At 61.4% G+C, this 115343-nt stretch carries 71 protein-coding genes and 1 tRNA gene (2 of these 72 running past the window's edge); 40 read left to right on the forward strand and 32 right to left on the reverse strand.

Annotation, left to right across the window (positions count from 1 at the left end):
• Positions 1 to 599, forward strand: partial view of a MacB family efflux pump subunit gene (locus QRN20_RS13495; RefSeq protein ID WP_122418062.1) — the 3' end only. It extends 1369 nt beyond the left edge of the window; 599 of the gene's 1968 nt are visible here — the last part of the coding sequence; its start codon lies beyond the left edge, outside the window; it ends in the stop codon at positions 597 to 599.
• 11 nt (positions 600 to 610) lie between these two features.
• Positions 611 to 1999, forward strand: a complete 1389-nt coding sequence (locus QRN20_RS13500; RefSeq protein WP_122428867.1) for an efflux transporter outer membrane subunit — start codon at positions 611 to 613, stop codon at positions 1997 to 1999.
• Positions 2000 to 2458: 459 nt separating this feature from the next.
• On the opposite strand, the gene pvdP is transcribed toward QRN20_RS13500, so the two are convergent.
• Positions 2459 to 4093 carry a pyoverdine maturation tyrosinase PvdP gene (gene pvdP, locus QRN20_RS13505; protein ID WP_122428868.1) on the reverse strand — a complete coding sequence of 545 codons (1635 nt, stop codon included), beginning with the start codon at positions 4091 to 4093 and terminating at the stop codon, positions 2459 to 2461.
• A 321-nt stretch (positions 4094 to 4414) separates the two neighbouring features.
• Between pvdP and pvdM the strand changes: the two genes are divergently transcribed.
• The 6 genes from pvdM (at position 4415) to QRN20_RS13535 (ending at position 15175) form a co-directional block, all read left to right on the forward strand.
• Positions 4415 to 5758, forward strand: a complete 1344-nt coding sequence (gene pvdM, locus QRN20_RS13510) for a pyoverdine-tailoring dipeptidase-like protein PvdM (protein ID WP_058432633.1) — start codon at positions 4415 to 4417, stop codon at positions 5756 to 5758.
• A complete protein-coding gene (gene pvdN, locus QRN20_RS13515; protein WP_122414158.1) occupies positions 5755 to 7035 on the forward strand; it encodes a pyoverdine-tailoring periplasmic protein PvdN in 1281 nt (426 codons plus the stop codon). The genes pvdM and pvdN overlap by 4 nt, the downstream gene beginning before the upstream one ends.
• Before the next feature lie 57 nt (positions 7036 to 7092).
• Positions 7093 to 7953 carry a dihydropyoverdine dehydrogenase gene (pvdO, locus tag QRN20_RS13520; RefSeq protein WP_122428869.1) on the forward strand — a complete coding sequence of 287 codons (861 nt, stop codon included), beginning with the start codon at positions 7093 to 7095 and terminating at the stop codon, positions 7951 to 7953.
• 63 nt (positions 7954 to 8016) lie between these two features.
• Positions 8017 to 9681 carry a cyclic peptide export ABC transporter gene (locus QRN20_RS13525; protein ID WP_122428870.1) on the forward strand — a complete coding sequence of 555 codons (1665 nt, stop codon included), beginning with the start codon at positions 8017 to 8019 and terminating at the stop codon, positions 9679 to 9681.
• A 305-nt stretch (positions 9682 to 9986) separates the two neighbouring features.
• Positions 9987 to 12233: a TonB-dependent siderophore receptor gene (locus QRN20_RS13530; protein ID WP_088234938.1), complete on the forward strand. Its 2247-nt coding sequence runs from the start codon at positions 9987 to 9989 to the stop codon at positions 12231 to 12233.
• 512 nt (positions 12234 to 12745) lie between these two features.
• Positions 12746 to 15175, forward strand: coding sequence for a TonB-dependent siderophore receptor (locus QRN20_RS13535; protein WP_423242174.1), 2430 nt, complete (start codon positions 12746 to 12748; stop codon positions 15173 to 15175).
• A gap of 399 nt (positions 15176 to 15574) precedes the next feature.
• Here QRN20_RS13535 and QRN20_RS13540 read toward each other — a convergent pair whose 3' ends face one another.
• The 5 genes from QRN20_RS13540 to QRN20_RS13560 all read right to left on the reverse strand — a co-directional run bounded on the left by QRN20_RS13540 (position 15575) and on the right by QRN20_RS13560 (position 43406).
• Positions 15575 to 24202, reverse strand: coding sequence for a non-ribosomal peptide synthetase (locus QRN20_RS13540; protein WP_285360562.1), 8628 nt, complete (start codon positions 24200 to 24202; stop codon positions 15575 to 15577).
• Position 24203: 1 nt separating this feature from the next.
• The gene (locus QRN20_RS13545) at positions 24204 to 30674 is read right to left on the reverse strand and encodes a non-ribosomal peptide synthetase (protein ID WP_285360563.1); all 6471 of its coding nucleotides are present in this window, start codon (positions 30672 to 30674) and stop codon (positions 24204 to 24206) included.
• 240 nt (positions 30675 to 30914) lie between these two features.
• Positions 30915 to 38714 carry a non-ribosomal peptide synthetase gene (locus tag QRN20_RS13550; protein WP_285360564.1) on the reverse strand — a complete coding sequence of 2600 codons (7800 nt, stop codon included), beginning with the start codon at positions 38712 to 38714 and terminating at the stop codon, positions 30915 to 30917.
• Positions 38711 to 42121 carry a non-ribosomal peptide synthetase gene (locus QRN20_RS13555; protein ID WP_122605052.1) on the reverse strand — a complete coding sequence of 1137 codons (3411 nt, stop codon included), beginning with the start codon at positions 42119 to 42121 and terminating at the stop codon, positions 38711 to 38713. The genes QRN20_RS13550 and QRN20_RS13555 overlap by 4 nt, the downstream gene beginning before the upstream one ends.
• 307 nt (positions 42122 to 42428) lie before the next feature.
• Positions 42429 to 43406, reverse strand: a complete 978-nt coding sequence (locus QRN20_RS13560) for a TauD/TfdA family dioxygenase (protein ID WP_029242846.1) — start codon at positions 43404 to 43406, stop codon at positions 42429 to 42431.
• 308 nt (positions 43407 to 43714) lie between these two features.
• On the opposite strand from QRN20_RS13560, the gene QRN20_RS13565 reads away from it, so the two are divergent.
• Genes QRN20_RS13565 through QRN20_RS13600 form a run of 8 tightly spaced genes read left to right on the forward strand, consistent with a single transcriptional unit; the run spans position 43715 to position 49893 of the window.
• Entirely contained in the window at positions 43715 to 44926 is a 1212-nt protein-coding gene (locus QRN20_RS13565) for a PepSY-associated TM helix domain-containing protein (RefSeq protein WP_029242847.1), read from the forward strand.
• Entirely contained in the window at positions 44923 to 45465 is a 543-nt protein-coding gene (locus QRN20_RS13570) for a PA2404 family protein (RefSeq protein WP_057409358.1), read from the forward strand. Before QRN20_RS13565 ends, QRN20_RS13570 begins: the two co-directional genes overlap by 4 nt.
• A complete protein-coding gene (locus tag QRN20_RS13575) occupies positions 45462 to 45800 on the forward strand; it encodes a hypothetical protein (protein ID WP_058431266.1) in 339 nt (112 codons plus the stop codon). Before QRN20_RS13570 ends, QRN20_RS13575 begins: the two co-directional genes overlap by 4 nt.
• Positions 45797 to 46366: a DUF6162 family protein gene (locus tag QRN20_RS13580; protein WP_004888021.1), complete on the forward strand. Its 570-nt coding sequence runs from the start codon at positions 45797 to 45799 to the stop codon at positions 46364 to 46366. The genes QRN20_RS13575 and QRN20_RS13580 overlap by 4 nt, the downstream gene beginning before the upstream one ends.
• 25 nt (positions 46367 to 46391) lie before the next feature.
• Positions 46392 to 47324 carry a metal ABC transporter substrate-binding protein gene (locus QRN20_RS13585; protein WP_032652510.1) on the forward strand — a complete coding sequence of 311 codons (933 nt, stop codon included), beginning with the start codon at positions 46392 to 46394 and terminating at the stop codon, positions 47322 to 47324.
• A complete protein-coding gene (locus QRN20_RS13590) occupies positions 47321 to 48085 on the forward strand; it encodes a metal ABC transporter ATP-binding protein (protein WP_122559564.1) in 765 nt (254 codons plus the stop codon). The genes QRN20_RS13585 and QRN20_RS13590 overlap by 4 nt, the downstream gene beginning before the upstream one ends.
• Entirely contained in the window at positions 48085 to 48984 is a 900-nt protein-coding gene (locus QRN20_RS13595) for a metal ABC transporter permease (protein ID WP_004888015.1), read from the forward strand. Before QRN20_RS13590 ends, QRN20_RS13595 begins: the two co-directional genes overlap by 1 nt.
• On the forward strand, positions 48985 to 49893 hold the full coding sequence (locus tag QRN20_RS13600) for a metal ABC transporter solute-binding protein, Zn/Mn family (protein WP_122605050.1): 909 nt from the start codon (positions 48985 to 48987) through the stop codon (positions 49891 to 49893).
• Between the two features lie 505 nt (positions 49894 to 50398).
• Here QRN20_RS13600 and QRN20_RS13605 read toward each other — a convergent pair.
• The 4 genes from QRN20_RS13605 to QRN20_RS13620 all read right to left on the reverse strand — a co-directional run bounded on the left by QRN20_RS13605 (position 50399) and on the right by QRN20_RS13620 (position 66173).
• Positions 50399 to 50626 (reverse strand): MbtH family protein, encoded by a 228-nt coding sequence (locus QRN20_RS13605; protein ID WP_025995317.1) that lies wholly within the window; start codon positions 50624 to 50626, stop codon positions 50399 to 50401.
• 81 nt (positions 50627 to 50707) lie between these two features.
• Positions 50708 to 52120 (reverse strand): aspartate aminotransferase family protein, encoded by a 1413-nt coding sequence (locus tag QRN20_RS13610; RefSeq protein ID WP_096766759.1) that lies wholly within the window; start codon positions 52118 to 52120, stop codon positions 50708 to 50710.
• Between the two features lie 182 nt (positions 52121 to 52302).
• Positions 52303 to 65322, reverse strand: a complete 13020-nt coding sequence (locus tag QRN20_RS13615) for a non-ribosomal peptide synthetase (RefSeq protein ID WP_285360571.1) — start codon at positions 65320 to 65322, stop codon at positions 52303 to 52305.
• Between the two features lie 92 nt (positions 65323 to 65414).
• Entirely contained in the window at positions 65415 to 66173 is a 759-nt protein-coding gene (locus QRN20_RS13620; protein WP_058431259.1) for a thioesterase II family protein, read from the reverse strand.
• A 323-nt stretch (positions 66174 to 66496) separates the two neighbouring features.
• On the opposite strand from QRN20_RS13620, the gene QRN20_RS13625 reads away from it, so the two are divergent.
• On the forward strand, positions 66497 to 67033 hold the full coding sequence (locus tag QRN20_RS13625; protein WP_004881192.1) for an RNA polymerase factor sigma-70: 537 nt from the start codon (positions 66497 to 66499) through the stop codon (positions 67031 to 67033).
• Positions 67034 to 67102: 69 nt separating this feature from the next.
• Here the strand turns inward: QRN20_RS13625 and QRN20_RS13630 are convergent, their stop codons facing one another.
• A complete protein-coding gene (locus QRN20_RS13630; RefSeq protein ID WP_004881189.1) occupies positions 67103 to 67630 on the reverse strand; it encodes an SgcJ/EcaC family oxidoreductase in 528 nt (175 codons plus the stop codon).
• A 199-nt stretch (positions 67631 to 67829) separates the two neighbouring features.
• Here QRN20_RS13630 and QRN20_RS13635 point away from each other — a divergent pair, with 199 nt between their 5' ends.
• Genes QRN20_RS13635 through QRN20_RS13650 form a run of 4 tightly spaced genes read left to right on the forward strand, consistent with a single transcriptional unit; the run spans position 67830 to position 72464 of the window.
• Complete coding sequence (locus tag QRN20_RS13635) at positions 67830 to 69014, forward strand: sensor histidine kinase (protein WP_285360574.1); 1185 nt, start codon at positions 67830 to 67832, stop codon at positions 69012 to 69014.
• Positions 69011 to 69679 carry a response regulator gene (locus QRN20_RS13640; RefSeq protein ID WP_004881185.1) on the forward strand — a complete coding sequence of 223 codons (669 nt, stop codon included), beginning with the start codon at positions 69011 to 69013 and terminating at the stop codon, positions 69677 to 69679. Before QRN20_RS13635 ends, QRN20_RS13640 begins: the two co-directional genes overlap by 4 nt.
• Complete coding sequence (locus QRN20_RS13645) at positions 69676 to 72003, forward strand: ATP-binding protein (protein ID WP_285360576.1); 2328 nt, start codon at positions 69676 to 69678, stop codon at positions 72001 to 72003. The genes QRN20_RS13640 and QRN20_RS13645 overlap by 4 nt, the downstream gene beginning before the upstream one ends.
• Positions 72000 to 72464 (forward strand): response regulator, encoded by a 465-nt coding sequence (locus QRN20_RS13650; RefSeq protein WP_004881182.1) that lies wholly within the window; start codon positions 72000 to 72002, stop codon positions 72462 to 72464. The genes QRN20_RS13645 and QRN20_RS13650 overlap by 4 nt, the downstream gene beginning before the upstream one ends.
• 8 nt (positions 72465 to 72472) lie before the next feature.
• On the opposite strand, the gene QRN20_RS13655 is transcribed toward QRN20_RS13650, so the two are convergent.
• Both QRN20_RS13655 and dusA read right to left on the reverse strand, forming a co-directional pair.
• Entirely contained in the window at positions 72473 to 72904 is a 432-nt protein-coding gene (locus QRN20_RS13655; RefSeq protein WP_025995310.1) for a universal stress protein, read from the reverse strand.
• Between the two features lie 145 nt (positions 72905 to 73049).
• Positions 73050 to 74060 carry a tRNA dihydrouridine(20/20a) synthase DusA gene (gene dusA, locus QRN20_RS13660; RefSeq protein ID WP_285360579.1) on the reverse strand — a complete coding sequence of 337 codons (1011 nt, stop codon included), beginning with the start codon at positions 74058 to 74060 and terminating at the stop codon, positions 73050 to 73052.
• 105 nt (positions 74061 to 74165) lie between these two features.
• Between dusA and QRN20_RS13665 the strand changes: the two genes are divergently transcribed.
• The gene (locus tag QRN20_RS13665; RefSeq protein ID WP_043306708.1) at positions 74166 to 74351 is read left to right on the forward strand and encodes a hypothetical protein; all 186 of its coding nucleotides are present in this window, start codon (positions 74166 to 74168) and stop codon (positions 74349 to 74351) included.
• Between the two features lie 134 nt (positions 74352 to 74485).
• On the opposite strand, the gene QRN20_RS13670 is transcribed toward QRN20_RS13665, so the two are convergent.
• The 4 genes from QRN20_RS13670 to QRN20_RS13685 all read right to left on the reverse strand — a co-directional run bounded on the left by QRN20_RS13670 (position 74486) and on the right by QRN20_RS13685 (position 76952).
• Positions 74486 to 74767, reverse strand: coding sequence for a type II toxin-antitoxin system RelE/ParE family toxin (locus tag QRN20_RS13670; protein WP_122433869.1), 282 nt, complete (start codon positions 74765 to 74767; stop codon positions 74486 to 74488).
• Positions 74767 to 74961, reverse strand: a complete 195-nt coding sequence (relB, locus tag QRN20_RS13675) for a type II toxin-antitoxin system RelB family antitoxin (RefSeq protein WP_029242986.1) — start codon at positions 74959 to 74961, stop codon at positions 74767 to 74769. Before relB ends, QRN20_RS13670 begins: the two co-directional genes overlap by 1 nt.
• 241 nt (positions 74962 to 75202) lie before the next feature.
• Positions 75203 to 75613, reverse strand: coding sequence for a LexA family protein (locus tag QRN20_RS13680; RefSeq protein WP_025995307.1), 411 nt, complete (start codon positions 75611 to 75613; stop codon positions 75203 to 75205).
• 97 nt (positions 75614 to 75710) lie between these two features.
• Complete coding sequence (locus tag QRN20_RS13685) at positions 75711 to 76952, reverse strand: M20/M25/M40 family metallo-hydrolase (protein ID WP_122500053.1); 1242 nt, start codon at positions 76950 to 76952, stop codon at positions 75711 to 75713.
• 266 nt (positions 76953 to 77218) lie between these two features.
• On the opposite strand from QRN20_RS13685, the gene QRN20_RS13690 reads away from it, so the two are divergent.
• The gene (locus QRN20_RS13690; RefSeq protein ID WP_285360581.1) at positions 77219 to 79390 is read left to right on the forward strand and encodes a TonB-dependent siderophore receptor; all 2172 of its coding nucleotides are present in this window, start codon (positions 77219 to 77221) and stop codon (positions 79388 to 79390) included.
• 74 nt (positions 79391 to 79464) lie between these two features.
• Here QRN20_RS13690 and QRN20_RS13695 read toward each other — a convergent pair whose 3' ends face one another.
• Entirely contained in the window at positions 79465 to 79944 is a 480-nt protein-coding gene (locus QRN20_RS13695) for a P-loop nucleotide/nucleoside kinase family protein (protein ID WP_029242983.1), read from the reverse strand.
• A 246-nt stretch (positions 79945 to 80190) separates the two neighbouring features.
• On the opposite strand from QRN20_RS13695, the gene tal reads away from it, so the two are divergent.
• A complete protein-coding gene (tal, locus tag QRN20_RS13700) occupies positions 80191 to 81126 on the forward strand; it encodes a transaldolase (protein ID WP_029242982.1) in 936 nt (311 codons plus the stop codon).
• A 79-nt stretch (positions 81127 to 81205) separates the two neighbouring features.
• On the opposite strand, the gene rssC is transcribed toward tal, so the two are convergent.
• Together rssC and rssB are read right to left on the reverse strand one after the other, a co-directional pair.
• Positions 81206 to 81691, reverse strand: a complete 486-nt coding sequence (rssC, locus tag QRN20_RS13705) for an anti-sigma factor antagonist RssC (protein ID WP_004881040.1) — start codon at positions 81689 to 81691, stop codon at positions 81206 to 81208.
• A complete protein-coding gene (gene rssB / locus QRN20_RS13710; RefSeq protein ID WP_004881038.1) occupies positions 81691 to 82872 on the reverse strand; it encodes a two-component system response regulator RssB in 1182 nt (393 codons plus the stop codon). The genes rssC and rssB overlap by 1 nt, the downstream gene beginning before the upstream one ends.
• A 266-nt stretch (positions 82873 to 83138) precedes the next feature.
• On the opposite strand from rssB, the gene QRN20_RS13715 reads away from it, so the two are divergent.
• The gene (locus QRN20_RS13715; RefSeq protein WP_004881036.1) at positions 83139 to 83438 is read left to right on the forward strand and encodes a PilZ domain-containing protein; all 300 of its coding nucleotides are present in this window, start codon (positions 83139 to 83141) and stop codon (positions 83436 to 83438) included.
• A gap of 78 nt (positions 83439 to 83516) precedes the next feature.
• On the opposite strand, the gene QRN20_RS13720 is transcribed toward QRN20_RS13715, so the two are convergent.
• Entirely contained in the window at positions 83517 to 84218 is a 702-nt protein-coding gene (locus QRN20_RS13720; RefSeq protein ID WP_004881035.1) for an MlaA family lipoprotein, read from the reverse strand.
• Positions 84219 to 84409: 191 nt separating this feature from the next.
• Between QRN20_RS13720 and pcrP the strand changes: the two genes are divergently transcribed.
• Together pcrP and QRN20_RS13730 are read left to right on the forward strand one after the other, a co-directional pair.
• On the forward strand, positions 84410 to 85021 hold the full coding sequence (gene pcrP / locus QRN20_RS13725; protein ID WP_025995302.1) for an HAD superfamily inactivated hydrolase PcrP: 612 nt from the start codon (positions 84410 to 84412) through the stop codon (positions 85019 to 85021).
• Positions 85022 to 85124: 103 nt separating this feature from the next.
• A complete protein-coding gene (locus QRN20_RS13730; protein WP_285360585.1) occupies positions 85125 to 85391 on the forward strand; it encodes a DUF4404 family protein in 267 nt (88 codons plus the stop codon).
• 138 nt (positions 85392 to 85529) lie between these two features.
• On the opposite strand, the gene queF is transcribed toward QRN20_RS13730, so the two are convergent.
• A complete protein-coding gene (queF, locus tag QRN20_RS13735; RefSeq protein ID WP_058431247.1) occupies positions 85530 to 86360 on the reverse strand; it encodes an NADPH-dependent 7-cyano-7-deazaguanine reductase QueF in 831 nt (276 codons plus the stop codon).
• A 175-nt stretch (positions 86361 to 86535) separates the two neighbouring features.
• Here queF and QRN20_RS13740 point away from each other — a divergent pair, with 175 nt between their 5' ends.
• Entirely contained in the window at positions 86536 to 87216 is a 681-nt protein-coding gene (locus QRN20_RS13740) for a heavy metal response regulator transcription factor (RefSeq protein WP_122407425.1), read from the forward strand.
• A complete protein-coding gene (locus tag QRN20_RS13745; RefSeq protein ID WP_285360586.1) occupies positions 87213 to 88574 on the forward strand; it encodes a heavy metal sensor histidine kinase in 1362 nt (453 codons plus the stop codon). The genes QRN20_RS13740 and QRN20_RS13745 overlap by 4 nt, the downstream gene beginning before the upstream one ends.
• Before the next feature lie 52 nt (positions 88575 to 88626).
• On the opposite strand, the gene QRN20_RS13750 is transcribed toward QRN20_RS13745, so the two are convergent.
• The 3 genes from QRN20_RS13750 to QRN20_RS13760 all read right to left on the reverse strand — a co-directional run bounded on the left by QRN20_RS13750 (position 88627) and on the right by QRN20_RS13760 (position 91875).
• Positions 88627 to 89871 (reverse strand): lipoprotein-releasing ABC transporter permease subunit, encoded by a 1245-nt coding sequence (locus QRN20_RS13750; protein ID WP_088234917.1) that lies wholly within the window; start codon positions 89869 to 89871, stop codon positions 88627 to 88629.
• Positions 89872 to 89933: 62 nt separating this feature from the next.
• The gene (gene lolD / locus QRN20_RS13755) at positions 89934 to 90617 is read right to left on the reverse strand and encodes a lipoprotein-releasing ABC transporter ATP-binding protein LolD (protein WP_173335977.1); all 684 of its coding nucleotides are present in this window, start codon (positions 90615 to 90617) and stop codon (positions 89934 to 89936) included.
• A 7-nt stretch (positions 90618 to 90624) separates the two neighbouring features.
• Entirely contained in the window at positions 90625 to 91875 is a 1251-nt protein-coding gene (locus QRN20_RS13760) for a lipoprotein-releasing ABC transporter permease subunit (RefSeq protein ID WP_122412168.1), read from the reverse strand.
• 102 nt (positions 91876 to 91977) lie between these two features.
• On the opposite strand from QRN20_RS13760, the gene QRN20_RS13765 reads away from it, so the two are divergent.
• The gene (locus QRN20_RS13765) at positions 91978 to 92565 is read left to right on the forward strand and encodes a PilZ domain-containing protein (protein ID WP_004881011.1); all 588 of its coding nucleotides are present in this window, start codon (positions 91978 to 91980) and stop codon (positions 92563 to 92565) included.
• Positions 92566 to 92620: 55 nt separating this feature from the next.
• Positions 92621 to 93343, forward strand: coding sequence for a glycerophosphodiester phosphodiesterase (locus tag QRN20_RS13770; protein ID WP_004881009.1), 723 nt, complete (start codon positions 92621 to 92623; stop codon positions 93341 to 93343).
• A 42-nt stretch (positions 93344 to 93385) separates the two neighbouring features.
• Here QRN20_RS13770 and sthA read toward each other — a convergent pair whose 3' ends face one another.
• Both sthA and QRN20_RS13780 read right to left on the reverse strand, forming a co-directional pair.
• The gene (sthA, locus tag QRN20_RS13775) at positions 93386 to 94780 is read right to left on the reverse strand and encodes a Si-specific NAD(P)(+) transhydrogenase (RefSeq protein ID WP_025995295.1); all 1395 of its coding nucleotides are present in this window, start codon (positions 94778 to 94780) and stop codon (positions 93386 to 93388) included.
• A 135-nt stretch (positions 94781 to 94915) separates the two neighbouring features.
• Positions 94916 to 95902 (reverse strand): FAD:protein FMN transferase, encoded by a 987-nt coding sequence (locus tag QRN20_RS13780; protein ID WP_285360599.1) that lies wholly within the window; start codon positions 95900 to 95902, stop codon positions 94916 to 94918.
• Between the two features lie 514 nt (positions 95903 to 96416).
• Between QRN20_RS13780 and QRN20_RS13785 the strand changes: the two genes are divergently transcribed.
• Positions 96417 to 97709, forward strand: coding sequence for an MFS transporter (locus QRN20_RS13785; RefSeq protein WP_122414857.1), 1293 nt, complete (start codon positions 96417 to 96419; stop codon positions 97707 to 97709).
• Between the two features lie 455 nt (positions 97710 to 98164).
• Here the strand turns inward: QRN20_RS13785 and QRN20_RS13790 are convergent, their stop codons facing one another.
• The 3 genes from QRN20_RS13790 to QRN20_RS13800 form a co-directional block, all read right to left on the reverse strand.
• A complete protein-coding gene (locus QRN20_RS13790; protein WP_285360589.1) occupies positions 98165 to 99325 on the reverse strand; it encodes a sensor histidine kinase in 1161 nt (386 codons plus the stop codon).
• A 129-nt stretch (positions 99326 to 99454) separates the two neighbouring features.
• On the reverse strand, positions 99455 to 100720 hold the full coding sequence (locus QRN20_RS13795) for an MFS transporter (RefSeq protein WP_217663270.1): 1266 nt from the start codon (positions 100718 to 100720) through the stop codon (positions 99455 to 99457).
• Between the two features lie 172 nt (positions 100721 to 100892).
• On the reverse strand, positions 100893 to 102356 hold the full coding sequence (locus tag QRN20_RS13800; protein WP_024687320.1) for a glyceraldehyde-3-phosphate dehydrogenase: 1464 nt from the start codon (positions 102354 to 102356) through the stop codon (positions 100893 to 100895).
• A 189-nt stretch (positions 102357 to 102545) separates the two neighbouring features.
• On the opposite strand from QRN20_RS13800, the gene mfd reads away from it, so the two are divergent.
• The 5 genes from mfd to QRN20_RS13825 all read left to right on the forward strand — a co-directional run bounded on the left by mfd (position 102546) and on the right by QRN20_RS13825 (position 112343).
• Entirely contained in the window at positions 102546 to 105998 is a 3453-nt protein-coding gene (mfd, locus tag QRN20_RS13805; protein ID WP_004880995.1) for a transcription-repair coupling factor, read from the forward strand.
• 11 nt (positions 105999 to 106009) lie between these two features.
• On the forward strand, positions 106010 to 106534 hold the full coding sequence (locus tag QRN20_RS13810; RefSeq protein ID WP_057411090.1) for a CsiV family protein: 525 nt from the start codon (positions 106010 to 106012) through the stop codon (positions 106532 to 106534).
• A gap of 75 nt (positions 106535 to 106609) precedes the next feature.
• On the forward strand, positions 106610 to 109354 hold the full coding sequence (locus tag QRN20_RS13815) for a DEAD/DEAH box helicase (RefSeq protein WP_043306655.1): 2745 nt from the start codon (positions 106610 to 106612) through the stop codon (positions 109352 to 109354).
• 65 nt (positions 109355 to 109419) lie between these two features.
• Positions 109420 to 111615, forward strand: a complete 2196-nt coding sequence (locus QRN20_RS13820; RefSeq protein WP_122412165.1) for a PA5441 family protein — start codon at positions 109420 to 109422, stop codon at positions 111613 to 111615.
• Positions 111615 to 112343 (forward strand): DUF3142 domain-containing protein, encoded by a 729-nt coding sequence (locus tag QRN20_RS13825; RefSeq protein WP_058431239.1) that lies wholly within the window; start codon positions 111615 to 111617, stop codon positions 112341 to 112343. The genes QRN20_RS13820 and QRN20_RS13825 overlap by 1 nt, the downstream gene beginning before the upstream one ends.
• On the opposite strand, the gene QRN20_RS13830 is transcribed toward QRN20_RS13825, so the two are convergent.
• Positions 112334 to 112891 (reverse strand): cysteine hydrolase family protein, encoded by a 558-nt coding sequence (locus tag QRN20_RS13830; RefSeq protein ID WP_029242964.1) that lies wholly within the window; start codon positions 112889 to 112891, stop codon positions 112334 to 112336. The two genes, QRN20_RS13825 and QRN20_RS13830, sit on opposite strands and share 10 nt — an antisense overlap.
• Positions 112892 to 113039: 148 nt before the next feature.
• On the opposite strand from QRN20_RS13830, the gene QRN20_RS13835 reads away from it, so the two are divergent.
• The 3 genes from QRN20_RS13835 (at position 113040) to QRN20_RS13845 (ending at position 115118) form a co-directional block, all read left to right on the forward strand.
• Positions 113040 to 113789 (forward strand): 3-oxoacyl-ACP reductase family protein, encoded by a 750-nt coding sequence (locus QRN20_RS13835; protein WP_029242963.1) that lies wholly within the window; start codon positions 113040 to 113042, stop codon positions 113787 to 113789.
• Between the two features lie 200 nt (positions 113790 to 113989).
• Positions 113990 to 114079: transfer RNA gene (locus QRN20_RS13840), tRNA-Ser, on the forward strand.
• A 304-nt stretch (positions 114080 to 114383) separates the two neighbouring features.
• On the forward strand, positions 114384 to 115118 hold the full coding sequence (locus QRN20_RS13845) for a hypothetical protein (RefSeq protein WP_163003500.1): 735 nt from the start codon (positions 114384 to 114386) through the stop codon (positions 115116 to 115118).
• A gap of 40 nt (positions 115119 to 115158) precedes the next feature.
• Here QRN20_RS13845 and fliB read toward each other — a convergent pair whose 3' ends face one another.
• Positions 115159 to 115343 carry the 3' portion of a flagellin lysine-N-methylase gene (fliB, locus tag QRN20_RS13850; RefSeq protein WP_285360591.1) on the reverse strand. Its footprint extends 982 nt past the window's final position, so the window shows 185 of its 1167 coding nt (coding positions 983-1167); the start codon falls outside the window, past its right edge; it ends in the stop codon at positions 115159 to 115161.

Raw genomic sequence — 115343 nt, forward strand, 5'->3', positions numbered from 1 at the left:
ACAATCGCATCGCGATTCCCTATTCGGCGGCCAGCATTCGCCTGTTCGGCTCGCAGGATCCCGAGTACATCACCATCGCCACCCGCGACGCCGACAACGTCAAACAGGCCGAAGCGGCGATCCGCAATTTGCTGAACCAGTTGCACAACGGCAAGCAGGATTACGAGCTGACCAACAACGCGGCGATGATCCAGGCCGAGGCCCGTACCCAGAACACGCTGTCGTTGATGCTCGGCTCGATTGCGGCGATCTCGCTGCTGGTCGGCGGCATTGGCGTGATGAACATCATGCTGATGACCGTGCGCGAGCGGACCCGGGAAATCGGCATCCGCATGGCCACCGGTGCGCGTCAGAGCGACATTCTCCGTCAGTTTCTTACCGAAGCGGTGATGCTCTCGGTGGTCGGCGGTCTGGCCGGTATCGTCCTCGCGCTGGGCATGGGCACAGTGCTGTTGCTGAGCAACGTGGCCGTGGCCTTTTCCCTGTCGGCCGTGGCCGGGGCCTTTGGCTGTGCGCTGATCACCGGGGTGATCTTCGGCTTCATGCCCGCCCGCAAAGCCGCGCGCCTCGACCCGGTGGCGGCCCTTACCAGTCAATGAAGGGTCAATCCATGAAACCACGCCTCACGCTGTTGACCACGTGCCTGTTGCTGGCCGCCTGCGGCACGTCCGCGCCCGTACCGGACATCGGCGTCCTGCCGCCGCCAACCTGGGCGTTTGCCCAGAGCGCGGCGACTCAGCGCAACGACGCCAGCTGGTGGCAACGCTTCGACAGCCCGGAACTGAATCGCCTGATCGAGCAGGCCAGCCGTGACAGTCATGAAGTCGGCGCGGCCATGGCGCGGGTGCGTCAGGCCCAGGCGACGGCGATCATCGGTGGCGCGCCGTTGTTGCCGGAACTGAGTTATGACCTGCGCGGCGAGCGCAACACATTCATGCGCAGCAGCGACCGTAAGGCCAATCCGTCGGACGACAACAACACCGACATGTTCACCGCCGCCCTGACCGCCAGCTATGAAGTGGACTTCTGGGGCGGCGTGGCGGCCGGTCGCGACAGCGCCGTGCAGCGTTTGCGTGCCAGCCAGTTCGATCAGGCGACCGTGGAGCTGACACTGCTCAGCAATGTAGCCGACCGCTACGCACAAACCCTGTCAGCCCGCGAGCAGGGCCGTATCGCCGCGCTCAACCTGGCCAACGCGCAGGATGTGTTGCGACTGGTGCAGACACGTTACGACTCGGGGTCGGCAACGGCACTGGAACTGGCACAGCAGAAAAATCTGGTCGCCACCCAGCAGCGCGAATTGCCACGGATTCAGCAACTGGCCAACGAGCAGTTGATCACCCTCGCCGCCCTGCTGGGCCAGCCGGTGCAGAACCTCAAACTCGGTGGTCAGGCGTTTGACACCCTGAGCTGGCCAGACATCGGCAGCGGCGTGCCCAGCGATCTTCTCACCCGCCGCCCGGACCTGGCCAAAGCCGAAGCCGAGCTGGCAGCCGCGCACGCCGACGTCACGGTCGCCCGCGCCGCGATGCTGCCCAAGATGACCTTGAGTGCCCGCGTCGGCACCGAATCGGTCCGCGCCGAAGACTGGCTGCGCGCACCGTTCAGCAGCCTGGCGGCAGGTCTGGTCGGGCCGATCTTCAACAATGGCCGCCTCGGAGCCGAGCGCGACCGGACCACGGCGCGGCAGGAAGAACTGCTGGAAACCTATCGCGGCGCGATCATCAACGGCTTCGCCGACGTGGAAAAGGCACTCAACAGCATCGACGGCCTTGATCGACAGCGTGGCTGGCATGAAGAAGAACTGAAACAGGCGCAGACCGCGTTTCGCATCGCCCAGAGTCGTTATCAGGAAGGCGCCGAAGACCTGCTGACCGTGCTGGAAACCCAACGCACCCTGTATCAGGCGCAGGACGTCAGCGTGCAGTTAAGGTTATCGAGAATGCAGGCGAGTATCGCGCTGTACAAAGCGCTGGGCGGTGGCTGGCAGGTGCACTGAGTTGCATGGCGGACGCGGAGCGTCCTGAGAGGCGTTCCCACGCTGGAGCGATGGGAACGATCCGGGGCGAAACACTGATCGTGCCTCACGCCTCACGCTCATCGTAATACACAAGTCCGCCCAACACTGATCGTGCCCATCGCTCCGCGCGGGAGGCGGCTTGCCGGCGATGGCGTCTACTCAGTCGCTGATAGAGCGCGTCAGAAACCGCATCGCCGGCAAGCCGCCTCTTATCAAATAACCTGTAAGCCACTGAAGGAATTGGATTTTGTGGGAGCGGACCGGGCGGCGTTCCGTTTGTCCGCGAATGCTGTAGTTCAGCCGATGAATATTCGTCGGATGTACAGGCCTTTTCGCGGACAAGTCCGCTCCCACCAAGTTTGCTGCGCGACAGCGCTACGTCGAAGACGTGGTGGTGCCTCCCACAGTCCGGTGAGCTGCAAGACTGCGTATATCGATCTAAAACCACTTCTCCGGCAGCAGATTGCGCGCATACCACGGGCGACGCGGTACGCGGCGGATCAGGTCGCCGAGTTTTTCGTCGGCGGCAAAGGTAATGCGCAGCGCGAGCTTCATGACTTCCGGGTCCATCTCCATGGAGGTCCCGGCCTGCAGGCCCGGCGTGGTGCTGCAACCGTGGGTCACCGGCCCCAGCCACGGGTCGCTGACTTCCACCCAGCGACCCGGCGCGAACCAAGGCACGCCGTTGACCTCGAGGCGCTTCACTTCACCCGGATGAAAACGCTCGTGCGCCCGGAACCAGTCATCGATACGGTCGTCGATCCAGCCATGGAACATCCAGAAAACCGGGTTCACGTGGGACGAAAACGGGTCGGCCAGAAAGTCGTTTTCCGGCCCGAACCAGCGCTCGGAAAAGTCATCCGAACGCCTTGCCATCGGTACCGGCTGGCCGTTGGCCGGGTCGCGGGCCACCGAGGCCCAGCGCATGTGCAGCCAGTCATGCAGCTCCAGCTCGACCTGCGAACCGAACTGCCCCAGCGTCAGCTTCGACAGAAAGCGCGGGTCACGGTACTGGGATTCCCAGACCTGAAAATGGGTGTGATAGGTCTCGGGGCTTTTGATGTCGCTGACCAGTTGAGTGTATTCCTCGTCGCCCTGCGCCAGCCAGTTCGGCGGCAGTGAACAGCCGTCGTGATTGTCGAAGTAACGTGCGAAACCCGGCCGGTCGCGCTCAAGTTCTGGCTGCGGCATTGGAAAACGCGGCCACGATGGCAGGTCCTGAATCTGCCGCGCCTGAATCAGCATGTGCCGGTGCATGAAGAAGAAGTCCACGCCCGAGCCGTTCCGGTCCTTGCGCGGTCCGCGAGCATCGCGCTCCTTGTCCCGCGGCCCTGGCTGCCAGCCGATACCGCGCAGGGCTTCCTGCTTGTCGGTGGGCAGTTTGTGCCATTTGTCCCGGGACGCATGCCAGAGCTGGTGGAACAGGCGATGTTCCTTTGAAATCAGCCAGGCGTGAAACTCAGGCGTCAGACTGACCCGCTCCCGCGCTTCCGGGAACAATTGCTTGACCGCGATCACCCGGTTTTCCAGCTCCGGCAAGGCCAGCGGTCGGTCAAGGCGTTCGATACGACCACTCAGCGTGCCGCTGCCCGCATTGCCGAATCCGCCCCATACCTCATCGAGGATCAGGCTGAACTCGTAATCCGGGGTATCGCTGTGCGGGTCGTTGCCTGCGTGACCGTCCATGACCCGCAGATACAATTTGGCGGCGTTGGCCGGCTGCAGGTCGCCGATCACCCGAAAGCGCGGCATCGCCTCGCCACGCAGGTTGTCAGCAGTATCGATGTAACCGCGCATTCCACGACCGCGCGGGGCGATGTCGAGGAACAGCTCCAGGCCTTGCAACGGCGCATCACGCAGCCCTGCATCGCGACCCTCGAAGCGCAACGTCCACACGCCGCGCAGCTTGTTGGCCAAACGCTGGGTGGCGACGTCGGCCGGGCCTGCGGTGGCTTCGCCGGGTGTGATGGGTTCCTCGACGCGCGTGAGTTCCCGATGTGCATACCAGGCAGCCGGTACTGCCGCGCCGGTCAGCGCCAGCCCTGCCATGAACCCTCGTCGAGAAATCGTCATCACCCTACCTGTTACAGCCCCCGAGACACCGGGTATCCAGCTAGAACGTAAAGCCTGAGGATAAATTTACTTCTCAGCTTGCCTGCGCAGGAAGCGCACTGATCGAGCCCGAGCGCTCGGCTCACCGAATCCGCAGGCTGCACCATTTGTGACGCGGAGCGTCACGGGAGGCATGCCCACGCGGAGCATGGGTACGATCGGTTGCGGCCTGACAAGACCACCGCTAAATTTTCCCGCCATCCGCTCGTTCTCCCCAGATAGCAACGGCCCCGATGCCCGCATGCGAGGCAGGCCTGCACCGATCATCTGAACGAGACGGCAATGACAAGACCGCGTTGGAAAAAGGCTCTCTTCATCGGCCTGCCCCTGGCTCTGGCCATCAGTGCAGGCGCGGGTTATCTGGCCTGGAATTACTGGTCGCCAGCGGGTTACCCGGTGAAGGTCATGAAACAGGCCGAAGACCTGCAGGAACGGATCATTTCCTTCGACAGCCACATCACCGTGCCGATGAAGTTCGGCAGCGAGCGCAACGAAGCCGACAAGGATGGCTCAGGCCAGTTCGATCTGGTGAAAACCGCACGCGGGCGGCTGTCCGGCGCCGCACTGACGGTGTTCGGCTGGCCGGAAATCTGGAACGGCCCCAACGCACCGCATCGCCCGACGCCCGGCTTCGTCGATGAGGCGCGTCAGCAACAGGAAGTACGCTACAAGATCATCACCGGCATGGTGCGCGACTTCCCCAATCAGGTCGGCATCGCCTATACCCCGGACGACATGCGCCGCCTGCAGGGCGAAGGCAAGTTTGCGATCTTCATCAGCATGCTCAACGCCTACCCGCTGGGCAACGACCTCGATGCGCTGGACCGCTGGACCGCACGGGGCATGCGCATGTTCGGCTTCAGTTACGTGGGCAACAACAGCTGGGCGGACTCGTCGCGCCCGCTGCCCTTCCTCAACGATACGCCGGATGCACTGGGCGGTCTGTCCGACATCGGCAAACAGGCCGTACAGCGCCTGAACGATCTGGGCGTGATCATTGATGTATCGCAGATGTCGAGCAAGGCGCTGGAACAGATCAGCCAATTGAGCCGCACGCCAATGGTCGCCTCGCACTCGGCACCGCGTGCGCTGGTGGACATCCCGCGCAACCTCAGCGATGAGGAAATGCAGCTGATCAAGCAGAGCGGCGGCGTGGTGCAGGTGGTGGCCTTCCCCGCCTACCTCAAGCCCTTGAGTCAGAAAACCCAGGACAAGCTCAATACGCTGCGCAAGGAATTCGACCTGCCGCCGCTGCCGAATCTGGCCATGGCGCTGATGCCCGGCGACGCGATCATTACGGTCTGGCCGGAACAACGCTTCGGTGCCTACGCGAGCAAGTTGTACGCCATTCTCGAGGAAGAACCCAAGGCCACGGTCAAGGATTTCGTCAACGCCATCGACTACACCGTGCGCAAGATCGGCATCGATCACGTCGGCATCAGTTCCGACTTCAACGACGGCGGCGGCGTGAACGGCTTCAACGATGTCAGCGAGATCCGCAACGTGACCGCCGAGCTGATCGAGCGCGGCTATGCCGAAGCGGACATTGCCAAACTGTGGGGCGGCAACTTCCTGCGCGTCTGGGAACAGGTGCAAGCCTCGGCAAAACCGGTGGCCCAGCCATGACTGATCGCAGAACATTCCTCAAACAGGCCGGGCTGCTGGCCGCCGCCCTTCCGCTCGGCTCGGGCCTGATCGCGCCTGCTGTGGCCGCCACAAAAGAGCCTGTATCAGCAGACAAGTGGATCGGCTTGAAACAGCTGTTCAATCAGGACCCGGACTACATCCACTTCTCCAACTTCCTGGTGACCTCGCACCCGAAGCCGGTGCGGGATGCCATCGAGCAGCACCGCGCCCACATCGACCGCAACCCCGGTCTGGCAATGGACTGGGATCTGCAGGAAACCGAACTGCGTGAACATGACGTTCGGGTCTGGGCGGGCAAGTACCTGAACGCCAAACCCGGCCAGATCGCCCTGACCGGCAGCACCACCGAAGGACTGGCGATCATCTACGGCGGCCTGCATGTGCGCCCGGATCAGGAAATTCTCACCACTGAGCACGAGCACTCCTGCGCACGCAGCATCCTCAATTTCCGCCAGCAGCGCGACGGCACTCAGGTGCGCAGGATCCGGCTGTTCAAGGACCCGGCGCAGGTCTCAGCCGACGAAATCATCGGCTCGATTGCCCGCAGCATTCAGCCCAATACACGTGTACTGGGCATGACCTGGGTGCAATCGGGCAGCGGCGTGAAGCTGCCGCTCGGGGCCATCGGTGAGCTGGTCGAAGAGCACAACCGCAACCGCGACGCCAAGGACCGCATCCTCTATGTGGTCGACGGCGTGCACGGCTTTGGCGTGGAGAATCTGGATTTCCCGGACATGAAGTGCGACTACTTCGTGGCGGGCACCCACAAGTGGATGTTCGGCCCGCGCGGCACCGGGATTGTCTGCGCCCGTTCGGAACAGATGACCGACCTCACGCCGACGATCCCGACCTTTTCCGAAGCGACCAATTTCGCCACCACCATGACGCCGGGCGGCTACCACTCGTTCGAACATCGCTGGGCCTTGAACAAGGCCTTCGAGTTGCACCTGCAACTGGGCAAGGCCGACGTGCAGGCGCGCATCCATCAGCTCAACAGCTACATCAAGGAACGCCTGCAGGCGCAGCGCACTATCGAGCTGGTCACCCCGATGGATCCAGCCCTGTCGGCAGGCTTCAGTTTTTTCAGAATCAAGGATCAGGCCAGCGACGACGTTGCTGCATGGCTGATGAAAAACCGCATGGTGGTCGATGCGGTGAGCCGCGATGTCGGCCCGGTGGTGCGTACCGCGCCGGGCCTGTTGAACAGCGAAGCCGAGGTCGACCGTTTCATGGCGCTGCTCAGCCAGCGTACCTGACGCCTGCATAACTGCTCCGCATCACCTGCTTTCCGTTTTTTGCCATTGAGGCCCGTCATGAAAAAGATGCTGTTCACCCTGTCCCTGAGCTCGCTGCTCGGCCTGTCCTTGAGCGGCACCGCGCAGGCGGCCACACCCGAGGCCGGCAAAGTCTTCAAGGACTGCAAGGATTGCCCCGAGATGGTCGTGCTGCCTGCGGGCACCTTCGCCATGGGCGCGCCGGAAGAGGAACTGGGTCGCCAGCCGGACGAAGGCCCGATGCACGATGTGACCTTTGCAAAGCCCTTCGCCATCAGCCGATTTCAGGTACTGAGCGGCGAATGGGACGCCTACATCAAAAGCTCCGGTTACAAAATGCCGGACGGTGACACCCGTCCAGGACGTGAGTGCAAGGCAGGCAAGCCGCGCTATCCGCTGGGTCCGCGTCAGCCTGCGGTGTGCATGGACTGGAACGAAGCCAAGGCCTACGTCGCCTGGCTGTCGAAGAAGACCGGCAAGTCGTATCGCATGGTCAGCGAATCGGCCCGTGAATACGCCGCTCGTGGCGGCAGCAAGGGTTCGTTCCCGTTCCCGATGGATGAAGGCAAGCCCTACGGCATCGCCAGACACGCCAACACCTACGGCCCGGAAGACGGCTTCAGCTACACCGCTCCGGCGGGCAGCTATAGCCCGAACGACTTCGGCATCTACGACGCCCACGGCAACGTGTACGAGTGGACTGCCGACTGCGAGACCAGCAATTACAACGGCGCACCCACCGACGGCAGCGCCTGGCTGGCGGGCGATTGCACCTGGAAGATGATCCGCGGCAACGACTGGACCGAAGCGCCGATCTTCTCGCGCTCCGGCAACCGCAACAGCCGTCAGCCGGATGTGCGTGGCGACTGGCTGGGCTTCCGGGTCATGCGCGACCTCTGACCGACTCATCGAGCCTGCGGCCTTTGCCAGGGGCCGCAATCACGGACACTTACGAGAACCCTCATGACCCTCAAAACCCAAAGCCTCGCCGGGGAAACCCTGAGGATCCTCAAACCCTTCTGGTGGCTGGTGGCGCTGTCGACGGTGCTGGGGATCGTCAGTGGCCTGAGCGTGACGGCGCTGCTGGCCACGATCAACAACGCGATGAACCTGCCGGGCGGGCCGAACACCCACACCGCGCTGCTGTTCGCCGGGCTGTGCGTGCTGACGCTGGCGTGCTCGACACTGTCCAACCTGTCGACCAACTACGTGGGCCAGCGCGTGGTCGCCAACCTGCGCCGCGAACTGGCGGCCAAGGTGCTGGTGGCGCCTATCGAGCAACTGGAACGCTACCGCTCGCATCGACTGATTCCGGTGTTGCTCAACGACGTCAACACCCTCAGCACCTTTGCCCTGTCGGTGGCGCCGATGGTGATCGCCTTCACCGTGACCCTCGGTTGCCTGACCTATCTGGCGCTGTTGTCCTGGCAGATTCTGGCGCTGACAGTACTGACCGTGGTGCTGGGCACCGGTGCGCAGTTCCTGGCCCACCGATTCGGCATGCGCAGCATTCTGGCAGCACGCAACGGCGAGGACGAACTGCAGAAGCACTATCAGGCGCTGTCGGCGGGTGCCAAGGAGCTGCGCATCCAGCGCAAGCGTCGTCAGCACATGCTCGATGAGAAGATTCAGGGTGCCACCGAGCAGATCTGCCGCTCGAACATCCGTGCGGCGAACATCTTTGTCAGCGCAGAGACCTTCGGCTCGATGCTGTTCTTTGCGGTGATCGGCATGGCCATCGCCTTTCAGGCCCTGTGGCCGACGACCGAGAAGACCGTGCTGGGCGGTTTCGTGCTGGTGATGCTGTACATGAAAGGCCCGCTGGAACGCCTGATCAACTCCCTGCCCGCCATCAGCCGCGCGCAGATCGCCATGCGCCGCATCGCCGAGCTGTCGTGGAAGTTTTCAAGCCCCGAGCCGCACCTGCTGGTCAGTGACCGGCCCAACTCGCTGGCCAGTCTCAAGACGCTGGAACTGCATCAACTGCGTTACGACTACCCACCTGTCGAAGGCAGCGACGCGTTCCACCTCGGCCCGGTCAACCTGAGTATCAAGCAGGGCGATATCGTGTTCATCGTCGGCGAGAACGGCTGCGGCAAGACCACGCTGATCAAGTTGCTGCTGGGCCTGTACACGCCGCAGCAGGGCGAAATCCGCCTCAACGGCCAGACGGTGACGCCGGAAAACCTGGATGATTATCGGCAGCTGTTCACCACCATTTTCGCCGACTACTACCTGTTCGATGAGCCGCTGCAGGGTCAGGCCAGTCTCCTCGAAGACGCGGGCAAGTACCTGGAGCGGCTGGACATCGCCCACAAGGTCAGCATCCGCGACGGCGCATTTACCACCACCGACCTGTCCACCGGCCAGCGCAAGCGTCTGGCGCTGATCAATGCCTGGCTGGACGAGCGTCAGGTGCTGGTCTTCGACGAGTGGGCCGCCGATCAGGACCCGGCCTTCCGGCGTGTGTTCTACACAGAGCTGCTGCCTGAGCTCAAACAACAGGGCAAGACCATCATCGTGATTTCCCACGACGACCGGTATTTTTACATCGCCGACCAACTGGTGCGCATGCAGGCCGGCAAAATCGACGTCGAACAGGTACAGAACGCTTCCGTTTCCGCCTGATTTCAAGCGCTCCCCAAGCCCCGCCCGGCCTGTCCGCGAGCGGGGCTTTTTCGTTCTGCAGGCCACCTGCACATGAGCGTTAATAGCCATCCGCCACCTATTTTTCGCGCAATGTGAAAAATTCATTAAATAACAGTGATTCGCTTTCGTTCTCATTTACAGCAACGGTGCGCATGACTGCTTTCCCGCCCCGATTGCCCATAAAAAAGTTGCTCACGACGGCGCGAATGGCTGGCTGGACCAGACCGCGCAGATCTGATCGACGCTATCTGCCCTCTGCCGATACTCACTAAAAGAGCCACGTCATGCACAACCCGTCACGACTCACCCCGCTCAGCAAAGCCTTGCTGCTCCGCCCGATGTTCACTTCCCGACCATCCATGGCAGCCATGGGTTTCGCGCTTTGCATGCCGCTGGCTGCGCAGGTCCAGGCGGAGGAAGCCACTGCAGAAGGCCCCAGCACCGCAGGCACGGTGACCCTGGCCCCGACTGCCATCGACTCCAAATCGCTGGGCACCACCACCGACGGGACCGGTTCCTACACCACCGGCGCCGTGAGCATTGGCAAGGGCGCGCCGCAGTCATTGCGCGAAACGCCGCAATCGGTCAGCGTCGTAACCCGTCAGGTGATGGACGACAACAACCTGAACAGCCTCAGCGATGTTCTGGAAGACACGCCCGGCATGAGCTTCCAGTACCGCAATTTCGGCGGTCACGTGTACACCTCACGCGGTTTCTCGCTGCTGGCGGAGAGCTTTCTGGTCGATGGCATCGGCGGTCAGGGCTATCAGATCACTGGCTGGATGCAGCCGGATATGGCCATCTACGACCGTGTCGAAGTATTGCGCGGTGCGTCCGGTCTGCTGGTCGGTGCAGGGCAGCCAGGCGGCGCGGTGAACCTGGTGCGCAAGCGCCCGACCGCCGAGAACAAGTTTTCGATCACCACCCGCGCCGGATCCTGGGATCAATACCGGGTCGATCTGGACGGTAGCGGCAAGCTCAACGATTCGGGCACCCTGCGTGGCCGCATGGTCGCCGCCTATGACGACAGCGGCTCGTACCTGGATGGCCGTGACAGCCGCACGCCGCTGCTGTACGGCATCGTCGAAGCCGACGTGACCGACGACACCACGCTGACCATGAGCCTGCGTCGTCAGGAACAGGTCATCAACGGCTATTCCATCTATGGCCTGCCGCGCTACAGCAACGGCCAGTCGCTGGGCCTGTCGCGCTCGACCAACCTGGCGCAGGACTGGAACCGCCTCGAAAGCGACATGACCGAGGTCTTCACCGAAATCGAACACCGCTTCAACGATGACTGGAGAAGCCGGACCTCGTTGACCTACTCCCAGGGTGGGTTTGATCAGGCGATTGCGTATGCACGCGGCGCGGTGAACCCGACCACACTGGCAGGCTCGACCTTCCAGAACACGCTGTTCCGTAAGGACGAAGTCAACAGCACAGGCCTGAACAGCCAGCTGGAGGGCAACTTCAACGCGTTCGGCCTGAACCATCAGTTGACCCTGGGTGCCGACTGGTCCAGGCAGAAATCCAACACCAAACAGGCGCAGGTCAGAACGGCTTCGCCCATCAACATCTTCAACGTCAACCAGAACGCTTTCGCCAAGCCAGTGCGTCCGGCCTGGGGCAACGACATCGACATGACCGAAGAGCGTGCGGGCCTTTACGCCAACGCGCGCATTCACTTGAGCGAACCATTGAGCGTAGTGCTCGGCAGCCGCTTGAGCTGGTATGACTATAAGTACGATGTAAAAACCGGCGCAGCCAACAGCTATGAATCCAAGCAGACGCAGGAATTCACCCCGTTCGCCGGTCTGATCTACGACATCAACGACAATTGGTCGTGGTACGCCAGTTACGCCGATATCTTCACGCCGCAAGCCGATTTCGTCGACGTGGCTGGCTCGCCACTGGATCCGGCCATCGGTTCCAACTACGAGACCGGCTTCAAGGGCGAGTTGTTCGACAAGCGCTTGAACCTGTCGATGGCGCTGTTCTACATCAAGCAGAAGGACGTTGCCGCGGTTGACCTGTCTGCCGACGCCGCTTCCGTGTTCTGCCCGACCAGCTCGGACGGTTCGTGCTATGTGCAGGACGGCATCAAGCGCAGCAAGGGCGTGGAACTCGAAGCCAGCGGCGAAGTGCTGCCGGGCCTGCAGGTGTTCGGCGGTTATACCTACAACATGCTGCGTAACAATGGCGACGCGGAAGTTGCCTACGAAACGCCGAAACACATGCTGCGCCTCAACACCAGCTACAACCTGCCGGGCGCCTGGAATCGTCTGACCCTGGGTGCCGGTGTGTCGGCGGATTCGGGTTACGAAGTGCCTTCCAACGACCAGTTGGGTGTTTCAGGTCGCGCGATCTGGGATGCGCGTGCCTCCTGGAAGCTGGACGAAAACTGGCGTGTTTCGCTCAATGCCGAGAACCTGTTCGACCGCAAGTACTACACCACTGCAGTGGCCACCGACCGTTCCAACGTGTACGGCGAGCCGCGCAGTTACGTCCTGACCTTGCGCGGAGATTTCTGATCCACCGTCAGATTCACGGATAACGGCAACAGCCACAAGGCCAAGGGGAAACCCTTGGCTTTTTGTGCTTTCGCGGTGCCGACATCGAAGGTGTCTGCCCGATGCTGGAAACAGCCTGAAGAACACGGTCTTGTGGGAGGCGTCACCACGTCTTAGACGTAGCGCTGTCGCGCAGCAAACTCAGTGGGAGCGGACTTGTCCGCGAAAGGGCCAGTACATCCGACGAATATTCATCGCCTGAAATACAGTATTCGCGGACAAACGGAACGCCGCCCGGTCCGCTCCCACAAAATCCAGTTTCTTCAGTGGTTTACAGGTTGTTTGATAAGAGGCGGCTTGCCGGCGATGAACGATAACGCGGTCCGCCTGCGACACCGCGCTGGCTGCATCGCCGGCAAGCCGCCTCCCACAGACTGGTAAGTCAAAAACAATGAGCCTGCTGACGAAGACTGACACCCGGCCGACGACAAATACACTATCCTGCACGCGCGTACCAAAAGAGCCCTCCTGCTATGCCACCACCCTTCAGACGCTGCCACTCGGGACGCGTAAAACCCTTCGACAAACGCCCGAAATCCGGGTTGATGTTGAGGGTGCTGGGTCTGGTGTTCTCGCTGTTGCTCCAGGGCCAGGCGATGGCCGAGGAGCTGGACTTCGACATTTCCGCCCAGCCCTTGAGCAGCGCCTTGAAAGAACTGGCGCGCCAGGGCGATCTGCAAGTGCTGTACAACCCGGATGACATACGCGGCAAGACCAGCGGCGTGGTGCGCGGCAAGCTCACGCCCGAGCAGGCGGTCACGGATCTGCTGCGCAAGGCTGGAGTGGCGCATACCTTCGAAGCCAACACCCTGACGCTCAGCCGCACGCCGCTTCTGCCGCCTGTGACGCTCAAACCGGTGGCGATTCAGGCACAGCAGTTTGGCGTCACCACCGAGGGTAGCGGCTCGTACACCACCGCCGCCGTGAGCCTCAACAAGACACCTCAGTCACTGCGTGACACACCGCAATCCGTGACGGTGATGACCCGCCAGTTGATGGACGACAAGAACCTGACCGGGCTTGACGAGGTGATGGCGCAAACGCCGGGCATTACCTTCTCGCAACGCAACTTCGGCTCCCACGTCTACAGCTCGCGCGGCTTCGCCATGGAGGACGAAAGCTACACCATCGATGGTGTTTCCGGGCAGGGCTACAGCGTGACCGGCTGGATGACGCCGGACATGGCCATCTACGATCGTGTCGAAGTATTGCGCGGCGCGGCGGGCCTGCTGATCGGCGCAGGTAATCCGGGCGGAGCGGTCAATCTGGTGCGCAAGCGTCCGACGGCCATTCCTCAGCTCTCGGTGACCACCCGCGCAGGCAGTTGGGACAATTATCGCGTCGATCTGGATGGCAGCAGTCGCCTCAATGACTCGGGCAGTGTGCGCGGTCGCTTCGTGGCTTCATATGAAGACCGGGGCTACTTCATCGATGTGCTGCACAAGACCGCCCCGCTGCTCTACGGCATTCTGGAAAGCGATCTGAACGAGGACACCACGCTGACCCTCGGGATCCGCCGTCAGCGTGCGGACACTGACGGCTTCTCGATATTCGGCCTGCCGCGCTACAGCGACGGCCGGGCGCTCGAGGTGTCACGCTCGACCTCGCTGGCTCAATCCTGGAACCGTCACGAGACGCAGACTGATGAAGTCTTCAGCGAACTGGAACACCGTTTAGACGACGACTGGACGGCGAAGCTGTCGGCCACGCATTCCAACGGTTCGTTCGAACAGCAAGTCGCCTACGCCCAGGGTGCAATCGACCCGCAAACGCAGGCGGGCTCTCGGCTGGTCAAAACCCTGTTCCGTTCGGACGATCTGCAGAGCGATGGCCTGGACACCCATCTGGACGGCCGCTTCGAGGGGTTCGGGCTGACTCATCAGTTGACGCTGGGCGCCAACTGGTCGGAGCAGAAACGCGACTCACGCTACACCACCGTGAATACGGTTCGTGCGGTTGATGTGTTCAACGTCGACCACGACGCAGTCACCGAACCCGCGCGCCCGGCCTGGAGCAGTACCGACTTCAGCGACAAGCGCTACGGCGTCTACAGCAATCTGCGGCTGGCCCTGACCGAATCACTGAGTCTGGTCATGGGCGGCCGTGTGAGCTGGTATGACTATCAGACCCAATCGGCCGGATTGACGACCCGCGCCCGACAGGACAACGAAGTCACGCCCTTTCTCGGTGTGATCTACGACCTGTCCCCGAACTGGTCGTGGTACGCCAGCTACACCGACATCTTCCTGCCGCAGAGTGGCTATCGCACGGCGGGCGGCGCCCTGCTCGATCCGGCCATCGGCGCCAGTCACGAAACCGGGATCAAGGGCGAACTGCTCGACAAACGCCTGAACGTTTCCTTTGCCGTGTTCTACGTGAAACAGAAAGACGTGGCGGTCGAGGACGATACCCATGTCGGCGAGTGCCTGATGAACGACGCTTACGGGACCTGCTACCTGAACGGCGAAGTACGACGCAGCAAGGGTTTCGAGATGGAAGTCAGCGGCGAACTGCTGCCGGGGTTGCAGACGCTGGCGGGATATACCTTCAACCTCACCCGCGGCAGTGACGGGCAGTCCATTTCTGCCGAGACTCCGCGGCACATGGCACGCATCAGCAGCAATTACACCCTGCCCGGAGCGTGGAGGCGGCTGTCCGTTGGCGCTGGCGTTTCAGCCCAGAGCGGCTACCGGGAAACCGAATCGACCCAGGTCATCGAAAATCCCGGTCGGGCGATCTGGGATGCCCGCGTGTCGTGGAAGGTCGACGAGCACTGGTCCATCGCACTGAACGGCAACAACCTGCTCGACCGCAAGTATTACAAGGCTACTGGCGATATCGACCGGGGCAACTATTACGGCGATCCACGCAATTACGTCCTGACCGTGCGCGGGGATTTCTGAAGTTGCGCGTTGCCGACTCACGCTGATCGTTTTCTACCGAATCTCCGAGTCAACAGATCCACTGGGACTCAGAGCGTCCCGGGCTGCATGCCCTCGCGGAGCACTCATCGTCGCTGATCGTTCCTACGCTCTGCGTGGGAATGCCGCTCAGGACGCTCCGCGTCCGCTCTTGAATGTGGCGCAAACGCGTGGCCAAGCTCCAGCGTCATCACGTCATGCGCTCGGCTCACTGAATCCGCAATCTGTGCCATTTGTGACGCGGAGCGTCACGCGATGCATGCCCACGCGGAGCGATGGGCACGATCAGTGTATTGAGGATCAATGATCGTTCCGCACGCTCTGCGTGGGAATGCCGCTCAGGACGCTCCGCGTCCGGGGTGACGTACGATCAGCAACAGATCACATCCTCAACCGCGCCAGCAGCCCATCCAGAAACGCATCGGCAATCACCACGTTGTCGTGACGCTGATCAACCACGCTTGAACTCGCCAGCCCGTTCACTGAGCACTGTTCGAGCAATACCCGCTCAGCCTTGGCGATCTGGTCGGGCTGGCGGCTTTGTCCGGCCCACCAGCAATCGACTTTGACGTTCAACCGTTTCAGGGTGAAGGCTTCGCTCAGGCGGGCGTTGGCGTCGAGCAGGCGGTAGCCGGTTTCGATTTCGTCCTGCACGGCAATGTCCTGGAACACGCTGCGCAGGCTGTCGGCACTCATCCCGGCGTCGTGTGCAACCTGATCGACCACCCGATCAATCACCTCGCTTTCGCTTGAAACCGACTGCCGGGCCGTTTCGATCAACTGGACAATGGCCTCTTCCTGCAAGCCCGGAACAAAGGCCTGAAGGCTCTTGATCAGGCTGCGGTAGTAGTTCTCGTCCTGCTTCTGGCGAGTGACGTCCGGCGCTTCCTCGACCCACTCCATGCCGACGGAAACGGGCAGCTGGGTATCCACCAGCCCCACGAACTCAACGATTTCGCCTGCGCTTTCCAGACAATGCGCGACGTCGATAGCCAGTGCGCCGCCCATCGACCAGCCCAGCAGGCTGTAAGGCCCGACCGGCTGGGTGTTGCGAATCTGCTCGACGTAGTAATCGACCATCTCTGCCCATGACGTATCGAACCAGCCCGGCACCACGTAGGCCTTGTTGACCAGCCCGTACACCACGCGGTGGTCAGTCAGTTTTCCGGCCAGCGGATAATAGGAGTATGTACCGCCGCCGCCCGGCGGCAGGCAGAACACCGGCGTGCGGGTCGAGCCACTGGCGTTCATGGCAATGACTGCCGATTTGACCTTCGCCTCGCCAGCGCGCATGAAATCGGCCAGCTCGCCCAAGGTCTGCATCAGCAGGAAATCATGCAGCTTGATCGACACATCGAAGGTCTCGCGAATCCGCCCGGCCAGTGAAACCGCCAGCAGCGAGTGTCCGCCCAAGGCAAAGAAGTTGTCGTTCAATCCAACCTGTTCAACCTGCAGCACCTGTTCCCAAAGCGCAGCCAGACGCCGTTCGAACTCGCTACGCGGCGCCACGTAACCCTGCGCACGGCCTGCTTCAGGCTTGGGCAGAGCGCGGCGGTCCAGCTTGCCGTTGGCGGTCAGCGGCATGGCGTCGAGCAGCACGAAATGCGCAGGCACCATGTAATCCGGCAGGTTGGCCTTGAGCTGTACTTTCAGCGTTTCACGCAAGGCCTCTGCGTCCTGATCCGCATCGTTCGGCACCAGATAGGCCACCAGTTGCTTGCCGGTCGGTCCGTCGATATCGATCACGCTGGCTTCGCGCACGGCCGAGTGTTCAAGCAGCCGCGCTTCGATTTCACCCAGTTCGATGCGCAACCCGCGAATCTTCACCTGATGGTCGATACGCCCGGCGTATTCGATCACGCCTTCATGGCGATAGCGTGCCAGATCGCCCGTGCGGTAAAGACGACCACCACCCTGTTCGTCGAACGGGTCCGGCACAAAGCGTTCGGCCGTCAGTGCGGCGCGGTTGTGATAACCCCGCGCCAGACCGACGCCACCCAGGTAAAGCTCCGCCGCCACGCCGGGTGCGGCCGGCAGCAGGCCGTCGTCGAGGATATGGGTCTTGAGGTTGTCGATGGGACGACCAATCGGCACGCTCAGCACATCGTCCGGCGAACAGGTCCAGTGGGTGACGTCGATGGCTGCTTCAGTCGGACCATAGAGGTTGTACAGGCCGACTTGTGGCAAGCGTTTGAGCACCTGCCCGGCCAGTTCCGCTGGCAAGGCTTCGCCGCTGCACACCACGCGTTTCAAGCTGCGGCAGCTTTCCACCTGCGGATGAGTGAGAAAGGCCTGAAGCATCGACGGCACGAAGTGCAACGTCGTGACCTGATGCTGCTGAATGGTCTGCACCAGCCGCTCTGGATCACGATGATCACCCGGCAACGCCACGGCCAGACGTGCACCGGTCAGCAGCGGCCAGAAGAATTCCCAGACCGACACGTCGAAGCTGAACGGGGTTTTCTGCAGCACGGTATCGCTCGCATCCAGCGCATAGGCCTTTTGCATCCAGTGCAGGCGATTGACCAACGCACGGTGGCTGTTGCCCGCGCCCTTGGGTTTGCCGGTCGATCCCGAGGTGTAAATCATGTACGCCAGATTGAGCGGATCCGTCAGGTTGACCGGGTTGGCGGTGCTATAACCGTCCAGCCAGTCGCCGTTCTGATCCAGGCACAGACTCTGCACCCCGGCAGGCATCGGCAGACGCGCCAGCAGCGGCGTCTGGGTCAGCAAAAGGCCGATTCCGCTGTCCTGCATCATGTAGGCCAGCCGGTCTTCGGGATAATCCGGGTCCAGCGGCACGTAGGCACCGCCTGCCTTGACGATGGCCAGCAGGCCGATCACCAGTTCCAGGCTGCGCTCGACGCAGATGCCCACTCGCACGTCAGGGCCGACGCCCGATTCACGCAAACGGTGAGCCAGCTGGTTGGCGCGGGCGTTGAGTTGCGTGTAACTCAGTTGCTGCTCGGCAAAGATCAGTGCAGGCGCATCCGGCGTTGCCAGCACCTGAGTCTCGATCAGCGTATGAATGCACTGTTCGCTCGGGAAGTCCGCAGCCGTATCGTTCCAGTCGCGCAATACCTGCCGCTGCGCAGGCTGATCCAGCAGCGCCAGCTCACCAATCGCGGCCTGTGGGTCGCGAATCAGCGCCTGCAACAGGTGCTGGAGATGCGCCGACAATTGCACCACGTCGGCTTCGCTCAGGCTCTGTCGGGCGTAACTGAAGCGCATCGACAGGGTCTGGCCCAGATTGACCACCAGCGTCAGCGGGTAATGAGTCTGTTCCTGCGTATGCAGGCCGCCGAAGACCAGCCCCGGCGGCGCGGTCTGTTGCAACGCGTCGGAGACCGGGTAGTTCTCGAACACCAGAATGCTGTCGAACAGCGCATCACCGCCACTGCGCGCCCAACGCTGAATGTCGTAAAGCGGCGTGTGTTCATGTTCGCGCAGGGCCAGATTCTTGGTCTGGACCTGCTGGACCCAGTCGGCCACACGCTGTTCGGGACGCGGGCTGGCGATCACCGGCAAGGTGTTGATGAACAGGCCGAGCTGTTCCTCGACACCCGGCAACTCGGCAGGACGCCCCGCCACCGTTGCACCGAAGGTCACGCTGGATTGCCCGGTGTAGCGTTGCAGCATCAGCAGCCAGGCCGACTGCACCAGCGTATTGAGGGTTACACGCTGTTCGCGGGCGAACTCGCTCAATGCCTGTGTGGCGTGCGCGTCGATCAGTTGCAGGTGATCGCCCTGCCCGGCCTCGCCCGGCTGCGACTTGAAGCTCTGCATCAGGCGGGTCGGCTCATCCAGCTCCGCCAGTTGTCCGGTCCAGAAACGTTCGCTGAGCGCCGCGTCCTGACGTTGCAGCCATTCGATGTAATCGCGATAACGGCTGGTCTGTCTTGCCGGCGTCTGTCCGCCGTAACGCTGCAACACTTCGCCCAACAGGCGCGAGCTGCTCCAGCCGTCCATGAGAATGTGGTGGCTGGTGTAGACCAGCTGATGTTTATCTTCTGCGGTGCGCAATACCGTCAGACGCAGCAACGGCGCCTGAGTCAGATCAAAACCCTGTCGACGGTCCGCATCGGCCCAGTCATCCAGCCATTGCGGCGTCTGGCCTCTGGCATCCACCTCGGCGAACGGCATCGGCACTTCGCGCAACACCACCTGCAATGACTGATCCAGATGGCTGACGAAACCGCTGCGCAGCACTTCATGGGTATTCAGCGTGGCCTGCCAGGCCGCCTTGAAACGCGCGACGTCCAGACCGCTGACTTCGACGCGCATCTGGTTGATGTAGTTGCCCGCCTCCTGCTCGAACAGGGTGTGGAACAGCATGCCCTGCTGCATCGGCGCCAGCGGGTAGATGTCTTCGATGTCTCGGGCCGCCATCGGCAGGCTGTTCAGTTGTGCCTGAGTCAGACGGGCCAGCGGGAAGTCGGACGGCGTGACACCGGCCACGCCTGACGCCGTGCAGTGCGCGATGAGCTGTTGCAACTCCAGTGCGTAGTCGTCGGCCAGACGTTGTACCGTGCCGGTCTCGAACACCGCGCCGCTGAAACTCCAGCTCAGGCGCAGTTCGCCACCGTACACCTGACCGTTGATGCTGAGGGGCGCAGCCAGTGGCGCTTCGGCACTTTGCGAGGCGCCCGCGCTGTCAGCCGATGGGACGAACAACGCGTCCTGCGCATCGAAACTGCCGTCGAACTGGCCCAGATAATTGAAGACGATGCTGCCCTGCGGCAACAGTTGCAGCGCATGACGCGCGGCGTCGTTGCCCAGATAGCGAAGCGCGCCATAACCGATGCCCTTGTCGGGCACCGCGCGCAATTGTTCCTTGATGGCCATGATCGAATCGGAAAACGAGTCCTGCGGTGACAGCCTGACCGGGTACAGATTACTGAACCAGCCAACGGTACGACTGAGGTCCAGCGTTTCGAACAGGTCCTCACGGCCATGACCTTCCAGACGAATAAGCACGTCGGACTGTCCGGTCCAGCGGCTGATCACTCGGGCGAGCGCTGTCAGCAGCAGGTCATTGATCTGGGTGCGATAGGCCGCTGGTGCGTCCTGCAGCAGTTGCCGGGTCAGTTCGTTGCCCAGTTGCGTGACCACAGAGGTCGCGTGTTTCTGCTGCTGCCCGCCCTGTGGGTTGTCGCAGGGCAACGCGTCGCTGGCGCCCTGCAACTGGTTCTGCCACCAGGACCGTTCCTGCTCCAGCGCAGCGCTCTGCGCATGGGCCTGCAGGTGTTCGACCCAACTTTTGAGGGAACTGGTTTTACTCGGAAGCGCCAGGGTTTGTCCTGCGGCAATGGACTGATACACCTGTTGCAAGTCTTCCAGCAGCACACGCCACGACACGCCATCCACCACGAGGTGGTGAATGACCAGCAGCAGGCGTTGCTCGTTCTGCGGCAGATTGACCAGCACGGCGCGCAGCAGCGGTCCGTTTTTCAGATCAAGGCTGCGTTGTGCCTCGTCGGCCAGTTCGGTCAGGCGTTCGCTGTCGTCCAGCTCATGCGTCCACAGCACATCGCGAGTATTCAGCGCGCCAAACGTGGCATGCCATTGCCCGTCCTGCCGAGAGAAGCCCAGACGCAGCGCGTCGTGATGTTCGATCAGCGCTGTCAGCGCGCTTTGCAGCAGCGTTGCGTCCAGAACCGTATTGGGCTTGAGCGTCACCGCCTGATTCCAGTGATGACGCTCGGGAATCTCCAGTTCGAAGAAGCGCGCCTGAATCGGCAGCAAGGGCAGCGAACCGCTGACCTGCTCCACCGTAGCGGCAGGCTTCTTCTGAATGAGTTTCGCCACCGACGCCAATTGGCCGATGGTCTGCTTTTCGAACAACTGCTTCGGGCTGAGCTTGATGCCCTGACGCTTGGCGCGGGCGATGATTTGCAGACTGAGGATCGAGTCGCCGCCCAGTTCGAAGAAGTTGTCGGTGCTGCCCACCTGCTCCAGCTTGAGCACATCGGCCCAGACCGCGGCGAGCTTTTCCTCGATCTCGCCGACCGGTGCGGTGTAGCGTTGTTTGACCACGCCCGGTCTGGGCAAGGCGCGTTTGTCGAGTTTGCCGTTGGCGGTCAGCGGCAGACGCTCGAGCATCAGGATTTGCGCTGGCACGAGGTATTCCGGCAGGCGTGCGGCCAGTTGTTCGCGCAGGGTTTCAGCGCTTACCGACGCCACGCACCAGGCCACCAGTTGCAGACGCGACTCATCGCTGTCCAGCGGCTGGGCCAGCACCACCGCTTCGGCGACGCCTTCCAGGGTTTGCAGCAACTGCCCGACTTCACCGGGCTCGACGCGATAGCCACGGATTTTCACCTGATCGTCAGCGCGACCCAGATACTCCAGCACGCCGTCCACCCGGCGCGCGCGGTCGCCTGCACGGTACAGGCGTTTGCCATCGGCATCCGGGTCCGGCACGAAGCGTTCGGCAGTCATCGCCGCACGGCCCAGATAGCCTTGCGCCAGGCCTTCGCCGCCCAGGTACAGCTCGCCGACGACACGCTCGGCGACCGGGTTCAGGTAGGCGTCCAGCACCCGCGCCTTGCCGTTGGCCAGCGGCTGGCCAACAGGGACACTGCGGCAGGCGGACAACTTTTCAGCCACTTCGTGGGTGAGGATGCCGACCGTGGTTTCGGTCGGGCCGTAGTGGTTGACGATCCGGCAGCCCGGCTTGAGCGAGCGAACCTGCTCGATCAAGGCCCAGGAACTGGCTTCTCCACCCAGAATCAGCATCTGCCTGGGCAACACATCGGCGGGAATTGCGGCCTGTAGCAGACCTTGCAGATGGCTTGGAACGATCTTCAGCACGTCCACCTGATGCTCGGCCATGTAGCGGGCAAATCCGTCGGGATCGAAGGCCTGTTCGTGGGACAGCAGGTGCAGTGTGCGACCGGAGGCCAGCGCGCCGAACAGCAAGGTGTGACCCAGGTCGGCCGCTACGGTAGAGACCATCGCCATGCTCGCCTGTGCATCGAGCGACAGGCGCGTCAGCACGGACTGCACGTAATTGGCCAGCGCGCCGTGGCTGATCACCACGCCCTTGGGCTGGCCGGTGGAGCCTGAGGTGTAAATGATGTAAGCCGGTTGCTCGGCCTCGACCTGGACAACCAGCGCTTCATCGGCGCAATCGGCCCACTGCATCGCATCGAACGCCAGCACCGGGCAGACGCCAAGCAGTGCGGCCTTGTCGTTGTCCGCAGCATGAATCAGCAATGCCGCGCCGCTGTCCCTGACCAATTGCTGCAAGCGCTCGGCGGGCTGCGAGGTGTCCAGCGGCAGGTACACCGCACCGAGTTTCAGCACCGCCAGCAGGCTGACCACCCACTCCACGGAGCGGTCCTGACACAGCGCAATCGTCATGCCTGCGCCGATGCCCTCGGCTTGCAGATAGCGAGCGAAACGGTTGGACTGTTGTTCCAGTTGCGCAAAGCTCAGCGTCTGTTGGCCAACCCGCACGGCCGTTTTGTCACGTCCGTTGTGCAAGCCGTTCTGCCAGAGGCCGAGGAAGTCGGAGCAGGCGAAATCCAGCGACGTTTCGATAATCGGCAGCGAACCTGTGAGCGGCTGATCCGCCAGACGACGATCAACATTCGTCACCAGCGCCTGCAACACCTCGCGCAACGCGTCAGCGATACGCTCGATGGTGCGAGCCTCGAACAGGTCGGTGGCATAGGTGAAGTAACCGCGCAGGCCATCCGGTGTGTCGGTGAAATCGAAGGCCAGATCGAAGCGTGCATCGCTTGCGCCCACCGGAAACTCGCTGACGCTCAGCCCGGTCAGGCTCTGGCGCGAGGCGTCGGCCTGATCGGCAGCGTAGACGTGTTGGTTGATCTTGAACTGGAACAACGGGTTGTGGCCCAGATTGCGCTCTGGGGCCAGGGCGTCCACCAGATGCTCGAACGGCAGTTCCTGATGCGACTGCGCGCCGCTCACCACCTGTTTCACCTGATCCAGCAATGCCGCAAAACTCTGGCGCTCGTCCACCTGCACGCGCAGCACTTGGGTGTTGATGAAGAAACCGATCAGTCCTTCCAGTTCGCTGCGGGTACGTCCGGCATTCGGTGCACCGATGCGAATATCCGCCTGCCCGCTGAAGCGCGACAACACCACCGACAGCGCCGCCAGCACCTGCATGAAGATCGTCTGGCCACGGCTGCGGGCCAGGGTTTTCAACTGTGTCGACAGGTGTTCCGAGAGATCGACACGCACGGTCGCGCCACGATGGCTGGGCTGCAACGGACGCTCATGGTCCAGCGGCAGGGTCAGCACCGGGTGCTCACTGCCCAGTTGCTGCTTCCAGTAATCCAGCTGCCGCTCGCCCTCCCCGGCTTCCAGCCAGGCGCGCTGCCAGATCGCGTAGTCAGCGTATTGAATCGCCAGTTCAGGCAGGGTTGCGGCCTGCCCAAGGACGTGCGCCTGATACAGCTGCACGAATTCACGGATCAGCAATTCGCCCGACCAGCCATCGGACACCACGTGATGCAGGCACACCGTCAGCACGTGTTCGGCGTCGCTCAGTTGGAACAGTTTGACCCGCAGCAACGTACCGCTGAGCAGATCGAACGGCTTATGCAGTTCGGCACGTACCTGCGCCTCAATCTGCTCTGCCTCGACACTGACGCACTCCAGGGCAACGTTGCCCTGCGGCAGAATTTCCTGATGAAACTCGCCGTCTTCGGAGACGAACCGGGTGCGCAGGGTTTCGTGGCGCTGCACCAGTTGGTCGAGCGCGGCGCCGAGCGCCTGCGGGTTCAGCGGGCCATTCAGACGCACTGCCAACGGCACGTTGTAGGCGATGTTGCGCGGCTCCATCTGCCAGAGAAACAGCATGCGTTGCTGTGCGTACGACAATGGAATGCGGGCAATCTCATGGCGGGTCACGGCAATCGGCAGCAGCCTGAAGCTCTGTCCGGTTTCATTCATCTTGCCAAGAATCTGACGACGCTGTTCGACGGGCAAACCGACGAAACGCTGGGCGATACGCGCTGCTGCAGACTGGTCCATGTCAGATACCCGCCATTTCGTTCATCATTTTCTCGATATCGGACAAGCCGTCCTCGGTCAGCGACAGGCCGCTCTGGGCGAACGCCTGGATAAATTCGTTCAGTTGCGGTTTCTCGAAGATCAGCCGCAACGGGATGTCGATGCCCAGTCCCGAGTGGATTCTGGACACCAGTTGCGTGGCCAGCAGCGAATGGCCGCCCAGTTCGAAGAAGTCGTCGGTCAGCCCAACTCGCTCGACCTTCAACACCTCGGCCCAGATCGCCGCCAGTTGTTGCTCCTGTTCGGTGGCCGGTGCCACGTAAAGGCGTGCCGCTTGGCCGGACTGCGGTTTCGGCAAGGCCTTGCGGTCCAGCTTGCCATTGGCCGTGAGCGGCATCCTGGCCAGCCAGACAACGTGATGAGGCACCATGTGGTCCGGCAATGTTTCCTTGAGGAACGCCCTGAGCCTGTCCCGCAGACCTTCAACGTCCGGGTTCTGATCGTTCGTCACCACATACGCGGCGAGCTGCTTGCCGGACGGGCCTTCGATGTCGATGACTACTGCTTCCTGAACGGAAGGGTGTTCGAGAAGGCTGGCTTCGATTTCACCCAGTTCAATGCGCAACCCGCGAATCTTCACCTGATGGTCGATACGCCCGGCGTACTCGATCACGCCTTCCTGGCGATAGCGCGCCAGATCCCCGGTGCGATACAGACGACCACCGCCCTGCTCGTCGAACGGGTCCGGCACGAAGCGTTCGGCCGTCAGCGCGGCGCGGTTGTGATAACCCCGCGCCAGCCCGACGCCGCCCAGGTACAGCTCCGCCGCCACGCCGGGTGCGGCCGGCAGCAGGCCGTCGTCGAGGATATGGGTCTTGAGGTTGTCGATGGGACGACCAATGGGCACGCTCAGCACGTCGTTCAGCGAACAGGTCCAGTGCGTGACGTCGATGGCCGCTTCGGTCGGGCCATAGAGGTTGTACAGGCCGACTTGTGGCAGGCGTTTGAGCACCTGCCCGGCCAGTTCTGCAGGCAGTGCTTCGCCGCTGCACACCACGCGTTTCAGGCTCTGGCAGCTTTCCACCTGCGGATGAGTGAGGAAGGCCTGCAGCATCGACGGCACGAAGTGCAAGGTCGTGATCTGATGCTGCTGAATGCTCTGCACCAGCCGCTCAGGGTCGCGATGATCACCCGGCAACGCCACGGCCAGACGCGCTCCGGTCAGCAGCGGCCAGAAGAATTCCCAGACCGATACGTCGAAGCTGAACGGGGTTTTCTGCAGCACCGTGTCGGTTTCGTCCAGCGCGTAGGCCTTTTGCATCCAGTGCAGGCGGTTGACCAGCGCACGATGGCTGTTGCCCGCGCCCTTGGGTTTGCCGGTCGATCCCGAGGTGTAAATCATGTACGCCAGATTGAGCGGATCCGTCAGGTTGACCGGGTTGGCGGTGCTGTAACCGTCCAGCCAGTCGCCGTTCTGATCCAGGCACAGACTCTGCACTTCGGCAGGCAACGGCAGACGCGCCAGCAGCGGCGTCTGGGTCAGCAAAAGGCCGATACCGCTGTCCTGCATCATGTAGGCCAGCCGGTCTTCGGGATAATCCGGGTCCAGCGGCACGTAGGTACCGCCTGCCTTGACGATGGCCAGCAGGCCGATCACCAGTTCCAGGCTGCGTTCGACGCAGATGCCCACTCGCACGTCCGGGCCGACGCCCGATTCACGCAAACGATGAGCCAGCTGGTTGGCGCGAGCGTTGAGGTGCGCGTAACTCAGTTGCTGCTCGGCAAAGATCAGCGCTGGCGCATCCGGCGTTTTTTGAACCTGAGTCTCGATCAGCGTATGGATGCACTGCTCGCTCGGGAAGGCCGCAGACGTGGCGTTCCAGTCCAGCATCTGCTGGCGTTCGGCGTCGTTCAGTATCGGTAGTTCGGCTATACGCTGGCCGGGATTGGCGCAGATGGCCCGCAACAGGGTTCGCCAATGCCCGGCCATGCGATCGATGGTGCGGCGATCGAACAATGCAGTGGCATAGGTCATGCCCGCGCTGAGCCCACCGTCGTGTTCGGCGGTGTTCAGGGTCAGGTCAAACTGCGCCGGGTAGCTGTCGAGCTCGACGGTTTCAACCTGTAGGCCCGCCACACCGCGCACCTCGGCGCTGGCCTGGTTCTGGTGGTTGAACATGACCTGGAACAACGGGCTGTGACTGAGACTGCGATGGGGTTGCAGGGCTTCGACCAGTTGTTCGAAAGGCAGCTCCTGATGCGCCTGGGCCTGCAGCGCGGTCTGTTTGACCTGTTGCAGCAACTCGTTGAAAGTCGTGTGCAGATCAAATCCGGCACGCAGCACCTGAGTGTTGACGAAAAAGCCGATCAGGCCTTCGGTTTCAGCCCGGGTGCGGTTGGCAATCGGCACGCCGACCCTAATATCGGGCTGACCACTGTGGCGATGCAGCAGGCTCTGAAACGAAGCCAGCAGCACCATGAACAGGCTCACGCCCTGCTGACGGGCCACTTTTTTCAGACCGTCGATCAACGCCTCATCCAGCTCGATGGCGAGTCGCGCCCCGGCATGGCTTTGCAGCGCCGGACGCGGCCGGTCGGCGGGCAGTTCCAGAATCGGTTGTTCGTCACCCAATTGCTGTTTCCAGTACGCCAGCTGTCGCGCCTGCTCGCCCGCCTCCATCCAGTTGCGTTGCCAGAGCGCGTAATCGGCGTATTGCAGGCTCAGCTCGGCCAGTTGCGCGTCGCGGCCCTGACTGAAGCCTTCGTAGAGACGCACCAGTTCGTTGACCATGATCGGCATCGACCAGCCATCGGAGACGATGTGGTGCTGGGTCAGGATCAGTAGGTGCTCATCGCTGCGCAGATTCAGCAGCTTGACGCGCAGCAGCGGGCCTTGCTCCAGATCGAACGGACGCTGCACTTCGTGCTGCATGACCACTTCAACACCCTGCCCGCTCGGCAACTGCTCGACCGTCAGCGTGAACGTGCGGGCCGGATGGATGATCTGCACCGCCTGCTCGCCATCCTGACGAAACGTGGTGCGCAGGGTTTCATGACGGGCGATCAGCGCGCTGAAACTGTTTTCCAGCGCTGCGATATCCAGTGGGCCGCTCAGGCGCAGTACGGCAGGCATGTTGTAGGCCGTGCCTTGCGGGTCGAGTTGCCAGAGAAACCATTGACGCTGCTGGGCGTAAGACAGACCCAGCGGCTGGCTGCGGTCGGCCTTGACGAACGACGGCACGCTGGCGGTCTGCCCCTGACCGGCACACTGCGCGAACGCGGCCAGATCCCGCGCTTCGAACAGATGACGCAGGGACAGCTCGACACTGAGGTGCTGACGAATGCGCGAAATGACCTGTGTGGCCAACAACGAATGCCCGCCCAGCTCGAAGAAATTGTCGGTACGACCGACCTGCTCAACCTTCAGTACGTCGGCCCAGATCGCGGCCATTTGCTGTTCCAGCTCGCCTTCAGGCGCGACGTACTGCGCCTGCAATTGGGTGGCATCCGGAGCGGGCAGTGCCTTGCGATCCAGCTTGCCGTTGGCGGTCAGCGGCATGGCGTCCAGCAGCACGAAATGGGTCGGCACCATGTAGTCCGGCAGATGAGCTCTCAGTTCGCCCTTCAGGACCTCACGCAGGGTGTGCGGGTCCTGCGCAGGGTCGTCCGGCACCAGATACGCCACCAGTTGCCCGTCCAGCGCCAGCACAATCACTTCGCGCACCTGGGCTTGGCCCTGCAGATGCGCTTCGATCTCGCCCAGCTCGATGCGATGGCCACGGATCTTGACCTGATGGTCGATACGCCCGGCGTATTCAATGATTCCGGTCGCGCGATAACGCGCCAGGTCGCCGGTGCGGTACAGGCGTCCGCCGTTCGTTGAAAACGGATCGGGCACAAAGCGTTCAGCGGTCAGCGCAGCGCGGTTGTGATACCCCCGCGCCAGCCCCGCATGACCGATGTGCAGTTCGCCGCTGCAACCTTGGGCGACCGGATTGAAGTCGGCATCCAGTACGTACCACGACAGGTCAGGAATGGCCTCGCCGATGGGACTCGCAGGGTTGTGTGTGTCGGCCTGAGTGATCGGCCGATAGGTGACGTGAACCGTGGTTTCGGTGATGCCGTACATGTTGATCAACTGCGGCGTCTGATCGCCAAAGCGCTCGAACCACGGCGTCAGGCTGGTCACGTCCAGCGCTTCACCACCGAAGATTACAGAGCGCAGCGCAAGAGGCTTCGCGCTCTCGCAGGCGACGTGCATCAACTGCTTGAACGCCGACGGCGTCTGGTTCAGCACAGTGACCTGCTGCTCGACCAGCAAGGCGTGGAAGTCTTCCGGCGAGCGGCTGGTTTCACGCGGCACGATCACCAGTCGGCCGCCATGCAGCAGCGCGCCGAAGATTTCCCAGACCGAGAAGTCGAAGGCAAAGGAATGGAACAGCGTCCAAACGTCACGTTCGTTGAACGCAAACCAGTCGTCCGTGGCGGCGAACAGACGCATCAGGTTGTGGTGCGCGAGCAACGTGCCCTTGGGTTTTCCAGTCGAGCCTGAGGTGTAGATGACGTAGGCCAGATTGTCCGGTGTCGTATGGTTGATCAGGTTTTCAGCGCTGTAATCGTCCAGCGCGGCTTCGATGAACAGGCACTGCACGTTCGCCGGGACCGGTAAGCCATTCATCAGATGATTTTGAGTCACCAGCAGCTGGATGCCGCTGTCCTGCATCAGGAAACTCAGCCGGTCCTGCGGGTAATCCGGGTCCAGCGGCACGTAAGCGCCACCGGCTTTGAGGATTGCCAGCAGGCCGACGATCATGTCCAGACTGCGCTCGGCCGCCAACCCTACGCGCACGTCAGGGCCGACACCCTGCTCGCGCAGTTTGTGGGCCAACTGATTGGCCCGTTGATTGAGCTGGTCGTAGCTCAATTGCTCACTGCCAAGACTCAGGGCAATGGCCTGCGGTGTTTTCAACACCTGAGTTTCAAAGCGCTGATGCGCGCACTGCTTGGTCGGATAAGCCTTCAGACCGGCATTCCAGCCCTGCAAGGTCGCCTCACGCTCATCGGTGCTCAGCAACGGCAGGTCGGCAATGCGCTGCTGCACATCGTTCGTCATGGCTTGCAACAGGTTGCGCCAGTGGCCCGCCATGCGCTCGATGGTGGACGCATCGAACAGGTTGGTGGCGTAGATCAGTGATGCGCCAAGCCCGTCCAGACGCTCGCAGGTGTCCAGCGTCAGGTCGAACTGGGCGGTGTGTTTGTCGGACAGCTGATACTCGAGACGCAGACCCGCCAGTTCGCGGGCTTCGTTGCGGGACTCGGTCTGGTGGTTGTAGGCGACCTGAAACAGCGGGCTGCGACTCGGGTCGCGTTCCGGCTGCAGGGCTTCGACCAGTTGCTCGAACGGCAGGTCCTGATGGGCCTGAGCCTGCACGGCAGTCTGTTTGATCTGTTGCAGCAGTTGGGCCACGGTGGTCTGCGCCGAAAACTCGGCCTTGAGCACCTGAGTGTTGACGAAGAAACCGATCAGCCCTTCGGTTTCGCTGCGGTTGCGGTTGGCAATCGGCACGCCGACACGTACATCGTCCTGCCCGCTGTAGCGATGCAGCAGGGTCTGGAACGAGGCCAGCAACAACATGAACAGGGTGATGCCCTGCTCACGGGCAAGGGCCTTGAGGCGATTCAGCAGCGCGGCGTCCAGTTCGACATTCAAGCGTGCGCCATGAGGATTGCGCATGGCCGGACGTGGACGGTCGGTGGGCAATTCCAGCACGGGAGACTGATCACCGAGCTGATTTTTCCAGTATTCCAGCTGCCGTGCCTGTTCACCCATCTCCAGCCAGTTGCGTTGCCAGATGGCGTAGTCAGCGTACTGGATGGGCAGCGGCTCACGCTCGATCGCTCGCCCCAGGCTGATGGCCTGATAACCCTGCAGCAGTTCCTCGACCATGATCGGCATCGACCAGCCGTCGGAGACGATGTGGTGCTGGGTCAGCACCAGCACGTGTTCTTCATCGGCGACCTGCAGCAGCCTGACGCGCAGCAGCGGTCCGTGTTGCAGATCGAACGGCTGCTGCACTTCGTGATCGACGTAGTCCTGAACCGATTGGCCATCGGCAAGCCGATCAACGTTCAGTAAAAAGGCCGACGCCGGATGCACAACCTGAAGCGCTTCGTCCCCCTGTTGCTCGAAGGTCGTGCGCAGGGTTTCGTGACGCTCGATCAGCGCTTCGATACTGCGACGCAGCGCTTCGATGTTCAGCGGGCCATGCAGCCGCAAGGCCAGCGGAATGTTGTAGGCCGCGCTGTGCGGCTCCAATTGCCAGAGAATCCATTGCCGTTGCTGGGCGAAGGACAGCGCTGCCGGTTCCAGCGTCTCCCTCGGGAAGATCGGCGTGACCCCGTAAAGATTCACCCCCTGACGCTTGAGCAGGACCGCCAGCGCCTTGCGTTCACGGGGGGACAGCGATTTAACGGAGTCAAGCAACTGGTGCACGGGTGTCTCTCCTGAACAACTGAACTGAAGCATTCCTGAGGGAACTGGCGCTGTGTCCTGACACAGCTCACCGCAGATAGATAATCCGTGGGAGCGGACTTGTCCGCGAATACCGCGCTTCAGTCGCTGAATATTCGTCGAACTTACCGGCCTTTTCGCGGACAAGTCCGCTCCCACGAAGTGTGCTGCGCGACAGCGCTGTGTCAGGAAATAAAAATGCCCCTCCACCCCGCAAAACCATCACGCCAGCAAATTATCAATTTCCTCCGCTGATAAACGTTTGAGAGCCTCCAGTGATTTAGTCAATTCGTCCTGTGCGTGGTCACTTTCACCGTTTTTCTGCTGAATCGTGGCGCAGAAGTCGGCGAGTACGGGCCGTTCGAACAGGTCCTTGAGGCTGACCTCGTGCTGCAATTGCTCACGCACGCGGACCAGCATTTGCACCGCCACCAGCGAATGCCCGCCCAGCTCGAAGAAATTGTCGGTACGACCGACCTGATCGACCTTCAGCACGTCGGCCCAGATCGCAGCCAATTGCTGTTCCAGCTCGCCTTCAGGCGCGAGGTACTGCGTCTGCAATTGAGTGGCATCCGGAGCAGGCAGTGCCTTGCGGTCCAGCTTGCCGTTGGCGGTCAGCGGCATGGCGTCCAGCAGCACGAAATGGGTCGGCACCATGTAGTCCGGCAGATGGGTTTTCAGCTCGGCCTTGAGGGTTTCCCGCAGTGTTTGCGGGTCCTGCGCAGGGTCGCCCGGCACCAGATACGCCACCAGTTGCCCGTCCAGTGCGAGCACGATCACTTCGCGCACCTGGGCCTGAGCCTGCAAGCGCGCTTCGATCTCGCCCAACTCTATGCGGTGGCCACGGATCTTGACCTGATGGTCGATACGCCCGGCGTATTCAATGATTCCGGTCGCGCGATAACGCGCCAGATCGCCGGTGCGGTACAGGCGTCCGCCGCCAGCAGAAAACGGATCAGGCACGAAGCGTTCGGCGGTCAGCGCGGCGCGGTTGTGATACCCCCGCGCCAGCCCCGCATGACCGATGTGCAGCTCGCCGCTGCAGCCTTGGGCGACCGGATTGAAATCGGCATCCAGTACGTACCACGACAGGTCAGGAATGGCCTCGCCGATGGGACTCGCAGGGTTGTGTGTGTCGGCCTGGGTGATCGGCCGATAGGTGACGTGAACCGTGGTTTCGGTGATTCCGTACATGTTGATCAGTTGTGGTGCCTGATCGCCAAAGCGTTCAAACCACGGCGTCAGACTGGTCACGTCCAATGCTTCGCCACCGAAGATCACCGAACGCAGTGCCAGCGGTTTTGCGCTCTCGCAGGCCACGTGCATCAACTGCTTGAACGCCGACGGCGTCTGGTTCAGCACAGTGACCTGCTGCTCGACCAGCAAGGCGTGGAAGTCTTCCGGAGAGCGGCTGGTTTCACGCGGCACGATCACCAGTCGGCCGCCATGCAGCAGCGCGCCGAAGATTTCCCAGACCGAAAAGTCGAAGGCAAAGGAATGGAACAGCGTCCAAACGTCACGTTCGTTGAAGGCGAACCACTCATCGGTGGCGGCGAACAGGCGCATCAGGTTGTGGTGTGCGAGCAACGTGCCTTTGGGCTTGCCGGTCGAGCCTGAGGTGTAGATGACGTACGCCAGATTGTCCGGCGTCGTGTGGTTGATCAGGTTCTCGGCGCTGTAGCCATCCAACGAGGTCTCGATCAGCAGGCACTGCACGTTCGCCGGAACCGGTAAGCCATTCATCAGATGACCTTGAGTCAGCAGCAGCTCAATACCGCTGTCCTGCATCAGGAAACTCAGCCGGTCCTGCGGGTAATCCGGGTCCAGCGGCACGTAAGCGCCACCGGCTTTGAGGATTGCCAGCAGGCCGACGATCATGTCCAGACTGCGCTCGGCCGCCAACCCCACGCGCACGTCAGGGCCGACGCCTTGCTCGCGCAATTTGTGGGCAAGCTGGTTGGCACGTCGGTTGAGCTCGTCGTAGCTCAATTGCTCGCTACCCAGACTCAAGGCGATGGCCTGAGGTGTTTCTGCAGTCTGCGCCTCGAAACGCTGATGAGCGCACTGCGTGGTCGGCCAGGCCTGTACAGCCTGCGTCCAGCCGACCGGCAGCGGCAGTTCACCGAGGCAGGCGGATGCTTCGGCACTCATGCTTTGCAGCAAATGATCGAAGTGCGCAGCCAGTTGCGCGACCGCTTCGGCACTGAAGTGCTGTCGGTCGTAACTGAAGCGCACCGACAACACGTCGGCGGCCTCGACCACCAGTGTCAGCGGATAATGCGCCTGCTCCTGATTGCGCAGCTCGCTGAACGTCAGACCGTCCGGCGCACGTTGCAGCGCCTCGGACATCGGGTAGTTTTCGAACACCAGAATGTTGTCGAACAACGCTTCGCCGCCGGTCCGCGCCCAGCGCTGGATGTCGTACAGCGGCGTGTGTTCATGTTCGCGCAGCGCGAGGTTTTTCGCCTGCACCTGCTGCACCCAGTCGGCAACGGTCTGCTCAGGGCGCGGGCTGGCAATGACGGGCAGGGTATTGATGAACAGACCGAGCTGTTCCTCGACGCCCGGCAGATCCGACGGACGTCCGGCCACGGTGGCGCCGAAGGTCACGCTCGACTGACCGGTGTAGCGGTGCAGCACCAGCAGCCACGCCGACTGCACCAGCGTGTTGAGGGTCACGCGTTGCTCACGGGCAAACTCGGTCAGGCGTCGGGTGCCGTCGACATCGATCAGTTGCACGTAATCGGCATGCCCCTGCCCGCTCGGCGACGACTTGAGCGTCTGCACCAGCCGGGTCGGCTCGTCGAGTTCGGCCAGTTGCTGCGTCCAGAAACGCTGGCTGAGATCAGCGTCCTGAGCGCTCAGCCACTGGATGTAGTCGCGATATCGCCCGGCCTGTTTCGGAAGTGTCTGGCCACTGTAGCGTTGCAACACTTCGCCCAGCAGGCGCGAGCTGCTCCAGCCGTCCATGAGGATGTGATGGCTGGTGTAGATCAGTTGATAATTGTCTTCGCCGGTCTGTAGCAGTGCCAGACGCAGCAGTGGCCCCTTGGCCAGATCGAAGCCCCGCTGACGGTCATCGTTGGCCCAGTCGTCCAGCCAATGATCCGGCTTGCCACGCGCATCCAGCACCACAAATGGCACATCGGCCTGACGCTGCACCACTTGCAGCGACTGCTCTGCATGGCTGACAAAACTGCTGCGCAGCACGTCATGGCCGTCCACGGCAGACTGCCAGGCCGCCTTGAAACGCGGCACATCCAGCCCGCTTACGGACACGCGAAGCTGATTGATGTAATGACCCGCGTCCTGTTCGAACAGGCTGTGAAACAGCATGCCCTGCTGCATCGGAGCCAGCGGGTAGACGTCCTGAACGTTGCTGGCAGGCATCGGCAGACGATCAAGCTGCGCCTGACTCACGCGGGCCAGCGGGAAGTCCGACGGCGTGACGCCCTGATGCCCGGCCAGACAATGTTCGATCAGGGTGGTCAGGGCCTGCTCGTAACGACGCGCCAGCGCGTCGATGGTCGAGGGCTGGTATTGCTCGCGGCTGAAGGTCCAGTTCATCTGCAACTGGCCGTCGAACACCTGGCCGTTGAGGCTCAGACTGTTGGCCAGCGGGCCGTCCTCGTTGAGCGCGACACCCGTGCTGTCTGAACTCGGCAGCCATAAGGCGTCCTTGCTGTCGAAGCTGCCATCGAACTGGCCCAGGTAGTTGAACGTGACCTGCGCTTCGGGCAGTTCAGCCAGTTGACGGGCGAACGATGGTTCGCCCAGATAACGCAGCACGCCATAACCGACGCCCTTGTTCGGCACGGCTCGCAGCTGTTCCTTGATGCCGCACAGGCTCGCACCCGGCGCGGGCCGGGGCGTCAGCCGGACCGGAAACAGGCTGCTGAACCAGCCGACTGTGCGGCTGAGGTCCATGTCGTCGAACAGGTCCTCACGGCCATGACCTTCCAGCTGGATCAGCACCGACGGCTGCCGGCTCCACTCGCAAAGCACCTGCGCCAGCGCGGTCAGCAGCAGGTCGTTGACCTGAGTGCGATAGGCAGCAGGCGCGACTTTCAGCAACTGATGCGTCAGTTCCCTGCTCAGCCAGGACGATGCGTGGGCCGCATCGCGGTTGCGCTGCGTGCCTTGCGGATTGTCGCGTGGCAGCGGTCGATCGGCGCCCTGCAGGGCCTGCAGCCAGTAATCACGCTCGGTTGAGAGCGCGTCGCTCAGTGCATAGCGCTGCAACTGTTCGGCCCAGCGCTGCAACGCGCTGGTTTTCGCGGGCAATGTCAGTGGCTGACCAGAAGCCAACGCCTGATAACCCTGTTGCAGGTCTTCCAGCAGCACACGCCATGACACGCCATCCACAGCAAGGTGATGAATGACCAACAGCAGGCGTTGCTCGCCTTGCGGCAAGTTCACCAGCACGGCGCGCAGCAGTGGGCCGGTGTGCAGATTCAGACTGCGCTGGGCCTTGTCGGCCAGCTCGGTCAGGTGCTCGCGATTATCCAGTTCATGAATCCACAGCAGATTGCGCGAGTCGTGCGCATTAAAGCTCGCGAGCCACTGGCCGTCCTGCTGAACGAAGCCGAGGCGCAAGGCGTCGTGCTGCTCGATCAGCGCAGTCAGCGCGCCTTGCAGCAATGTCGCGTCGAGTACCGTTTGCGGTTTGAGCATCACGGCCTGATTCCAGTGATGTCGCTCGGCGATCTCCAGTTCGAAAAAGCGCGCCTGAATCGGCAGCAAGGGTAGCGTACCGCTGCTCTGCTCCACCGTCGCCACCGGCTTTTTCTGAATCAGCCTGGCGACCGACGCCAATTGGGCAATGGTCTGTTTTTCGAACAACTGCTTGGGGCTGAGCTTGATGCCCTGCCGCTTGGCGCGGGCGATGATCTGCAGGCTGAGAATCGAATCGCCGCCCAGTTCGAAGAAGTTATCGGTGCTGCCGACCTGCTCCAGCTTCAAGACATCGGCCCAGACTGCGGCGAGCTTTTCCTCGACCTCGCCGACCGGCGCGGTGTAGCGCTGCTGTACCACGCCCGGCTTGGGCAAGGCACGCTTGTCGAGCTTGCCGTTGGCGGTCAGCGGCAGGCGGTCGAGCAGCACAATCTGCGCGGGCACCATGTAGTCCGGCAACCTTGTCGCCAGTTGTTCGCGCAGGATTTCAGCGCTGGCAGACGCTACGCAATACGCCACCAGTTGCAGGCGCGACTCGTCACCTTCCATCGGCAGCGGCAGCACGCAGGCCTCGCTCACCGTTTCAAGCGCCAGCAGCACCCGCGCCACTTCGGCAGGCTCGACCCGATAGCCGCGCACCTTGACCTGATCGTCGGCGCGACCGATGAACTCCAGCAGTCCCTCATGGTTGCGGCGCATGCGGTCGCCGCTGCGGTAGACCCGAGCGCCATCCTGCGCGAACGGATCCGGCACGAAGCGTTCGGCGGTCAGCCCGGGTTGTCCGAGATAACCCAGCGCCACGCTGTCACCACCGATGTACAGCTCGCCCGCCACCTGCGTGTCGCTCAGGTTGAGCACGTCATCCAGCACATATGCCTGCGCACCCGGCAAAGGTTTACCCACGGGGACAGGACGCATCGGGTCGAAGACGAGCACTTCGTGAGTCAGCACCCCGACCGTGGTCTCGCTCGGGCCGTAATGGTTGATCACCCGGCACTCTGGCTTGAGCTGGCGAATCTGCTCGACCAGCGTCGGCGAACAGGCTTCGCCGCCAACGATCAACGCATGCTGGGGCAGCACGTCGGCGGGCTGGCTGGCCTGCATCAGTGCCGCCAGATGGCCGGGCACGATCTTCAGCACGCCGACCTGATGTTCGGCCATGTAACGGGCAAAACCGTCCGGGTCGAAGCCCAGCGCTTCAGGCAGCACGTGCAGGGTGCGACCGGAACACAAGGCACCGAACAATACGGTGTGGCCCAGGTCGGCGGCGATGGTCGAGATCAGCGCCATGCTCGCCTCGGGAGCCAGTTGCAGCCTGTCCAGCAGACCCCGCACGTAACTGGCCAGCGCGCCGTGGCTGACCAGTACGCCCTTGGGCTGGCCGGTGGAACCGGAGGTGTGGATGACGTAGGCAGGCGACTCGGCGGCAAGCGTCGAGTCGAAGGTAGTGGCTGGCAAATCCTGCCACACCGCAGGCGTCCAACTGACGCCCTGACAACCCTCGACTTTCAGCGACTCAGCCCGTGCATCGCCTTCGGCACACAGCACCACGCTGGCCTTCGCGTTGACCAGCATCTGCTGCAGGCGCGCATCTGGCGCTTTCACGTCCAGCGGCATGTACGCGCCACCAGCCTTGAAGATCGCCAGCACTGACATCAGCCACTCCAGCGAGCGCTCCATCAGCACGGCGACCGGCTGGCCTTGCTGTACGCCCAGCCGAATCAGATGGCGGGCCAGTTGATTGGCGGCCTGATCCAGTTCCTGTGTGCTCAATGTGCAGTCCAGATAACGGGCCGCAAGCGCATGCGGCTGCCGTCCGACCTGACGATCCCACTGTTGCAATACCGAAAGTGCGGGCTCAAGCGGACGTGGTGCCTGCTCGACGGCCAACGCGCCGAGACTGAACAGCGGCGCGTCGGGCGCAGCCAACAGGGTCTGGAACAGTGCCAGCAACTCGGGCACGAAACGCTCGACGGTCGAGCGGCGATACAGGTCGCTGGCAAAGGCCAGGTCGCCGTGAATCAGCGTGCCGTCGTCGGTGATGTCCAGCGCCAGGTCGAAGTGCGCGCCCTGTTTATCGAACGGATACTCGCTGACTTGCAGACCCGGCAGCCTGAGCGCGGTCTTCTGTTTGAGCACCACGTTCTGGTTGAACTTGGCCTGGAACAGCGGGTTGTGGCCCAGATTGCGCTCGGGTGCGAGATGGTCGACCAGTTGTTCGAACGGTACGTCCTGATGGGCCTGTGCGCCGAATGAGGTGTCGCGGATCTGAGCCAGCAGATCGAGGTAGCTAAAGCGTTCGTCCACTTGGCAGCGCAGCACCTGGGTGTTGATGAAGAAGCCGATCAGCCCTTCCGTCTCGGCCCTGCCCCGATTGGCGTTGGGCACACCGATGCGGATGTCGCGTTGCCCGGCCTTGCGCGACAGGAACAGCGAGAAACCGGCCAGCACCAGCATGAACAGGCTCATGCCGTGAGTGCGGGCAAAGGCATTGAGCTGACGCGAGAGGTCGGCACCGAAATCAAAGCGCAGGTGTTCGCCCTGATAGCTCTGCGCAACCGGCCGCGGGAAGTCCTGTGCGGCGTCGAGCAGCGGTTGTTCGTCGCCCAATTGATCGCGCCAGTAAGCCAGTTGCCGCTCGCCCTCGCCCGCCTCCAGCCAGCTGCGCTGCCAGATCGCGTAATCGGCGTATTGCAGCGGCAACTCCGCCAGGCTCGGCTCGCGGCCTTGGCTGTACGCCTGATAAGCGTGGACGAACTCCTGAATCATCACGTCCATCGACCAGCCGTCGGAGACGATGTGGTGCATGCACACCACCAGCACATGCTCGTCACTGGCCAGACGGAACAGATGGGCACGCAGCAGCGGACCGAAGCGCAGATCGAAAGGCTGCGCAGTGACCGTCGCGACCTGCAGGGCCAGTTCGGCGTCGCGCTGTTCGTTGTCCAGCGCAGACAGATCGATGCGTTCAAGCGCCACGTGCTGGTCATTCAGCACCACTTGCAGCGGCTGGTCGCCGTCGGTCTGGAACACCGTGCGCAGCACTTCGTGACGCTCGATCAGATGGTCGAATGCGCGGGTCAGCGCCGTCTCGTTCAGCGTGCCATGCAGACGCAGGCCGGTGGTCATCTTGTAGGCATCGCTCGACGGATCGAGCTGCCAGAGGAACAGCAGGCGTTGCTGAGCGAAGGACAGCGGGATCGCAGTGAAATCGTGGCGACTGACCGGCACCGGCAGCAGACTGAAGTCCTTGCCGTCCTGACGCAGCCGGGAGAGAAACTGTCGGCGTTGCTCCAGCGACAGGCCGACAAAGCGCTTCGCGATACGTGCAGCAGTGGTCCCGGTCATGCTTCAAATTCCTCCAGCGAATCCATGAACTGGTCCATGTCGCTCCAGTCGTTGTCAGGGGTATTGGCGGTCAGCAGCGCGACCTCGGCAGACAAATCGCCCAGCACCGGTTTTTCGAACAGCACGCGCAGCGGCAGGCTTACGCCCAGCTGCGTCTTGATACGGGCAATGACTTGCGCGGCCAGCAGCGAATGGCCGCCCAGTTCGAAGAAGTGATCGTCGAGCCCGACCCTCGGCGCATGCAGGACTTCCTGCCAGATGGCGGCGAGGCAGACTTCCACCTCGCTGACCGGCGCGCGATATCGGGCCTGCAACTGGCTGACGTCCGGCGCGGGCAAGGCCTTGCGATCCAGTTTGCCGCTGGGCGTCAGCGGCAGGGTCGGCAACAGCAGCAGGTGGGTCGGCACCATGTAATCCGGCAGGCTGGTCTGCAACTCGGCCTTGATGCGCTGGCGCATCGTCAGTTGCTCGGCTTCGCTGGCGGTCGCGGCTTGCGGCACGATGTACGCCACCAGTTGCGTGCTGCCCGCCAGAGGGACGGCCAGCACCACGGCTTCGCGCACGTCATGACACTGTTGCAGGCGCGACTCGATCTCTCCCAGCTCAATGCGGAAGCCACGAATCTTCACCTGATGGTCGACTCGACCGATGTATTCGATGGCGCCATCGAGACGCTGCCGGGCGCGGTCGCCAGTGCGATACAGGCGCTCCCCCGCCACGAACGGATCAGCGACGAAACGCTCGGCACTCAGACCCGGTTGGCCGTGATAACCCCGCGCCAACCCCGGCCCGCCGATGTACAACTCGCCCACCGCGCCTTGCGGCAGCAGATTCAGATCGTCGTCGAGCACAGACAGACGGCGACCAGCCAGTGCATGACCAATCGGCACGCCACGCCAGGACACCGCTTCCGGCGTCAACGCGCTGCAATCGTGAATGCTCGACACCACAGTGGCCTCGGTCGGGCCGTAGGTGTTGAGCAGGCGAACATGACCCAGACCCGCGTCGCGCCACAGACGCAATCCCTCGATTGCCATGGCCTCGCCGCCCACATGAATCTGCCGCAGCGCGCCGTAATGCGCAGGCGGACTGGCGGCGAAGTCCTGAACCAGCGTGAGCCAGTAGGCAGCGGGCAAGTCGGCCAGCGTCACACCATGCTCGACGACTGCCTGATGGAAGGTCGCGCTGTGCCACACACGTTCGTCACGCAGCACCACGGCGGCGCCTCGGCATAACGGCGGGTAGAACTGTTCGACGAAGCCGTCGAAGCTGTGGGTCGCGAATTGCAGCACCCGGTCGCCTTCGCGCAAGTCGCTGTAATCGGCACCCAGGGTCACAAATTCGGCGAGCGCTCCATGACTGATCGCCACGCCCTTGGGCCGCCCTGTGGAGCCGGAGGTGTAGATCACATACGCGAGGCTGGCCGGATCAACAGGGACATGCAGATCGCTTATGTCGGTCGTCATGTTGTCGACCTCATCGACGCACAGGTAATCGAGCCCCTCAGACATCGGCAAAGCGGCGAGACGGTCACTGTGGGTCAGCAGCAGCTTGAGGCCACTGTCGTCCATGACATGCCGCAGACGCTCGCTTGGCGCCGACAGGTCCAGCGGCACGCAAGCGCCCCCCGCCTTGAGCACGGCCAACAGCGCGACGGGCATATCCAGCGAACGCCCCAGCGCCACACCGACCAGCACGTCGGGCCCTACGCCGCGTTCGCGCAAGCGTCGGGCCAGTCGATTGCCGCGTGCGTTCAGTTCGGCGTAGGTCATGCCCGGCGAGTCGCTGTCCTGAGCAAGGATCAGCGCTACGGCATCCGGGGTGCGTCTGACCTGCGCTTCGAACAGTTGGTGCGCAGGCGTGCTGCTATCGGCTTTGATGAGATTATCGACGTCCAGTAACTGCGTGCGCTCTTGCGCCGCCAGCATCGACAGTTGTGACACGGTTTGCAGCGGATCGGCGCAGACCGACGCCAGCAGGTTGCGCCAGTGCGCGGCCAGCCGGGCGATGGTTGCCTCGTCGAAAATATCGATGGCGTAAGTGAACGCGGCGTTCAACTGCTCGCCTTCGCCGCTGGTGGCCAGCATCAGGTCGCTGGCTGCGGCATGGGAGCGCTGGGCGAGCGCCTGTTGCTCGGCAGGCAGGTTGGCCACCCGCAGACCGCAGGCCAGTTGCTTGTCGAGGAGATCGGCGACCACCGGCTGGTGATTGAACATCACCTGGAACAGCGGATTGTGGCTTTGACTGCGCTCGGGCTGGAGCGCGTCGATGACCGCGTCGAAGGGTAATTCCTGATGCGACTGTGCGCCGGTCGAGGCGTTGGCCACGGTTTGCAGCAGATCGACAAAGCGCGTCTGTGCCGTGACTTCGCTGCGCAGTACCTGGGTGTTGATGAAGCAGCCGACCAGCCCTTCGGTTTCGCTGCGGGTGCGGTTGGCAATCAGCCCGCCGACCCGGATATCGGTCTGCCCGCTGTAACGGTGCAGCAGGCTCTTGAAGGTCGCGAGCAGGACCACGAACAGCGTCACGCCCTGACGCTGGGCCAGGGTTTTCAGGTTGCGTAACAATTCGGGTTCCAGCGCCAGCTCGAGGCGTGCGCCTTCGTGGCTGGGCAAGGCCGGGTATGGACGGTCGGTCGGCAGCTCCAGCACCGGATGTTCATCGCCCAGATGCGCGCGCCAGTAATCCAGCTGCCGTGCCTGCTCACCCGCTTCCAGCCAGCTGCGTTGCCACACGGCGTAATCGCGGTACTGCACGACCAGCGGCTGGAACGGAAGCGGCTGACCGGCGACCAGCGCGTCGTAGCCTCGCAGCCATTCGTCGATCAGTACGTTCATCGACCAGCCGTCGGTGATCATGTGGTGCAGGTTGAGCAGCAGCACATGCTCCTGCCCGGCCAGGCGCAAGACGCGCACGGTGAACAGCGGCCCGTGTTGCAGATCGAACGCCTGCACCGCCTGCTCGGCCATGGCCTGACGCGCTGCAGCCCAGCGCTGATCGACAGGCATTGCACTCAGGTCAGTCAATTCGATACGGACGGGAGCCGCCGGCGCGACGCGCTGAAACACCCGGTCGCCTTCCTGACCAAAGGTCGTGCGCAGGCTCTCGTGGCGCTCGACCAGCACGCTGAAGGCCTGCTCCAGCCGCGGCAGCTCCAGCGCGCCGTTCAGGCACACCGACATCGGCAGGTTGTAGGCCGCGCTGGTCGGGTCCAGTTGCCAGAGAAACCACATGCGCTGCTGCGCATAAGACAGCCCGTCCCGCTCCGCCAGCCCCTCGCACGAAGGGATCGGAAACAACGAAAAATCCATGTCTTCACGACGCATGCCGTCGAGAAACAAGCGACGTTTTTCCAAGGGCAACTCGACAAAACGGCGAGCGAGTTTCTGGGCGTGTTCGGGGTTCATGGGGGCATGTCCTTGCTGAATGGGGCTGACCGTGTGACGCGGCCGTCTCAACAAGAACGAATTGGCGGGGAAATATTTAGAAAGGTTTTGAGGGTATTGTCAGGATGCTCCGGTGCGTCTTGCAGATCGGACGCGGAGCGTCCTGAGCGGCATTCCCACGCGGAGCGTGAGGAACGATCAGTAACGTACACTGATCGTGCCCATCGCTCCGCGTGGGCATGCGTCCCGTGACGCTCTGCGTCACACATGGCGCAGACCGAGCGCTCGCTTGAAGTCATCTCTGCGCAGTAGACGAGGAACCCGGCGCTTATTTGTCCGAATGCCCCTGCGCCATGGCCACCACCACTTTGCGCTTGCCGGTGAACGGGGCACGGGAGTGGGCGGTGAGCATGTTGTCGAGCATCAGCACGTCGTTTTCCAGCCACGGGAAACTCACCGTGCAGTCGTCCAGCACGCCGCGAATCTCGTCCAGCAGGGTCTCTTCGATGGCCGAGCCGTCGCCGTAGTACACATTGCGCGGCAGGTCTTCCTCGTCCACGACGTCCAGCAGGGTTTCGCGCACTTCCGGCTGCAGGTTGGAGATGTGAAACAGGTGCGCCTGATTGAACCAGACCGTGTCCTGAGTGACCGGATGGCGCGACACCGCCTGACAAATCTGCCGGGTGCGTAGTTCGCCGTCGTCCTTCCACTCGCATTCGATGGCGTGGGCGCGGCAGTAGGCTTCGACCACGCTTTCATCTTCGGTGTTGAACACCTGACTCCATTCCACGTCCAGCCCATTGCCGTAATTGCGCACGTACATCAGTTTCTTTTCGATGAAACGGTCACGGATGCGCGCCGGAATGCGGCGGTAGATCTCCCGGCTGTCGGCAATCGGCGTTTCGCCGCCGGTCTGCGCGGCAATCATGCTGTAGAACCAGATCTTCATCGGCCATTCCAGGGTGTAGGCCTGCTCGTTGTGCAGCGGAATGCTCTGGTGCGCCGGGTATTCGGTGGAGGTGTACACACCTTTGGTCACGTTGCTGCGCGGCGTGGAACCGAATTCGTAATTGAGCAGCGGATCGCCGAAGCCAGCAGCAAACTCGCGAAACGCTTCAGGGCCGCCCACGTCGAAGCCGCGAAACAGAATGCCCCCGGCGCGATAAAGGTGTTCTGCGACCAGCGGCTTGAATTCGCCCAGTGCTTCCATCAAGTCCAGACCTGGCTCGGGCGCCTGTACCAGCATTGGCAATGTGCCCGCCCCCGCCAGCAATGGCCGGATATCCAAACTCAACGCATGACTCATGATGACTCTCCCTTGATGGCAAAAGCGCCTGATCCCCTGCGGCCGGACGCAACGCCAATGTCCAGATTGAACGTAACCGGCGGGCGGAAAATTAGCCGGCACACGACATTCACCCTCCCCAAAACCTGCTCTGAAACATTTCCTTTCATTTAAGCGCGAGAAAAAACTACATCTTTCGTATTCTCATTCGTCTTTAACTGGATGCAGGGCCTGTCGGTAGAACCGCGCCCGTTTTTCAGATATTGCCCCACAGAGAGCCCATGCCTGACTGAAGGCCGCTCCATACCGTGAATCGAGACCGTTTACCCATGTCGAAGAAATCCCGCTCGAAAATCTGGTTTCTCGTCCACAGCTGGCTGGCCCTGCCCATCTGGTTCTTCGTGCTGATTGTCTGTGTGACCGGCACCCTGGCTGTGGTCAGCAAGGAAATCATGTGGCTGGCGATGCCGGAAATACGTGACAACCCGCCTTCGGACACGGCCGAGCGGATGAGTTTCGAGCAGATTCGCGCCACCATCGAGCGCAACGAGCCGGACCTGATCGTCGGCACGATCATGCAGCCCGACGGCGACTATTTTGCGCTCAGCGTGTTCGTGACTTACCCCGACGGCCGTTCAGTACCGGCTTACGTCAATCCGTATACCGGGGTGATTCAGGGCCTGACGCCGTCGTTCGATTTCCGCCGCTTCACCCGCGCCCTGCATGGCTGGTGGCTGGTGCCGTTCACCAATGGCTATTCGTGGGGCTGGTATCTGGTCTCCATTCTCGGTCTGCCGCTGCTGGCGTCGCTGGTGACCGGGCTGGTGGTCTACAAAAAATTCTGGAAAGGCTTTTTCAAGCCGCTGCGCTTCAGCCAGGGTCCGCGGATCTTCTGGGGCGACCTGCACCGGCTCAGTGGTGTCTGGTCGATCTGGTTCATTGCCGTCATTTCCATCACCGGCACCTGGTTTCTGATTCAGGCCATTCTGGGTGACAACCAGATCAGTATTTCCAGCCGCTCTCAGGTCGCATCGATCATCCCGCACAGCGCCGTGCCGCTGACCGCTGATGGCAGCCCTGCGCCGACCATCAGTCTGGAAAAGGCCGTGGAAATCGCCAAGGAGCGCATTCCAGGTCTGGAAGCCAGTTTCATCACACCGCCGTTCAACGCCTACAGCAACCTGCAGGTCGGCGGCCGCAGCTGGTATCCGCTGATGTACCAGACCGCCGAGATCAACCCGTACAGCGGTGAGATCGCTGCCTCTCATCTGCTGTCGGACCGCAACAAGCTGGAATTCGTGACCGAGTCCATGCGTCCGCTGCACACCGGCGACTTCGGCGGCATCTGGATCAAGCTGATCTGGGCGTTCTTCGGTCTGGTGCTGAGCATGATGGTACTCAGCGGGCTGCTGATCTGGAGCAAGCGCACCGCACTGGCCACGCTCAATGCCTTGAAGCGCGAGAACAGAATCCAACCGATTTCCACCCGGCAAACCCCTCGGCCGCCGCTGGCGACCGGCACCCCGGAGAACAACCTGTGAGCAAGGCCGCTGTCGCGCAACCCGCTTCGTCATTGAGCCGTTTCTGGCACAAATGGCGCTTCCACATCAATGTGCTGCTGATCCTGATTCCACTGGGTTTCATGCCCAAATACTTTGCCGACAATGCGCTGGATCGCGGCGACACGGGCCTCGGACAGCGGGAGATCGGCGAGTTCAAGGTCGGCCCGTGGAGCCTGCGACTGGCCGAAGACCGCAACGAAGCGCCGCGGCTGTCCGGTGCGTCGGGCTACATGAAAAGCTTCAACGCTGCGCTGTGCAACGCCTGCATCGACCGGGTCAAGGCGACTTACCTGCGCATCGGCAAGCCTCGCAGCCTGCGCACCGCCGGGGTGATTTTCTTCGGCGGCGGCTATCGCATGGGTGCCTTCATGCAGATCCCGGAAACCACCAGCCCCGACTCGGAACTGTGGATCACCATGGAAGGCTGGGACGGTTCCGTGCATCAAACCTCCATTCCCCTGCAACAGGCCTCGCCCACCACCGTGGCCTGGCTGAAAAAACAAGGAGCCAAACCATGAATGCCCGCTTCTCCCCGCAGCGGCTGACGGCCGCTGCGCTCTGCCTGATCGGCCTTGGCCTGAGCGCCAACGTGCAGGCCCACAACCCGATGTGTGAGTGCAAACAGATCGACAATGAACAAATCCGCTGCACCGGCGGTTTCTCCGATGGCAGCGGCGCGCCGGGTGTGACCCTGGATGTGATCGGCTATGACGAGACCATTCTGGTGCCCGGCAAGCTGGGTGAGGATTCCACCGTCACCTTCAAGCGCCCCGCTTCGGAGTTCTATGTGCTGTTCGATGCCGGTCCCGGCCATGTCGTGGAGATCGACCAAGCGGACATCCCGACCCCATGAGTGCGCCGACCCGACAGATCGTACGGCCGGCCGGTGCCGGGCATGAAACCCTCTACGTCCTCCTGTTGTGTCTGGTGATTCTGGCTGCTGCAGCAGGTGTCGTCAGCCTGCACGGTGAACGTCAGGACGACCACAGTGTCGCCAGCCATCAGCTTGATGCCCGCCGCGACCTGACCGCCGCCGAACAGGGCATCTACGCCGACCTGCGCGTGACGCTGGATGAGATCCGCCTGCTGACTCAGGAGCAATCAACGCCGGTCACGCCGCAGCAACTGGGCGAGGAAGGTTTTGCGCCGTTCGCTGAAGACGCAAGTTCAGTGAGCCGTGGCGCCCATGCGTGGCAGATGCTGGAGCAGTCTTATCTGGGGCTGAGCCAGACGCCGACGGTGGCGGGCTCGTTCCTGATGCGGGTCGGCACCTCGTCTGACGCTCAGGCCGACATCTGGATCAACCGCAAGGCCACGGCTGCACCGGCCGACCTCAGCGACAAGACCCTGATCGGCGCAGGCTGGCAGCAGGTTGTCGCGCAATTCGACGCTGGTGTCACTCGCCAGCATCAGCACTGAAATCATCAGAGAAGATCGCTCGCCCATGCCTAATTTTTTCAAACGCCGCCCCTTGCTGCGTGTTCTGCTGATCGGCCTGTGCGCCACGCTGATGACGCCGCTGAGCCACGCCGCCGACCCGGCAAAGCGCCTGCGCATCGGCATCACCCTGCACCCGTATTACAGCTACGTGGCCAATATCGTGGGCGACAAGGCCGAGGTCGTACCGCTGATTCCAGCGGGTTTCAATCCCCACGCCTATGAGCCTCGCGCCGAGGACATCAAGCGCATCGGTTCGCTGGATGTGGTCGTGCTCAATGGCGTCGGCCATGACGATTTTGCCGACCGCATGATCGCCGCCAGCGAAAAGCCGGACATCAAGACCATCGAAGCCAACGCCGACGTGCCGCTGCTGGCTGCCACCGGTGTTGCTGCACGCGGCGCGGGCAAGGTGGTCAACCCGCACACCTTCCTGTCGATCAGCGCATCCATCGCACAGGTCAACAACATCGCCCGTGAACTGGGCAAGCTCGACCCGGACAACGCCAAGACCTACACCGCCAACGCCCGCGCCTACGGCAAACGCCTGCGACAGATGCGTGCCGATGCCCTGGCCAAGCTGACCAAGGCACCCAACGCCGACCTGCGTGTGGCCACGGTGCATGCCGCCTACGATTACCTGCTGCGCGAGTTCGGCCTTGAGGTTACGGCAGTGGTGGAACCGGCCCATGGCATCGAACCGAGCCCGAGCCAGTTGAAGAAAACCATCGATCAATTGCGTGAGCTGGACGTGAAAGTGATCTTCTCGGAAATGGATTTCCCGTCCACCTACGTCGACACCATCCAGCGTGAGTCCGGGGTCAAGCTGTACCCGCTGTCGCACATCTCCTATGGCGAATACAGCGCCGACAAGTACGAAAAGGAAATGGCCGGCAACCTCGACACCGTGGTCCGGGCGATTCAGGAGGCAGGCGCATGACGGTTGCGCAAAACCTTGAGATTCCCCATCAGGGGCCTGGCATTGAATTCAGCGACGTGAGCCTGACGCTGGGCCGCACCACGATTCTTGATCGCGTCACCTTGAACGTACGGGCAGGTAGCGTGCATGCACTGGTCGGCCCCAATGGCGGCGGCAAGAGTTCGCTGATCAAGACCCTGCTTGGACAAACGCCACACCACGGCCAGCTCAGCCTGCAATGGCCCGGCTCGCCCGGCCTGATCGGCTATGTGCCACAGGCGCTGGAATTCGACCGCGGCCTGCCGATGACCGTCGATGACTTCATGGCCGCCATGTGCCAGCGACGCCCTGCCTTTCTGGGCTTGTCGAAGCACTACGCTGCGGCCATCGGCGAAGCACTGGAGCGGGTCGGCATGCAGGACAAGCGCAAACGTCGCATGGGCGCGCTGTCCGGCGGCGAACGCCAGCGTGTGTTGCTGGCGCAGGGCCTGATTCCGGCCCCACAGTTGTTGGTGCTGGATGAACCGATGTCGGCGCTGGATGAAGCCGGTATTCAGGTCTTCGAACGCCTGCTGGGCGACTGGCGTCGAGCCGGGATTACGGTGCTGTGGATCGAGCACGATCTGGAAGCCGTGAAGCGTCTCGCTGATCAGGTGACCGGACTCAATCGCCGGGTATTGTTCGATGAATCGGCGCAGACAGCGCTCACGCCGGAACGGCTGCTGACCCTGTTTTCGGCGCATCCGCGTGCCGCAGACATCAAGAACGGGAGCGCTGCGTGATGGATTACGAGAGCTTTCGACTGTTCATTCAAGGCCTGGCGTCGTCCGGCTATCTGCCTGAGGCGCTGGCCTACGGATTCGTGGTCAATGCCTTGCTTGCCGGGTTGCTGATCGGTCCGGTGCTGGGTGGTCTGGGCACGCTGGTGGTGGTCAAGCGCTTCGCGTTCTTCTCCGAAGCGGTAGGCCATGCGGCGTTGACGGGCGTGGCCATCGGTATCCTGCTCGGCGAGCCTTACACCGGCCCATATGGCAGTTTGTTCGGCTACTGCCTGCTGTTCGGCATCGTGCTCAATTACCTGCGCAACCGCACCGGCCTAGCGCCCGACACGCTGATCGGCGTGTTCCTGTCGGTCTCGCTGGCGCTGGGTGCGAGCCTGCTGCTGGTGCTGGCGGGCAAGATCAACGTGCACATTCTGGAAAACGTGCTGTTTGGCTCGGTACTGACCGTCAACGGCAATGACCTGCTGGTGCTGCTGATCGTCGGTTCGCTGGTCATGGGCCTGAGCCTGCCGCTGTACAACCGCATCATGCTGGCCAGCTTCAACCCGCAACTGGCCGCTGTGCGTGGCGTGGCGGTGAAGACGCTGGATTACCTGTTCGTGATTCTGGTGACGCTGATCACTGTGGCGGCGGTGAAGGTCATTGGCGCGATTCTGGTCGGCGCGCTGTTGGTGATTCCCGCTGCGGCGGCGCGTCTGCTGAGCCAGTCGCTGAAGGGGTTCTTCTGGATCTCGGTGGCGATTGCGACCGTCAGCACCCTGTGCGGCATTCTGCTGCCCATCGTCTTCGACCTGCCTGTACCTTCCGGCGCAGCGATCATTCTGGTGGCCGGCGTCGCGTTCGCCCTGGCCGCCATCGCTCGCGGCACGGTGCCCAGCCTCAAAGGAAATATCGGATAAATGTTCACTCTGCGACGTATGACCCTGGCGCTGGCCATGACCGGCCTGCTCTGCAATGCCGTCTCTGGGGCTGATGCCACAGCGCAATCCGCCCAGCCGGTACGCGTGCTCGCCAGCCTGCCGATCACCTATGGCCTGGGGCAGATTCTGCTCAAGGACAGCGGCGTAGTGCTGGAGCGGGCTGCAGCAGCCAATCTGCCCGGCTCTCGCCAGACTGCCTACTTCACCGGGCGTGGTGCCGAGGCATTGCGCGGGCTGGCGGTCAAGGCTGATGCGGTGATCGGGCTGCGCTCGATCTGGGCCGATGACCCGCTCTACCCCAATGCGCGCCGCAGCAACATTCGTATCGTTGAGATCGACGCCGCGCGTCCCGTGGACGGCAGCCTGCCCGGCATCGCGGTTCAGCCGGGGCAAGGTGTCGATGGCCTGAACAGTCAGCCGTGGCTGGCGAGCAACAACATGGGGCGCATGGCCGACGTGATGGCGGCAGACCTGGTGCGACTGGCGCCAGCCGCCAAGCCGAAGATCGAGGGCAATCTGGCAGCGCTCAAGCAGCAACTGCTCAAGCTCAGCGCCAGCAGCGAAGCGAGTCTGGCCAGCGCCAACAACCTGAGCGTGGTGAGCCTTTCGGACCGCTTCGGTTATCTGGTCAGCGGGTTGAATCTGGAGCTGATCGACAGCCAGGCATTGACCGACGAACAATGGACGCCAGAAGCGGTGCAGAAGCTGGCGAAGACTCTCAAGGACAACGACGTGGCCCTGGTACTCGACCACCGCCAGCCCCCCGAGCCGGTAAAGGCCGCGATTGCCCAGGCAGGCAGCAAGTTGCTGGTGCTGGGGATCGATGGCGCTGATCCGCTGGCGGAATTGCAGGGGGATATCGAGCAGATTATCGGGGCGTTGAAGTGATACTGATTGGGCGCAGTCGCGCTCATTGATATCACCCTGATCGTTACCACGCTTCGCGTGGTAACGCCTCTCAGGACGCTCCGCGTCCGAGTGCCTGCACTAAATCATCGGACTGAGTGATTGGCGTCGCCAGACCCAATGGGACGCAGAGCGTCCCGGGCTGAATGCATACCCCGTGGTCGTAGCAAGACTCGGGCATAACGCTGAGCACAAGCATGGGCATGATCGGCGTGCTTGAGATCACGCTGATCGTTCCTACGCTCCGCGTGGGAATGCCGCTCAGGACGCTCCGCGTCCGCTCTCGAATGTGGCGCAGATGCGCGGACAAGCTCCAGCGTTATCCACGTCATGCGCTCGGCTCACTGAATCCGCAATCTGTGCCATGTGTGACGCGGAGCGTCACGGGAGGCATGCCCACGCGCAGCGATGGGCACGATCAGTGTTGAGGCGGACCTGTGTATAACTCCGAGCGCGGAGCATGGGCACGATCATTGATCCGACTTGATCAGTGGCTCGCCGCCGTCTGCGCTTCCATCTTCTGGCGCAGGCTCAGGGGGCGCATGTCGGTCCAGACTTCTTCGATGTAGGCCAGGCACTCTTTCTTGAAGCCGCTCTTGCCCACGGTGCGCCAGCCGTTGGGGATGGCTTTGTAGTCGGGCCAGATCGAGTACTGTTCTTCGTGGTTGACCACCACTTGAAAGACGATGTCTTCCCGGTCGAATACTGAAGTCATTGTTGCTCTCCATAAGGGTTCAGCGCCGCCGTGCCAATTCATGGCGGCTATAGGGATTGAACGTATCGCTACGTCGAAAAATTAAAGCTGAGCGACCGCAGCATTCAGCGCGCGGCCGAAGATGTCGGCGACTTCGTCGATCTGTTCGGCGGTGATGACCAGTGGCGGCAGGAAGCGCACGACGCTGCCGTGCCGACCACCCAGTTCCAGAATCAGCCCGCGCTTGAGGCATTCGCGCTGGATCAGCGGCGTCAGGCGCGCAAACACCGGCGGATGACCCTGAGCATCACGCGTGCCAGCCGGGTCGACCAGTTCAACGCCAAGCATCAAGCCACGTCCGCGAATATCGCCCAGTTGCGGGAAATCACGCTGCAGCTCGCGCAGGTGCGCAACCAGCCGCGCGCCCATCGCGGTCGCGTGCTCGCAAATGTTGTGTTCCTTGAGATAACGCATCACCGCAGAGCCGGTGGCCATGGCCATCTGGTTGCCACGGAAAGTCCCGGCGTGCGCGCCCGGCAGCCAGGTGTCGAGCCACTGGCGATAGACAACGACCGCCAGCGGCAGGCTGCCACCGATGGCCTTGGACATCACCACCACGTCCGGAATGATCCCGGCGTGCTCGAAGGCGAACATCCTGCCGGTGCGGGCAAAGCCGCTCTGGATTTCGTCGACGATCAACGCCACGCCTGCCTTCTCGGTGATGCGACGCACGCCACGCAGCCAGTCGAGGTCAGCCGGAATCACGCCGCCCTCGCCCTGCACCACTTCGACAATCACCGCTGCAGGCAGTTGTACACCGGCTTCCGGGTCGTTGAGCAGGTTTTCCAGGTAATGCAGGTTGACTTTAACGCCCTGCGAGCCGCCCAGCCCGAACGGGCAGCGGTAGTCGTAGGGATACGGCAGAAACTGCACGCCGGCACTGAGTAGCGCACCCAGCGGCTGCTTCGGACCCAGGCTGCCCATCAGGCTCAGCGCGCCCTGACTCATGCCGTGGTAACCACCCTGAAAGGACAGCACGGTGCTGCGTCCAGTCGCCGTGCGCACCAGTTTCAGCGCTGCTTCCACCGCGTCAGTGCCGGTCGGACCGCAGAATTGAATCTTCGCTTCACGAGCCAGTTCTTCGGGCAGCAGACCGAACAGGTCCTGCACGAACTGATCCTTGACCGGCGTGGTGAGGTCCAGCGTGTGTAACGGCAATTCGTCGCTGATGACCTGCTGAATCGCTTCGATCACCACCGGGTGATTGTGACCCAGCGCCAGCGTGCCAGCGCCTGCCAGGCAATCGATGAAACGCCGTCCTTCGACGTCTTCGACATGAATGCCCTTGGCGCGCTTGAGTGCCAGAGGAATGCGCCGCGGGTAGCTGCGGGCGTTGGACTCCTGGCGACTCTGGCGCGCCAGCAAGGGCGACTCGTCGAACTGGTAGAGCGTCTCGACCGGCGCCGGGGAAACCCGTGCCGGTTGGTCATCGATAAACCTGGTAGCGACTGACATCTGTGCAACCCTCAATACGCTGTCTGATGAGCGAAACCGTTGTGTGACCTTGCTCGACCGGGTGCTGGACCCGGTCGAGCAAGGCATTTATTCCTTCCCTTGAAAACGCGCCAGCGACCTGGGGATTTACACCCGGTAACGAGTTTTTCATCCGCTAGGCCGATAGCCCGACGACAGGCCGATCAGAGCCCTTCCAGTTCCGCCATCAGGTCGGCCAGCCGGTCGAATTTCTGCTCGTCGACCTTCTGCCCGCCCAGGCTTTCCAGATGCTGTGCCAGCGCCTGAACCGTGTTGAACTCGAACATTGCCCTTAGCGGCACGTTGCGCTGCAACTGTTTCTGCGCACGGGTCACTACCTGGGTGGCGAGCAGTGAATGGCCGCCCAGTTCGAAGAAGTTGTCGGTGATACCGACCCGCTCCACCTTGAGCACATCGGCCCAGATCGCCGCCAGTTGCTGCTCCATTTCGCTTTGTGGCGCGACGTAATCCTGCTGCGCCAGGCTGACGTCCGGCGCAGGCAGGGCCTTGCGGTCCAGCTTGCCGTTCGGGGTCAGCGGCATCTGCTCCAGCAGCACCAGATGCGAGGGCACCATGTAGTCCGGCAAGCTGGCCCTGAGCTGGTTCTTCAGGTCGTCACGCAAGGCGTCGGGGTCCTGCACCACACCGTTGGGCACCAGATAGGCGGCGAGCACCTTACCCAGCGGACCGTCGATATCCAGCACCACCGATTCGCGAATCGCGGCATGCTCCTGCAGGCGAGTTTCTATCTCGCCCAGTTCGATGCGGTAGCCACGGATCTTGACCTGATGATCGACCCGACCGACGTACTCCAGCACGCCATCACGGCGACGGCGTGCCAGATCTCCGGTGCGATACAGCCGCTCGCCCGGCGCACCGAACGGGTTGGGCACGAACACCGGCACCGTGCGCAGCGGATCACCGACATAACCGCGTCCGACCCCGGTACCCGCCACGCAGAGCTCACCGACGGCGCCCAGCGGCACAAGCTCCAGCGCTTCATCGAGCACATACAAACGGTTGTTGTCGGTCGGCAGGCCGATGGGCAGGTAGGTGCTGCGGGTCGACGCCGGATCGACCCGGAAGAACGCCACGTCGTCCGAACATTCAGCCGGACCGTAGGCATTCACCAGCTCGATATCGGGATAGCGTTGCAGCCACTGGCTGGCCAGTTCCGGCGGCATCGCCTCGCCCGTCGGAAGCATCCAGCGCAGGCCGTCGAGCGTCGCCTGCTCTTCGGCCAACAGCCCGGTGATCAGTGACGGCACGCTTTCCAGCACGCTGATGCCCTGCACCTGAACATGTTTGAGCAGCGCCTGAGGATCGCGAGCGATGTCGTTGGGGACAATATCGACCCGAGCGCCAAACAGCGGCGCAGCGAGGAACTGCCAGACCGAGATGTCGAAGCTCTGCGAAGCGGTCTGGGCAATCACATCGGCAGCGCTGAGGTTCAGGTAAGGCACCTTGCTCAGCTGATTGTTGAGCATGCCGCGCTGCTCGACCATCACGCCTTTCGGTTGCCCGGTCGAACCCGAGGTGAAGATCACATAGGCCAGGTTGTCCGGTGCGCTGTAGCGACCCGGATTGTGCTGTGCGGTTTCCCGCTGCTGCACGGTTTCCCAGACCAGCAAGTGCGGACGATTGGCTTCGGGCAGCGCCTCAAGCAAGGCCCTGCCCTGCCCCACACAGTGCTCGGTACACACCAGAACCGGCGTACGGCTCTGAACGGTGATCCCGCCCAGGCGTGGATTCGGCAGCGCCGGGTCCAGCGGCAGGTAACCGGCACCGGCCTTGAAGCTGCCGATAATCATGCCCAACAGCTCAGGCCCGCGCTCGGCCAGCAGCGCAATCGGCTGATCGAACCCGACACCGACCTTGATCAATGCATGGCCCAGTCGGTTGGCAGAGTGGTTCAAATCGGCATAGCTGGCGCGATGTTCCAGACAGCTGACGGCGATGCGCTCGGGATGCGCGGCAACCTGCGCCTCGAACAGCTCGACATAACTGCGCTCCAGCGGATAGGCGCGCTCGCTCTGATTACAGCTTTCCAGCAGGAATTCACGTTCTGGTTCGCCGAGTAGCGCCAGCTCGGCCATGTCGCCGTGGAAGCCTTCGACCAACGCCAGCAGCAAGCGCTTGAACTCGCCAAGCATGCCCTGCACAGTCGACTCATCAAAATAGCGCTGGTCGTAGGACAGGTGCAGGCCCAGGTCATCGCCGGGGTAGCAGACCGCCGTCAGCGGGTAGTTGGTGTGGGTGCGACCGGAATCGGAGGTGGCGTTCAGGCTTTGGGCGCGGTCCAGCACCGAGACTTCCACCGGCGCGTTCTCGAACACAAACAGGCTGTCGAAAAGCGGCTGGCCCTTGGGCAGTTCGCTGTTTTCCTGAATGGTCACCAGCGGCAGGTATTCGTACTCGCGCAGCTGCATGTTGCTGTACAGCAACTGACTCAGCCACTGGCGTACGCTGCAACGCTGCTCGCCCCCCGGCATGCCGATGCGCAGCGCGATGGTGTTGATGAACAGCCCGACGGTGCACTGCATCTGCGGCAATTCCACCGGACGGCCTGCCACGGTGACACCGAACACGACGTCGCGATCGCCGCTCAGACGCCGCAGGGTCAAGGCCCACGCGGCCTGGGCGAAGGTGTTGACGGTCAGTTGGTGCTGCTGCGCCAGTTCACGCAGCCGTGCGCCGTCCGCGACATCGAGACGGGTGTAGCAGTCGCCGACCACCATACCGCCGCTCTCGCCCGCGTGTTCACGCAGGAACGGACGGTCGCTCGGAATCGGCGTCGGCCGTTCGAAGCCCGCCAGATTCTGACGCCACCAGTCGCGGGCCTGCGTCAGCCCCCGGCGTTGCAGCCAGCCGATGTAGTCGCGATAACGTGGTGCGGGAGCCAATTGAGCGTCACGGCCTTCACCCAGCGCGGTGTAGGTGTCGAAGAAATCGTTCATCAGCAACGAGCGGCACCAGGCATCGATGAGGATGTGGTGATTGCTCATCATGAACCAGTAGCGCGCCTCGTCCACGCGGATCAGGCGCAGGTGGAACGGCGGCTGCCGCAGCAGATCGAACCCGGCCTCACGCTCGGACTTGAGCAGGGCCTGCAGGCGCGGTTCCTGCTGGTCGCTGGCCACGTCTCGCCAGTCCAGGTAATCGATGGGCGTATCACCCGGTTTGTGAATGACCTGCAACATGGTTTCGCCGATGTCCCAGCAGAACGAGGCCCGCAGCGCTTCGTGTCGTGCGATCACGGCCTGCCAGGCTTGCGCGAAACGTTGCGGATCCAGCGCGCTGTTGATGCGGTAGCGGTCCTGCATGTAATACAGGCCGGTGCCCGGCTCCAGCAGCGTGTGCAGTAGCATGCCTTCCTGCATCGGAGTCAGCGGATAGACGTCTTCGATCCGGGCGGCCGGAACAGGCAACGCGTCCATCTGCGCCTGATCCAGTTCGGCCAGCGGGAAGTCCGACGGCGTCAGACCGCCGCTGCCTTCGGTCAGGCAATGGCTGATCAGCACCTGCAACTGCTTCAGATAACTCTGCGCCAGGGCTTCGATGGCTTCAGGCAGATAACGCTCGGCGCTGAACGTCCAGCGCAGCACCAGTTCGCCGCCGTACACCTGACTGTCGATGCTCAGCTCGTTGGGCAGCGGCGCATGGGGGTCATGGGCCGCGCCAGCGGACTCTTCCAACGGCCGGAACAGCGCGTCGTCAGCGAAGCTCTGATCGAACTGGCCCAGGTAGTTGAAGGTGATCGGGGCGACCGGCAACGCCTGCATGGCGCTGCGGCTGCCCTCATCGGCCAGATAGCGCAGCACCCCATAACCCAGCCCCTTATGAGGCACCTGACGCAGCTGCTCCTTGATGGCCTTGATGGACTCATCCGGTTCGGCATGGTCGAGCGCAGGGGTCAGGCGCAACGGATAGGCACTGGTGAACCAGCCGACGGTACGGGTCAGGTCGATGTCATCGAACAGGGTTTCGCGACCGTGGCCTTCGAGCTGGATCAGGGTCGAGGCTTGCCCGCTCCAGCGACACACTACCAGCGCCAATGCGGTCAGCAGCAAGTCGTTGACCTGGGTCCGGTAGGCGCTCGGCGCCTGTTGCAGCAGATGCCGGGTGCTACTGGAGTCCAATCGCACGCTGAGGGTTCGGGCGTGACGATTCTGCTGACCGCCCTGCGGGGCATGGCACGGCAGCGCTGCGGTCGGACCGCTGAGCTGGCGTTGCCACCATTGAAGCTCTTCACGCAACGACTCGCTGCCGGCATAGGCCTGCAAGCGACTCGCCCAGTCCCGGAAGGCACTGGTCTTGGCCGGCAAACGAACCGGCAGGGTTTCACTGAGCTGCCGATAGGACGTCTGCACATCGTCAAGCAGCACACGCCAGGACACACCATCGACCACCAGGTGATGAATGACCATCAGCAGACGTTGCTGATCCTGCGGTCCATCCACCAGCACGGCACGCAACAGCGGACCGTTCTGCAGATCAAGGCTGCGCTGGGCCTGCTCGAACAGCGCGGCGCATTCGTCCATCTGCGCCACCTGCACGTGGATCAGCAGCGCGTCTTGCGTGACCACTGCGCGATGCTCGGCGCGCCAATGACCGCGCTGCTCCTCGAATCCGAGCCTCAGGGCATCGTGCTGTTCGAGCACGGCGTGCAGCGCGAGTTCCAGCGTCTGCGCGTTCAAGCGGGCGACAGGCTCCAGCACCAGCGCCTGATTCCAGTGCTGACGCTCTGGAATCGGCGTGTCGAAGAACCAGTGCTGAATCGGCGTGAAGCCCGATTCGCCGCTCACCCGGCCCTGTTCGGCCTGGATCAACTGCTGAGTCGTCGCTACGGCAGCAAGGGTATATACGGTCTGATGCTGAAACAGATCACGTGGTGTGAAATGAATGCCCGCCTGACGCGCCCGACTGACCACCTGAATCGACAGAATCGAATCGCCGCCCAGCTCGAAGAAGTTGTCGTCGAGCCCGACCTGCGCCACGTTCAGCACTGCGCACCAGATCGCCGCCAGTTGCTGCTCGAGGTCGCTGACCGGCGCCACGTAGTGCTGACGATTGAGCTCGGGGTCCGGCGCAGGCAAGGCCCGTCGGTCGAGTTTGCCGTTGGCCGTCAGCGGCATGCTGTCCAGCAGAATCAGGTGCGCAGGCACCATGTAATCCGGCAGTTGCGCCTTGAGGTGCGCTTTGAGCGAGTCACGCAGATGCGCCTGTTGCCCGGCATCCTGCGCGGCCACGTCAGTGACCAGATAACCCGCCAATTGCTTGCCTGACGGCGTATCCAGGGCCAACACCACGGCCTCGCGCACGCGCCCGTGTTCCAGCAGGCGGGTCTCGATTTCGCCCAGTTCAATGCGGAAGCCGCGAATTTTGACCTGATGGTCGATTCGGCCCAAGTATTCCACAAGCCCATCGGCACGCTGGCGCACCAGATCGCCGGTGCGATACAGACGCCCGCCCTGCCCGCTGAACGGATCGGCCACGAAGCGCTCGGCGGTCATGCCCGGACGCTGGTGATACCCCTGCGCCAGACCCGGTCCGCCAATGTACAACTCGCCACTTGCGCCCTGCGGCACCAGAGCCAGATCGGCATCAAGGATGTAGGCGACTCGCGCGCCCACCACCTGACCAATCGGCACGCTGGCCTCGCCTTCCGGCAATTGCTGCGGGGCCAGACTCGCCAGCGGCATGACCACGGTTTCCGTCGGGCCGTAGGCGTTGAAGAACAGCTCCGGCTGGAACACCGCACGAATGCGATGCAGGTGCTCGCCAGTCAGCGCTTCGCCGCCGGTGATGCACATGCGTACTGGCAGGGTCTGACCCTGTGTCGCCAGCCATTGCGCCAGCTGGCTGCCGTAGCTCGGGGTGAAACCGAGAATATTGACCTGTTGTTCACGGATCAGGCTGCAGATTTCTTCGGCGTCCCACTGCCCCTGCGCGCGCAATACCACGCGTGCACCGGCAAGCAATGGCACCAGCAGACGCTCGGTGGCCGCATCGAAATTGATCGAATAGAAATGCAGCTCGCAGTCGTCAGGCTGCATGTCGAAGCGGCGGATCACCGCCTGGCAGTGCATGGCGATCTCGCCATGGGACACCACCACGCCTTTTGGCTTGCCGGTCGAGCCCGAGGTGTAGATCAGGTACGCCTGATGCTGCGGCAGGCTGAGGAACGGCAATTCGTCGTGCGAGTAGCCTTCCAGCAATGGCAGGTCATCCTCCAGACACCAGCGCGCCACGTCATCAGGCAGCTCGCCGAGGGCGGCAAACAGTGCGCGATCACTCAACAGCAGGCCGACGCCGCTGTCTTCGATCATGTACTGCAAGCGCTCCAACGGGTATTCCGGATCCAGCGGTACATAGGCGCCACCAGCCTTGAGGATCGCCAGCAGGCCGATCACCATGTGCAGCGAACGCTCCAGCGCCAGACCGACACGCACCTGCGGCCCGACACCCCGCTCGCGCAGCGCCCGCGCCAGTTGGTTGGCCCGGCTGTCCAGTTCGGCGTAGCTCAGGGTTTCGCCGGCAAAGGTCAGCGCTGGCGCGTTCGAACGCAGGCGAGCCTGCCCGGCAAACAGCTCATGAATGCACTGATCCAGGCGTTGCTCGCCCGCTTCGACGCCCAGACTGTCGAGCAGCTGCTGACGCTCGGTATCCTGCAACAGCGGCAGGTCGCTGAGGCATTGCTGCGGATCGGCCAGCAAGGCTTGCAGCAGGTTGAGCCAGTGCTCGGCCATTTTGGCGATGCGCGGCTCGTCGAACAGGTCGGTGCTGTAAGTCAGGCAGCAACCCAGACGATGATCCAGTTCGGTGACTTCCAGATTGAGGTCGAACTTGGTCGCCCGCGCATCGTTGACCAGATACTCGACTGTCATCCCGGCCAGCTCACGGCTCTGCTGGAATTCCCAGCGCTGCACGTTGCACATCACCTGGAACAGCGGGTTGTAAGCCGCGCTGCGCGGCGGTTGCAGGGCTTCGACCAGATGGTCGAACGGTAGGTCCTGATGTGACTGGCCTTCGATGACGGTATGCCGGACCTGCTCGAACAACTGGGCCACGCTCATCTGCCCGTCGAGCTGCACACGCAGCACCTGGGTGTTGAGGAACGCGCCGATCAGGCCTTCGCTTTCCGGGCGAATCCGATTGGCCACCGGCGCGCCGATGCGCAGGTCGGTCTGGCCGCTGTAACGGTAGAGCAGCACCGCCAGCGTGGCGATCATGGTCATGAACAGGGTCAGGCCGTTCTGTGCGTTGAAAGCGCGAACCCTGGCGGCCAGATCGGCTTGCAGATCAAAACGGTACAACTCGCCCTGATGGCTCTGCACCGGCGGACGCGGACGGTCGCCGGGCAGTTCCAACAGCGGATGCTCGCTGCCCAGTTGCGCGGTCCAGTAATCCAGTTGGCGCTGACGCTCGCCCGCTTCCATCCACTGGCGTTGCCAGACGCTGTAATCCAGATACTGCACCGCCAGCGGTTCCAGCGGCGACGGCTTGCCCTCAAGAAAGGCTTCGTACAGCAGCCCCAGTTCGCGAGCGAAAATGTCCATCGCCCAGCCTTCGGTGACGATGTGGTGCAGGGTCAGGACGAAGTAATGCTCCAGCTCGCCCGCCCGGACCAGACAGGCACGCAGCAGCGGTCCGGTTTCCAGATCAAACGGCTGATGCGCTTCGCTGTCGGCCAGAGCCTGAAGCCGCTGCTGACGAACCTCGGCAGGCAGCGCGGAAATGTCCTCCCAGCGCATCTGCAGACCGGTGTGCTCCGAGACTTTCTGATACGCCACGCCATCGACGCTGGGAAAGGTGGTGCGCAGGGTTTCGTGGCGCAGGATCAGCGCTTGCAGCGCCGCGTCGAAACGCTCGATGTTCAGCACGCCGTTCAGGCGCGCCATGCCGCCCACGTTGTAGGCCGGGCTGTCCGGCTCCATCTGCCAGAGGAACCACATGCGTTGCTGTGAGTAGGACAACGGCACCGGCTGGCTGCGGTCGACGCGGGCAATCGGTTGCAGGCTGCCGCGTACGCCGGACGCCTGAATGCTCGCAATCTGCTCGGCGAACGCACCCAGTTCGCTGGCCTCGAACAGTGTGCGCAGCGGCAGGTCGATGTCGCAGGCCTGACGCACGCGGGAGATAATCTGCGTGGCCAGCAAGGAATGGCCGCCCAGCGTGAAGAAGTCATCACGCAAGCCGACACGCGGCACACCCAGCACTTCGCGCCAGATGGCGGCGATCTGCTTTTGCAGCGCCGACTGCGGCTCGACGTGCTCGCGGGTCTGCCATTGCGGTTCGGGCAAGGCGCGACGGTCGAGCTTGCCGCTAGGGCTCAAGGGCATGCTGTACAGGCGCACGAATTGCGTCGGGACCATGTAATCCGGCAGTTCCAGCGCCAGTGCGGACTTGATGCGCTCTGCCTGTTCAGCTTCGCTTTCGTCCTCGAGCGCTGCGGTGTAATAGCCGATCAGTTGCGGACCGACGACCGTTTCGCGCACCAGCACCGCCGCATGGCCAATACCCGGCTGAGCCAGCAGACGCGCTTCGATTTCCTGCGGTTCGACCCGGAAACCACGCAGCTTGACCTGCTGATCGAGACGCCCCAGGTATTCCAGCGCGCCGTCGCTGCCCCAGCGCACCCGATCGCCGGTGCGATACAGCCGCTCACCCGCCTCGCCCAGCGGATCGGCCACGAAACGTTCGGCTGTCAGCGCAGGACGATCCAGATAGCCCCGCGCCAGTCCGATGCCGCCAATGCACAGCTCGCCAGCAACGCCTTGCGGCACCGGATTCAATTCATTGTCCAGCACCCGACACAGCACGTTGCCCAGCGGGCGGCCAATCGGCGAGCGCTCGCCGTCCGCCAATTGGCAGTGCCAGTGGCTGACGTTGATCGCGGTTTCGGTCGGGCCATAGCGGTTGTGCAGTTGCACGTTCGGCAGTTGCTCCAGCACCCGGTTGCGCAGCTCACTCGGCAACGCTTCACCGCCGGAGAACAGACGACGCAGGCTGTTGCACTGCCGGGTGAGCGGTTCGTCGATGAACACCTGCAACAGCGGCGGCACGAAGTGCAGCGTGGTGACGCTGTAATCCGTGACCAGTTGCGCGATGCGATGCGGATCGCGGTGCTCGCCGGGACCGGCCAGCAGCAATCGGGAACCGGTGATCAGCGGCCAGAAACACTCCCACACCGACACGTCGAAACTGATTGGCGCTTTCTGCATCAGCACGTCGCTCTCATCCAGCGCGTAGGTCGCCTGCATCCATTGCAGGCGCTCGGCCAGCGCGGCGTGGGTGTTGCCAACGCCCTTGGGTTGCCCGGTGGAGCCCGATGTGTAGATCACGTACGCAAGGTTATCGCCCTGTATATGCAGACGCGGCGCACTGACCGGCCAGCTTTCCAGGTTCAGGGTGTCCATCGCCATCGTGCAGACACCCTCGGCGCTCGGCAGATCACCCAGCAGATGGCTCTGGGTCAACAGCAGTTCGACGCCGCTGTCGTTGAGCATGTAAGCGAGGCGTTCGGTCGGGTAATCCGGGTCCAGCGGCACGTACGCGCCACCGGCCTTGAGAATCGCGAGCAGCCCGATCAGCAGTTGTGGCGAACGCTCGGCGGCAATCGCGACGTTGACATCAGGGCCGACGCCCTTGTCGCGCAGGTAATGCGCCAGACGGTTGGCTTGGGCATGCAGGCTGGCGAAGTCGAGGCTGCCGCCCTCCCACATCAGCGCAATCCGTTCCGGCGTCTGTCGGGCCTGATTGCTGAGCAGCTCAGGCAGCCAATGCGTCGCGGGCGCACAGGGCGCAACGCTCCACTGTGCCTGTTGCGCCTGCTCGTCATCGCCGAGCAGTTGCAGATCACCCAGTGCGACCTGCGCATGCTGGCTGACCTGAGTCAGCACCCGCACATAGTGCTGCGCCATGCGCACGATGGTGTCGCGCTCGAACAGCTCGTCGGCGTAATCGAAAGACAGCGTCAGGCGCCCGTTTCTGTCTTCCTCGCTGTGCAATTGCAGGTCGAACTTGGCTTCGCGGCTGTGCCATGGCAATTCGTCGGCGAGTAATCCCGGCAAGCGGCGCAAGGCACTCAGGTCGCGCTGCTGATGGTTGAACATGACTTGAAACAGACCGTGCTCGCGGGCCTGAGGAAAGGCTTCGACCAGTTGATCGAAGGGCACATCCTGATGAGCCTGGGCGTCCAGCGCCGTCTGACGGGTCTGGGCCAGCAGCGCAGAGAACGGCTGGCGCGTATCGAGCTGCGCACGCAACACCAGGGTGTTGATGAAGAAACCGATCATGCCCTGGGTTTCATGACGCGGACGATTGGCACCGGGCACGCCGATGCGAATGTCAGTGTGTCCGCTGTAGCGATGCAACAGGGTCTGGAAGCTGGCCAGCAACAGCATGAACGGCGTCGATTGCCAGGCTTGCGCCGTATTGCGCACGGCGGCGCTCAATTCGGCACTCAGGCGCAGGCCGTAGCGGTCGGCGCTGTGCTGCTGGCGCGCCGAGCGCGGATGATCGGTGTTCAACGCGAGCACTGGCTGCTCGTCGCCCAGTTGCTGCTTCCAGTACTCGAGCTGGCGCGCAGCCTCGCCACGCGCCAGCCATTCACGCTGCCACTGGCCGTAGTCGGCATAACGCAGCGCCAGCGGTGCCAGTTCGAGCGACTGACCTTGAACAGCCGCCGCATAAAGGCGCGAGAATTCATCGATCAGCACGTTCAGCGACCAGCCGTCGGCGATGATGTGGTGCAGGGTCACCAGCAACAGGTGTTCTTCGTCGTCCAGTTGCACCAGCGTTACGCGCAGCAGCGGACCGTTCTGTAAATCGAACGGCTGACGCGCCTGCTCTTCGCGAATCGCCCGCGCACGGGCTTGGCGCTCGTCGCCAGACAGGCCACTGATGTCCAGCACCTGTAACTGAAACTCACCGACCGGATCGATGCGTTGCAACGCTACGCCGTCCTGTTCGTAGAAGCGGGTACGCAGCGATTCATGCCGCTCGATCAGCCGCTGAAAACTGTCGCGCAGGGCCGTGCGGTCCAGTTCGCCACGCAAGTGCAGACCGCCGGGAATGTTGTAGGCGCTGCTGTGCGGGTCCAGTTGCCAGACAAACCACAGGCGGTTCTGCGCCAGGGATTGCGGCAAGTGCTCGTCACCCGGCAGGCGGGTGATTGCGTTTTCGCTGGGCGCATCGCCTTGTTGTGCGGCCAGTTGCAGCGCTTCGATCTGTGCAACAAAGGCACCCAGGGTCGGCGCTTCGAACAGCAGACGCAGGCTTAGGCCGATGCCCAGCACCTCACGTAGCTTAGCCACCACCTGAGTCGCGGCAATCGAGTTGCCGCCCAGCAGGAAGAAGTGGTCATCCACGCTGATCTGCTCGCGCTGCAACTGCTCGCACCAGACATCGGCGACTTTGGCCAGCAGCTGCGAACCCGTGGGATACGCCTGCGCCACCTGAAGTGCGGTGCTTTCAGGAAACACCGCGTAGCTGTCCAGGCTGCCATCGGCCAGACGCGAGCGGCAGGCTGAACGTTGCAGTTTGCCGCTGGAGGTCTTGGGCAGCGCGCCAGGGTTGAGCAACACAACGACCGTCGGCGCTTCCTGGAATGCATCGGCCACGGCTTGTCGAATGAGCTTGATCAAGGCTTCGGGTGGCAGGGTTTTCTGCACACTGCGACCGACTTCAGCCGCAATGCCGATGCCTTCGATGCCCGCATGAGCCACAGCGAACGCGGCGATACGGCCTTTGCGCACCACATCGACATCGCGCTCGACGACTTTTTCGATGTCCTGCGGATAGAGGTTCTGCCCGCGCACGATCAGCATGTCTTTCAAGCGGCCAGTGATATAGAGCTCGCCGTGGCGCTGAAAACCCAGATCGCCGGTTCGCAGCCAGGTCTGGCCGCCGTGTTCAACGAAGGTCTTTGCCGTCGCTTCAGGGTTGCGCCAGTAACCATGGGCGATGCTCGGACCGGTCGCCCAGACTTCACCGACGTGGTTTTCGTCCAGCACTTGCAAGGTATTTGGGTCTGCGATCAGTACACCATGCCCCGGCTGACCGGTGCCGCAACTCATCACCGGACTGCCCTCACCCAGCTCCACGACGTTGCGCGCCAGCGCCGCTTCGTCCAGACGCAACGAAGGAATGCCGTGGCCGCGCTTGCCACCGGCCACATAGAGCGTGGCCTCGGCCAGCCCGTAGGACGCCATGAAGCTGTCGGGCGTGAAGCCGCAACGGGCGAACTTGTCGGCGAACGCGTCAAGGCTGTCCTGACGGATCGGCTCGGAACCTGAGTACGCAACGCGCCAGCGACTCAGGTCCAGACGCTCCAGCGCCGACTCGCTGACCCGTGCGCTGCACAGCTGATAGGCGAAATCCGGTCCGCCGCTGATGGTGCCGCCGTACTCGCTGATCGCTTCCAGCCAGCGCAACGGGCGGGTCAGAAAGTACGCAGGCGCCATCAGTACGCAGGGCACGCCGCTGAAAATCGGCTGCAACAGACCGCCGATCAGGCCCATGTCGTGGTACAGCGGCAGCCAGCTGACGATGACGTCGTCGGGGTTGAGGTCAATGCCGAAGCCGTGACGGATCAGCATTTCGTTGGCAACCAGGTTGCCGTGGCTCACCTGCACGCCTTTGGGCAAGGCAGTGGAGCCGGAGGTGTACTGCAGAAAGGCGATGTCATCGGCCTGCAATTCAGGTCCTTGCCAACCCTCGCCCAGGGCGCGGTCCAGCGTGTCCACATAAAGCAGTTGCGGCGCATCGGCAGCCGCCAGCTCGTCCATTTGCAACAAGGCGGATTTCAGGTCGGAACCGGTCAGCAGCAGACGCGGTTCGGCGTCGGCGATGATCGACAGCAGACGTTCCTGATGATGACGGCGATTGGATTCCGGCGGATAGGCCGGTACGGCAATGACCCCGGCATACAGACAACCGAAGAACGCCGCCACGTAATCCGGCCCGCTGTGAAACAGCAGAATCGCGCGATCTCCCGGCACTGCCTCACGCTTCAGGGCGGCGGCAATGGTGCGCGCACGCAGGTCCAGATCACGGTAGGCCAACACCAGGCCCTGGCTGTTTTCATCGGTGAGAAAACGCAGCGCCAACTGGTCAGGCGTTTTCGCGGCGCGACGTTGCAGCGCCTGAGCCAGAGTGTCGGGGAGTTCGAAAGCGTCCATGATGGGTTCCTGCTGGATTCGGCTTGCCAGAGCGGGTCTGGGTATCAAAAAAAGCGCGTCGCAGGATCAGCGACGCGTCGGGCGAGCGGGCATCAGCCAGCAGCGCGGGTCAGGTGCCGCGCAGCGCTGTTGCGCCAGCGAGTCAGGTGCTGTTCGGCGTAACGCCGAAGATGGCGTAGCAATTGAGCCTGCTCGTCGACCAGATAGAAGTGGTGGCCTTCGAACATGTCTAGAGAAAACCCCGTCGCGGCGTCTTCCTGCCAGTCGAGCAGTTCTTCGACGCTGACGCTGTCCTGCTTGCCGCCGAATACGTGAATGGGGATCTGCAGCGGCTCGCGCACGCCATAGACAAAGCTGCCACACAGCAGAAAATCGGCGCGCAGGATCGGCAGCATCATTTGCATGAGTTCGTCATTGGCGATCACCTCTTCGCGGGTGCCCTTGAGCGTACGAAGCCGTTCGATCAATTGCGCATCGGTCCTGGCCACGGCGTAGTCGCTGACGTCGCGGCGCGCAGGCCCCGCCGTGGCCGAGGCGAACAGCGCCAGCGGCGCGGGCAGCCCGCGAACGCGCAGTGCATGCGCCAGTTCGAAGGCCAGCAGTCCGCCCAGGCTGTGCCCGAACAGCGCATAAGGGGTGTCGAGTTCGGCGGCGATTTCATCGGCCAGTTGACCGGCCAGTTGCACGATATCCGTCTGCAACGGCTCCGCCATGCGCATGCCGCGGCCCGGCAGTTCCAGCGGGCGCACGTTCAGCCAGTCCGGCAACGTGCGCCGCCAGGGGCTGTAGAACATCGCGCTGGCACCGGAATACGGCAGGCAGAACAGCTTCATGCCTGTAGAGCTGTTCATATCAGGGCCGTCCGTCCATTGGATCCGGTGTAAAAGCCTCGATGCGCGCGATTGATACGCATGGTGTTCTCCTGATGTCATCCCCGGCCTGCGCCATGGGCGGGCCTGTCATCAATGAGAACGGACGGCGTTCGGAAATAATTAGTCGCATTCGCCCGCCTTGCACGCGTGTCGGGCGCACTGGTCGGAATCGCCCCTTTAAAGTGCGCTGATGCGCTTTCGCATTTGACAATAATTATCATTAAGACTAATTTATCGCCCCACGTGATGGTGCGACCCACAAGGCCGCTCCCCTCCAATGACTTTGCAGCAAGGTGAATTCCATGACGGAACAAGTATTCACAAGTAAGTGCGATTCACCCCTCCTCCAGGCTTTCGTCGACAATTACCTGCTGCTGGTCAAGATTGCCGCACGCATCGTGGGTTGTCGGTCCCGTGCCGAGGATGTGGTTCAGGACGCTTACTTCAGGCTGCGTTCGGCCCCTCAGGTCACACTGACGTTCAAGGCTCAGCTCAGCTATCTGTTTCAGATCGTGCGCAATCTGGCCATCGACCACTACCGCAAGCAGGCACTGGAGCAGCGATACACCGGCCCCGAGGCAGAGGGTTTGAATGTGGTGATTCAGGGCGCGTCACCGGAAACCTCGCACATCAACTTCTCGAGTCTGGAAAAAATTGCCGACGCGCTTTCGGAGCTGCCACCCCGCACCCGTTACGCGTTCGAGATGTACCGCCTGCACGGTGTACCGCAAAAGGACATCGCCAAGGAACTGGGCGTTTCCCCTACCCTGGTCAACTTCATGATTCGCGATGCGCTGATTCACTGTCGCAAGGTCAACGGCGTCAGAACCGAGCCTTGAGCCTTTTCAGACGACAAAAAAATCCGGAGCCTGGGCTCCGGATTTTTCGTTTTGGCTCGACGCTTTTTATCAGCGGCTGACCTGGTACTCAGGCTGCACTTCCGGCATGGCCGAAGAGTGGTGGTTCAAGATCTTCCACTCGTTGCCGACACGATGGTAAAGGAAGGTATAGCGAGCCTGGACCTTGCTCTGCTTGCCTTCGGCCGACGTCAGGGTGAAGGTGTAGACACCGCTGTCCACTGCTGCATCCGGACCCAGACGGCGGATTTCCCGGTAGTTGATCTCACCGACCGGCTTCAGGGCCAGGAAGTGCTCGAAGTAGTCCTTGATCTCGGCCGGGTTGGCTCGCACCTTGTTCGAGACAGTCGGCTGCAGCACCGCATCCTTGGCGTAGAGAGAGACAACGGTCTGCGGATTGCCGGTTTTCAGAGCCTTGTTCCAGCGGTCGAACAGACCTGCAATCTCTTTATCGTTTACGTTGCTTGGCTGCTCGGCCACCATGCGATAGGTGTAACCGCCGGCCGGTTCGGCAGCTGCCTGAACCATTGGGGCGCTAACAGCGAGGAACAGGGCCAGGGCGGTCAATTTCAGTTTCATTGCAACTCTCCTACGGGGTAATCGGTTCAGGGATTCAGTGGTTGCCAATTTGCCCTGTAGCGCTGTTTGCTCCATCGGCCGAACGGGGTTATTTGCCTATGCCAACTGGCAGATAGGCGCACAATCGCCTTACGCGTTCTAATGGCTGTAACTCAAGGTGTGCTCGCGCGCGCATCACCCTTCGCTGGAGCCCTCCCCTATGCAAAGCCCTCCCCATGACCCGGCAAGTGCCCTGGCGATCCGTACCCAGTATCGCCAGTCGCAAAGCCGTGCCGCCCGTCTGCGACTTCTGGTGGACACGGGCCAGGAACTGACCCAGCTGCCGCCCGAAGCCATGCGCCAGCGGGTGCTGCAACGGGCCTGTGCCTTCGTGGCCATGGACCATGGCCTGCTGCTTGAGTGGACCAGCGATAACGTAGTCACGATCACGGCCAGCCACGGCAGCAAGGAACGTCTGAACTCGATGGACAAGGTGGCCGACACCCTGGCCGTCGGCCCGCAATGGCTGGATTGTCCGCAAGACCGACTGCCCAGTGTGCTGATGCTGCCGTTGCGCGGTGCAGATGAAGGCGCGTTCGGCACGCTGCTGCTCGCCAACAGCGTCGGGATCAATGCCCCGGACAACGAAGACATTGAATCCCTGCAACTGCTCGCCACGCTGCTGGCGGCGCATCTGGAGAACAACCGCCTGCTCGAAGCGCTGGTGGCGCGGGAACGGACCATGTCCGAGCTGGTTCATCAGTTGTTCACTGCTCAGGAAGACGAGCGCAAGCGCATGGCCTACGACCTGCATGACGGTCTGGCACAAACGCTTGCCGGACTGCATCAGCGTCTGCAAGGTTTCGCCGGGCGCTGCCCGGAACTGCCAGAGCCCATGAGCGCCGACCTGCAGGCCATCCTCAATCTGGCGCAACACTGCGTGGGCGAAGGACGGCAGTTGATCAGCGGTCTGCGCCCTACCGTGCTCGATGACTTCGGCCTGCTTCAGGCGGTCGACAAGGAAGCCGATCGCCTGCGCGAAGCCGGCATTGCCGTGCACTGGAGCTCGCGCTCGATGGTCCGCCTGCCCAGCCATCTGGAGATTGGTCTGTTTCGCATTGCTCAGGAAGGCATCAACAATGTGCTCAAACATTCGGGGGCTGGCAGCGTGCAGCTGGCACTGGACATCAGTGACAGTAACGTTTCGCTGCTGCTCGAGGATAATGGCCGCGGTTTCGTGACCGATCAGCGCAGCGACGGCAGCGGCGTTCAGAAACTGGGGCTGGTGGCCATGCAGGAGCGCGCCAGCCTGATGGGTGGCCGCCTGACCTGCGTCAGCCGTCCCGATTGCGGTACGCGATTGCGCGCTACCGTCCCTTTCACTGCTGACAAGGCAATTCAATGACTGACACCCTGCGACTGGTCCTTGCGGACGACCATGAAGTGACCCGTACCGGATTCGTCTCGCTGCTGGCAGGACATCCGGAATTCGAAGTGGTTGGCCAGGCCGCCAACGGCCAGCAGGCCATTGAGCTCTGCGAAGAACTGCAACCGGACATCGCGATACTCGACATCCGCATGCCGGTGCTCAACGGACTGGGCGCAGCCCGGCTTCTGCAGCAACGCATGCCGAAGCTCAAGGTGGTGATCTTCACCATGGACGACAGCACCGATCACCTGGAAGCGGCGATCAGCGCCGGTGCCGTGGGCTACTTGCTCAAGGACGCCAGCCGCGATGAGGTGATTGCCAGCCTGCAACGCGTGGCACGTGGTGAAGAGGCTTTGAACAGTGCGGTCAGCGCACGCCTGCTGCGCCGCATGACCGAGCGCAACACCAGCGGCGCGTCACTGCCCGAAGCCCTGACGCCTCGCGAACGTCAGGTGTTGGGGCTGGTGGCAGGCGGTTTCAGCAACCGGGAAATCGGCGAAAAACTGGGCATCACCACCGGGACTGCCAAGGCTCACGTGGAAAAAGTGATCGGCAAGCTCGGCGCATCTGATCGCACCCAGGCGGCCGTGCGTGGTGTGGCGCTGGGACTGGTTACTCAGGCACCGGGCGACTGGCAATGACAGCACTGTCCACCAGCCGCTGGCAGGATCTCCCCCTGCGTGGCAAGGCACTGCTGGCGATTTCGATGCCGCTGGTGGTGCTGATGTCCTCGCTGGGGTTGATCTATCACGCCGAGCGCCAGACCGCGCAGGCCGAAGAGGATGTGCGCCGTGCACTGCTGGTGCAGGGTGATATTCAGACGGTGCATACCCAGATCGCCGAAGCAGCCGCCAGCGTGCGCGGTTACCTGCTGACCCGCCAGGCGGATTTTCTGCCTGGTTATCTGAACGCACAGCCGCTGATCGACGCGGCGCTGTCACGGCTTGATGCCAATATTCAGGACGTGCAGATGCGTGGCTATCTGACGTCGATCGAACCCCTGATCCACGCCAAGGCGGATGGACTGGCAAAACTGCAGGCGCTCAGCCTGGATGCACCGGAAAACATCACGCGCATCCTGATTGAAAACAAATACGTGCTCGATCAATTGCGCGAACGCATCAGCACCATGCGCGAGCGCGAGGACACGCTGCTGGCCGAACGCACTGCCGCCGCGTCGGCCACTCGCCAGCAACTGTTGCTGTCCACGCTGCTGGCCGCGGCCTGCGGCATCATCGGCGCCATTCTGGCGGTGCTCATGCTGTCGCGAGGCATCGTCACGCGGGTCCAGCAGGTGCAGCGCAACGCCCAACGCCTGGCGCTCGGGCATCCCTTGCGGCCACAACCTCCCGAGAAAGACGAGATCGGCCAGTTGAGCACGCGTCTGGTCGAAGCCGGGCAATTGCTTGCCGAGCGTGAGCGTGCCCTGCGGGACAACGAAGAACGCCTGCGGCTCATCATTGAAGGCGTGAAGGACTACGGCATTTTCGCGCTGGACAAGCACGGCTACATCACCACCTGGAACGCCGGTGCCGAGCGCATCAAGGGCTACACCGAGCAGGAAATCATCGGTCAGCACTTCTCTGTTTTCTACCAGCCAGAGGAGTGTCCGCAGCATCCGGACATGGCGTTACATGAGGCTACGGTCGAAGGCCACTACATGGAAGAAGGCTGGCGCTGCCGCAAGGACGGCAGCCGTTTCTGGGCCAGCGTGGTGATTACTGCACAGTACGACGGCAACGGCGAACTGCGCGGTTTCTCCAAGATCACCCGCGACATCACCGACCGCCGTGCCGCAGAGATCGCGCTGGGTACGGCCCGTGAAGAAGCCGAACGCGCCAGCCGGGCGAAAAGCGAGTTTCTTTCGCGCATGAGCCACGAGTTGCGCACGCCGCTGAACTCGATCCTGGGGTTTGCCCAGTTGCTGGACATGGATTCGACGGCCAGCCAGCGGCCGCAGGTCGGGCACATCCTGCGTGCCGGTCAGCATTTGCTGAAGCTGATCAACGAGGTGCTGGACATCGCCCGGATCGAAGCCGGCCACCTGTCCCTGAGCCTGGAACCGGTGGCCCTGTCGGCAGTGCTTCAGGAAGCGCTGGTGCTGGTTTCGCCGATGGCGGCAGACGGCAACATCCGGCTGGTCGAACTGCCCGACATGCCGGACGAACTTGGCGTGATCGCCGACCGCCAACGCCTGATTCAGGTGTTGCTCAACCTGTTGTCCAACGCCATCAAGTACAACCGGCCCCATGGTCAGGTGCAGATCGAAGTCGAGCAACTGGATGAGCACACGACCGTAACCGTCATCGACACCGGCCACGGCATTGCCGCCGAACGCATTGATCAGTTGTTCAAGCCGTTCGAGCGCCTGGGCGCCGATCCGAATGTTGAAGGCACCGGCCTGGGTCTGGCGCTGAGCAAAAGCATGCTCGAGATGATGCAGGGTCAGCTGTCGGTGGAAAGCACGCCCGGACAGGGCAGCCGCTTCACCCTGAGACTGCCTCACGTTCAAGTGCAGGCTCCCGTCGCGCCCGCACCGCGTCCGACCGAACTGCTCCCGGCCGTGCAACGCCCTGCCACTGCCGACTATCACGGCAAGGTGCTGTGCATCGAAGACAACCTGTCGAGCATGGCCCTGATCGAGACGCTGCTGCAGCGCAGACCGGGCATTCGGCTGCTGTCGAGCATGCAGGGGCAACTGGGTCTGGACCTGGCCAGGCAGCATGCCCCGCAATTGATCCTGCTGGACCTGAATCTGCCGGACCTTCAAGGGCTGGAAGTCCTGCAGCGTTTGAGACGCCTGCCTGCGACCGCACATACGCCGATCCTGATGATCACCGCCGACGCCAGCGACACCGTTCAGCGAACCTTGCAAGCGGCCGGCGCAACCGCCATCCTGACCAAACCCATCCAGGTGCCGGCCTTTCTCGCGTATCTGGATCAATACATACCGGAGCCGACATGACCGGAGATTTCCGTATCCTGATCATTGATGATCAGCGCCCCAACCTTGAGTTGATGGAGCAACTGCTCGCACGGGAAGGACTGACAAACGTACTGAGCAGCACCGAGCCGTTGCGTACACTGGACCTGTTCAACAGTTTCGAGCCGGATTTGGTGGTACTGGACCTGCACATGCCCGAGTTCGACGGCTTTGCGGTCCTGGAGCAACTGAACCGGCGCATTCCCACCAATGATTATGTGCCGATCATGGTTCTGACAGCGGATGCCACGCGTGACACTCGCCTGCGCGCCCTGGCACTGGGCGCACGGGACTTCATCAGCAAACCGCTCGATGCGCTGGAAACCATGCTGCGGATCTGGAACCTGCTGGAGACGCGCGCGCTGTACAAGACCCTGCGCAAGCTGGTGCCGCCGGAGCACATAGAACTGCTGCGCCAGCCACGTTCGCTGGCACAGCAATAGCTGGCGGCTTACTTGATAAGCGTCACCGGCACCGACGCTTCATGAATCACCCGCGTGGCGACCGAGCCCAGCAACAGGCCCGTCACGCTGCTCAACCCCCGGGTGCCCATGACGATCACGTCGCAACCCAGCTTCTGCACCTGCGCCTCGACCTGCTCCGCAACATTGCCAAGATCAACGTGCGCCTGAAAGGGTGTTCCGGCAGCGGTCAGCAGCTCGATCGCATCATCCAGCACGCGTTTGCCTTCGTTGTTCAGACCGGCCTTCACACCCTCGATCATGTCCGGTGCCAGATAGAGGCTGTAGTCGATCGGACTGGCCTGTACGTTCAGCAGATGAACCTCAAGCGGCTTTTTGAGATCGGCAGACAGCTCAATGACATACCCGAGGGCCCGCATGGCGTGATCGGAACCGTCGAAAGGAACAAGAACTTTATGCATGGCGGCTTTCCTTGTTGGATTATGCCGTCAACATAGCCTGAGCCGGGCGGCGCAGCTACTGCAAAGAGTGTTTGATTTGATCCAGAGCAAACAGCCGACGCCTGGACTGCCAGACGTCACTGAGAAAATACCTGTTTGCTCGCCTTTAGCGACCTTCGAGGAAAGCTGCCGCCTGATCCAGCAGCATCAGCGGGTTCTCATGCTTGTGGATATCGACTGAAAGCAACTGCCGAAAACGCCGCGCCCCCGGAAAGCCCTGGGCGAGCCCGAGCACATGCCGGGTGATATGGTGCATGTTGCCGCCACTGGCCAGATGCGCCTCGATATAAGGCCGTAATGCCTCCAGCGCTTCGGCGCGACTGATAACCGGCGCGGTGCTGCCGAACAGTTGCTGATCCACTTCCGCCAGCAGGTAGGGATTGTGATACGCCTCACGGCCCAGCATCACGCCGTCAAAGGTCTGCAGATGCTCCTGGCATTGCTCCAGCGTCTTGATACCGCCGTTGAGGACGATCTCGAGCTGCGGGAAATCCTTCTTCAATTGCGCAACCACGTCATAACGCAGCGGCGGAACATCCCGATTCTCCTTCGGCGACAAACCTTCCAGAATCGCGATTCGCGCGTGCACCGTAAAACTCTGGCAACCGGCCTCATGCACCTTGCCGACGAAATCACACAGCTGCTCGTAGCTGTCACGACCATTGATCCCGATACGGTGCTTGACCGTGACCGGAATGCTCACCGCATCACGCATCGCTTTAACACAATCCGCCACCAACTCCGGATGCCCCATCAGGCACGCGCCAATCATGTTGTTCTGCACCCGATCACTCGGGCAACCGACATTCAGATTGACCTCGTCATACCCCACCCCTTCCGCCATCCGCGCACACGCCGCCAGATCCGCCGCCGTACTGCCACCCAACTGCAGCGCCAACGGATGCTCGGTCTCGTGATGCTTCAAGAACCGCGCGCTGTCGCCGTGCAGCAACGCGCCGGTGGTAACCATCTCGGTGTAGAGCAAGGCGTGTTTGGAGAGCAGACGCAGGAAGAAGCGGCAATGGTGGTCGGTCCAATCCATCATCGGCGCAACGGAGAAGCGGCGGGACAGCGCAGGCCTTGTAGGCCTGGGGCTTGAGGCAATATCTGGTTGCATATTTATCAGTCGATTTTTAGCACTTTCGGGCTGTTTTTGGCCGTTTTTTGGGCTCGGTGCTAAAATTTAGCACCGCAAAAAAACTTTTAGCACCGAAGGAACGAGATGGGAACGATCACCCAAAGGAAGAACAAAAAGGGTGGAATCAAGTACACCGCACAAATCAGGTTCAAACGCGCAGGGAAGGTAGTTTATCAGGAAGCGCAGAGCTTTTACCGCAAGCTCGTAGCTCAGGGGGCAACGTGGAATCTTACAGGGACTGGAATGAATGGCGAAGGTGCGCTGTCCTGAGCAAAGTCTCCAGAGCGACCTGCATTGATTTCCATAGCCGCCTTTAATAAACCCTTACCTACCTTACGCTCTGCATTGCAGTTGACCACTACACACATCGGAAGCCGAACCTTGCGCAACACAGGTGACCCTGTTCATGTCAACGGATAGGTCTGTCTTGAATGCAAGACGTTCACGATCTCCACTCGATCTGAGGCAATGCGGTAAACGATGATGTAATTGGGGTGCGCGACGAGTTCGCGCGTACCGGAAACCCGCCCCAGAGGAAAAAGATAAGGATGTTCAGCTAATGGTAAAGGCGCAGCCTGAAGACGTGATTTTAGGCGACGAGCGGCAGGGGGGTTTTCATTGGCGATGTAGAGGATGATTGAAGAAAGGTCATTTACAGCAGCTTGCAGCCAGACAATGGGCAACATCAGCTACCCAATCTCTGCCTGGCCTCAGCAGCCTCAATGATCGCGTCCATGCGCGCCATGACTTCATCGTGAGGCACTGCACGTCCAGGTTCGGCCAACGAAGCTTCCACCTTGGCGCGAAACCAGAGATCGTAGCTATCAGCTTGCTCTTGCGTATCAAATTCGGAAACGATGGGGGAAAGTGTAGTGCTCATAAATACCTCCAAGTCATACAGGCCGCAGTCTAGTACGTTCCACTCGAGCTGTCAGGATTGGCGACTTGGGAAACTCTTCAGCAGATATTTCTGCCTGTAAGGTTTCCGCGTGGCTGGTGACGTGAAAGCTCGGTGTCCAGTGCCCTCATGAGCAGGATTCACAGCATGGGATGATCTTCGAAAAACGTCGAAACGTGCGGACAGCCCGCAAGGGATAATCAATTGCTATCCACCCCGCCACTCAAACCCGCCTCAAACTCTGCGTCACCACCCCCAAAATAATCAGATCATCATTATCCGTCACAGGCTGCGACGGGTAATCCTTATGACTGGACTCAAGCATCACGACGTTCCCGCGCATGTGCAAACGTCTGCATACCTGCGCCTCGTTGAGCGAGGCGATGACAATGTCGCCGTGCTCGGCGTAGCGTCCGCGGTCGACAATCAGCATGTCTTCCTTGCTGATGTGCTCCCCTTGCATGCTGTCGTCCTGGATCGCAGCAATGAAAAAGTCCGGTTCTCGCACTTCGCAGAGCTCCGCGATGGAGACGTGTTTTTCGATGACGGGCGATTGCGAGCCGACGGACGACATGGAGATGAAGGGGAGCTTGATGCCCCCTGCGGACAAGGGGCCAAGGAAGGTGACACTCATGATGCGAGCCTTTTTATGATTAACTGTATGCATATACAGTTAATCGCGCATCGGGGCTGAGGTCAACCTTGGACGTAAGATATGTCGACAGATGGCGTCAGGGTTTGGCCTCCGAAAGCTGCTTGATCAACGCCACTGTCAGGTAAAGCCTGGGGGCGATGCTCGACAGTTCGATGTACTCGTCATCGGCATGCAACCCCGCCCCCACAACGCCCATGGTTTCGAGCACGGCCGGTTTTTCGCTACCCGGAACGTAGGCATAGCCTGCGTCAGTGCCGAAGCGCATGGCGATGGGCTCGATGTTGCGCCCGATCTTGCCGTAAAGCGTCTGTGCGGTTTTGGCCAGTTGTTCGGAGCCTGGGTTTTTCGCCAATGGTGGGCGTCCTTTCTCCAGACGTACCGACACCTCGGTGCCGTCGATGAGTTTCTTCTGCACGATGCGCTGGGCGTCGGCGATGACACGATCACTTTCAGACAGAGCGGAATAGCGCATGTCCGCTTCCGCCGAAGCACTGGACGGGATGATGTTGCGCTTCTCGCCGCCCTTGATCAGGGTCCAGTTGACGGTGGTGCCTTTGGCTGGATCGCCCAGGTCCTTGAGCTGCAGCATCTGGTGCGCCAGTTCAATCGCGGCGTTGCGTCCGGCTTCAGGCGCGGAGCCCGCATGTGATGACTTGCCTTTGACGTCGAGAATCACACCGTTGATGCCGTTGGTGGCAACGGTGACGGCATCCTTGTCAGGTGGCTCGTAGGAAAAGACGTAATCGTGCTGGCGAGCCAGTTCGGCGATGATTTTCTTCGAGCCGCTGGAGCCGGTTTCCTCATCAGGGTTGAACAGCACGGTGAGTGTGCCGAAATCCTTGAAGCCCTCCTCCTGCAGAAGCTTCAGGGAATGCAGAATCATTGCGACGCCGCCCTTGGCATCGGCGACGCCTGGGCCATAGGCGCGCTCGCCGTCCTGTTTGAACGGGCGTTTCGCTGCGGTACCCGGTCCAAAAACCGTGTCGTAGTGGACCATCAGCAGAAAGGATCGGGTACCACTGCCCTTGATCGTGCCGACGATGTTGTCGCCGGCGGAGGGCGTCGCGGGCGTGGTGGTGACTTCTGCGCCCAGTGCTTTCAGGCGCTCGACCAACAGCGCGCTGATGGTTTTCAGGCCGGGAGCCTGGCCTGTGCCGGTGTCGACATCAACCAATTGCCTGACGGTCTCGAGATAGGCTGTCTGTTCGATTTCGGCTTTTTTCAGTAGTTGCTCGGGCGAGATGTCCGCCGCGAAAGCGCCGGTGGACAGGATGGAAAAGGCGATGACACTCGCAACCGATGTACGTCGAAATTGCATGCTGGTTCCCTCAGATCATTGCGGCTTGAAACCCCATCTTTACCCAACCTGCCTCGTAACACCACTTCCAGACGCCTGAACGACGTAGAGCCATACAAATGCAAATATGTATATAAATGTAACTGAGAGTAATTAGCATTTATTCAATTGTGAAAAAATTGTTAGGATCCTGCGACCAGCCTGCTGGCTGACCAAACGTCCGGCGCCCCGTTGTTCAAGTAGTTCGCCACTTTCCAAACGCTCAGGTCCATCGTAGGAAACCCACAATGTTTCGTCCGCTCACTTCGCTGACCGCTTTTGCGATTATCGGTGCATCAACTGCTGCGCTGGCTGCTCCCGATCAAACCAGTCCGCCTGCCCAGACTCAGTCGAGCGCGTTGACGCTGGACAATGTCGACATCAATGCGCGAGCAGGCGTGGCGGGAACGGCGACCACCGAAGGCAGCGGTTCCTACACCACCGGCTCCATGAGCACCGCCACCAAGTTGCCGTTGTCGATTCGCGAAACGCCACAGTCGGTCAGCGTGATTTCACGTCAGCGCATCGAAGATCAGGGCATGAACGATCTGAACGATGTCGTTAAATACGCGCCGGGCATCATCCTGCGCAAGTTCGGTACGGACCGTCAGCAGTTTCTCGCACGCGGTTTCAGCATCGACAACCTGATGTACGACGGTCTGCCGACCATCGTGAGCACCTTCACGCTGGACACCATTTCCGGGGCCGATCTGGCGATGTACGACCGTGTCGAAGTGGTCCGCGGCGCCACCGGTCTGATGACGGGCGCAGGCAGCCCATCGGCAACATTGAATCTGATCCGCAAGCGCCCCACCGCCATACCGCAAGTCAGCGTCACGACCAGCGCGGGCAGCTGGGATCGCTACCGAACGGAAGTGGATGCCTCCAACAAACTGAACGACTCGGGTACATTGCGCGGTCGGGTAGTGACAGCGTATGAAAAGGGCAACAGCTTTCTCGACGAGCGCGATGAGGAACGCCAGACGTTCTACGGAATCCTGGAAGCAGACCTGAACGAATCGACCACCTGGACCATCGGTGCGTCCAAGCAGCGTGACGATGCTACATCGGACTGGGGCAGTCTGCCTTCGGGTCCGAATGGCCAATACCTCGGCCTGCCCCGCTCCACATTCCTGAGCAACGACTGGGCTTACTGGGATCGGGACAACGTCAGCGTATTCACCGACGTGACTCACCGGTTCGACAATGGCTGGAGCGGCAAGATCGCAGCGGCAAAGATATGGGCCGAGTCGGACATGTATTCCAACTATCTGACGGCTAACGGCAACGGTTATGGCCAGGCGGCAGGTCAGTACGACACCACCGATGTGCAGACCAATATCGATGGCTCGCTGTCCGGCCCTTTCAAGCTGTTTGGCCGCGAGCATGACCTGATGCTGGGTGTCAGTCGCCGTGAAGAGAAATTCGACCAGAAAGGCGGTTTCTACGGCTCGACGCCCATCGATATCTACAACTTCAACCCGAACGTGATGCCCAAGCCGGACATCAACACCCGCACGGCGTATGTCAGCCAGAACACCGCGACCGAAGACGGCATCTACGCAGCCGCACGCTTCAACCCGATCGATCCACTGCACATCATCGTCGGCAGCCGGGTGAGCTGGTATGACTATCAGAATCGCTCGGCCAACACGGGCGATTACAAGGTCACACGCGAGGTCACACCTTATGCCGGCATCGTCTACGACCTGAACGACACCTACTCGGTCTACGCCAGTTACACCGAGATCTTCAAACCACAGAACCAGCAGGACGTGAGCGGTGCCATTCTTGACCCGATGACCGGCGAGAGCTATGAAATCGGTTTGAAGGGCGAATACTTCAACGGCGGCCTGAACGCCTCGCTTGCGCTGTTCGACATGACTCAGGAAAACCGCGCTTACGCCATCGTCAATCCGCCCGCCAGTTGCCAGCAACAGAACCGCACCTGCTACGAAGCAGCGGGCGAAGTGCGCAGCCGCGGTATCGATGCAGAAGTCACCGGTGAGCTCACACCGAACTGGCAGGCCTCGGCGTCCTACACACTGGTGCTGAGCCAATACGTCAAGGACCGAAACTTTGAAAAAGGCGATAGATTCGCAGCGGAGCAGCCCAAACACCTGTTCAAGGCCGCGACCACGTATCACCTCTCAGGCGACTTCAGCAAATTGCGCATCGGGGCCGACGTACTGGCTCAGAGCGACACCTACAACCGTGTCGGCACCGGTCGCTCGGAGCAGGACTCGTATGCAGTGGTAGGCCTGATGGCGGGCTACCGCTTCGACGAGCACTGGGACGCCCGGGTGAACCTGAACAACGTGCTGGACGAGAAGTACTGGCAGGGCATTCCAACCGCGACCGGCAGCGGCGTTTACGGAGATCCACGCAACGTGATGTTCTCGTTGAAGTGGTCGCTTTGATTGCTCGATAAACAAACTCACAGGCGTCCAGGGAACCCCGGGCTGCCTGTGAGAAATTGTGAGAACGCCCTAGCCTAATAGGTCACGATGACCAATCCCTCACGTTCGTCTGGCGCTGTGAAGTAGCTGGTGATGAGATCGAATTCTTTGTCCGTGGCAGCAAAATCGTGATCACCCCGGACATTGCGCGCACGCAGTCGCGCGCGACACGTCTGATCATCAACATTAAGAAAATGCAGGCGATTCTGCACTTGGGCACCATCGGCGAGCGCACGAAGCCAGGCTCGATCCGAGACTGTATTGGCAGGAAAATCCAGGACGACGCTTACACCTGTCGACAGTACGCTGACAACCAGAGGCTCTAGCACCCCACGAATACGTCGTGCGCGATTTATATAGTCGGAAACAGAGCGGACTTCGTCAGGATAGAGCGCCGCAAGCCAGCGGTCTTCGCTGATGACGATTGTCTTGGCTTCGCTGCCCAATGTGCGGGCCAGGGTTGATTTGCCTGATGCGATTTTGCCGCACAGAAGATGCAATATCGGGGTCGTCATGGAAATCCTTTCAATTCGTCCAGTAAAGATACGTTAAGTGAAACCGCACCATACGACCATGGGGCACGCTTAAATCAAGGTTCAGGGAACAAGCAGCCCGCCATGGGCTCAAAACCATTCTCGACAAGGTTTGCGCGACAATGCCGACCCTCGACGCCACTGATGCGCAAAGCTTATGCGCCACGGCCTTGAGTGGGCGGCAGCGCTCGGGTAATGTCATCCAACCGCACAGGACAGAGCACGCTCATGACTTCCAAGCTGGATCAACTCAAGCAATTCACCACCGTTGTCGCCGACACCGGTGACTTCGGCGCAATCAAAAGCCTCAAGCCGCAGGACGCTACCACCAACCCTTCCCTGCTGCTCAAGGCCGCTTCGAGCGAGAGCAACTCGCAACTGCTGGCCGACGCGTTCAGCGGCAGCAAGGGTGACATTGGCCTGGCGTGCGACCGCTTCGCCGTCGCCATCGGCCAGGAGATTCTCAAGGTCGTTCCAGGCCGTGTTTCCACTGAAGTGGATGCCCGCCTCTCTTTCGATACCAACGCCCTGATCGAACGCAGCCATCGCATCATCGAGTTGTACGACAAAGCGCATGTCAGCCGTGATCGCGTATTGATCAAGCTGGCGTCCACCTGGGAAGGTGTTCGCGCTGCCGAGAAGCTGGAGAAGGAAGGTATTCAAACCAACCTGACCCTGCTGTTCTCCTTCGCTCAGGCCATTGCCTGCGCCGAAGCAGGCGTGTTTCTGATTTCGCCGTTCGTGGGTCGCATCTACGACTGGTACAAGAAGTCGTCCGGTCAGGACTACACCGGTGCCGAAGATCCTGGCGTGCAGTCTGTGACCCGCATCTACAACTACTACAAGGCCAACGACTACAAGACGGTCGTGATGGGCGCAAGCTTCCGCAATCTGAACCAGATCGAACAACTGGCTGGCTGCGACCGTCTGACCATCAGCCCGGACCTGCTCAAGCAACTGGCTGAAGACACCGGCACACTGGAGCGCAAGCTGGCTCCGGGCAATCCCGGCGAAGATGGCAAAGCTGGCCATAAATTGACTGAAAGCCAGTTCCGCTGGGCATCGAACGAAGATGCCATGGCCACCGAGAAGCTGGCTGAAGGTATTCGTCAGTTCGCTCGCGATCAGGAAAAGCTCGAGGCTCTGCTCTCCGCCAAGCCCTGAAAACATTAAAGGGCGACCTCCTTGCGGAGGTCGCCCTTTTTGCTGCCCGCCATTCAGCGGGACAGACAGGGAATGCTGTTTAGCGCTGGCCTTCGAGCGCGTTGACCAGATCATGGAAGGCTTCACGATTGGAGTCGTTGAGCCCCATGAGGATCTTGTGCGCTTCAAGCACTTTGGCCTTGACCACTTCCTCGCATTGATCCTGCGAAGGCAGATCAGTCAGACACTCAGGACGCGGAATGGGACGGTCGACGATGTTGAACACCTGATCGAAACCCATCGACTGCAATAACCGCGTGATGTCTTCGTGAGTGGTTACCAGCGTTGGCAACAGACCCACTTTCTGACGGGACAGGATCGAGAGCTTGGCCAGCAAACCAAGCGTCGTGCTGTCGATGCTGCGAGTTTCGGTCAAATCAATCACCACCGCCGAAAAATTCAAGGCAGTGAAGATTCGCTCGATAGTCGCGTCCAGGGCCGAACACAGCGTCAACCGCACTTCACCCACGAACTTGAGAACGAAGGTGCCTTCCTGCTCGGCGAACTGGATTCTACCGGTACTCATTAAAGATTCCTGCTTAACACTAACAAGGCGATATCATCCGGCATCTCCCCTAGCGTTGCCAATTCAAAAACCTGACGCAAGCCATCCAGGCTACCGCCGGCCGTCTTCACCAATTCGGGTAAAACGGCTTCTTTCTCTTTGAGTGTATCACCGGGCAACAGATCGAGTATGCCGTCAGACAGCATGGTCAGACTGAACGACGCTGGCAGGTCCATTTCATGGTCCTGATAGGTCGCTTCGTTGAACAACCCGACCGGCAATCCACGCCCTTCCAGATAACGCGTCTGACCCTCGGTGTACAGCACCGGGAGCGGCAGATGGCCGCCAACGGCATAGGTCAGCTTGCCCGATTCTTCATCGATGACACCGCCAACCATGGTCACGTGCTTGCCCAGTTTGCAACTGATCAGCCCGCGGTTGATGTGCCCTAATACATCGGAGGGCTTGAACTCTGGCAAGGTTCCGCCACGCTTGGATTCAAACAGCAACCGCGTGGTCATGAACTTCAGCAGTACGGTGATGAATGCCGAAGAGGCGCCATGCCCGGATACGTCGGCCAGATAAAACGCAACGCGTCGCTCATCCACCCGGAAATAGTCGACAAAATCGCCTGACAGGTACAACGAGGGAATGATCTGGTGGGCGAACTGAAACTCGTCGATCGCCCACGGCGTGATCGGCAACATGTTCATCTGCACCTGACGGCCCGCATCCTGATCTTCCTGAAGCAGATGAAGGCTGGCTTCAAGCTCGCGATTGGCTGTTTCCAGTTTTTCGCGGTAGACCTGGTTTTCCTTGAGCAGGCGCGCGCGGTCCAGCGCTCGGCGCACTGAATGCTCGAGCACGGCCAGGTCTTCAAGTGGCTTGATCAGATAATCGGCGGCGCCCAGACGCAGGGCTTCGACCGCATCGCTCATGACGCCCGCGCCGGAAACGACGATGACCGGCGTTTGCGGAGCGATGGACGTCACCTGACGAATCAGCTCAAGACCACCCATCTGAGGCATGCGCAGGTCGCAGACCACAAGATCAGGGGTTTTCTGCTCGAATATCTGAATACCCTGCAAGCCGTTACTTGCCTGCAGGACGCTGAAGCCACTGTCTTCCAGATAGGCGGCAAGGCTTGCGCGCACGACTTCATCGTCGTCGATTATCAGCAGCGTGGCACTGGTTTTTGGCATGTGGGCAAACGGCGCCAGATCAGGTTTGCGTAGGCGGCCCGGTTAACCGGAACCTGCTTACTGGATTCGCTTCTAGCCTCTCTTAAACCATCCGTGCACAACAATGTTGCGCATCGTGTTTCAGAGGTGCCCTTCAAGGCGCAGACGGTACTCCCATCCGACGGGCGTTTCAAGCGTACTCCGGCGCGGACTTTGCGCTCTTTACATCGCAAATCGCCGGGAGTTATAAGAACGGTCACATCAGCAACCAAAACGAAGGACTGGACATGAGTCGAACCGATCGCGACTACGAGGAGAAAAGGGATTACATCCGCATGCGCGTCGACGCAGACGTCAACCTGATCCATGCGGGACAGGTTATTCCCGCCGTGTGCATTGACCTTTCAAGCTCTGGCATGCAGGTCCAGGCGCCCCGCTCGTTCAGCGTCGGAGACAAGCTGAACGTCAGCATTGATTCCGATCATCCTGCGCTCAAGGGCCTGGAAGCTGATACTGAAGTGGTCTGGGTAACGGACGAAGAAGGCGGCGGACAGAAACTGGGCCTGTCCATCGTGTCCATGAAGTGAGTCATGGTTCACAATCCGGAAAAATAATAAAGGCGACCCCTGGTCGCCTTTATTCATTATCACGCTGCGCAAAAACGATCAAAAATCGTCTTCGACCTGCCCGTCCTTGACCTTGAATTCGCGGTTCTGCAGATACGCATTGCGAATGAAGGTGTAACGGTCGCCACTAATCATGCGCTCGGCTGACAACAGGCTGGCGCGGGTATCGACCAGATTCACGCCCAGCGCGGTGTTACGGGTCGGCACGTGGTCGATGTAGCGATATGGCGTGGTGTAGGTGTCTGGAATCTTGGCGAAGGCATCACGCACAGTGCTCGGGCCCAACAGAGGGATCACGACGAAAGGACCGCTGCCGACACCCCAGTGACCGAGGGTCTGGCCGAAGTCTTCGTCATTGCGCTGCAGGCCCATGTGGGTGCCCACGTCGATGAAGCCGAGCAGGCCGAAGGTGGTGTTGAAAATCAGGCGGGCGGTGTCGACACCGGCGGCCGCTGGTTTGGCCTGCAGTACGTCGTTGGCAAGGTTGCCTACGTCACCAATGTTGTTGAAGAAATTGTGCACACCGTCCTCGACGAATTGAGGCGCGACGTACTGATAACCCTTCGCCAGTGGCTTGAGTGTGTAGGTATCAACGACATCGTTGAAGCGGAAGATGGCGCGGTTGACGCCTTCCCATGGGTCATCTTCTGCCGCCTGCGCGACAACTGGAACCAGCACCATACCGGCACAGACAGACAACTGAGCCAGACGTTTGATAAAGCCTGCACCGGTCACGGGCATAGCTGACACTCCTGATCTAAATAATGACGCGGGTGCTACGCCCCCACACGCAAGGACCGGCAGTATAAAGCGTTCTGTGACAAATAAGGCAGTTCTGTCGGCAAGGCAATGCAGGTAAAAGCGGTCATCACTCGTTCATCGCAGTGTCACAAAAGGCCTGTAGCGTGCTTTGGTATTTCAGAGAGATCACCATGCTCGCGCCGGTCCTCAACCCGCAACCCTCATTCTCCGCCCTGCTGTTCGGCCTCAGCGGTTGCCTTGTGGACTTTGGTGCGCAGGCCGCCAGCCCTGCTGCCGACCGGGAATGCAATCATGCAGAGGCGACGCCGGGTGCATTGGATGCCCTGCGAAGACTGCGTCAGCAAGGCCTGCCCTGTGCATGGCTGGACGAGTTGCCGGACACACTCAGTAATAAACTCGCTGAACCTTTGAATGACTGGATCATGGCCGCGCCGCGTCCCGCCGCACAGTGGCCTGCGCCAGATGCCTGCTGGACCGCCTTGATGGCTCTGGGTGTGCGCCAACTGGATGGCTGTGTATTGATCAGTGGTGATCCACGCCTGCTGCAATCGGGACTGAACGCCGGGCTGTGGACGATTGGACTGGCGTCGTGCGGGCCGTTGTGCGGGTTGTCTCCTCTGCAATGGAAAGCCCTGAGTGATGCCGAACGCGAACAGCGACGCGCTCACGCCACACTGAAGCTCTATGCGTTGGGCGTGCATTCGGTGATCGATCATCTGGGCGAGCTGGAGTCGTGCCTTGCAGACATCAGTCTGCGCCGCAGCAAGGGCGAAAAGCCCTGACACACATGCAGCCTGCTCTGGAGTGGATTAGTCTTAAGGCGTCACGAACCTTTAGCCCAGCGGCGTAGTCCATGGGACAGACTTATCATTGAAGGAGCACGTCATGCCTGCCCGCGAACTGCAAGAACAACTCGATACCCTGCGCGAGCAACTGGAGCAGAATCCCCCGCTGTCCGAGGCCGAACGCGACAATCTGCACGAACTGATGGCACAGATCCAGGCCCGAATCGAACTGGAAAACGCCACCCACGAAGACCCAAGCCTGGCCGATGGCGTGAACCTGGCGGTCGAGCGCTTCGAACTGGAACACCCAGCGATCGCCGGCACCCTGCGCAATGTCTTGCAGACATTGGGCAACATCGGGATTTGATGATCGCTGAGAGGCCGCTTTGATCGTGCCCATCGCTCTGCATGGGCATGCGTCACGTGACGCTCTGCGTCACATTCAAGAGCGGACGCGGAGCGTCCTGGGCAGCGTTGCGAACGATCAGTAAGCGGCCCGAACGCCTTACTGCCGCGCCAGCCTACCGTTCTCCACGTCAAGCACTTCGGTACTGCGATACGGGTTGATGTCCAGACCGCCGCGTCGTACGTAACGCGCATACACCGTCAGTTTTTCCGGCTTGAGCAGTCGTTGCAGATCAAGAAAGATCCGCTCCACGCATTGCTCGTGAAAGTCCGAATGCTGGCGGAAGCTGACGATGTAGGCCAGCAGACTCGCATGATCCAGTGCCGCGCCGCGGTATTCGACCACGACGCTGCCCCAGTCCGGCTGACTGGTGACCGGACAGTTGGACTTGAGCAGGTGGCTGTACACGCTTTCCTCGACGATGCGCGACTCATCACAACGCAGCAGTTCAGGTTGCGGCCGATCGTAACTGCTGACGCTGATGTCAAGATCATCGATGCACACGCCCGGCAACGCCGCTACCCCTTCACGCTCGATCTCGTCAAGACTGCGGATGCGCACGCCGACCGGTTTTCCGGCAGCCGCTGAAAGGTCTTTCTCCAGCGTGACCTGTAATTGCTCACGCGTCTCGAACGCAGTCTGGTTGAGCGAGTTGAGGTACAGCTTGAACGACTTGGACTCGATGATATTCGGCGAGTCGGCCGGAATGCTGAACTCGGCAATCGCCACCACCGGCTTGCCCGACGGCAGCAGCCAGGACAGCTCATAGCAGTTCCAGAAATCGACACCCCGATACGGCAGCGTCTCTGCTGTAAGCCCCAGCTCGGCCCATTTCGCAGCGCGAGGAATGGGGAACAGCAAGGAAGGCGTATAGGTGGCGATGTACTCACTGGACTTGCCCAGCGGCGAGTGTTCGGCTGCGGGATGCATGGCGATACCTGGATCATGAATTAACGCGGCGAGTTTATAGGGTTTGCGACAGGCTTTCAGCGACAATCTCTCGCCCGACGCGACGCAGCCAGATCATTACAGTCGTGTCAGCTTCGCCCCGAATCGCGCCGCCTGCGCTATAAAGCCTGCATTGCACTGCACATGATCCCGCCTGATGAAATTACTAATCGTTGAAGACCAATCCAGAACCGGCCAGTTTCTGCGCCAGGGCCTGAACGAAGCCGGGTTCGACACCGAGTGGGTGGCTGACGGCAGCGCCGGTCAGCAGCGGGCCTTGAGTGGCGACCATGCACTGCTGATTCTTGATGTGATGCTGCCGGACTGTAACGGCTGGGAAATCCTTGAATCGGTACGCGCTGCAGGGCTGGATACCCCGGTGCTGTTCCTCACCGCGCGTGATGCCATCGAGGACCGCGTTCACGGCCTGGAACTGGGCGCTGACGATTATCTGGTCAAACCCTTCGCCTTCTCCGAATTGCTCGCCAGGGTCCGTACCCTGCTGCGCCGCGGTGGCAGTGCCGCTGTCGAGACTCATCTGCAGATCGCCGACCTGCGTCTGGATCTGATGCGACGCGAAGTTGAACGCAACGGCCAGCGAATCGTCCTGACGGCCAAGGAGTTCACCTTGCTGGAATTGCTGTTGCGTCGTCATGGGGAGGTGCTGCCCAAATCTCTGCTGGCAGCGCAGGTCTGGGGCATGAATTTCGACAGTGACACCAACATCATCGAAGTTGCCATCCGCCGTCTGCGGGCCAAGATCGATGACGACTTTCCCGACAAACTGATTCATACCGTGCGCGGCATGGGCTATGTCATCGAAGAGCGTCCACTGTGAACCTGCGGCGCCGGTTTGATCGGCTTTCATTATGCAATCGCCTGGCGCTGCTGTTTTCCGTCTGCACGGCTGCGGTCTCGCTCACCGCAGGCATCCTGTTCAACCATGCCAGCGAAGCGCATTTCGTCGAACTGGACCGGCAACTGCTCGAAGCCCGACTCGCCAGTCTGCGCAGCACATTGCAAGGTGTCGGGACAGCGCAGGATTTCGACCAGCGTCGGCAACTGGCGCTGTCCAGTACAGGACACCAGCCGGACCTGACGTTGCGCATCACAGGCCCTGACGGCCAGATCTGGTTCGATAACCTCTCAACCGCTGCGCCGCTCGATGACGGCCTTCAGACGATCAGCGCTGACCAGACGGCCTATCGCAGCCTTACAGAATCACTGTTGCCGCACAAAGGGCCTTCGCCCAAGGTCACGCTATTGCTGGACATCACCCATCACCAGCACTTTCTGGAGCGAATGCAACGCCTGATCTGGCTCACCGTCGGCCTGTCTGCCCTCGCTACCGCGCTGCTCGGTGCCTGGGCCATCCGCAGCGGGCTGAAGCCGTTGCGCAGGATGAGCACTGTCGCGGCCAGCGTGTCGGCCAGTTCGCTGACCACCCGCCTCCCCGAACAGGACATGCCTACAGAGCTGGCGGAACTGACCCGCGCATTCAATGCCATGCTCGGCCGTCTGGACGACAGCTTCCAGCGCCTGTCGGCGTTTTCTGCCGATATCGCTCATGAGCTGCGCACGCCGCTGTCCAACCTGCTGACCCAGACCCAGGTCACCCTCACCCGCCCGCGTGCGCTCGAAGACTACCGTGAAGCGCTGACCGGCAACCTCGAAGAGTTGCAGGGCATGGCGCAAATGGTCAACGACATGCTGTTTCTGGCCAAGGCCGAGCACGGCCTCTTGCATCCGGCACGCGAAGCGCTGCAACTGGAAAATGAGGTGGATGCCGTACTGGAGTTCTTCGCGCCACTGGCCGAAGACACAAAGGTGAGTTTGTCGCGAAAGGGACAGGCCACCGTGCACGGCGACGCTGCGCTGCTACGCCGCGTGCTGTCCAATCTGCTGGACAACGCCTTGCGCTTTACCCACCCGGGTGGCTACGTGAAGATCGAGTTGAAGACGTCACCGTCAAGCGTTGCTCTTAATGTTGAAAACAGCGGCACCGATATCGCTGCTGATGCCTTGCCACGCCTGTTCGACCGCTTTTACCGCGAAGACCCCGCCAGACTGGAAAGCAGTGAACATGCCGGGCTGGGTCTGGCGATTACTCGCTCGATCATTCATGCCCATGGCGGCACGATTCGTTGCGAATCGGCCAACGGTGTCACCCGCTTCCTGATCGAACTGCCTGTCTGAGAACAAAAAAGCCGTTGCGGGTCGGCAACGGCTTGAAGTCCCAACGTGAAGATCACTCGTAACGCAGGGCGTGCGCCGGCTCGATCTGCGCGGCGCGCCAGGCCGGATAGACCGTGGCCAGGAAGCTCAGAATGAAACCGGCGCTGCAGATCAGCAACACGTCACCGCCCTGCAGTTCGGACGGCAGGTTGCTGATGAAATACACGTCGGAACTGAAGATGTGCTGACCACTGACCCGCTCGATCCAGCCCACCAGACTGCTGACATTCAGCGCCGCGACGATGCCGAGCACGCCACCGATCAGCGTGCCGACAATACCGATCACCGTGCCCTGCACCATGAAGATCGCCATGATCTGTTTCGGTGTCGCGCCGATGGTGCGCAGGATGGCGATGTCAGCGCCCTTGTCGTTCACCACCATGATCAGCGTGGCGATGATGTTGAACGCGGCCACCGCGACGATCATCAGCAGCAACAGGCCGATCATGGTCTTTTCCATTTTCATGGCGCTGAACAGGCTGCCCTGCGTGTGTGTCCAGTCATCGGCGCGATAACCGTCGCCCAGGCCGCTGGCGATGGCGGTCGACACTTGCGGCGCCATGTACAGGTCTTTCAGCGCGAGACGCACGCCCTGCACCTGATTCGGCTGCCAGCGCTGCATCTGTGCGGCGTCTGCGATGTTGATCAGCGCCATGGAGCCGTCAAGCTCGGCACCGACCTTGAACACGCCAACGACCGTCAGACGCTGCAGACGCGGGGTGATGCCGCCCGGTGCGCTACTGACTTCGGGCACGATCAGGGTCAGCTTGTCACCGACGCTCAGGCGAAAGCGACGGGCCGTGAGATCGCCCAGCACGACGCCAAACTCGCCGGGCTTCAGATCTTCAAGGCTGCCACGCGTGATGTGCTTCGTGACAATCGACACTTCGTGTTCGAGTGCCGGATCAACACCACTGATCTGGATCGGCTGCATCGAGCCCTTGTAGGACAGCATGCCTTCCATGTCGGTGAACGGCACGGCTGCCGTCACTTCGGGATTCTTGAGGGCAGCGGCGGCCAGCGGCTTCCAGTCATCAACCGGCGTCGTGCCAGCAATCACTGCGTGCGGCACCATGCCAAGAATTCGCGAGCTCATTTCACGCTGGAAGCCGTTCATCACCGACAGCACCACGATCATTGCCAGCACACCCAGTGCCAGACCGATCATCGAGGTCATCGAAATGAACGAGATGAAGCTTTTGCGGCGCTTGGCGCGGGTATAGCGCATGCCGATGAAGATGGGTAACGGTCTGAACATTCGCGGAGCACCGTAGAAAAAGTGTAGAACCCGGCGCGATGACTTGCGCCGGGCCGGGTGAATCAAGCCTCGACGAGGCGACCGTCTTCCAGACGCAATACGCGGTCCATCTGTCTGGCCAGGCTCATGTCGTGGGTCACGACCAGAAACGCGGTGCGCGACGAGGTGCTCAGTTCACGCATCAGGTCCTGAATGCCCTGAGCCGTGTGATGGTCGAGGTTGCCGGTCGGCTCGTCGAGCATCACCAGACCCGGCTGATTGACCAGCGCACGAGCAATCGCCACGCGCTGACGCTCGCCGCCGGACAGCTCGGACGGCTTGTGCGCCAGACGATGTCCCAGCCCCACGCGTTCCAGCAGTGCAGTGGCGCGCTTGCGAGCCTCGGGAATTGCGGTGCGGCCGATCAACAGCGGCATGCAGACGTTTTCCAGCGCCGTGAACTCGGGCAACAGGTGGTGGAACTGGTAGACGAAACCCAGTGCCCGGTTGCGCAACAGGCCACGGGCCTTCTCGCCCAGTGCCGACAACTCTTCGCCTGCCAGCCAGACGCTGCCTTGCGATGGCGTGTCCAGACCGCCCAGCAGATTGAGCAAGGTACTTTTGCCAGATCCCGAGCTGCCGACGATGGCGACCCGCTCACCGGGATGCAGTTCCAGTTGCAGGCCGGACAATACAACCACTGATTCCGGGCCTTCCTCGTAGGATTTACCCAGGTTGCGGCAACTCAATACAGCTTTATCAGACATGCCCGACTCACTCATAACGTAACGCCTCCGCCGGCTGGGTGCGCGCAGCACGCCAGGCGGGATACAGGGTGGCGAGGAAACTCAGGACCAACGCCGCACCGCAGACCTGGAACACGTCCTGGGCCATCAGTTGCGAAGGCAGGTAATCGATGAAATAGACGTCGGCGTTGAGAAACTTGTGCCCGATCAGCCCTTCGAGCGCCGATATCGCCGCGCTGACATTGAGCGCAGCGAGAATCCCCAGCGCCGCGCCGATCAGGGTGCCAACGACGCCGATCACCGTGCCCTGCACCATGAAGATCGCCATGATCTGGCGTGGCGTGGAGCCCAGCGTGCGGAGGATGGCGATATCGCCCTTCTTGTCGTTGACCACCATGACCAGCGTGGAGATGATGTTGAACGCCGCCACGGCCACAATCAGCAGCAACAGCAGCCCGATCATGGCCTTTTCCATGCGGATCGCCTGATACAGGTTGCCGTGGGTGCGGGTCCAGTCACGGGAATAGAAATTGTTTTCGCCCAGCTTCTGAGCGATTTCCCACGAGGTGCGCGGTGCCGCGAACAAGTCGTCGAACTTGAGGCGCAAGCCCTGAACCTGATTGGGTTTCCAGCGATGCAGGCGCGCCAGATCATCAAGATTGGTCAAGCCCAGATAGCCGTCGATCTCGCCAGCACCGACGTGGAAAATGCCGGTCACTTCGAAACGCTTCATGCGCGGAAACATACCGGCAGGTGTCAGTGAAACTTCAGGCGCCACGAACGTCAGTTTGTCACCGACCGCGACACCCAGCTTGGCCGCTGCCTTGTCACCGATCATGATGCCAAAGCTGCCGGGCGCGAGGCTGTCAAGCTTACCCTGCTGGATGAAGTTGTCGATGATCGACACCTTGCGTTCCTGGGCCGGGTCGATGCCGTTGAGCAGCACCTTCTGCACCTTGCCTTCGTGGGTCAACAGACCCTGCATCTGTGTGAATGGCGCAACCGCGAGCACCTCAGAGTTCTCCTGAACCCTGGCGGCGAGCGCCTTCCAGTCCGTGATCGGGTCACCGGACTCGATGGTCGCGTGAGGCACCATGCCCAGCACACGGGTGCGCATTTCATGATCGAAGCCATTCATTACCGATAACACGACTATCATCACCACAACGCCAAGCGCCAGGCCGATCATGGAAGTCAGGGAAATGAAGGAAACAAAATGGTTACGTCGTTTTGCACGTGTGTAGCGCGTGCCGATGAATACAAAAAGAGGTCTGAACATTAGGGACTTTGTTCGCAGGAATGAGGACGTCCGTGTGGCGGGCCTTGACGTGCAGCTTTACACTCGAGACTCTCTGACCACCGCCGCTACCATGGGTTCGCCATGTCGACATTAGATGAAGCAGAACGCCGCGAATACTACCGTATCGATGCCAGCGTCGCACTGGAAATTAACCCGCTGTCCGCAGCCGAGGCCGCCAGCCACGAGGCGATGAAGGAGACCTCGGCACTGTTCGACCTGCTGAGCGAGCTGCATGTCAGCGAATTCGAATCCCAGCATCTGCTGCGCCAGCTCGACGAGCGGGACCGCGTGCTCAACAGCTTTCTCAAGTCGCTGAACAAGCGCATCGACCTGCTCGGTCAGGTCGTCGCCCACACCGCGCTGGGCAAGCTCGGCACACCGCAGCCGGTCAAACTGTCCGAAGGCGGCATGCAGTTCAATTCGTTGCAAAATTATACGGTGGGCGAAGAACTCTCGATCAAGATGGTGCTGATGCCACAGGCCGCCGGCCTGATGCTGCACGCCAGGGTGACGCAGAGCGACGCACTGGCCGACGGCGGTTTCGACACCTGGGTCGAGTTCGTGCAGTTGCCTGATGCGCAGCGCCAGTTGATTGCCCGTCACGTTCTGCAACGCCAGGCGCAGCAACGTCGCCAGGCGCTGGAGCGAGGCCAGCCCTCAGGCTCATGATTCACCCCTTATCCGATCACACCAGTAGTTGGCGCCTTTCAGGCCAGGAGTAAACGTGACCCTTATCTACGGCCACCGCGGCGCCAAGGGCGAAGCACCGGAAAACACCCTGACCAGCTTTCAGGAATGCCTCAAGCATGGCGTTCGCCGCTGCGAACTGGACCTGCACCTGTCGCGCGACGGGGAACTGATGGTCATCCATGACCCGACTCTCAAGCGCACCACCGACCGGCGCGGCAAGGTCCACGAACACGACGCAGCCGATCTGGTGACCTACGACGCACGCAAGGGCGGACCTGGCTGGGTGAACCCCTGCCCGATTCCGCGCCTGGAAGAGTTGTTCGAGCACTGCGACTTCGAGCACTGGCAGCTGGAAGTCAAAAGTGCCTCACGCACCCGTGCCGCAAATACCGTGCTGGCCATTCGTGAAATGGTTCAGCGGCACGGATTGCTGGACAAGGTCACCATCACCTCAAGCTCCCGTGAAGTGCTGCGCGCCGCTGTCGAGCTGACGCCGGACATCTCGCGGGGGCTGGTAGCCGAATACGCCTGGCTCGACCCGCTGAAGGTCGCGCAGAACTATGGTTGCGAAATTCTGGCGTTGAACTGGACGTTATGCACCCCTGAGCGCCTGCAAAAGGCACAGCGTCAGGGGCTGCATGTGTCGGTATGGACGGTCAACGAACCGGCGCTGATGCGCAGGCTCGCTGACTTCGGCGTGGACAGCCTGATTACAGACTTTCCCGGTTTGGCCACCGCCACGCTCGGGAATCGCTGAAATCGGTCGCCCCGGCCGGCTCAGGCCACCGGCCGGAGTCGCTCAAAAAAGCCGGTTGAGGCCATCGTAAGCGGCTACCCGATAGGCTTCGGCCATGGTCGGGTAGTTGAACGTGGTGTTCACGAAGTACTTGATCGAGTTGGCTTCGCCCGGCTGACTCATGATCGCCTGACCGATGTGCACAATTTCCGATGCCTGGTCGCCGAAGCAATGCACGCCCAGCACTTCAAGCGTCTCGCGGTGGAACAGGATCTTCAGCATCCCCACGCGTTCGCCGGAGATCTGCGCACGCGCCATGCCCTTGAAGAACGCCTTGCCCACTTCGTATGGCACCTTGGCCTGGGTCAACTCATGCTCGTTCTTGCCGATCGAGCTGATCTCGGGAATGGTGTAGATGCCGGTCGGCACGTCATTCACATAACGCCAGCTGCCATTGTCAACCACACTGCCCGCCGCCGAGCGCCCCTGGTCGTACGCCGCACTGGCCAGACTCGGCCAGCCGATCACATCGCCTGCACCATAAACACTGGCAACGCTGGTGCGATAGGTTTCATCGACTTCGATCTGGCCACGGCCATTGGCCTTGAGGCCGATATTTTCCAGCCCCAGCTTATCGGTGTTGCCGGTACGCCCGTTACACCACAGCAAGGCATCGGCCTTGATCTTCTTGCCGGACTTGAGGTGCAGAATCACCCCGTTATCCAGGCCTTCGACCTTTTCGTATTCTTCGTTGTGGCGAACCATTACGTTGTTATTGCTGAAGTGATAGCTCAGCGCCTGCGAAATCTCGGTATCGAGGAAGCTCAGCAACTGGTCGCGGTTGTCCACCAGTTCGACCAGCACGCCAAGACCGCTGAAGATCGACGCGTATTCACAGCCGATTACGCCAGCACCGTAGATGATCAGCTTGCGCGGGGTGTGCCCCAGGCTGAGGATGGTGTCGCTGTCGTAGATACGCTTGTGGCTGAAGTCGATGTCTGCAGGACGGTAAGGACGCGAGCCGGTGGCGATGATGATCTGGTTGGCGACCAGTTTTTCCATGACGCCATTGGCGCAGACCACGTTGATGCTGTTCTCGTCGGCGAAACTGCCTGTCCCAAAGAACACATCGACCCGGTTGCGGGCGTAGTAGGCAGTGCGCGAGGCCACCTGCTTGGAGATGACCATCTCCGCGTTTTTCAACACATCCGGAAACGAAAACCAGCGCGGCTCGCCAATGGCCCGGAACATGGGGTTGGTGTTGAACTGAATGATCTGTTTGACCGAGTGACGCAGTGCCTTGGACGGGATGGTGCCCAAATGAGTGCAGTTGCCGCCCACTTGCCGACGGCTGTCGACCATGGCGACCTTGCGTCCCGCCTTCGCGGCGTTCATTGCCGCGCCTTCTCCGGCTGGGCCGGAACCCAGTACCACTACGTCGTAGTTGTAGACAGCCATGCGTACTCCTTTAGAACAGTCCGAGGCGCCACTCTGGCATCTCTGGCTAAATCACGCGGCGCAGTCTAGCGCTGCGCCGAGGCGGCGAACATTAACCCTTGGTCGCGTCGAAGGCCACTTTTGTCTGTGCCGCACTTACAGTGGCTGCTCCGTCACGAGTCGGTCGAACGACGCGTTGCTGTGAATGATAAAGCGCTTATCGGCACGAATCACAAAAAAAGCAGCAATTTGATGCTCTTGCGCGTAATTCCATCCCCGCTCCGGCCCGAGAATCAACAACAGCGACGACAGCCCGTCAGCCATCATGGCCGAGGGATGAAGCACAGTCACCGAAGCAAGGGCATGACTCACCGGCAGACCGGTCAGCGCATCGAAGGTACGCGAACGCGCGTGACGACCATGCTCGAAATGATCACGGTAATCACCGGATGTGGAGACACTATAGTCGTCCAGCTGAAAGATTTTCTGCGCCGTCTCTCGATCGTCTCGAGGCGCTTCCAGCTTGACCCGCCAAGGGGCACCGTCCGGTTTTCGACCCTTGAGGCGCATTTCACCCATGGCCTGCACCATATAATCGTGCACGCCGGCCGCGTCCAGAAAACGGGCAATACGATCAACGGTATGGCCCGCCGCAAGGCTGTTGAGATCCACCTGCACGGCGGCGTCCTTGCACAGTCGCTGACCGTCGATGCGCAGGTTGCGATAACCGATCTGGCCGCGCGCACGCGTCAGTTGCGGTGCGGAGGGTACCTGCTGTGTCTTCGACGCATGGACACCAAAACCCCATAGCTCCATCAACGGCTCGACCGTGAGGTCGAACGCCCCGCCGCTGTCCTGCGACAACTGCCTGCCGACGTCGATCAGTTCAAGCACAGCAGGCGCCATGTTCTGACAGCTGTTGGCAGGCAGCAGATTGAAGCGGCTTATGTCCGAATCGAGCCGCCAGGTCGACATTTGCTGATCCACTTCGGCCAGCACGGTCTCGACTTCGGCCTGCAGATGGGCGCGATCAGGCGTTGTGACGTCATGCGCATAAACCACTGAATAGTGATTGCCCATGGTCGGCCCGCCAAAGCTCTCCAGTGCCCGCTGTTGCTCGCAGCCACTGCAGATGACCAGCAACAGGCATACCGCAAACCTGCCCAGCCCTCTTGAACCTATTCCCTGCAAATCAGCTTCCCGCACGTCAGTGTCTTGAATACCCGTTCTGAAGCACTCGCGTTCACGACGAAACACCACGAGGTCAAAAGCCTGCAAGAGTGCCTTGCCAGGCAGCGTCGGGCAAGGCCGAAACGGCCATTCACTTCTATCACGCCCTCCATCCTCAATGCTGTTACCGCCCAATGTCCGGTAAAGCCCGACAAGTGCCACGGCAATTTCGGACAAGCGGTGACGTCGCTCATAACTCGTCCGGTATAAACAGTCGAGCCATTCAATTAGTACGCGTAGTTCTGCATGCTCTCAGCGCTGTCAAGTCCCTGCCAATTAACCGTTAATTCCCGAAACGGTTGTCTTTGAGCCACGTAACACATACTGTTACAAATGTGCATGATGAGCGGGATACGTCGCTGTTGTGACGCATGCGGGATAAAAACGACAACGGCCTACAAGCCGATGAGCCTGAGCGAGTAACTAAATGGCCTCCACAACCAGTAAGGGCAAGGCGATCTTTCGCGTTGTCAGCGGTAACTTCCTCGAAATGTTCGACTTCATGGTCTATGGCTTTTACGCCACGGCCATTGCCAAGGCCTTCTTTCCCTCCGACAGCGCCTTCGCATCCCTGATGCTGTCGCTGGCGACATTCGGCGCAGGCTTCCTGATGCGTCCGCTGGGCGCAATTTTTCTGGGTGCCTACATCGACCGTCATGGCCGCCGGAAAGGATTGATCGTGACCCTTGCCATGATGGCCATGGGCACACTGCTGATTGCCTGTGTACCGGGCTATGCAACGCTGGGTGTTGCTGCACCGTTGCTGGTACTGCTGGGGCGCCTGTTGCAGGGCTTTTCGGCTGGTGTGGAACTGGGTGGCGTTTCGGTCTATCTGGCTGAAATCTCGACACCGGGTCGCAAGGGCTTCTTCGTCAGCTGGCAGTCCGCCAGTCAACAGGCTGCAGTGGTATTCGCGGGTCTGCTGGGCGTTGGCCTGAACCACTGGCTCAGCCCTGAGCAGATGACTGACTGGGGCTGGCGTGTACCGTTCCTGGTTGGCTGCATGATCGTACCGGCCATCTTCATCATTCGCCGCTCGCTGGAAGAGTCTCCCGAGTTCGAAGCACGTACGCATCGTCCAACCCTGCGTGAAGTGGTTCGCTCGATCAGCCAGAACTTCGGCCTGGTACTGGGCGGCATGGCGCTGGTAGTCATGACCACTGTGTCGTTCTACCTGATCACGGCCTACACGCCGACATTCGGCAAGAACGAGTTGAACCTGACAGACCTTGAAAGCCTGCTGGTTACCGTGTGTGTGGGTGTGTCGAACTTCATCTGGCTGCCGATCATGGGTTCGTTCTCGGACCGCATCGGACGCAAGCCACTGCTGATAGCTGCCACGGTGCTGGCCATTGCCACCGCCTACCCTGCCCTGTCGTGGCTGGTAGATCACCCAAGCTTCAGCCACCTGCTGATGGTCGAGCTGTGGTTTTCGTTCCTGTACGGCTCCTATAACGGTGCGATGGTCGTTGCCCTCACCGAGATCATGCCGGTCGAAGTCCGCACCACCGGCTTCTCGCTGGCCTACAGCCTGGCAACCGCGACCTTCGGTGGCTTCACCCCGGCAGCCTGTACGTACCTGATTCATGCGCTGGGCAACAAGGCTGCACCGGGCATCTGGCTCACCGGCGCTGCCGTGCTGGGCCTGGTCGCAACGCTGGTCCTGTTCCGCAAGGGCGGCCAGAAGCTCGAAGCACCTGGCGCTGCAGCGACCGCCTGATTACGGGTCACCGCGCGCAATAAAAAACCCCGGTCTGACATCGTTCAGACCGGGGTTTTCTACATCTGTACCTTGCATTTATTCGCTCCGGGACAGATCAAGCGTCGGCTCTTCAGCGCGCTCCATACCTCGCATGATAAGACGGGGCACCGGTGGCAACCTGCGGATTCCAGTCCGCTGCCTGCCCGCACGCCTTGTCCAAATCAGCCCAGGGATCTGATTTCTCGTACTCGCACGAGCAGCCTTTGGAATGCAGGAACACGGCTCCGCGATCAGCCTCCTCCTGCCCCGCCAGACACACTCTGCAGGAAACCACACGCCTGTTAAGCCGCCAGCGGCTGTTCCACTTGATGAGATCGTCAATCATCGTCCCATCCCTCCAATAACCCAGTCTTAAGACTGTGAGTGAACACATGCTCGCAAGTTTCTGTATATCTGACCGACGGCCTTTTTTATCACTGCATGGCGGGAAGCGATACCGAGGACAGGATCGGTGATAACGGAATTCTGACCGTGAACGTAGTCCCCATACCGGCAACGGACTCCACATCGATTCTGCCCTCGTGGGCACTGACAATGGCGGATGCGATATAAAGCCCGAGCCCCAACCCCGCACCAGCACCGTATTCGACGCCGCCTTCAGCAAGATGCCGAACCATCGGGCTGAAAAGACCTGCCCTGGCACCTTCGTCAATCGGAGCGCCCTCATTGTGGACGGACAGGCAGGCAACGCCCTGTTCGTCGGCCAATGTCACAGTGACGGCCCTGCCGGAGTCGCCATGCTTGATCGCGTTGCCGATCAGGTTGGAAATGACCTGTTCCATCCGGGAACGGTCGAAACTTGCCGCAAGGCGGGGCTCGGACAGAAGGACGATACTGCGGTCAGGATGGTAGGCGCGCGCCTCCTCGACCATGGCTTCACAGGCCTGCGCCAGATCGTCCACCCTCCTGCGCACCGGAATACCCGAGCCCAACTGAGTACGAGTGAAATCCAGCAAGTCGCCGACGATACTGACTGATCGTTTCACACTGGTGAAAATACGCGACACGTTTTTAATGGCTTTCGGAGGCAGATCACCCGCTCCCAGCAGCACCTCGGCGCTCAGCGAGATCGCGCCCAGCGGGCTTCTCAGGTCATGCCCGAGAATGCCGAGAAAGACGTTTCGCGCGGCATCGACGGCCTGCGTATAAGTCACTACCGATTCGGCAAGTGCCTGATCAATCGCCTCGTTGAATCGGACAATGTCCGAAATTTCCTGATCTTTAGTCACGTCTTTGGGCGGCATCCAGAGTACCAGCACGCTTGTACGCAAGGCCCGGTACTCGGCAATCATCTGACCGATCGTGAAGCCCGAGACCTGCCGGGTATCGGCGTGAGTTTCGGCGGCGGTGCGGTTGAGCGAGTCCGGCGCCTCACCATGAGACTTCGAGATTCTCGCCGCGTGGGTCTGCGTGGTGCGCAGATCGGCGGCTATCGTGAGCAACATTTGCTCGGCGTGGTCCCGCAAGGCTGCCGTGTCCATACCTTCTGCTGCCGGGGTCATGGTTTTCGCGAAGTCTTCCCATTGCTGCAGGATGGGCTCGATATTCTGAACGATGAAATCAGCCAACCGCATGCTGTGTACTCCATTACCTGGGGAAGATTGCTCCGCAAAACAGTGTGCGACGCAGGTTGCGATTCAACGCAACTGGACGCGAAGCTACAGGTATTAGGCGCGCACCGGCGATTTATATCGCTTATCACCTCACCCTTTGAGCTGCCACGGCCTGAAACTCATCCACAGCAACAGCCCCGGCACCTGCAGCGCAATCATCAGTCCGAGCGACCACTGATAGGCCTCGACCGGATGTGCGACGCCGTCAAGGGTCGGCCACAGGTTCAGTACCGCCCCCGCCAGCCACTGCAGAACGAACGCCAGCACGAACACCACTAGGTTGAAGGAAGAGCTCACCCTTCCGGCCAGTTCCGGCGGAACCGATTGCGCAACGATGGCGTAGTTCATGGTGGTCGAGGTGCCGAAGAAGCTGAAGCCCATGGCAATCAGATAAGGCGACACCGGCAAACCGCTGATCATGAGCGCCTGAACACCAATGAAGATAGCCATGCCTGCGCCGCAGACCATGATCGGCTGCACGCCGAAGCGGCGCAGATAATCAGTGATGGTGCCGAACGCCAGGGAGCCTGCGACCATCGCGACCGCGCCGAACAGCAGCACGCGGGCCATGGCGGATTCGCTCAGACCGGCCACGTCGTGCAGCCACGGCCCCATCCACAACGACAGCACCGACATGTAGATGGCATGAGCGAACACCGAATACAGCGCCAGTCGCCAGAACGTCCACGAGGCGTACAGCCTGCCGACGGCGGCAAACATGTCGGCAAATCTCGCAGGCCGGGCTTCGTAGGTTCTGGGCACGCTGAAATGAATGATTCCCGCAACGCAGAATGTCAGCAGCGCCAGGATCAGAAACGCCTCACGCCAGGTGAACCAGTCGAGCAGCAAATGCAGTGGCGTGGTGGATGCCATCGCACCGAGGCCGCCAATCGACAGCAGGCAAGCGGTGCTCAACGGCAGGCGTTCGACCGGCAGCCAGATGGCGCAGGCCTTGATGGCGCTCATCAACGAGCCCGCTACGCCCAGGCCGATCAATCCACGCCCGATCAGCAGGCCGGTCTCGGTGCTGGACAGGCTGAAGATGATCGAACCCAGCACTGAAAACAGCAGCATCGGCGCCTGCACACTGCGTGGCCCATAACGATCCAGCATCACGCCCAGTGGAATCTGCGCAGCGGCAAAGGTCAGGAAGTACACGCCGGTCAGCAACCCGAGGCTGCTGGCAGGCAGGCTCAGGTCGGCCTGCAGATCCACATAGATCACGGCATTGACGGTACGGAACAGGTAGGAAACGAAATGCCCCAGACCGAAAGGAATGAAGATCGTCAGGAACAGAAAGAAGAAACTGGTTTTGAGTTGTTTTTGCGAGCCGTCCATGACCGAACCATCGTTCATCCGAACCCCCTTCCATGAGCCATTGTCTGCGCGGCTGTCAGCCCAGCGCCGCGGGCGTCGATCTTCCCATGATCTGTCGTCGCAACCAACACGCAAAAAAAGGCCGGACCCTGTTTGCACAGGATCCGGCCCTTTCGTCACACACTACCCGGACTGACCGGGCCGCGCATGCTTACTGCGGGAAGGCTGGCGGATTGACGTCGGCCATGTCTTCCATCACGCGAACCACCTGATGGCTGTAACCGAATTCGTTGTCGTACCAGACGTACAGGACAACGCGGTTATCGTTGACGATGGTCGCTTCGGCATCCACGACACCGGCGTGACGCGAGCCCACGAAGTCAGTGGACACCACTTCCTGCGAGTTCACGAAGTCGATCTGCTTGTGCAGGTCCGAATGCAGCGCCATGTAGCGCAGGTACTCGTTCATTTCTTCGCGAGTGGTCTGCTTGTCGAGGTTCAGGTTGAGAATGGCCATGGACACGTTCGGCGTCGGAACGCGAATCGCGTTGCCGGTCAGCTTGCCGGCCAGCTCAGGCAGAGCCTTGGCAGCGGCTGTGGCAGCACCGGTCTCGGTGATGACCATGTTCAGCGCGGCGCTGCGACCACGACGGTCGCCCTTGTGGAAGTTGTCGATCAGGTTCTGGTCGTTGGTGTACGAGTGAACCGTTTCGACGTGACCGTTGACGATGCCGAACTTGTCGTTGACGGCCTTGAGCACCGGCACGATGGCGTTGGTGGTGCAGGAAGCAGCGGAAACGATCTTGTCGTCAGCAGTGATTTCGCCGTGATTGATGCCGTGCACGATGTTCTTCAGCTTGCCTTTGCCCGGCGCAGTCAGTACGACGCGGTCGATGCCCGGGCAGGACAGGTGCTGGCCCAGACCGTCGGCATCACGCCATACACCGGTGTTGTCCACCAGCAGAGCGTCCTTGATCCCGTACTGGGTATAATCCACCTCGGTCGGGTTCTTGGCGTAGATCACCTGGATCAGGTTACCGTTGGCAGTAATGGTGCTGTTGGCTTCGTCGATGGTGATGGTGCCGTCGAACGGACCGTGCACCGAATCGCGACGCAGCAGGCTGGCACGCTTGACCAGATCGTTTTCCGCGCCTTTGCGGACCACGATGGCGCGCAGGCGCAGGCCGTCGCCACCACCGGTTTTTTCGATCAGGATGCGCGCCAGCAGGCGGCCGATGCGACCAAAACCGTACAGCACAACATCAGTACCCTTGCGCGGGCTGGTGTTCTGCTGACCTACAACGCTGGCCAGTTCGTCACGCACGAACTGCTCAGGCGTACGGCCATTGCCTTCGGTCTTGAACTTGACCGCCAGCTTGCCCAGGTCCACCGAAGCGGCGCCCAGTTTAAGCTCGCTCATCGCCTTGATGAGCGGGAAAGTCTCGTGTACGGACAACTCGCTCGCATCGGACTGACGATGGCGCGCAAAGCGGTGAGCTTTGAGAATCGCGATGACTGAACGGTTGATCAGGCTGCGGCCATAGATCGAACTCACCACATTGTTATTGCGGTAGAGCTGACCGATAAGCGGGATCATCGCCTCGGCGAGGGCTTCACGATCGATCCATTCACCAAGACACTGGTCGGGCTTCTGAGTCACGGGAACCTTCCACATGTAGGGGCTGAAAAAAGGGGCTACATTATGACCAAGCCAGTGTTTATGAGCAATGCGCGACTGTCAGATCGTTACGCACTACATAATTTCGGCCCGTAAATACGCGGTAATGGACTGGAAAACTGACAGCCACCACCTTCCCCCGCTACAATCGCCGCCCCTGTCGCAACGCCTGGAGCCTGACCTTCCGTGCCAGTTCTGCGTCTACCGCTTCTTTCTGCCGCTGCAGGCAAACACCACTGGGGCAATCTTCCCGGTGCCGCACTGAGCCTGGCAATCGCCGAGGCGGCCAGCGCTGCAAAGCGCTTCACCCTGCTTCTGACCGCCGACAGCCAGAGTGCCGAGCGGCTCGAACAGGAGCTGAAGTTCTTCGCGCCCACGCTGCCGGTTCTGCACTTCCCGGACTGGGAAACCCTGCCCTACGATCTGTTCTCGCCGCACCAGGACATCATTTCCCAGCGTATCGCCAGCCTGTATCGCCTGCCGGAACTGGAACATGGCGTTCTCGTAGTCCCGATCACCACGGCCCTACACAGACTGGCGCCGACCAAATTCCTGCTGGGCAGCAGCCTGGTGCTGGACGTCGGCCAGAAGCTCGATGTCGAGGCCATGCGCACTCGTCTGGAAGCCAGCGGTTATCGCTACGTGGACACGGTCTACGAGCATGGCGAGTTCACGGTACGCGGCGCGTTGATCGATCTGTTCCCGATGGGCAGCAAGGTGCCTTACCGCATCGACCTGTTCGACGACGAGATCGAAACCCTGCGCACCTTCGACCCGGACACGCAGCGTTCCATCGAGAAGGTCGAATCGGTACGCCTGCTGCCTGCACGTGAATTCCCGCTCAAGAAAGAAGAAGTCACCCGCTTCAAGGCACGCTTCCGCGAGCGTTTCGACGTCGATTTCCGGCGCAGTCCGATTTTTCAGGACTTGAGCAGCGGCATCACGCCTGCCGGTATCGAGTACTACATCCCGCTGTTCTTCGAGGAAACCTCGACCCTGTTCGACTACCTGCCGCAGGACACCCAGGTGTTCTCGCTGCCGGGCATTGAACAGGCGGCGGAAAATTTCTGGAAAGACGTGCGCAACCGCTACGAAGAGCGGCGTGTAGACCCGTCGCGCCCCTTGCTGCCACCCGCCGAACTGTTCCTCCCGGTCGAAGACTGTTTCGCGCGCCTGAAAAACTGGCCGCGCGTCGTTGCCAGCCAGCAGGACATCGAAGCCGGTGGCGAACGCTCGCGTTTCCCCGCGCAGAGCCTGCCGGATCTGGCCATTGAAGCCAAGGCAGTCCAGCCGCTGGCCGCGCTGTCGAAATTCCTCGATGAATTCCCCGGTCGCGTGCTGTTCACCGCTGAATCGGCGGGTCGCCGGGAAGTGCTGCTGGAATTGCTGGAGCGCCTCAAGCTGCGGCCGAAGACGGTCGACAGCTGGCTCGACTTCGTGGACGGCAAGGACCGGCTGGCAATCACCATCGCGCCGCTGGACGAAGGCCTGCTGCTGGAAGACCCGGCCCTTGCGCTGGTTGCCGAGAGCCCGCTGTTCGGCCAACGCGTGATGCAACGCCGTCGTCGCGAAAAACGCACCGATGGCGGCAATAACGACGCAGTCATCAAGAACCTGACCGAGCTGCGCGAAGGCGCGCCGGTGGTGCACATCGACCACGGTGTCGGACGCTACCTGGGGCTGGCCACGCTGGAAGTCGAAAATCAGGTCGCCGAGTTCCTGATGCTGGCGTACGCCGAGGACGCCAAGCTGTACGTCCCGGTCGCCAACCTGCACCTGATTGCACGCTACACCGGCAGCGACGACGAAATGGCGCCGCTGCACCGTCTGGGTTCGGAAACCTGGCAGAAAGCCAAGCGCAAGGCCGCCGAGCAAGTGCGCGATGTGGCCGCCGAGCTGCTCGACATCTATGCCCGCCGCGCCGCCCGCGAAGGCTACGCGTTCGCCGATCCGAAAGCCGATTACGCGACCTTCAGCGCAGGCTTCCCGTTCGAAGAGACGCCGGATCAGCAGACCACGATCGAAGCCGTGCGCGCCGACATGCTCGCGCCCAAACCCATGGATCGTCTGGTCTGCGGCGACGTGGGCTTCGGCAAGACCGAAGTCGCCATGCGCGCCGCATTCATCGCCGTTCACGGCGGGCGTCAGGTTGCGATTCTGGTGCCGACCACCCTGCTCGCCCAACAGCACTACAACAGTTTCCGCGACCGTTTCGCCGACTGGCCAGTGACTGTCGAAGTCATGAGCCGCTTCAAGTCGGCCAAGGAAGTCAGCGCCGCCGTCGCCGATCTGGCCGAAGGCAAGATCGACATCGTCATCGGCACGCACAAGCTGCTGCAGGACGACGTGAAGATCAAGAATCTGGGGCTGGTCATCATCGACGAAGAGCACCGTTTCGGTGTCCGTCAGAAAGAACAGCTCAAGGCCCTGCGCAGCGAAGTCGACATTCTGACCCTGACTGCGACGCCTATTCCGCGCACGCTGAACATGGCGGTGTCGGGCATGCGCGACCTGTCGATCATTGCCACGCCGCCAGCGCGCAGGCTGTCGGTGCGCACCTTCGTCATGGAGCAGAACAAGCCCACGATCAAGGAAGCACTGTTGCGCGAGCTGCTGCGCGGCGGCCAGGTCTACTACCTGCACAACGACGTCAAGACGATCGAGAAATGCGCCGCCGACCTTGCCGAACTGGTGCCCGAAGCGCGTATCGGCATCGGCCACGGCCAGATGCGCGAGCGTGAACTCGAACAGGTGATGAGCGACTTCTACCACAAGCGCTTCAACGTGCTGATCGCCTCGACCATCATCGAGACCGGCATCGACGTGCCGAGCGCCAACACCATCATCATCGAGCGCGCCGACAAGTTCGGCCTGGCGCAATTGCACCAGTTACGCGGCCGTGTCGGACGCAGTCACCACCAGGCCTATGCCTATTTGCTGACACCACCACGCAAGCAAGTCACCCGCGATGCCGAGAAGCGTCTGGAAGCCATCGCCAACACCCAGGACCTGGGCGCAGGCTTCGTGCTTGCCACCAACGACCTGGAAATCCGTGGTGCGGGCGAACTGCTGGGCGACGGCCAAAGCGGCCAGATCCAGGCCGTGGGTTTCACGCTGTACATGGAAATGCTCGAACGTGCGGTGAAGTCGATTCGCAAGGGCGAACAGCCCAACCTCGACCAGCCGCTGGGCGGAGGACCGGAAATCAACCTGCGCGTGCCTGCGCTGATTCCCGAGGCCTACCTGCCCGATGTGCATACCCGCCTGATTCTCTACAAGCGCATTGCCAATGCCGCCGACGAGGATGGTTTGAAGGACCTGCAGGTCGAGATGATCGACCGCTTCGGCCTGTTGCCGGAGCCGACCAAGGCGCTGGTGCGGATCACGCAACTCAAACTGCGCGCCGAACAACTGGGCATTCGCAAGATCGACGCCGGGCCTCAAGGCGGGCGCATCGAGTTTGCCGCCGAAACGCCGGTCGACCCGCTGACCCTGATCAAGCTGATCCAGAGCCAGCCCAACCGTTACAAGTTCGAAGGCGCCACGCTGTTCAAATTCATGGTGCCGATGGAGCGCGCAGATGAGCGTTTCAACACGATTGAAGCGCTGCTTGAGCGCCTGACCCCGACAACTGCTTGAAGGATTCATCCATGCGTCTGTTTCGCTCATTGTCCCTGCTGCTGGTGCTAGTCGCGCCGGGCGCCTTTGCCGAGGGCACCTATCAGGTGGAGCTGATCCTGTTCCGCCAGAGCGGAGAACCGGCAGCCACGCGTCAGCTCGCGCCCGAAGACTGGGACGCCGGTGCGCAGAAAATCGCCGCAGCCGATGAGCGCAGTCCGGCGCTCAACGATCTGGTCGCCAAATTGCAGGGCAGTGGCAACTATGAGGTGCTGATGCAGCGCGCCTGGCAGCAGACGATTGGCACCGAGCCCGTTAAAATTGCCGTTGCCACCGGCAAAGAACAGCTCGGCCACTTCCCCATCGAGGGCACGGTGAGCCTGGCAATGGATCGTTTCACCGACATCGATGCGCAGTTCTGGGTCAACCAGTTGGACCCGCATGGCGTGGTCCTCAACAGCGAGCGCCTGAAGCAGACCGCCAGGGTCAAGAATGGCGGGCTGAATTACCTGGATAACGGCAATCTGGCGCTGCTGATCAAAGTCTCTCCACTGTGATCGTTACGTATTCAAGGAGCACAGGCGTGCTCCCTTTCTTTTTGAGCATCGCTGCGGCGTAGGGCTTTTTTTAACTTGTCGTCCATTCTCGAAAAAGTCCTCGCCTCGGCCTGGACAGACCTGTTCACTGATCGAACGCTTGAGCGCGGGCGCGACTATGCCCGCCAGAAACGCATCGTGCTGGAAGACTCCAGCCCGCAGATCATCCGTACCGCCTGCCGAGGCTCGGGGCTGGAGATCTACACCCAGACGCTGCTGTTCAAGGATCCGGATCGCTACCGCAATTACCTGACCTGCAAATGCACGTGCCCGGTGCGCAACGACTGCAAACACTGTGTCGCGGCCATGTACTTCCTTGCGGACCCGACCAACCAGCCGTTGCTGCAGGCTGCGCTGAGTACCCACGAGCGGGAGATCCAGGCACAGATCGAGCAGAAGCCAAAACTGCCCGAGCGACTGGTCGACAACCTGCAACCCAAACCACGACTGATTCTGGCCAGCATCGAGTTCAGCGCCTACGAACCGCGCAACGGACGCATGCAACGGCATATTCAGCATCGCGCCGCACTGGCCTTCGCTTACGGCAAGCATTACGCGGTGGGCACGACCAACGTCAGCATTCTGGTGAGTTCGCTGGGCAGCGATCTGGTGAACCAGAAAAGCGACATCATCGAACACACCGAAACCGAAACTCTGCGCATCCGCCGTCAGGGCGAGCAGGAACGGCAGCTGCGCCAGCAACTGACCGATCTGGGGTTCAAGGTTTCCACGCGGCAGAGCAAGGCTCTGCCCGACAGCGCCGGCGACATGTACGAGTTGCCGAACGACAAGGCCTGGCTGCATTTCGTGCTGGACGACCTGCCAAAGCTTCGCGAGCAAGGCTGGGAAATCGAGATTCAGGACGAGTTCGGCTTTGACGTCACGCCGGTTGAAGACTGGTACGCGGTCATTGATGAGGAGAACGAACGCGACTGGTTCGATCTGGAACTGGGCATCATCGTCAATGGCGAACGCCTGAGTCTGCTGCCAATCCTGATCAACCTGATCCGCAGCCATCCCGAACTGATGAGCCCTTCGGCCGTTGCCAAGCGCGGCGACGAAGAACAACTGCTGGTGCAGCTCAATCACTTCACGCAAAGCGGCGGCAGCCCGGTGCAGATCGCCCTGCCCTACGGCCGGCTCAAGCCGGTGCTGGCGACGCTGGGTGACTTCTACTGGCGTCAGGAAGGCAACAACGCGCTGCGCATGAGCAGGGCCGACGCGGCACGGCTGACGCAACTCGAAGACCTGCCGCTGACCTGGCAGGGCGGCGACCGCCTGCGGCACTTTGCCGAGCGCCTGATCAACATCAAGGACGCGCCAGTTGCGGTCCCCGATGGTCTGAACGCGACCTTGCGGCCTTATCAGCTGGAAGGCCTGAGCTGGATGCAATCCCTGCGCGAGCTGGAAGTCGGTGGCGTGCTGGCTGACGACATGGGCCTGGGCAAGACTCTGCAGACGCTGGCGCACCTGTTGATGGAAAAACAGGCCGGGCGTCTGGATCGTCCGGCACTGGCAGTAATGCCAACCAGCCTGATCCCCAACTGGCTGGACGAGTCCGAGCACTTCACGCCAGACCTCAAGGTGCTGGCGCTGTATGGCGCCAATCGCCATCAGGACGCCAGCAACCTGCAGGACTACGACCTGATCCTGACCACGTACGCCTTGCTGCCTCGCGACCTCGAATTGCTGAAATCGCAGTCCTTCCACCTGCTGATTCTCGACGAAGCCCAGTACATCAAGAACCCCAACAGCAAGGCCGCGCAGGCAGCACGTGACCTCAATGCGCGCCAGCGTCTGTGCCTCAGCGGCACGCCACTGGAAAACCACCTGGGTGAGCTGTGGTCGCTGTTCCACTTCCTGATGCCCGGCTGGCTGGGCAACAGTAAGGAATTCAACAGCAACTACCGCACCGCCATCGAGAAGCACGGCAATCAGGATCGGCTGCAACACCTGAATGCACGCATCAAGCCATTCCTGCTGCGCCGCACCAAGGAACAGGTCGCGACCGAACTGCCGCCCAAGACCGAGATCATTCACTGGGTCGACCTCAACGACGCCCAGCGCGACGTGTATGAAACCGTGCGTCTGGCGATGGACAAGAAGGTCCGCGACGAAATCACTCGCAAGGGTGTGGCCCGCAGTCAGATCATCATTCTCGAAGCGCTGCTCAAGCTGCGTCAGGTGTGCTGCGACCTGCGTCTGGTCAATCCGGACATGCCGGTCAACAGCAAGCAAGGCACGTCCGGCAAGCTCAACAGCCTGATGGAAATGTTCGACGAACTGCTGGCCGAAGGACGCAAGATCCTGCTGTTCTCGCAGTTCACCTCGATGCTGAGCCTGATCGAGGCCGAACTGAAACAGCGCGGCATCCCTTACGCCCTGCTCACCGGCTCGACGCGTGACCGACGTACGCCGATCCACGACTTCCAGAGCGGCAAGCTGCCGATCTTCCTGATCAGCCTGAAAGCAGGCGGTACCGGCCTGAACCTGACCGCCGCCGACACCGTGATTCACTACGATCCATGGTGGAACCCGGCCGCCGAGAACCAGGCCACCGACCGCGCCTATCGCATAGGTCAGGACAAGCCGGTGTTCGTCTACAAGATGATCGCGCGCGGCACGGTGGAAGAGAAAATCCAGCGCCTGCAACGCGAGAAATCCGCCCTGGCGGCAGGCGTACTCGATGGCCGGGCCAGCGGCGACTGGAAGCTGCGCGACGAAGACCTGCAGGCCCTGTTCGCGCCTCTCCCCGCAGCACCCAAGAAGTCCAGAAAATAGCAGCCGAGGGTACAGGCACTGAGCTACTATCGGCAGCGCTTGTACCCTCGACTAAAGGACTTCTCATGCGTACCCGGTTGCTGACCGTTACAGCGGTCATGGTGGGCTCTGCCCTTCTCAATCAGGCCAATGCCAGTGGCGACGATTCCTGCTATCCCTCCTGGACGGTGCTCAAGGAAAACCTGGATGCGTGCAGCAACCTGCCGTTCCTCAGCCCGGGCAATGACAGCGAGGTGAATCTGCGCCTGCTGTTGGCTGACAAGGGACTGAAGACGTTCCAGTTGTCAGGCGAGAAAAACCTGGAGCGGGAAGAAGGATTTGGCGCCGTACCGTTCTCGCTCTTTCGCTTCGGCGCGACCGATCTGGCAATGGCTACAGAAACCGCCGAGGAAGTGAAGCCCGACGAGCCAACCGCTACGGCGGCGCAAGCATCACTGACAGCCATGCTTGATAAGCTGGGCCTGACGCGCGCTGATACGCCAGCGGCGGGTGATGAGTTCCTGTCCGGCGAAGGCAGTCGCTGTCGCAGTAATTCCGATGAAAGCGCCCAGGCATTTATCAGTCAGGTTCTGGCCAGCACCGAATTGACGGATGCCGAACGCAAGGCACTGGCCGACAGCCGCATGCAGATGCTGGGTGCCTGCGCCTGGGATGCTGACGCTCGGGAAGCCCTGCAACCCAAGGCCGTAGCCTCCGCGACCGGCAAGGCATTCGCCACGTACCTGCGCGCCGCCGGCGCCTTCTATAACGGCAACTTTGACGAAGCACTGACAGGCTTCACCGCGCTGGCAGACAGCCCGCAGCCGTGGCTCAAGCAAACCGCCGTTTACATGGTCGCGCGCACCAGACTGAACAGTGCCCAGGAAGCCGTGTTCGACGAATACAGCCAACTGCAGCGCGACAAGGTCGACAAACCCGCGCTCGCAGACGTCGAAACGGCGTTCAAACAGTATCTGGACAGCTACCCCGACGGCGATTACGCAGACTCGGCCCAAGGGCTTTTGCGGCGCGTGCACTGGCTGGCGGGCGATGACGTGAAACTGGCCGAGGATTATGCCTGGCAGCTCAAGCAGCAAGGCAAGGCCTCAGGCGACCTTGAGCCACTCGTTATCGAAATGGACCGGGCCGTACTGGGCAGCGACAGACAGAACCTGCGCTCACCCTGGATGCTGGCGATCACCGATCTGATTCGCATGCGTGAAACGTCCAGCCCCAGATTGAGCGAAGCCGATCTGAAAACCCAGGAACCCTCGTTTGCCGACCAGCCCGAGCTCTACCGTTATCTGCAAGGCGCGCTTGCGCTGTACGTCCTGGATGATCCACAACAAGCCCTTGAGCACCTGCCTACCGCGCTGCCCGAGCACCTTGACTATCTGACGTTCAGCCAGCACCTGCTGCGCGGCCTGGCATTGCAGGCACGTCAGGACATCAAGGGCGCGCAAGCGCTGTGGCTGGAGATGCTGCCCCGCGCCACACAACCACTGCAACGCGAACAACTGGAACTGGCGCTGGCCATGAGTTTCGAGCGTAATGAGCAGCTGTCCAGCGTGTTTGCCGCCGACTCGCCCATTCAGTCGGACAAAGTGCGCTACATCCTGCTCAGCCGGGTCGCCGATGCCGACCTGCTACGCCAGCAGACCACCCAAGGGCTGACCGAGACCGAGCGCAACACGGCGTTGTTCGTCCTGCTGTACAAAGACCTGATGCGCAACCGCTATGCAGACTTTGCCGAAGACCTGAAACGCCTTCCGGAAAAACTGCCGGAAGAAAAACTGGGTTACGCCTTGGGCTATACGTACGAAAAAGGTCCCTCGTTGAGCCTGTTTCAATGGCAGGGCACCCCGTCCGAATCCGGCTACACCTGCCCCGCCATCGTGCAGACAGCCGCCGCGTTGAAGCTCGATGCCAAGGACCCCAAGGCGCTGAACTGCATGGGCGAGTTCATCCGGGCCAACAGCCTCGACGGCATGCCGCTGGACAGCAAGCGCCACGCCGATACGCTGGGCGGCAGCGCGCCGGGCTTCAGTGGTGAGGCGTTTTCCCGACAGGAAGGCTACAAGACCGTCATCGCCAACCCCAAGGCGCCGCGTGACGAAAAAGCCTACGCACTGTACAGGGCGGTCAACTGCTACGGCCCGTCCGGCTACAACACGTGTGGTGGCAAGGAAGTCGAACCTTCTGTACGCAAGGGCTGGTTCCGCCAGTTGAAAAAGGACTTCGCCAACACCCCATGGGGCCAGACCCAGCAGTACTACTGGTAATGCAAAGACTCCAGCGCTGCCTTGCCCTGCTTTGTCTTTTGACGCTCGGCCAGGCAGATGCAGCGGTCAAGGCCGAGGATTACGATGCGTTCTGGCTGTGGGCAGGCGTCAGGCCGCAGCCAGTGATGGATAAGGCAAAGACCCTGTATGTGCTGCAAGGCCAGGTCAGCACGTCGCGCCGGGATCCGCAGCAACGTGTCAGCTTCATCGCGCAAGGCGTCTCGGTGACTCGTTTGCCGCAGGACCAGGTATGGCTGGTCTACCGCGCCCACACGCTGCGCTGGCCGGATGCTGTCTACCGGCAACTGCTTGGTCAGGCTCAGCGCTGGAAAGCATCCGGTACCCACGTGATCGGCATCCAGATCGACTTCGACGCCCGCACCCGCTACCTGAATGAGTACGTCGATTTCCTGCGCGACCTGCGCCAGCGCCTGCCTGAAGACTACCGATTGAGCATCACCGGGCTGATGGACTGGAGCAGCAATGCCGACATCGCCGCTATCGGCGAGCTGAAAGGCGTGGTGGATGAAGTGGTGGTGCAGACCTATCAGGGCCGCCACAGCATCCCGGATTACGCTGCGTACCTGCCCCGCCTTGGCCGTCTCGGCCTTCCGTTCAAGGTCGGCCTGATTCAGGGCGGCGACTGGCTGGCACCGGCTTATCTGGAAGACAGCCCCTGGTTCAAGGGTTACGTGGTTTTCCTGCAGAATCCCCCGACTCAGCGCTGATCGAGAATCTGCGCCGTGGACAGCACTGTCGCGTACTCGCCATGCAGATTGGCCAGTGACATTGCATGCACGTCTTCGGCGCTGCGCGGCGTACCGAAAAAGTCTGCCTGATCGAAGGTAAAGCAGGCGTCGTGCGCAACGATGACTTCAAAACCCAGGTTGCCCCCACTGCGCGCCGTGGACTCCACCGAGTTATTGGTGACAACGCCTGCGATCACCATCTGCCTGATCCCGTCCGAACGCAGCCACATCTCCAGAAACGATCCACAAAATGCATCAGGCACCTGCTTGCTCAGTTCCCGCTCGTCCGCCTGCGGCACAAAGGCTGGCTGATATTCCACGCCGGACTGCTCGGGCCAGAACACCGAAGAAGGCGAGGTAGAGAAGTGCCTGACATGAATGACCGGACGTCCGGCTTCCCGCCACGCTGACAGTAATTCAGACATGCGCGCTTCAGCCTGCGGGTTGTTGCGACGCCCAAGCCTGGGATGATTGATGCCCTGTTGCATGTCGATCAGGATCAGCGCGCTGTCGGGACGGATATCCATCGGGGTTCATTTCCTTGAAATTCGAGCCTGCGACAGTAGTCGTAAGTTGCGCTCGGTTCCAGCGCGGTATCAGCCGCCGGACAGCTTATTGCGACTACGCTGTCTACGCACATCCACGTCCCGTCGCACCCACACATTGGAGAACACCATGATTCAGCATCCGAACCTCGCCGGCAAAGTCGCCTTCGTTCAAGGCGGCTCTCGTGGTATCGGCGCAGCGATTGTCCAGCGCCTGGCCAAGGAAGGCGCCGCCGTGGCCTTCACCTATGTCAGCTCCGAAGAAGCCGCGCTGGAGATACAAGGCAGCATCACCGCCAACGGCGGCCGCGCACTGGCCATTCGAGCCGACAGCGCTGATGAAAAGGCCATCCGCCAGGCGATTCAGACTGCCGCCGAAAACCTGGGTGGGCTGGATATTCTGGTCAACAACGCAGGCGTGCTGGCCATTGCCCCGCTGAACGAATTCACCATGCAGGACTTCGACCGAACCCTGGCCATCAACGTACGCAGCGTGTTCATCGCCAGCCAGGAAGCCGCTCGCCACATGGGCGAAGGCGGACGCATCATCAATATCGGTAGCACCAACGCCGACCGCATGCCCTTCGCAGGCGGCGCGATCTACGCCATGAGCAAATCGGCGCTGGTCGGCCTGACCAAAGGCCTGGCACGCGACCTCGGCCCGCAGGGCATCACCGTCAACAACGTCCAGCCCGGCCCGGTCGACACCGACATGAACCCAGGACACGGCGAATTCGCTGAAAGCCTCAAGGCCATGATGGCGATCCCGCGCTACGGCAAGAGCGAGGAAATCGCCAGCTTCGTCGCCTACCTCGCCGGCCCGGAAGCGGGTTACATCACCGGCGCCAGCCTGACCATCGACGGCGGCTTCGGCGCCTGATCCCAGCCATCGAACGACGCGCATGGCTGGCCCGGCCTTCCCATGAAACCCGGAGCCCGCCAGCCCGCGCAGACCTTTCAGCGGGCAGACCACGTTTTTCTGCTTAACCGCATGAAAATTCTGAAAAAAAGTTTTGCGTTCCGAAAAGCTTTCGACTACATTAGCGCGCCTCGACAGACACAACGTTGTCAGCGAGATACGGTGAGGTGTCCGAGTGGCTTAAGGAGCACGCCTGGAAAGTGTGTATACAAGAAATTGTATCGAGGGTTCGAATCCCTCCTTCACCGCCATATTCGATACACGAAAAGCCCCGACATTCCTTGTGAACGTCGGGGCTTTTTCGTTTCCGAAGGATATCCACGTCCCACGCGAAAACTCGAACGATTTCGGAGGCGCAGGCGCAGGCGCAGGCAGCCTGAAACACAATACGACTCATGGCATGCTGACACTTGCTTCAGGGATATCCGGTATCAATGCTCGACGCGGAGCCGGTCAGACACTGCAACCGGCACAGAGCTCAAGGAAAACAACATGAGACCCGAAAGACATGGGCAGGCGCTGCGCCTCGTCGCTGTGCCGTTGTGTGCTGGCATCGTGTTTGCGATCACCCGCGGCTTAACCGAAGTCTGGAATGGAGAGAACCTGATGCCAGGTTTTCTCTACGGCTGCCTCATCGGGGTTGTTCTGGGCATTCCGTTATTGCTGCGCAGCGAGACCAAAGGTAACCATTCCAAAGGCCGCTACCTGTTCAACGCGCTGACTCAAGCTCTGGCCGGATGGCTGCTGGCTGGCGCCTCACTCAACAGCCTGCCACTGGCCATCGGTCGTGGCTTCGCTCTCGCAATACTTTTTTCAGCCACGATCTACGGCATTCAAAAACTGTGCACGAGTGACAATCAGAGCCGCCCGGCGAAGCGCGCCGCTCTGTATGCCGTCCCGCTGTCAGGCGCATTGACGCTGGGGACGACAACAGTCATCGGTTTCTACGGCCCCGACATTGGCCTGTCGACGTTTGTCATGGCAGGTCTGGTCGGAGCATTTCTGAGCATGCTCGCTGGCTGGCCAGTGTTGTGGTTTATCGAGCGCTATCTGACAACGCCGTTGCGCTACATCGCTGGAGGTATTGTCACCGGGCTGCTGATCTGGCTGTGCATTACCCTGGAACAACTCGTCAACGCCATGCACGCGATGGTGTCGGGAGGCGATTATGTCTTGCCCGAGTCCTTCCTGGAAGGCGCGGTATTTTTCGCTTTTATAGGCATGGTGGCGGGCATCGTTTGTACGGGAATCATACTGGGCTGTGAGCGCGTTGGCTTGAATCGCTCCTGAGCCACACTGCGCCCATGAGTCTGACAGCTCTATCGCGAACTCAAACCAGATCAGTCAATACGCGCAGATAGCCCAGACCCTGCTCACCCAGTTTCTGCCTGAAAAACAGTTCTGCGCCTGTCGCCACGCTGTGGTTGGCGCTGCGACAGAAGCGGTAGACCAGATCGACAATGGCTTGCTCATCAGGGGCTTGCCGAGTGACTGGATCGCAGTGCACCAACAACA

This window comes from Pseudomonas sp. fls2-241-TYG-175, from assembly GCF_030209155.1.
GTDB classification, from domain to species: Bacteria; Pseudomonadota; Gammaproteobacteria; order Pseudomonadales; family Pseudomonadaceae; genus Aquipseudomonas; species Aquipseudomonas viridiflava.

Coding starts and splice junctions, on each gene's coding strand:
- QRN20_RS13605 (WP_025995317.1), bottom strand. CDS start 50,626: ATGACTTCAGTATTCGACCGGGAAGACATCGTCTTTCAAGTGGTGGTC.
- rssB (WP_004881038.1), bottom strand. CDS start 82,872: ATGCCAAAAACCAGTGCCACGCTGCTGATAATCGACGACGATGAAGTC.
- QRN20_RS13575 (WP_058431266.1), top strand. CDS start 45,462: ATGAATGCCCGCTTCTCCCCGCAGCGGCTGACGGCCGCTGCGCTCTGC.
- QRN20_RS13550 (WP_285360564.1), bottom strand. CDS start 38,714: ATGACCGGGACCACTGCTGCACGTATCGCGAAGCGCTTTGTCGGCCTG.
- QRN20_RS13785 (WP_122414857.1), top strand. CDS start 96,417: ATGGCCTCCACAACCAGTAAGGGCAAGGCGATCTTTCGCGTTGTCAGC.
- QRN20_RS13720 (WP_004881035.1), bottom strand. CDS start 84,218: ATGCCCGTGACCGGTGCAGGCTTTATCAAACGTCTGGCTCAGTTGTCT.
- QRN20_RS13790 (WP_285360589.1), bottom strand. CDS start 99,325: ATGCGGTTGGCTGATTTCATCGTTCAGAATATCGAGCCCATCCTGCAG.
- QRN20_RS13555 (WP_122605052.1), bottom strand. CDS start 42,121: ATGAACCCCGAACACGCCCAGAAACTCGCTCGCCGTTTTGTCGAGTTG.
- QRN20_RS13560 (WP_029242846.1), bottom strand. CDS start 43,406: ATGAGTCATGCGTTGAGTTTGGATATCCGGCCATTGCTGGCGGGGGCG.
- pvdM (WP_058432633.1), top strand. CDS start 4,415: ATGACAAGACCGCGTTGGAAAAAGGCTCTCTTCATCGGCCTGCCCCTG.
- QRN20_RS13715 (WP_004881036.1), top strand. CDS start 83,139: ATGAGTCGAACCGATCGCGACTACGAGGAGAAAAGGGATTACATCCGC.
- QRN20_RS13665 (WP_043306708.1), top strand. CDS start 74,166: ATGGGAACGATCACCCAAAGGAAGAACAAAAAGGGTGGAATCAAGTAC.
- QRN20_RS13765 (WP_004881011.1), top strand. CDS start 91,978: ATGTCGACATTAGATGAAGCAGAACGCCGCGAATACTACCGTATCGAT.
- QRN20_RS13750 (WP_088234917.1), bottom strand. CDS start 89,871: ATGTTCAGACCGTTACCCATCTTCATCGGCATGCGCTATACCCGCGCC.
- pvdN (WP_122414158.1), top strand. CDS start 5,755: ATGACTGATCGCAGAACATTCCTCAAACAGGCCGGGCTGCTGGCCGCC.
- QRN20_RS13740 (WP_122407425.1), top strand. CDS start 86,536: ATGAAATTACTAATCGTTGAAGACCAATCCAGAACCGGCCAGTTTCTG.
- pvdP (WP_122428868.1), bottom strand. CDS start 4,093: ATGACGATTTCTCGACGAGGGTTCATGGCAGGGCTGGCGCTGACCGGC.
- QRN20_RS13640 (WP_004881185.1), top strand. CDS start 69,011: ATGACTGACACCCTGCGACTGGTCCTTGCGGACGACCATGAAGTGACC.
- QRN20_RS13595 (WP_004888015.1), top strand. CDS start 48,085: ATGGATTACGAGAGCTTTCGACTGTTCATTCAAGGCCTGGCGTCGTCC.
- QRN20_RS13620 (WP_058431259.1), bottom strand. CDS start 66,173: ATGAACAGCTCTACAGGCATGAAGCTGTTCTGCCTGCCGTATTCCGGT.
- QRN20_RS13820 (WP_122412165.1), top strand. CDS start 109,420: ATGCGTACCCGGTTGCTGACCGTTACAGCGGTCATGGTGGGCTCTGCC.
- QRN20_RS13615 (WP_285360571.1), bottom strand. CDS start 65,322: ATGGACGCTTTCGAACTCCCCGACACTCTGGCTCAGGCGCTGCAACGT.
- QRN20_RS13650 (WP_004881182.1), top strand. CDS start 72,000: ATGACCGGAGATTTCCGTATCCTGATCATTGATGATCAGCGCCCCAAC.
- QRN20_RS13800 (WP_024687320.1), bottom strand. CDS start 102,356: ATGTGGAAGGTTCCCGTGACTCAGAAGCCCGACCAGTGTCTTGGTGAA.
- queF (WP_058431247.1), bottom strand. CDS start 86,360: ATGCATCCCGCAGCCGAACACTCGCCGCTGGGCAAGTCCAGTGAGTAC.
- QRN20_RS13610 (WP_096766759.1), bottom strand. CDS start 52,120: ATGTCAGTCGCTACCAGGTTTATCGATGACCAACCGGCACGGGTTTCC.
- QRN20_RS13540 (WP_285360562.1), bottom strand. CDS start 24,202: ATGGACCAGTCTGCAGCAGCGCGTATCGCCCAGCGTTTCGTCGGTTTG.
- QRN20_RS13630 (WP_004881189.1), bottom strand. CDS start 67,630: ATGAAACTGAAATTGACCGCCCTGGCCCTGTTCCTCGCTGTTAGCGCC.
- QRN20_RS13625 (WP_004881192.1), top strand. CDS start 66,497: ATGACGGAACAAGTATTCACAAGTAAGTGCGATTCACCCCTCCTCCAG.
- QRN20_RS13825 (WP_058431239.1), top strand. CDS start 111,615: ATGCAAAGACTCCAGCGCTGCCTTGCCCTGCTTTGTCTTTTGACGCTC.
- QRN20_RS13600 (WP_122605050.1), top strand. CDS start 48,985: ATGTTCACTCTGCGACGTATGACCCTGGCGCTGGCCATGACCGGCCTG.
- QRN20_RS13810 (WP_057411090.1), top strand. CDS start 106,010: ATGCGTCTGTTTCGCTCATTGTCCCTGCTGCTGGTGCTAGTCGCGCCG.
- QRN20_RS13590 (WP_122559564.1), top strand. CDS start 47,321: ATGACGGTTGCGCAAAACCTTGAGATTCCCCATCAGGGGCCTGGCATT.
- rssC (WP_004881040.1), bottom strand. CDS start 81,691: ATGAGTACCGGTAGAATCCAGTTCGCCGAGCAGGAAGGCACCTTCGTT.
- QRN20_RS13835 (WP_029242963.1), top strand. CDS start 113,040: ATGATTCAGCATCCGAACCTCGCCGGCAAAGTCGCCTTCGTTCAAGGC.
- QRN20_RS13530 (WP_088234938.1), top strand. CDS start 9,987: ATGCACAACCCGTCACGACTCACCCCGCTCAGCAAAGCCTTGCTGCTC.
- QRN20_RS13830 (WP_029242964.1), bottom strand. CDS start 112,891: ATGGATATCCGTCCCGACAGCGCGCTGATCCTGATCGACATGCAACAG.
- QRN20_RS13635 (WP_285360574.1), top strand. CDS start 67,830: ATGCAAAGCCCTCCCCATGACCCGGCAAGTGCCCTGGCGATCCGTACC.
- sthA (WP_025995295.1), bottom strand. CDS start 94,780: ATGGCTGTCTACAACTACGACGTAGTGGTACTGGGTTCCGGCCCAGCC.
- QRN20_RS13655 (WP_025995310.1), bottom strand. CDS start 72,904: ATGCATAAAGTTCTTGTTCCTTTCGACGGTTCCGATCACGCCATGCGG.
- relB (WP_029242986.1), bottom strand. CDS start 74,961: ATGAGCACTACACTTTCCCCCATCGTTTCCGAATTTGATACGCAAGAG.
- QRN20_RS13565 (WP_029242847.1), top strand. CDS start 43,715: ATGTCGAAGAAATCCCGCTCGAAAATCTGGTTTCTCGTCCACAGCTGG.
- QRN20_RS13525 (WP_122428870.1), top strand. CDS start 8,017: ATGACCCTCAAAACCCAAAGCCTCGCCGGGGAAACCCTGAGGATCCTC.
- dusA (WP_285360579.1), bottom strand. CDS start 74,060: ATGCAACCAGATATTGCCTCAAGCCCCAGGCCTACAAGGCCTGCGCTG.
- QRN20_RS13500 (WP_122428867.1), top strand. CDS start 611: ATGAAACCACGCCTCACGCTGTTGACCACGTGCCTGTTGCTGGCCGCC.
- QRN20_RS13685 (WP_122500053.1), bottom strand. CDS start 76,952: ATGCAATTTCGACGTACATCGGTTGCGAGTGTCATCGCCTTTTCCATC.
- QRN20_RS13580 (WP_004888021.1), top strand. CDS start 45,797: ATGAGTGCGCCGACCCGACAGATCGTACGGCCGGCCGGTGCCGGGCAT.
- QRN20_RS13680 (WP_025995307.1), bottom strand. CDS start 75,613: ATGAGTGTCACCTTCCTTGGCCCCTTGTCCGCAGGGGGCATCAAGCTC.
- QRN20_RS13795 (WP_217663270.1), bottom strand. CDS start 100,720: ATGAACGATGGTTCGGTCATGGACGGCTCGCAAAAACAACTCAAAACC.
- QRN20_RS13760 (WP_122412168.1), bottom strand. CDS start 91,875: ATGTTCAGACCTCTTTTTGTATTCATCGGCACGCGCTACACACGTGCA.
- QRN20_RS13645 (WP_285360576.1), top strand. CDS start 69,676: ATGACAGCACTGTCCACCAGCCGCTGGCAGGATCTCCCCCTGCGTGGC.
- QRN20_RS13730 (WP_285360585.1), top strand. CDS start 85,125: ATGCCTGCCCGCGAACTGCAAGAACAACTCGATACCCTGCGCGAGCAA.
- QRN20_RS13535 (WP_423242174.1), top strand. CDS start 12,746: ATGCCACCACCCTTCAGACGCTGCCACTCGGGACGCGTAAAACCCTTC.
- QRN20_RS13670 (WP_122433869.1), bottom strand. CDS start 74,767: ATGTTGCCCATTGTCTGGCTGCAAGCTGCTGTAAATGACCTTTCTTCA.
- QRN20_RS13690 (WP_285360581.1), top strand. CDS start 77,219: ATGTTTCGTCCGCTCACTTCGCTGACCGCTTTTGCGATTATCGGTGCA.
- QRN20_RS13585 (WP_032652510.1), top strand. CDS start 46,392: ATGCCTAATTTTTTCAAACGCCGCCCCTTGCTGCGTGTTCTGCTGATC.
- pcrP (WP_025995302.1), top strand. CDS start 84,410: ATGCTCGCGCCGGTCCTCAACCCGCAACCCTCATTCTCCGCCCTGCTG.
- pvdO (WP_122428869.1), top strand. CDS start 7,093: ATGAAAAAGATGCTGTTCACCCTGTCCCTGAGCTCGCTGCTCGGCCTG.
- tal (WP_029242982.1), top strand. CDS start 80,191: ATGACTTCCAAGCTGGATCAACTCAAGCAATTCACCACCGTTGTCGCC.
- QRN20_RS13695 (WP_029242983.1), bottom strand. CDS start 79,944: ATGACGACCCCGATATTGCATCTTCTGTGCGGCAAAATCGCATCAGGC.
- lolD (WP_173335977.1), bottom strand. CDS start 90,617: ATGTCTGATAAAGCTGTATTGAGTTGCCGCAACCTGGGTAAATCCTAC.